The 93,868-nt window shown below is 46.7% G+C and carries 84 protein-coding genes and 1 pseudogene; 48 read left to right on the top strand and 37 right to left on the bottom strand.

Translation table 11 applies throughout. From position 1 onward, the window contains the following. A partial coding sequence (locus tag FC47_RS05365) for an LPXTG cell wall anchor domain-containing protein (RefSeq protein ID WP_155519147.1) occupies positions 1-2,828 on the top strand: 2,828 nt, incomplete at its 5' end. A gap of 266 nt (positions 2,829-3,094) precedes the next feature. On the opposite strand, the gene thrC is transcribed toward FC47_RS05365, so the two are convergent. Further along, positions 3,095-4,588: a threonine synthase gene (gene thrC, locus FC47_RS05360; RefSeq protein WP_056968301.1), complete on the bottom strand. Its 1,494-nt coding sequence runs from the start codon at positions 4,586-4,588 to the stop codon at positions 3,095-3,097. Positions 4,589-4,718: 130 nt separating this feature from the next. Here thrC and FC47_RS05355 point away from each other — a divergent pair, with 130 nt between their 5' ends. The 9 genes from FC47_RS05355 to FC47_RS05315 all read left to right on the top strand — a co-directional run bounded on the left by FC47_RS05355 (position 4,719) and on the right by FC47_RS05315 (position 13,593). Next, entirely contained in the window at positions 4,719-6,002 is a 1,284-nt protein-coding gene (locus FC47_RS05355; protein ID WP_048344936.1) for a homoserine dehydrogenase, read from the top strand. 11 nt (positions 6,003-6,013) lie between these two features. Continuing rightward, positions 6,014-6,877: a homoserine kinase gene (gene thrB, locus FC47_RS05350; RefSeq protein WP_056968298.1), complete on the top strand. Its 864-nt coding sequence runs from the start codon at positions 6,014-6,016 to the stop codon at positions 6,875-6,877. Between the two features lie 456 nt (positions 6,878-7,333). Beyond that, positions 7,334-8,527 (top strand): MFS transporter, encoded by a 1,194-nt coding sequence (locus FC47_RS05345; RefSeq protein ID WP_056968296.1) that lies wholly within the window; start codon positions 7,334-7,336, stop codon positions 8,525-8,527. A gap of 3 nt (positions 8,528-8,530) precedes the next feature. Further along, positions 8,531-8,791, top strand: coding sequence for a chorismate mutase (locus FC47_RS05340; protein WP_033935532.1), 261 nt, complete (start codon positions 8,531-8,533; stop codon positions 8,789-8,791). A 52-nt stretch (positions 8,792-8,843) separates the two neighbouring features. Next, a complete protein-coding gene (gene aroC / locus FC47_RS05335) occupies positions 8,844-10,010 on the top strand; it encodes a chorismate synthase (protein WP_056968295.1) in 1,167 nt (388 codons plus the stop codon). A gap of 12 nt (positions 10,011-10,022) precedes the next feature. Next, positions 10,023-11,327 (top strand): 3-phosphoshikimate 1-carboxyvinyltransferase, encoded by a 1,305-nt coding sequence (aroA, locus tag FC47_RS05330; RefSeq protein WP_045025334.1) that lies wholly within the window; start codon positions 10,023-10,025, stop codon positions 11,325-11,327. Beyond that, the gene (locus tag FC47_RS05325) at positions 11,324-12,172 is read left to right on the top strand and encodes a prephenate dehydrogenase (protein WP_056968293.1); all 849 of its coding nucleotides are present in this window, start codon (positions 11,324-11,326) and stop codon (positions 12,170-12,172) included. The genes aroA and FC47_RS05325 overlap by 4 nt, the downstream gene beginning before the upstream one ends. Before the next feature lie 11 nt (positions 12,173-12,183). Beyond that, on the top strand, positions 12,184-12,702 hold the full coding sequence (locus FC47_RS05320; protein WP_045025515.1) for a shikimate kinase: 519 nt from the start codon (positions 12,184-12,186) through the stop codon (positions 12,700-12,702). 438 nt (positions 12,703-13,140) lie between these two features. Next, positions 13,141-13,593 carry a helix-turn-helix domain-containing protein gene (locus FC47_RS05315; protein ID WP_045025335.1) on the top strand — a complete coding sequence of 151 codons (453 nt, stop codon included), beginning with the start codon at positions 13,141-13,143 and terminating at the stop codon, positions 13,591-13,593. 113 nt (positions 13,594-13,706) lie between these two features. Here the strand turns inward: FC47_RS05315 and FC47_RS05310 are convergent, their stop codons facing one another. Further along, positions 13,707-15,026 (bottom strand): MFS transporter, encoded by a 1,320-nt coding sequence (locus tag FC47_RS05310; RefSeq protein WP_056968291.1) that lies wholly within the window; start codon positions 15,024-15,026, stop codon positions 13,707-13,709. A 259-nt stretch (positions 15,027-15,285) separates the two neighbouring features. Further along, a complete protein-coding gene (locus FC47_RS05305) occupies positions 15,286-15,696 on the bottom strand; it encodes an arsenate reductase ArsC (protein ID WP_045025336.1) in 411 nt (136 codons plus the stop codon). 221 nt (positions 15,697-15,917) lie between these two features. On the opposite strand from FC47_RS05305, the gene FC47_RS05300 reads away from it, so the two are divergent. Then, positions 15,918-18,563, top strand: a complete 2,646-nt coding sequence (locus tag FC47_RS05300; protein ID WP_056968289.1) for a cation-translocating P-type ATPase — start codon at positions 15,918-15,920, stop codon at positions 18,561-18,563. A gap of 68 nt (positions 18,564-18,631) precedes the next feature. On the opposite strand, the gene FC47_RS05295 is transcribed toward FC47_RS05300, so the two are convergent. Next, complete coding sequence (locus FC47_RS05295; RefSeq protein WP_045025338.1) at positions 18,632-19,873, bottom strand: glycosyltransferase family 2 protein; 1,242 nt, start codon at positions 19,871-19,873, stop codon at positions 18,632-18,634. Positions 19,874-19,895: 22 nt separating this feature from the next. Further along, positions 19,896-20,060 (bottom strand): LPXTG cell wall anchor domain-containing protein, encoded by a 165-nt coding sequence (locus FC47_RS10420; protein ID WP_080890476.1) that lies wholly within the window; start codon positions 20,058-20,060, stop codon positions 19,896-19,898. A 345-nt stretch (positions 20,061-20,405) separates the two neighbouring features. On the opposite strand from FC47_RS10420, the gene FC47_RS05290 reads away from it, so the two are divergent. The 3 genes from FC47_RS05290 to FC47_RS05280 all read left to right on the top strand — a co-directional run bounded on the left by FC47_RS05290 (position 20,406) and on the right by FC47_RS05280 (position 22,980). After that, positions 20,406-20,891, top strand: coding sequence for a flavodoxin (locus tag FC47_RS05290; RefSeq protein ID WP_056968287.1), 486 nt, complete (start codon positions 20,406-20,408; stop codon positions 20,889-20,891). Positions 20,892-21,050: 159 nt separating this feature from the next. Continuing rightward, on the top strand, positions 21,051-22,394 hold the full coding sequence (locus FC47_RS05285; protein ID WP_056968285.1) for an FAD-dependent oxidoreductase: 1,344 nt from the start codon (positions 21,051-21,053) through the stop codon (positions 22,392-22,394). A 79-nt stretch (positions 22,395-22,473) separates the two neighbouring features. Further along, positions 22,474-22,980, top strand: a complete 507-nt coding sequence (locus tag FC47_RS05280) for a cupin domain-containing protein (RefSeq protein ID WP_045025340.1) — start codon at positions 22,474-22,476, stop codon at positions 22,978-22,980. Between the two features lie 208 nt (positions 22,981-23,188). Here FC47_RS05280 and FC47_RS10415 read toward each other — a convergent pair whose 3' ends face one another. Further along, positions 23,189-24,049, bottom strand: coding sequence for an SDR family oxidoreductase (locus tag FC47_RS10415; RefSeq protein WP_081036744.1), 861 nt, complete (start codon positions 24,047-24,049; stop codon positions 23,189-23,191). Then, positions 24,046-24,489 (bottom strand): Rrf2 family transcriptional regulator, encoded by a 444-nt coding sequence (locus FC47_RS05270; RefSeq protein WP_045025342.1) that lies wholly within the window; start codon positions 24,487-24,489, stop codon positions 24,046-24,048. The genes FC47_RS10415 and FC47_RS05270 overlap by 4 nt, the downstream gene beginning before the upstream one ends. A 202-nt stretch (positions 24,490-24,691) precedes the next feature. Between FC47_RS05270 and FC47_RS05265 the strand changes: the two genes are divergently transcribed. The 6 genes from FC47_RS05265 to FC47_RS05240 all read left to right on the top strand — a co-directional run bounded on the left by FC47_RS05265 (position 24,692) and on the right by FC47_RS05240 (position 31,482). Continuing rightward, positions 24,692-25,624 carry an ATP-binding cassette domain-containing protein gene (locus FC47_RS05265; protein ID WP_045025343.1) on the top strand — a complete coding sequence of 311 codons (933 nt, stop codon included), beginning with the start codon at positions 24,692-24,694 and terminating at the stop codon, positions 25,622-25,624. Position 25,625: 1 nt separating this feature from the next. Continuing rightward, positions 25,626-27,155, top strand: a complete 1,530-nt coding sequence (locus FC47_RS05260; RefSeq protein WP_045025344.1) for an ABC transporter permease/substrate-binding protein — start codon at positions 25,626-25,628, stop codon at positions 27,153-27,155. Between the two features lie 845 nt (positions 27,156-28,000). Beyond that, positions 28,001-29,377 carry a glutamate--cysteine ligase gene (locus tag FC47_RS05255; RefSeq protein ID WP_033935516.1) on the top strand — a complete coding sequence of 459 codons (1,377 nt, stop codon included), beginning with the start codon at positions 28,001-28,003 and terminating at the stop codon, positions 29,375-29,377. Between the two features lie 231 nt (positions 29,378-29,608). Then, positions 29,609-29,941, top strand: a complete 333-nt coding sequence (locus tag FC47_RS05250) for a metal-sulfur cluster assembly factor (RefSeq protein WP_039946253.1) — start codon at positions 29,609-29,611, stop codon at positions 29,939-29,941. Beyond that, positions 29,922-30,158 carry a DUF1858 domain-containing protein gene (locus tag FC47_RS05245; RefSeq protein WP_006500951.1) on the top strand — a complete coding sequence of 79 codons (237 nt, stop codon included), beginning with the start codon at positions 29,922-29,924 and terminating at the stop codon, positions 30,156-30,158. Before FC47_RS05250 ends, FC47_RS05245 begins: the two co-directional genes overlap by 20 nt. Then, positions 30,151-31,482: a DUF438 domain-containing protein gene (locus FC47_RS05240; RefSeq protein WP_006500952.1), complete on the top strand. Its 1,332-nt coding sequence runs from the start codon at positions 30,151-30,153 to the stop codon at positions 31,480-31,482. The genes FC47_RS05245 and FC47_RS05240 overlap by 8 nt, the downstream gene beginning before the upstream one ends. 101 nt (positions 31,483-31,583) lie before the next feature. Here FC47_RS05240 and FC47_RS05235 read toward each other — a convergent pair whose 3' ends face one another. Beyond that, positions 31,584-32,567: an asparaginase gene (locus tag FC47_RS05235; RefSeq protein WP_039946256.1), complete on the bottom strand. Its 984-nt coding sequence runs from the start codon at positions 32,565-32,567 to the stop codon at positions 31,584-31,586. Between the two features lie 673 nt (positions 32,568-33,240). Further along, positions 33,241-34,323: a tyrosine recombinase XerS gene (gene xerS, locus FC47_RS05230; RefSeq protein WP_056968283.1), complete on the bottom strand. Its 1,083-nt coding sequence runs from the start codon at positions 34,321-34,323 to the stop codon at positions 33,241-33,243. A gap of 164 nt (positions 34,324-34,487) precedes the next feature. Here xerS and FC47_RS05225 point away from each other — a divergent pair, with 164 nt between their 5' ends. Together FC47_RS05225 and FC47_RS05220 are read left to right on the top strand one after the other, a co-directional pair. Continuing rightward, positions 34,488-36,167 carry an LPXTG cell wall anchor domain-containing protein gene (locus tag FC47_RS05225; RefSeq protein WP_056968281.1) on the top strand — a complete coding sequence of 560 codons (1,680 nt, stop codon included), beginning with the start codon at positions 34,488-34,490 and terminating at the stop codon, positions 36,165-36,167. A gap of 46 nt (positions 36,168-36,213) precedes the next feature. Then, entirely contained in the window at positions 36,214-37,020 is an 807-nt protein-coding gene (locus FC47_RS05220) for an HAD-IIB family hydrolase (RefSeq protein ID WP_056968279.1), read from the top strand. Positions 37,021-37,073: 53 nt separating this feature from the next. On the opposite strand, the gene FC47_RS05215 is transcribed toward FC47_RS05220, so the two are convergent. The 3 genes from FC47_RS05215 to FC47_RS05205 form a co-directional block, all read right to left on the bottom strand. Beyond that, positions 37,074-38,453 carry an aspartate ammonia-lyase gene (locus FC47_RS05215; protein ID WP_033935510.1) on the bottom strand — a complete coding sequence of 460 codons (1,380 nt, stop codon included), beginning with the start codon at positions 38,451-38,453 and terminating at the stop codon, positions 37,074-37,076. 270 nt (positions 38,454-38,723) lie between these two features. After that, positions 38,724-39,572 carry an alpha/beta hydrolase gene (locus FC47_RS05210; protein WP_006500959.1) on the bottom strand — a complete coding sequence of 283 codons (849 nt, stop codon included), beginning with the start codon at positions 39,570-39,572 and terminating at the stop codon, positions 38,724-38,726. A gap of 112 nt (positions 39,573-39,684) precedes the next feature. Beyond that, positions 39,685-40,530: a DegV family protein gene (locus FC47_RS05205; protein ID WP_006500960.1), complete on the bottom strand. Its 846-nt coding sequence runs from the start codon at positions 40,528-40,530 to the stop codon at positions 39,685-39,687. A gap of 173 nt (positions 40,531-40,703) precedes the next feature. Here FC47_RS05205 and FC47_RS05200 point away from each other — a divergent pair, with 173 nt between their 5' ends. Next, positions 40,704-41,252 carry a DUF1836 domain-containing protein gene (locus tag FC47_RS05200; RefSeq protein WP_081036743.1) on the top strand — a complete coding sequence of 183 codons (549 nt, stop codon included), beginning with the start codon at positions 40,704-40,706 and terminating at the stop codon, positions 41,250-41,252. Positions 41,253-41,472: 220 nt separating this feature from the next. On the opposite strand, the gene FC47_RS05195 is transcribed toward FC47_RS05200, so the two are convergent. After that, a complete protein-coding gene (locus FC47_RS05195) occupies positions 41,473-42,267 on the bottom strand; it encodes an alpha/beta hydrolase (RefSeq protein ID WP_056968278.1) in 795 nt (264 codons plus the stop codon). Between the two features lie 156 nt (positions 42,268-42,423). Here FC47_RS05195 and FC47_RS05190 point away from each other — a divergent pair, with 156 nt between their 5' ends. The 3 genes from FC47_RS05190 to FC47_RS05180 all read left to right on the top strand — a co-directional run bounded on the left by FC47_RS05190 (position 42,424) and on the right by FC47_RS05180 (position 46,314). Beyond that, entirely contained in the window at positions 42,424-43,302 is an 879-nt protein-coding gene (locus FC47_RS05190) for a YitT family protein (RefSeq protein WP_056968276.1), read from the top strand. A gap of 90 nt (positions 43,303-43,392) precedes the next feature. Further along, positions 43,393-44,346: an aldo/keto reductase gene (locus tag FC47_RS05185; protein WP_056968274.1), complete on the top strand. Its 954-nt coding sequence runs from the start codon at positions 43,393-43,395 to the stop codon at positions 44,344-44,346. A 12-nt stretch (positions 44,347-44,358) separates the two neighbouring features. Beyond that, on the top strand, positions 44,359-46,314 hold the full coding sequence (locus FC47_RS05180; protein ID WP_081036742.1) for an elongation factor G: 1,956 nt from the start codon (positions 44,359-44,361) through the stop codon (positions 46,312-46,314). A gap of 69 nt (positions 46,315-46,383) precedes the next feature. On the opposite strand, the gene FC47_RS05175 is transcribed toward FC47_RS05180, so the two are convergent. From FC47_RS05175 to FC47_RS05150, 6 genes are all read right to left on the bottom strand, one after another. Then, positions 46,384-46,653: a Txe/YoeB family addiction module toxin gene (locus FC47_RS05175; protein WP_006500967.1), complete on the bottom strand. Its 270-nt coding sequence runs from the start codon at positions 46,651-46,653 to the stop codon at positions 46,384-46,386. After that, positions 46,646-46,927, bottom strand: a complete 282-nt coding sequence (locus FC47_RS05170; RefSeq protein WP_006500968.1) for a type II toxin-antitoxin system Phd/YefM family antitoxin — start codon at positions 46,925-46,927, stop codon at positions 46,646-46,648. The genes FC47_RS05175 and FC47_RS05170 overlap by 8 nt, the downstream gene beginning before the upstream one ends. Positions 46,928-47,181: 254 nt before the next feature. Continuing rightward, a complete protein-coding gene (gene pepI, locus FC47_RS05165; RefSeq protein ID WP_006500969.1) occupies positions 47,182-48,060 on the bottom strand; it encodes a proline iminopeptidase in 879 nt (292 codons plus the stop codon). A gap of 95 nt (positions 48,061-48,155) precedes the next feature. Beyond that, positions 48,156-48,674, bottom strand: a complete 519-nt coding sequence (locus tag FC47_RS05160; RefSeq protein WP_056968272.1) for a GNAT family N-acetyltransferase — start codon at positions 48,672-48,674, stop codon at positions 48,156-48,158. A 188-nt stretch (positions 48,675-48,862) separates the two neighbouring features. Then, positions 48,863-49,402 (bottom strand): PepSY domain-containing protein, encoded by a 540-nt coding sequence (locus tag FC47_RS05155; protein WP_235803993.1) that lies wholly within the window; start codon positions 49,400-49,402, stop codon positions 48,863-48,865. Between the two features lie 112 nt (positions 49,403-49,514). Then, a complete protein-coding gene (locus FC47_RS05150; RefSeq protein WP_056968268.1) occupies positions 49,515-50,027 on the bottom strand; it encodes a hypothetical protein in 513 nt (170 codons plus the stop codon). A 105-nt stretch (positions 50,028-50,132) separates the two neighbouring features. Between FC47_RS05150 and FC47_RS05145 the strand changes: the two genes are divergently transcribed. Beyond that, on the top strand, positions 50,133-51,053 hold the full coding sequence (locus FC47_RS05145) for a linear amide C-N hydrolase (protein WP_006500973.1): 921 nt from the start codon (positions 50,133-50,135) through the stop codon (positions 51,051-51,053). A 55-nt stretch (positions 51,054-51,108) separates the two neighbouring features. On the opposite strand, the gene FC47_RS05140 is transcribed toward FC47_RS05145, so the two are convergent. Continuing rightward, positions 51,109-51,612: a hypothetical protein gene (locus FC47_RS05140; RefSeq protein WP_048344967.1), complete on the bottom strand. Its 504-nt coding sequence runs from the start codon at positions 51,610-51,612 to the stop codon at positions 51,109-51,111. A gap of 700 nt (positions 51,613-52,312) precedes the next feature. Here FC47_RS05140 and FC47_RS05135 point away from each other — a divergent pair. The 7 genes from FC47_RS05135 to FC47_RS05105 all read left to right on the top strand — a co-directional run bounded on the left by FC47_RS05135 (position 52,313) and on the right by FC47_RS05105 (position 59,555). Next, the gene (locus FC47_RS05135) at positions 52,313-54,322 is read left to right on the top strand and encodes a cation:proton antiporter (protein WP_056968266.1); all 2,010 of its coding nucleotides are present in this window, start codon (positions 52,313-52,315) and stop codon (positions 54,320-54,322) included. A gap of 435 nt (positions 54,323-54,757) precedes the next feature. Next, positions 54,758-56,155 (top strand): APC family permease, encoded by a 1,398-nt coding sequence (locus FC47_RS05130; RefSeq protein ID WP_056968263.1) that lies wholly within the window; start codon positions 54,758-54,760, stop codon positions 56,153-56,155. A gap of 359 nt (positions 56,156-56,514) precedes the next feature. Continuing rightward, entirely contained in the window at positions 56,515-57,054 is a 540-nt protein-coding gene (locus FC47_RS05125; RefSeq protein ID WP_056968261.1) for a hypothetical protein, read from the top strand. A gap of 16 nt (positions 57,055-57,070) precedes the next feature. Next, positions 57,071-57,274 (top strand): hypothetical protein, encoded by a 204-nt coding sequence (locus tag FC47_RS05120; protein ID WP_034539966.1) that lies wholly within the window; start codon positions 57,071-57,073, stop codon positions 57,272-57,274. A gap of 207 nt (positions 57,275-57,481) precedes the next feature. Beyond that, a complete protein-coding gene (locus FC47_RS05115) occupies positions 57,482-57,946 on the top strand; it encodes a MerR family transcriptional regulator (protein ID WP_155519143.1) in 465 nt (154 codons plus the stop codon). After that, complete coding sequence (locus tag FC47_RS05110; RefSeq protein ID WP_179944434.1) at positions 57,943-58,812, top strand: aldo/keto reductase; 870 nt, start codon at positions 57,943-57,945, stop codon at positions 58,810-58,812. The genes FC47_RS05115 and FC47_RS05110 overlap by 4 nt, the downstream gene beginning before the upstream one ends. Beyond that, positions 58,812-59,555 (top strand): carboxymuconolactone decarboxylase family protein, encoded by a 744-nt coding sequence (locus FC47_RS05105; RefSeq protein ID WP_056968258.1) that lies wholly within the window; start codon positions 58,812-58,814, stop codon positions 59,553-59,555. Before FC47_RS05110 ends, FC47_RS05105 begins: the two co-directional genes overlap by 1 nt. A gap of 820 nt (positions 59,556-60,375) precedes the next feature. On the opposite strand, the gene FC47_RS05100 is transcribed toward FC47_RS05105, so the two are convergent. After that, positions 60,376-60,723 carry a carboxymuconolactone decarboxylase family protein gene (locus FC47_RS05100; protein ID WP_056968256.1) on the bottom strand — a complete coding sequence of 116 codons (348 nt, stop codon included), beginning with the start codon at positions 60,721-60,723 and terminating at the stop codon, positions 60,376-60,378. 147 nt (positions 60,724-60,870) lie between these two features. Continuing rightward, positions 60,871-61,449 carry a DNA-3-methyladenine glycosylase I gene (locus FC47_RS05095; protein WP_240164299.1) on the bottom strand — a complete coding sequence of 193 codons (579 nt, stop codon included), beginning with the start codon at positions 61,447-61,449 and terminating at the stop codon, positions 60,871-60,873. Positions 61,450-61,870: 421 nt separating this feature from the next. On the opposite strand from FC47_RS05095, the gene FC47_RS05090 reads away from it, so the two are divergent. Both FC47_RS05090 and nadC read left to right on the top strand, forming a co-directional pair. Continuing rightward, positions 61,871-63,064, top strand: a complete 1,194-nt coding sequence (locus FC47_RS05090; RefSeq protein WP_056968254.1) for an MFS transporter — start codon at positions 61,871-61,873, stop codon at positions 63,062-63,064. Beyond that, positions 63,054-63,896: a carboxylating nicotinate-nucleotide diphosphorylase gene (gene nadC / locus FC47_RS05085; protein ID WP_191978675.1), complete on the top strand. Its 843-nt coding sequence runs from the start codon at positions 63,054-63,056 to the stop codon at positions 63,894-63,896. The genes FC47_RS05090 and nadC overlap by 11 nt, the downstream gene beginning before the upstream one ends. Positions 63,897-64,135: 239 nt before the next feature. Here nadC and FC47_RS05080 read toward each other — a convergent pair whose 3' ends face one another. Next, positions 64,136-65,233: an NAD(P)-dependent alcohol dehydrogenase gene (locus FC47_RS05080; RefSeq protein ID WP_056968253.1), complete on the bottom strand. Its 1,098-nt coding sequence runs from the start codon at positions 65,231-65,233 to the stop codon at positions 64,136-64,138. Between the two features lie 248 nt (positions 65,234-65,481). Between FC47_RS05080 and FC47_RS05075 the strand changes: the two genes are divergently transcribed. Continuing rightward, a complete protein-coding gene (locus FC47_RS05075; protein ID WP_056968251.1) occupies positions 65,482-66,405 on the top strand; it encodes a LysR family transcriptional regulator in 924 nt (307 codons plus the stop codon). 2 nt (positions 66,406-66,407) lie between these two features. On the opposite strand, the gene FC47_RS05070 is transcribed toward FC47_RS05075, so the two are convergent. Both FC47_RS05070 and FC47_RS05065 read right to left on the bottom strand, forming a co-directional pair. Next, positions 66,408-67,121, bottom strand: a complete 714-nt coding sequence (locus tag FC47_RS05070; protein WP_033935490.1) for a DUF554 domain-containing protein — start codon at positions 67,119-67,121, stop codon at positions 66,408-66,410. A 94-nt stretch (positions 67,122-67,215) separates the two neighbouring features. Then, positions 67,216-68,121, bottom strand: a complete 906-nt coding sequence (locus FC47_RS05065) for a LysR family transcriptional regulator (RefSeq protein WP_056968249.1) — start codon at positions 68,119-68,121, stop codon at positions 67,216-67,218. A 163-nt stretch (positions 68,122-68,284) separates the two neighbouring features. On the opposite strand from FC47_RS05065, the gene FC47_RS05060 reads away from it, so the two are divergent. Continuing rightward, positions 68,285-69,331, top strand: a complete 1,047-nt coding sequence (locus FC47_RS05060; RefSeq protein WP_056968247.1) for a threonine aldolase family protein — start codon at positions 68,285-68,287, stop codon at positions 69,329-69,331. Positions 69,332-69,348: 17 nt separating this feature from the next. Further along, complete coding sequence (locus FC47_RS05055) at positions 69,349-69,870, top strand: YbaK/EbsC family protein (protein WP_033935487.1); 522 nt, start codon at positions 69,349-69,351, stop codon at positions 69,868-69,870. A gap of 54 nt (positions 69,871-69,924) precedes the next feature. Here FC47_RS05055 and FC47_RS05050 read toward each other — a convergent pair whose 3' ends face one another. Both FC47_RS05050 and FC47_RS05045 read right to left on the bottom strand, forming a co-directional pair. Further along, positions 69,925-70,611, bottom strand: coding sequence for a YjjG family noncanonical pyrimidine nucleotidase (locus tag FC47_RS05050; protein WP_056968246.1), 687 nt, complete (start codon positions 70,609-70,611; stop codon positions 69,925-69,927). 151 nt (positions 70,612-70,762) lie between these two features. Next, positions 70,763-71,272, bottom strand: a complete 510-nt coding sequence (locus tag FC47_RS05045) for a TetR/AcrR family transcriptional regulator (protein ID WP_056968244.1) — start codon at positions 71,270-71,272, stop codon at positions 70,763-70,765. Between the two features lie 160 nt (positions 71,273-71,432). Between FC47_RS05045 and FC47_RS05040 the strand changes: the two genes are divergently transcribed. Further along, positions 71,433-72,935, top strand: coding sequence for a DHA2 family efflux MFS transporter permease subunit (locus FC47_RS05040; protein WP_056968242.1), 1,503 nt, complete (start codon positions 71,433-71,435; stop codon positions 72,933-72,935). A gap of 15 nt (positions 72,936-72,950) precedes the next feature. Continuing rightward, positions 72,951-73,574, top strand: a complete 624-nt coding sequence (locus FC47_RS05035) for a DUF4811 domain-containing protein (RefSeq protein ID WP_056968240.1) — start codon at positions 72,951-72,953, stop codon at positions 73,572-73,574. Between the two features lie 95 nt (positions 73,575-73,669). Here FC47_RS05035 and FC47_RS05030 read toward each other — a convergent pair whose 3' ends face one another. Continuing rightward, positions 73,670-74,416, bottom strand: a complete 747-nt coding sequence (locus tag FC47_RS05030) for an SDR family NAD(P)-dependent oxidoreductase (RefSeq protein WP_081036741.1) — start codon at positions 74,414-74,416, stop codon at positions 73,670-73,672. Between the two features lie 171 nt (positions 74,417-74,587). Between FC47_RS05030 and FC47_RS05025 the strand changes: the two genes are divergently transcribed. Continuing rightward, the gene (locus FC47_RS05025; protein WP_056968236.1) at positions 74,588-75,061 is read left to right on the top strand and encodes a nucleoside 2-deoxyribosyltransferase; all 474 of its coding nucleotides are present in this window, start codon (positions 74,588-74,590) and stop codon (positions 75,059-75,061) included. Positions 75,062-75,145: 84 nt separating this feature from the next. Here the strand turns inward: FC47_RS05025 and FC47_RS05020 are convergent, their stop codons facing one another. Then, positions 75,146-76,801 carry a malolactic enzyme gene (locus FC47_RS05020; RefSeq protein WP_191978674.1) on the bottom strand — a complete coding sequence of 552 codons (1,656 nt, stop codon included), beginning with the start codon at positions 76,799-76,801 and terminating at the stop codon, positions 75,146-75,148. Positions 76,802-76,950: 149 nt separating this feature from the next. Here FC47_RS05020 and FC47_RS05015 point away from each other — a divergent pair, with 149 nt between their 5' ends. Together FC47_RS05015 and FC47_RS05010 are read left to right on the top strand one after the other, a co-directional pair. After that, positions 76,951-77,850 carry a LysR family transcriptional regulator gene (locus FC47_RS05015; protein ID WP_056968232.1) on the top strand — a complete coding sequence of 300 codons (900 nt, stop codon included), beginning with the start codon at positions 76,951-76,953 and terminating at the stop codon, positions 77,848-77,850. A 22-nt stretch (positions 77,851-77,872) separates the two neighbouring features. After that, positions 77,873-79,351, top strand: coding sequence for an amidase (locus FC47_RS05010; RefSeq protein WP_056968230.1), 1,479 nt, complete (start codon positions 77,873-77,875; stop codon positions 79,349-79,351). A 709-nt stretch (positions 79,352-80,060) separates the two neighbouring features. On the opposite strand, the gene FC47_RS05005 is transcribed toward FC47_RS05010, so the two are convergent. Further along, on the bottom strand, positions 80,061-80,279 hold the full coding sequence (locus FC47_RS05005; protein WP_006501002.1) for a hypothetical protein: 219 nt from the start codon (positions 80,277-80,279) through the stop codon (positions 80,061-80,063). A gap of 339 nt (positions 80,280-80,618) precedes the next feature. Between FC47_RS05005 and FC47_RS05000 the strand changes: the two genes are divergently transcribed. Further along, positions 80,619-81,374, top strand: a complete 756-nt coding sequence (locus FC47_RS05000; RefSeq protein WP_056968228.1) for an SDR family NAD(P)-dependent oxidoreductase — start codon at positions 80,619-80,621, stop codon at positions 81,372-81,374. Between the two features lie 70 nt (positions 81,375-81,444). Here FC47_RS05000 and FC47_RS04995 read toward each other — a convergent pair whose 3' ends face one another. The 5 genes from FC47_RS04995 to FC47_RS04975 all read right to left on the bottom strand — a co-directional run bounded on the left by FC47_RS04995 (position 81,445) and on the right by FC47_RS04975 (position 86,805). After that, a complete protein-coding gene (locus tag FC47_RS04995) occupies positions 81,445-82,767 on the bottom strand; it encodes a replication-associated recombination protein A (RefSeq protein WP_056968226.1) in 1,323 nt (440 codons plus the stop codon). A gap of 65 nt (positions 82,768-82,832) precedes the next feature. Next, entirely contained in the window at positions 82,833-83,636 is an 804-nt protein-coding gene (locus FC47_RS04990; protein ID WP_056968225.1) for a Cof-type HAD-IIB family hydrolase, read from the bottom strand. Positions 83,637-83,684: 48 nt separating this feature from the next. Next, a complete protein-coding gene (locus FC47_RS04985; RefSeq protein ID WP_056968223.1) occupies positions 83,685-84,422 on the bottom strand; it encodes a winged helix-turn-helix transcriptional regulator in 738 nt (245 codons plus the stop codon). A 308-nt stretch (positions 84,423-84,730) separates the two neighbouring features. Further along, the gene (locus tag FC47_RS04980) at positions 84,731-86,557 is read right to left on the bottom strand and encodes a toprim domain-containing protein (protein ID WP_056968221.1); all 1,827 of its coding nucleotides are present in this window, start codon (positions 86,555-86,557) and stop codon (positions 84,731-84,733) included. Between the two features lie 5 nt (positions 86,558-86,562). Continuing rightward, positions 86,563-86,805 (bottom strand): glutaredoxin domain-containing protein, encoded by a 243-nt coding sequence (locus FC47_RS04975; protein ID WP_056968219.1) that lies wholly within the window; start codon positions 86,803-86,805, stop codon positions 86,563-86,565. Between the two features lie 163 nt (positions 86,806-86,968). Between FC47_RS04975 and FC47_RS04970 the strand changes: the two genes are divergently transcribed. The 3 genes and pseudogenes from FC47_RS04970 (at position 86,969) to FC47_RS04960 (ending at position 88,715) form a co-directional block, all read left to right on the top strand. Continuing rightward, the gene (locus tag FC47_RS04970; RefSeq protein ID WP_056968218.1) at positions 86,969-87,766 is read left to right on the top strand and encodes a metallophosphoesterase; all 798 of its coding nucleotides are present in this window, start codon (positions 86,969-86,971) and stop codon (positions 87,764-87,766) included. A gap of 71 nt (positions 87,767-87,837) precedes the next feature. After that, positions 87,838-87,957 (top strand): annotated as a pseudogene (locus FC47_RS04965) (type II toxin-antitoxin system Phd/YefM family antitoxin); the annotation flags it as partial. After that, positions 87,954-88,715, top strand: a complete 762-nt coding sequence (locus FC47_RS04960; protein WP_056968216.1) for a Fic family protein — start codon at positions 87,954-87,956, stop codon at positions 88,713-88,715. The pseudogene FC47_RS04965 and the gene FC47_RS04960, both read left to right, overlap by 4 nt. 88 nt (positions 88,716-88,803) lie before the next feature. Here the strand turns inward: FC47_RS04960 and FC47_RS04955 are convergent, their stop codons facing one another. Together FC47_RS04955 and FC47_RS04950 are read right to left on the bottom strand one after the other, a co-directional pair. Continuing rightward, a complete protein-coding gene (locus FC47_RS04955; protein ID WP_056968214.1) occupies positions 88,804-89,028 on the bottom strand; it encodes a hypothetical protein in 225 nt (74 codons plus the stop codon). Positions 89,029-89,127: 99 nt separating this feature from the next. Beyond that, a partial coding sequence (locus FC47_RS04950) for an LPXTG cell wall anchor domain-containing protein (RefSeq protein WP_056968212.1) occupies positions 89,128-93,868 on the bottom strand: 4,741 nt, incomplete at its 5' end.

Below are 93,868 nucleotides of genomic sequence, written 5' to 3'. Positions count from 1 at the left end.
CCGATGCTTACAAGAACGCTGATTCCGAAAATCAAAAGACTTTAGATGACTCTATCAAGCAAGGTCAAGACGTTCTGGATGATCCAACGGCTGATCAAAAGAAAGTGGATGATGCTGATCAAGCCATCAAAGATGCTTTGAAGAATCTGAACGGTCAAGCCACTGACAAGAGTCAGCTGCAAAATGATGTCAACCAAGGCAACCAGACTAAACAAGATGACAAGTACCGGAATGCTGATCCAGACAAGCAAAAGTCACTGGATGACGCTATCAATCATGGTCAGGATGTTTTGAACGACCAGAATGCTGATCAAAAGACAGTTGACCAGGCTGATCAAGCCATTAAGGACGCTTTGAAGAATCTGAATGGTCAGGCAACGGATAAGAGTCAATTGCAAAAGGATATCGATCAAGGCAACCAGACCAAGCAGGATGACAAGTATCGGAACGCTGATCCAGATAAGCAGAAAGCCTTGGATGATGCCGTCAACCATGGTCAAGACGTTCTGAATGATCCAACTGCTGATCAAAAGAAAGTAGATGATGCCGATCAAGCTATCAAAGACGCTTTGAAGAATCTGAACGGCCAGGCAACTGATAAGACGCAGCTGCAAAAAGATGTTGATCAAGGCAATCAGACCAAGGATGATGATTCATACAAGAACGCTGATGCTGATAAGCAAAAGGCTTTGGATGATGCCATCAAGCACGGTCAAGATGTTTTGGATGACAAGAATACCGATCAGAAGACGGTTGATGATGCTGACCGGGCCATCAAGGACGCTTTAAAGGATCTGAATGGTCAAGTAACGGATAAGAGTCAACTGCAAAAAGACGTTGTTCTCGGCAATCAGACCAAGAATAAGGATACTTACAAGAATGCCAGTCAAGACGCTCAAAAAGCGCTGGATGATGCCGTCAACCATGGTCAAGACGTTTTGAACGACCAGAATGCAGATCAAAAGACGGTTGACCAAGCTGACCAAGCAATCAAGGATGCTTTGAAGAATCTCAATGGTCAGGCCACTGACAAGACCCAACTGCAACAAGACATCAACCAAGGCAACCAGATCAAGCAGGATGACAAGTATCAAAAAGCTGATCCAGATAAACAAAAAGCCTTGGACGACGCGGTCAAGTATGGTCAAGACATTTTGAATGACCCAACTGTTGATCAGAAGACGGTAGATGATGCCGATCAGACTATCAAGGATGCTTTGAATGATCTGAACGGTCAAGCAACCGACAAGACTCAGTTGCAAAAGGATGTCAATCAAGGCAACCAGGCCAAAAATGATGACTCTTACAAGAACGCTGATGCTGATAAGCAAAAAGCTTTGGATGATGCCATTAAGCACGGTCAAGATGTTTTGAACGACAAGAACGCCGATCAAAAGGCGGTTGATGATGCCGATCAAGCCATCAAGAACGCTTTAAAGGATCTGAATGGTCAAGTCACTGACAAGACCCAGTTGCAAAAAGACATCAACCAAGGTAACCAGATTAAGCAGGATGACAAATATCAAAAAGCGGACCCAGATAAGCAAAAGGCTTTGGATGACGCCATCAACTATGGTGAAGACGTCTTGAATAACAAGAACGCCGATCAAAAGACGGTTGATGATGCTGATCGTTCTATCAAGGATGCTTTAAAGGATCTGAATGGTAAGGCTACGGACAAGAGTCAACTGCAAAATGACGTTGATCAAGCCAGCCAAACCAAGCAGGACGACAAGTATCGGAATGCTGACCCAGACAAGCAAAAGGAACTGGACGATGCAATTAAGCACGGTCAAGACGTTCTGAATGATCCAACGGCTGACCAAAAGACGGTTGACGCAGCTGATCAAGCCATCAAGGACGCCCAAAAGGATCTGAACGGTCAGGCCACTGACAAGAGTCAACTGCAAAAAGACGTTGACAAGGATAAGCAAACCAAGCAGACGGACGCCTACAAGAACGCCAGTCAAGCCGTTCAAAAAGCTCTTGATGATGCAGTCAACTATGGTGAAGATGTCTTGAATGACCAGAATGCCGATCAAAAGACGGTCAACGACGCCGACCATGCAATTACAGACGCTTTGAAGAATCTGAATGGCGAGACAACGGATAAGAGTCAATTGCAAAAGGACGTCAACCAAGCCAGCCAGGCTAAGAATACTGATACGTACAAGAACACTGATTCAGACAAGCAAAAGGCCCTGGATGACGCGATCAAGCACGGTCAAGAGGTTCTGAATGATCCAACGGCCGATCAAAAGACGGTTGACGCAGCCGATCAAGCCATCAAAGACGCCCAAAAGGATCTGAACGGTCAGGCAACGGACAAGGGTCAGCTGCAAAATGACGTCAACCAAGCCAACCAGATTAAGAACGGCGATGCCTACAAGAACGCCAGTCAAGCTGCTCAAAAGGCGCTGGACAATGCCATCAAGCATGGCCAAGACGTGCTGAATGATCCAAATGCAGATCAGGAGGCAGTTGATGAGGCCGCTGCCGAACTTGAGCAGGCAATGAAAGCAATTCAAGGTAATGATTCTGAAATTCCTAATGATAATGGAACTAACCAGAACGGAAATTCTCAAAGTGCCGCAACAGCAACCGATAGCAAGAGCCAGAATAATGACTCGACTGCAATCCAAGCACCAAATAGCCAATCAAGTGCTGAGAACCAAAAGCAGAATGGTCAGTCAAATATGCAGACGCTGCCACAAACGGGTAATCAAGAAGGTGCCTGGACCGTACTGACGGGATTAATGGCAACCATGCTGGGTAGTTTGGGATTGATGCTCGGTAAAAAGAAAGGACATGATGAAGAGAAAAATTAATTAAGCATTAAATAAGAATTTTAAAGCCATTACTCAGCCTTAAAAGGTCAGGTAATGGCTTTTTTATTATCGAATCAGCTTAACATAACAGTACAAATTTACCTTAATCAAAATCTAAAACAAAAACAGCCAAATATCGCTTCGGCGCCCGAAAGTCAAGCCAAAACTCCATACAAAAATAGCGCCATATCAAGTTTGATCGGCTTGATACAGCGCTATTAGATATTTTTCGAAAATGGTCAAATATTATTTCTACGCCAATTCGACTACTTCAGCTTCAGAACCGCAGCAATCAGTTTTTCCATTTCATCAGGTGCAACCAGCGACTCCTTACGTGGCTGATATTCAAACAGCTCCTTAACACCGGCCGTCAATTCACCACCAACCAAATCATGCAGCTGCTTAATAGCTGGCATACCTTGCTGATCAGTGTCGCGACCAGTCAGCGCATGGTAGACGGTTTCTGGGAATTTATATGGGCTGGCCGTTGAAACAATGATCATTGGCGTCTGATCACCAGTTTCTTTTTGGTAGCTGCGCGCTACAAATGAGCCAACTGCGGTATGCGGATCAATCAAATAGCCGCTGGTTTCATAGACATATTTAATCTCACCCGCGACCTGGCTCTGCGTAGCGTAACCAGCCGCAAATTCAGAATCCAGCTTGGCTTTGGCAGCAGCAGTGATCTGATACCAGCCATCATTTTGCAGCCGGTCCATTAATTCCTTAACGCTGGCAGCATCTTCATCATAAACGTCAAACAAAAGTCGTTCCAGGTTGCTAGAAACCAGAATGTCCATGGCTGGTGCAGAGGTCAGGTGGAACTCCCGGCGCCGGTCGTATTTACCTGTCTTAAAGAAGTCGGTCAAGACATTGTTTTCATTTGAAGCACAGATCAGCTTATTGACAGGCAAGCCAAGCTTTTTGGCGTACCAGCCGGCTAGAATGTCACCAAAGTTTCCAGTTGGTACGGTGAAGTTGATCGCATCGCCAAGTTTGATCTGGCCTTGTTCCACCAGCTGACCATAAGCGGCGAAATAGTAGACAACCTGTGGAATCAGCCGGCCGATATTCATTGAGTTGGCAGAGGAGAACTGGTAGCCATTGTCAATCAAGCGCTGGTTAAAGGCATGGTCGTTAAAGATATGCTTGACTTCAGTCTGGGCATCGTCAAAATTACCTTTAACAGCCACAGCGGTAAGGTTTTGCCCCGGCTGGCCAAGCATCTGCTTTAACTGAACTGGACTAACACCACCATCAGGATAAAAAACAATGACCTGAGTGCCATCAACATTGGAAAAGCCGCGCATTGAAGCCGTGCCCGTATCACCAGACGTTGCGGTTAGGATTACGATATCACGATCAACCCCATTGAGCTTAACGGCTTTGGTCATCAATTGTGGCAGCATCTGCAGGGCAATATCTTTGAAGGCCAGGGTTGGACCATGATAAAGCTCAAGATAGTTAAAACTTGCTTTTTGTTTACTCAATGGCGCGATTGAATCGTCATCCCATTGACTGGCATAGGCTTTGACTGTACCATCAGCCAACTGGTCTTCAGGATAGTCATCAAAAAACCATTGCAAGATCGTCTTTGCCAGTTGCTGATAGGGCAGCTGGATTAATTTCTCCAGATCGTACGCTGGTTTGGGAAAGTCAACCGGAACGTACAATCCGCCATCTGGGGCCAGTCCTTGAACAACAGCGTCACTTGATTTTAATGTATCTTTAACATTACCACGCGTACTGCGATAGTTCATTGTGATCCTCCATTCTTAATACGGTAGTGATTTGGTAGAATTCTTTTAAATATTGTAGCCTATGGATAGTCCATGTTACAATCATAAATATGAAAATTTAATTAAAAACTACAGAGAATGGAGTAGCGCTATGGAAACTGTCAAACTGGGAATGCTGGGGCTGGGTACGGTCGGCTCTGGTGTTTTAGAAATGATTGAAAACAACGAGAGTAAGATTCGCAATATTGTTGGTCGTGAACTGTCAGTTAAAACAGTTGTGGTTCGTCATCCAGAAAAGCACCAAAATGCAGCTGCTGACATCAAACTAACAACTGAATTTGAAGAAGTGCTTAATGATAATGAGATTCAAATCGTCGTTGAGCTGATTGGGGGAATTCATCCTGCCAAAGAATATATCGAGCGTCTGTTAAAGGCACATAAAAGCGTTGTAACTGCAAACAAAGACTTGATTGCTTCATACGGTCCGGAACTAGCCGCTCTAGCTTACGAGAATCACTGTGACTTGATGTATGAAGCCAGTGTAGCTGGGGGGATTCCAATCCTGCGTACGATCGTCAACAGCTTTGCAGCCGACAACATTCTAGAGGTTAAAGGGATCGTTAATGGTACGACCAACTATATTTTGACCCAGATGAACCAAAAGCACTGGACATATGATGAGGCACTAAAGAAGGCGCAAGAGCTTGGTTTTGCTGAAGCAGATCCGACCAATGACGTCACTGGTAAAGACGCGGCCTACAAGATGATCATCTTGAGCTACTTTGCTTTTGGGACGCAGCTTAAGATTGATGACTTTAAGACTGAAGGAATCGACACTTTAAATGCTTTTGATGTCAGTCAAGCTGAATCGCTCGGCTATGTTATCAAGCTGGTCGGTTCAGCCAAGGTTATCAATGGTGGTGTTTTTGTTGATGTTGCGCCAACCTTGGTGCCGGAAGATCATCCATTGGCAACGATCAACAATGAGTTCAATGCCGTTATGGTTACCGGTAAGGCCGTTGGGGACACGCTGTTTTATGGGCCAGGTGCTGGTGGACTGCCAACTGCCAACAGTGTTTTGAGTGATATTACTTCAGAAGTCAAGAATCTGATCATGGGCACCAGCGGTCATGCGTTCAATACTTATCAAAATGAGTATGTACCGGCAGATCCGGACGATGTTTCCTACCCATACTATCTTTCGCTCACGATGCCGGATGTTTCTGGTCAGATGCTTAAATTTACTAAGATCATGGCTGATATCAAAGCCAGCTTCAGTCAAATCGTGCAGTCGCCAATCAAGGATGAGGGGATTGCTCATGTTGCCGTAATTACGCATGAGCTGTCGCAAAGTCAATTGACTGAGCTTAAACATCAGCTGCATAATGCCGACTCGATTAAGCTGAATGCGGCTTACAAGGTTTTGGAAAACTAGGGGGAATGATTATGCAGATTAAAGTGCCAGCTTCCAGTGCCAATCTGGGTCCAGGATTTGATTCAATCGGCATGGCAGTGTCACTTTATTTAACGCTGGACGTGTTGGAACCAAGCGATAAGTGGGTGATTGATCATGATTTTAAAGATCTGCCGCATGATGAATCCAATATGATCATCGATACGGCATTAAAAATCAAAGCCGACCTGCCGCCGCATCATTTAAAAATGCAGTCGGCCATTCCGGTAGCTCATGGTCTGGGCAGCAGTTCCAGTGCCATTGTTGCTGGGATTGAACTGGCCAATGTCTTAGGCAAGCTGCAGTTGAGCAATGATGAGAAAGTAGCAATTGCCTGTGAGATTGAAGGGCATCCAGATAACGTAGCGCCAGCAATTTTGGGGGGATTGGTGATTGGTACCAATGTCAATGGCCATTTTGACGCCATTAAAGCGCCATTGCTGCCTTACGCGCTGGCAGTCTACATTCCTTCGTATAATCTAAAAACCGCCGATGCTCGAGCCGTACTGCCAGACAGCATGACGCTCAAACAGGCAACGCATGGCAGCGCGATTGCTAATGTCTTGGTAGCCGGACTGTTTGCCAATCGCTATGATCTGGTTGGTGAATTGATGGAGGCTGACGAGTTTCATGAGCAGCCGCGCGCCAAACTGGTACCGGAGCTAGCCAAGATTCGCGAAATTGGACATGAAGCTGGGGCGTTGGCAACCTATTTAAGCGGTGCTGGGCCAACTGTTATGACGATTATTGACAAACAAGGAATTCCACGATTTAAGCAGCTGCTTTTACAGGCAGGCCTTAGTGATCCATTATTGGAAATCGAACCTGATACGGAAGGTGTTCAGGTAGTTGATTAGTTAAAAATGAGAATTAGCTGCTGTTTATTTGTTTGAAAAGGCTAAAATACCAAGGAATCAAAAATAATCAATCTTTTTTATAATTAGAGGTTGACGAGATAAAATTAGAGTGTTTTAATGTTAACAACAAATTATTGAAAGGAGAAGTAATTATGAAACTTCAATGCCAAAATCGACCAGCGTTTTATTTCGGCTTTGCTTATTATGCTTTCGGATAGCGTTCGTGCTGCTCAGGCGCGAACGCGAGACGTTTAGCGCTTGAGCAGAGTCGCATTTTGGCGCGTCTTTGCCGGGCAACTCAAAATCCAGCAAAGATGAAACTTACTTCTTCTTTAAATAACCAACCTTAAGTACATCCCTTCATAAAAAGTATTGTGCAGAAGGTCAGCTGGATTGATGAGGCAGACGTCTCAAAACTGGCTGACTTTTTTAGTACCTGACTAAGGGGGATTATTTATGGAGATTGCAAAAAATCAGATCGATACAACTGCTAAAAGACGTCTTTCCGTCAGTCTGTACCTCAACTACTTGGTACACGGAATGGGTTTGATTGTTTTGGCCCAGAACATGAACAGTCTGGGCACGGCTTGGAATCAGCCCATCAAAATCGTTTCCTTCGTAATTTCGGGGATCGGGATTGGCCGCTTGATCTCATACCTGATTACCGGCTTTTTATCGGACAAGATCAGCCGCAAGTTTTTTGTTGAATTAGGGATGTTCTGCTACGCGGTATTTGCGCTTGGCATGCCAATGGCGAAAAACATCTGGATTGCCTACTTCTTTGCCATCCTGGCGGGGGTCGCCAATTCATCGCTTGATGCCGGTACTTACACGACTTTTGTGGAGATGAATGGCGGAAATGGAGCCTACACGATTCTGATTAAGGCCTTCGTTTCCGTTGGTGAGTTCATCCTGCCAATTCTGGTTACGATTCTGGCTGGTCAGGGAATGTGGTTTGGCTGGAGCTTCATGGCAATGGTCATTTTGCTGGCCATCAACTTCTGTCTGATTCTGCCACTTAAGTTCCCAGTTGCCAATCAAGCTGATGGCAGTGCCGTTAATGAGCGGGAATCTGAGATCAAAGGAGTTGCCAAAAAAGTCATGACTGGCGCGCTGGTTGTCTACGGCTACTCTTCAATGGCTCTGATGATCTGGTTTACGCAATGGATCACGATGTTTGCTCAGCAGACGATGCACATGTCAGATGGCGCGGCCCATTTCTTGCTTTCGCTTTACAGTATCGGCTCAATCACTGGGGTTTTGGTACTGTTTGCCTTATTGGGACGCAACGTTAAGGAATCGCGCCTGTTGCTGATCGTAAACGCAATTGCCTTAGCAGCCCTGTTGGTGATCATGCAAAGCGGACAGCTGCTTTTGACGCAGATTGCCTCGTTCGCATTCGGTTTCAGCGCGGCCAGCGGAATCATGCAGACCGGCCTGACGATCTTCATGAAGCTTTACCCAACGCACCGCGGCATGATTACTGGCGTCTTCTACTTCTTCGGCAGCATTGCCTCGTTTACGGTACCAATCATTACCGGGATGCTTTCCGACATCAGTATGGCCGCAGTTATGGCTGGTGATCTGGTGATGGCAGGAATTGGGATTCTGGTATCTGTCATCGTACTGCTTGCTGAAAAGAAAGGATAACAGATGGAGACTCCGAAATTAAACGCTCTGCGCGATCAGATCAATGACATCGATGAAAAAATGCTGCAATTGCTTGAGCAGCGTTTCGCCATTGTCAAAGAGGTGGGCATGGTCAAGCAGGCTGCCAATCTGCCGGTAAAAGATGAGGCACGCGAACAGGCGGTTTTAACTCGCCTTAGAGGACAGGTCACGGATCCGTCTTTAAAGCCAGCTATTCAGGCGATTTTCCAAACTATCATGGATGAGGCCAAAAAGCTGGAGTAATGAGTTTGAGATATTGAATACGGAACAGGAAAATTAGAAAAGAGGAACATTTATGAACTACTTGACTGCCGGTGAATCGCATGGACCACAGCTGACGGGGATCTTAGAGGGAATCCCTGCTGGCCTGCACTTGGATGTCGATCAGATCAACCAAGCGCTGGCCGCTCGCCAAGGAGGCTATGGACGTGGCAACCGCCAAAAAATCGAACATGATACGGTTGAGATCGTCGGTGGCGTCCGTCATGGCGTAACGCTGGGCTCGCCAATCGCATTGACAGTCAAAAATTGCGATCATGCGCATTGGTCAGAGATCATGAATCCGACATCGCCGGCCACACCAGAAAATACCGTGCGCAAGGTTAACCATCCGCGTCCTGGGCATGCCGATCTGGTTGGCGGAATGAAGTACAGACATCGTGATCTGCGCAACGTTTTGGAGCGATCATCAGCACGCGAGACGGCCATGCGGGTTGCAGTCGGCAATATCTGTGAACAGCTGCTGGCCGCATTGGATATTTCAATCGTTGGTTACGTACAGCAGGTGGGCTTTATTGATGCGCGCGGCAACCAACCAGCCAATGTCAAGGCGATCCAGATGCTGATTGCACAAAACGATCTGCGGATTATCGACAATTCCAAAGTCGAGGCGATTCATCAATTGATTGATCAAACCAAGCGCAATGGCGATACGCTGGGCGGAGTGATCCGCGTCGTTGCCGAAAACGTGCCAGCTGGTCTGGGGAGTCATGTCAGCTGGGATACCAAATTAGATGGCAAACTGGCCGCAGCCGTAATGGGCGTCAATGCCATGAAGGGAGTCTCAATCGGTGACGGATTTGAAAACGCGGTGCGGCTGGGCAGTCAAGTAATGGATGAGATCAGCTGGGATCAAGAAACCGGCTACTCACGCCTCAGCAATCATCTTGGTGGTTTTGAAGGCGGGATGACCAATGGAATGCCAATTATCATCAACGCGGCGATGAAGCCAATTCCGACCTTATACAAGCCGTTGCAGACCGTTGACGTCACCAGCCATGAACCGGTTAAGGCCAATGTCGAGCGCTCTGATACGACCGCGATCGTGCCGGCATCTTTGGTGGTTGAAAATGTCGTTGCCATCGAACTGGCCAAGGCAATTACGGATGCATTTGAAGCTTCCAGTCTGGAACGCCTGCAAGAAGAAGTCGCAGCCTGGCGTCAGGAAATGCGCGAATACTAAGGAGGAAACGTCATGAAAAAATTAGTCACGGCACCCTATGGACTGCACGGATCATTGACGGTTCCTGGCGATAAGAGCATCTCACATCGGGCGGTCATGCTTGGTTCAATCAGTAAGGGCAAAACGGTGATCCATCATTTTTTGGCAGGTGACGACTGTCTGTCAACTTTGGCGGCTTTTAATGCCATGGGGGTCAAAAGTGAGCGGGATGGCGAAACCGTCATTATCTATGGCAACGGAATCGACGCGCTTAAAGAACCTGCTCAACCACTTGATATGGGCAACTCGGGGACGACTACCCGGTTGCTGATGGGGATCTTGGCGGGCCGTGACTTTGAGACGCGACTCTTTGGGGATGCCTCACTGCAGAAGCGCCCGATGAAGCGGGTCAGTGAACCCTTGAGTCATTTTTTAGGGGCGCGAATTGAGCTAACCGATAATGGGACGCTGCCGGCAACAATCTACGGACAAAAGCTGCATGGGACTCATTATCAAATGCAGGTAGCCAGCGCCCAGGTCAAAAGCGCGCTGATCTTTGCTGCATTGCAGGCTGATACGCCGTCAACCATCATCGAGAAGCTGCCAACCAGAAATCACACTGAGATCATGCTGAATCAGTTTGGTGCCAATATCGAAACTGCGGCGGATCAAAAAACGATTCGTGTCATGCCAAAACCGGAATTGACGGGACAAACGGTTGAAGTGCCGGGTGACATCTCATCGGCAGCCTTTTTCTTGACAGCAGGAGCAATTGTTGCGAACTCTAGAATCAGACTGGAACGTGTCAACCTTAATCCCACGCGAACCGGTATCATCACTGTATTGCAGAAAATGGGCGCGGATCTGCAGATTGAAGCACTGCCAACCGATGGCGAGCCGTTGGGCAATATTACGATTGCGACCAGTCAGCTCAAACCGATTGAGATTGAAGCCGAAGACATTCCGGCCGTGATCGATGAGTTGCCGCTAGTGGCGCTGCTGGCAGCCTGTGCCGCGGGAACCAGCTCGATTCGTGGGGCTGAGGAGCTGCGGGTAAAAGAAACGGATCGAATTCAAACCGTAGTCGCCGAACTGCGTAAACTAGGCGTTGAAGTGGAAGAACTGACGGATGGCATGATCATCAAGGGAAGAAGTCAGTGGGCAATCAATGATGATCAGCTGGACAGCTATGGTGATCATCGCATTGGTATGATGGATGCGATTGCGGCTCTTAAGGCAGATCGGCCGCTGCAGCTCGCTAATGCTGATGCAGTCAGCGTTTCTTACCCTGGATTCTTCCAGGATCTAGAACGGCTTTTGGGAGGCGACCTGGCATGACGACGGTGTTTGTCAAAGGATTGGGGCTGATTGGCAGTACGCTGATTCGCGCGATTCGGCAAAAGCATCCCCAATATCGCATTGTGGGTAGCGATATTTCAACGGCTACGCTGGATTTTGCTATTGAACAGGGGCTGATTGACGACGCGGGAACCAATCTATACCAAGCGGATCAAGCTGATTTTATCATCCTTGCCGGGCCAGTCTCTGCAATCGTAAAAGACCTGCATGATCTGGCACGGTTAGAACTAAAGCCAGGGGTGATCATTACCGATGTCGGCAGTACCAAGCAGACGATTATTGATGCTGCCCAGCCGCTGATTGAGCGTGGCGATGTCTTTATCGGCGGGCATCCAATGGCCGGTTCGCATGAATCAGGCATTCAAGCTGGTCGAGTCAATCTTTTCAAAGACGCCTACTACTTTTTGATTCCAACCAGCGGCTCAAAGGGCGTTAGCGAACTTAAAGATCTTTTAAAAGGTCTGAACGTCAATTGGTACTTAATTCATGCTCGTCAGCACGATAAGATCGTTGCGCAGCTCAGTCATGTTCCCCACGTGATTGCGACTGCTCTGATGACTCAATCGGCGGCTACTTTTAAGGATCATCGCGAGCTTTTGAAGCTGGCGGCGGGGGGCTTTAAGTCAACGACCAGAATTGCCAAGTCAGATCCGACCATGTGGAGCGCGATCATGCACAATAACCGTGAGCTGATCGTTCAACAGCTTGACGAATATCTAAACGAGCTGCAGTCACTGCGGCAGGCAATCGCCGCCGATGATCAAGAAAAGCTTTTTGCCGTATTTTCAAAAGCCAAGGCCGATCGAGAAGAACTCGATCATTAGGAGGAAGCAAAATGGAACTGATTTTGATAGGATTTATGGGAAGCGGCAAAACTACCGTCAGTCTGCTGCTGGGTGAGATGCTGAACACACCAGTCACTGATTTGGACGTTGAAATCGTTCGGCGCGCGGACATGCCAATCGCGGACATTTTTGCCCAAAACGGCGAGCCATACTTCCGTCAGCTGGAACATGATACCTTAGCCGAGATTCTGAAATCTGACCAAGGAATTTTGGCAACTGGTGGTGGAACGCCGATGCGCCCTGACAACCTGGCCATGCTTAAAGACACGCCGACGCCGGTAGTACTTTTGAAAGCCAGCGCGACTGAAACGCTGCGGCGAATTGGCGGTGACAATGGTCGGCCGCTGGCACAGTCACTGGACGAAAAGGGCATTGCCGACATGCAGGCCCAGCGCCAGGTCAACTACAATGCCTGTGCTGATCTGACCATTAAAACGGATGGCTTGAGCCCAGCTGCCATTGCTAAAGAGATTATCAGCTTTTTGAATCTGCCAGTATCAGCGAGCTAAGTCAGCTGATACTTTGGAGCGTTTGTCAAATCGTATTGGCAAGACCAATTCTCTGCTTCCAAAATGAAGTGGGGAATTTTTAATTTTACGAACATCCGTTTGACAAAATTAGGCTGATGCGTTAAGATGAATTTTGAAGATTTTGTGAATTTGTGGATTTCGCCAAGCATACATGCGACGACGATAATTTAGAAATTTACAAATTTGCGGAGTGCCGGTCTAAACGCTGTTATTTGCAATGCTCCAAGCTGTGAGGTTCGATTCCTCACCTCCGCGATTGCCAAGCACAATTGTTTGGCAGGGGCAGCTAGCCCTCAGTGGTTAAGGAATCTCATGTCAGTGGGCATGGGATTTTTAAAAACAATTTGCATAAACCGCTTACAAAGGATCGATAAAGTGATATCCTATAGCTTAATTAATTCAGAGAGGAAAATGGACATGAAGAAAAAAGACATCCGTAAACGACTGGAAGCCCGTTTTGAAGAACTGAAAGACAATTCTTATGATTCTTATCAGGCAATGCATAAACTCACTAATGACCTGGGTGAAAAAATCGGTCAGGATAACCTTGACTTCTTTGCCCGTCATGTTAAGGGTGGGCTGACCAAAAAGAAGATGACGAATCTGATCTATGCTGCCACGCACCAAAAGCCGCTGGAAGAAGCTGTTAAATTAGATCCGGCTGCCAAGCTGGCCTATCGCATCATCAAACTGCGCCAAGATAAAGGCTGGACACGAGAAACCCTTAGTCATGCGGCTGGCGTTCCGTTAGCTGAGCTTAATGCATTGGAAGAAGCTAAGGCGCAAACCGTCAGCCTGGTTGATCTGCAAAAGCTTAGCAATACTCTTGATGGCAAGATCAAGCTGTCGTTTAAACCGGAAAAAGAATAGCTGAACTGGGCAAAATAAAAAAGAGATCAATTACTTCGTTGATCTCTTTTAATTATGGTCAGCCAGAAACTTGGCAATCTTAGTCTTGGGATATGCTTATCAAAAGCAATCGTTTAGTCAGTAGTCGTGGATTCAGTCATTTCCTCATCAATCAAGGATCCTGGCTTAAGTACGAACGCGTAGACCAGCAGCGAAATAAATACTGCACCGGATACATACCAGAAAAAGGCGGATTCGAGGTGAATCGAACGCAGCCATAAAGCAATGTAGTTTACGGTACCGCCAAACAGGGCAACGGTTAGTCCATAGGGCATCCCTACGCCCAATGCCCGAATTTCAGATGGGAAAAGCTCGGCCTTGACGATGGCATTAATTGAAGTGTAGCCAGAAACGATAACAATGCCTACAATCATTAATAGTAGTGCTTCCAAAGCAGTTGATGCGCCAGCCATCAGCGTGAATAGTGGAACCGTGCACAGCGTACCGCCAATCCCAAAGAAAATCAGCAGTGGCTTACGGCCGATTCGATCCGACAGGTGCCCAAATAGCGGCTGCAACACAACCATCACCAGCAACGCCACAAAGTTGATCATGGCTGCCGTTTTTTTAGAAAGACCGGTCGTGTTGATCATGAACTGCTGCAGATACGTAGTGTAGGTATAGAAGCTGATCGTACCGCCAAGCGTCATCCCGACAACCGTCAGTACCTGTTTTGGATAATGGGCTAAAAGACGCAAGGTCCCAGCTTGGCGATTGTTGCGGTTGCTGTTCTTAAACTGATCGGATTCTTCCATTGAAAGCCGCAGCCATAATACAACCATCGCACCAGCCGCGCCAATGGCAAATGGAATCCGCCAGCCAAAGGCATACAGCTGTTGGCTGGTATAGATGGCCTGCAGAATAATCTGTACGAGCAGGGCACTTAATTGACCGCCAATCAGCGTGACATATTGGAAGGATGAGTAAAAACCGCGCCGATTTGGAGATGCCATTTCTGACATGTAGGTTGCCGAGGTTCCATACTCACCACCTAATGAAAGACCTTGTACCAATCGAGTTGCAATCAAGATGATCGGTGACCAGATACCGATTTGCGCATAGGTTGGGACCAACGCAATAACCAATGAACCGGTTGCCATGATCGAAACCGAAAGCGTCAATGCGGCGCGACGACCTTTCCGATCTGCAAAGCGTCCCATGACGAATGATCCCAGGGGCCGCATGAAAAAGCCAATTGCAAAAACACCAGCAGTTGCTAAAAGTTCAGCTGTTTGGTTATTGGCTGGGAAAAAGGCCCCCGAGAAATAAATGGCGAACGAGGCATAGACATACCAGTCAAACCATTCAATCATGTTGCCCAAAGAACCCTTTAAAATGTTGCTGGCAATTTTGCGTTCGCTTCGTTTCACCGTTGTTTGAATCGTTGCTTGCATGTAAAAAACCTCGCTTTCAAATTAATTTTTAAGATTGGACAAAGCTTAACGCATTAAACGGCATAAGTTAATAGTCTTAAGTCAATAACGCTGATAATTAAGCGTTATGTGTCGCTGACCAGCTAAAAGTTGTTAGTGACAGCGTTTGCGACTATTGATTTTGAATCAGTAAAAATGCTGGGCAGCAGTCAAAAAGTCCCATCTAAGCATAAATAAATGCCTGGATGGGACGATTAAATGATTTGTTTAGCGGAAAAAATTAACGCGGTGATTGCTTGAGCTGATTCTTGAGCGCCAGAATATTTTTTTCAATCTGCTTGATAACTTTAATAAACTCATCATCGGTTTGGCCAGTTGGATCGTTTAGCCCCCAATCAACCCGCCATTTAGCCGGTAGATAGGGACATTTCACGCCGCAGCCCATGGTAACGACACCGTCAACGGCTGGTAGTGCGTCAAGCGTCTTGTTAGATTGTCCTGATGCTTGCATATCAATGCCATAGATTTTTTTCATCAGGCGAACGGCATCAGGATTGATCTGATTTTTGATCGCGGTCCCCGCCGAATAGCTTTCAAAAACATCATCAGCGAGCTTTTTGCCCAACGCCTCGGCAATCTGACTGCGGCAAGAGTTATGCGTACAGATAAATGCAATCTTAGATTTGGTCACGGCAAGCGCCTCGTTTCTTTTGATTGATCGTAATTTGACTTTCTGAATCATTGTAATTGGCCGATCAGACTTTGACAACTAATCTTATAACTTGTCGTTGAATGATCTTAGCAGAATCCTGCCTGTAACCCCTATCATCTCTGCAGCATCAATGTTATGCTTATGTTGTAATAGTTGTTGTAAAAAAAGAAGTATCAAATACAGAGAGGGGTTTAACGTCCATGAAAGACCAATTTTATCGTCAAACCACCTTGCAGGTTTTAGAACGACTTCACGCAACGCCACAAGGGCTACTGACAACTGAGGCCATGGAGCGGCTGCAGAAAAATGGTCCCAATGAGCTGCCTCAAGGAAAAAAGATCACGCTTTGGCAAAGAATCATTGCTCAGTTTAAAGACCTGATGATTTTGATTTTAATTGTAGCGGCAATTGTAGCGGCTTTTGCTGGTGAACTTTCGGATACGATTATTATTTTGTTAGTCGTGGTTTTAAATGCTGCATTTGGTGTCTTTCAAGAAACTAAGGCCGAGAATGCTATTGATGCGCTGCAAAAAATGAGCACGCCAACCACGCGCGTCAGACGAGATGGCCAAATTGCCCAGCTTTCCAGCAAGGAACTGGTCGTTGGCGACGTAATTCTTTTGGAAGCCGGGGACATTATTCCAGCTGACGTTCGTTTCTTAAAGACGCAAAACGTTAAAGTCGAAGAAGCAGCGCTGACTGGCGAATCTGTTGCCGTAACTAAGGATGAAGCGGTAATTGATGCTGAATCGGCTGCCTTAGGCGATCAGCATAATATGGGCTTTATGAATACCAGTATGACGGCGGGTACGGCCGAGGCAGTCGTAGTTGCTACTGGTAAGGATACCGAGGTTGGCAAGATTGCCCAGATGCTGAACAGCGCCGAACCGACCGTCACGCCACTGCAGCGCAATATTACTCATCTCAGTAAGATTCTCAGTGTTCTGGTGTTGGCAATCGCCGTCATTATTTTCGCGTTGGGAATGCTGACCAAGCGCGAAACACCACTGGATATGCTGCTTACTGCCATCTCACTGGCGGTTGCCGCAATTCCGGAAGGGCTGCCAGCAATTGTTACGATTACGCTGGCTTTAGGAACCCAAGCCATGGCTAAACGGCACGCGCTGATTCGTAAGCTGCAGGCTGTTGAAACGCTGGGAGCCACTGAAATCATTGCGTCTGATAAAACGGGAACGCTGACTAAAAATCAGATGACGATCGAACAGCTGATGCTGAATGGTCAAGTTACAGCTGCACCTGATTTTAAGATTGATGCCGACTCACCATTGACCAAGGCAATGATCCTGGCTAATGATGCTGAGCGAGGCAGTCAAAAAGAATTATTGGGCGATCCGACTGAAACGGCGCTGTGGCAATTTTATATTGATAAAGGGCTTGATATCGATGAGTTTAGACAGCGCTATCCACGCCTTAATTCATGGCCATTTGATTCAGAACGTAAGCTGATGTCGGTTGCCGTCAATGATAAGCTGCCAACCTTGTATCTGAAAGGGGCGGTCGATGAACTGCTGACACGGGCAGATCGTATTTTGGATGGTGAACAGGTGCGGGAACTGACCGATGATGATCGTGAGCAGATTCTTAAAACCAACCATCATTTAGCTAAACAGGCATTACGGGTACTTGGTTATGCATACCGGCCATTAACTGAAAAAGAATGTCAAAGTACTGATCCAGCGTTGGTTGAGCAGTCACTGATCTTTATTGGGCTGTCGGGGATGATCGATCCACCGCGTCCTGAAGTCAAGGCCGCAATTCAAGAGGCTAAGGAAGCTGGTATTCGGCCATTGATGATTACCGGTGATCATAAGACAACGGCGCGGGCAATTGCTGAACGTTTGGGAATCATTGAGCCTGGTGATGAAGCTGGCGCGATTACCGGTCAAGAGCTGAATGAACTTAGTGATCAGGAGCTGAAGGATCAAGTTGCCCAATACTCGGTTTACGCACGGGTTGCCCCTGAACATAAAGTCCGGATTGTCAGGGCTTGGCAGGCACATGATAAAGTCGTTGCCATGACTGGTGATGGCGTAAATGACGCCCCAGCTCTGAAGACAGCCGATATCGGTGTCGGCATGGGAATTACTGGGACAGAGGTTTCTAAAAACGCGGCTGATGTTGTATTAGCTGATGACAATTTTGCTACGATCATTGCTGCGGTCAAGGAAGGGCGCAAGGTTTTTGCCAATATTCAAAAAGCCATCCAATATCTGCTTTCCGCCAATCTTGGCGAAGTCTTGACGCTTTTGATCATGACGATGATGAACTGGTCAATTTTGGCACCGGTCCAGATTTTGTGGATCAACCTGGTTACTGACACTTTTCCGGCGATTGCACTGGGAGTTGAGCCAGCTGAAGGCGATGTTATGCAACATCAGCCACGGGGCAATCAAGGCAGTTTCTTGGCTCATGGCGTCGGTTTCAACATCATCTACCAAGGCATCTTGGAAGGACTCTTGACGCTGGGCGTTTACGCTTTGGGTATTCTCTACCCAGTTCATCAAGGATTCGAGTTGATTCATGCTGATGCATTGACCATGGCCTACATTACCCTAGGCCTGATTCAGCTGCTGCATGCCTGCAACTGCAAGTCATTACAGGGAACGATCTTTAAGACGGGGGAATTTAAGAATCGCTACTTTAACTGGGCAATCCTAAGTTCAACGCTGCTTTTAGCCGGTACGATCTTCATTCCAACTTTAAATCCGATTTTCCATACTACGGAATTGGATCTTGCTCAATGGGGTATCGTAATTGGAGCTGGCCTTTTGATGGTTTTGATTGTTGAAATCGTTAAGGCAATTCAGCGTCATCAAAAAAATTAAATGTGAAAAAAGCCTCAAGCTCTGATTAAATCCAGAACTTGAGGCTTTTATTGGTTTGTCAGTCGTTTTTAACGATCAACGTGCTGCCATTTAGCTGTTTTATCTTCATTGTTGGCAATGCGCTTCATGTTGAATAGGCAGCGCATCAGTGAGATCCAGTCAACGATATTGATCACGTATAGAATCAGGTAGGCTAGTGGCGCGACCATCATCAGTCGGATCCGTTCCCAGAATTTAAGCTCTTCTGGTATGAATGTTGCCATTGCAAAGAGATAGTAGAGGCCCAAAATCGCGAAGATCGTTGAGAAATCGGCAAAGTGATGGATAATACCGATAATCCAAAGCAGCAGCAGTGGTTCAATCAGCATTAAGAATTCTTCAAAGAAAACTTTTGGCAGTTTCCAAAAGGCGAGTGAGAAAGTGTACTTGGCATCACGATTAAAAATTACGCGACGATGCTTGAACAAAGCCTTAAAACGACCTTGTTTCCATCGGTAGCGCTGTTTAAGCAGCTGAGAAAAACGGCTGACCGGCGGCGTATAGGCGATAACGTCATCGGCATAGCCAAATTGCCGATTGCTGTTGCCAAAATGAGCGATCATCTTCATCGTAAAATCGATGTCTTCAGTGATCGAATCAGTGTCATAGCCACCGACTTCCAGCATGGCTGACTTGCGAAAAGTTGAGCCAACACCGCCAATGATATACTCGATTCCCAAAAGCTCCTCAGATCCCTTTAGCCGATAACCAAGCAGGTATTCGACTTTTTGGACGTATTCCAATAGATTATGGGGGCGCGTAATGCGAACGTTCGCACTGACTCCCAATAGTCTGGGATCATCAAAACGCAAGGCCATATTTGTCAGCGCGGTTGGTGTTAAATAGGAGTCGGCATCAAGTACCATGATCAGATCACCAGTCGCAAATTTTTTTAAGGCATGGTTGATTGCAACCGACTTGCCTTGATTATGTTGATGGATGACACGCAGCTGAGGATGTTGTCTGGCTAATCGATCCAAAATCATCCCTGTCTTATCACTGGAGCCATCATCAACCGCGATCACCTCAAAATTAGGGTAAGTCTGCTTTAAGACTGACTCAACGCCCCGACGAATAAACTTTTCTTCGTTAAACGCGGGAATTATCACAGAGAAACGGTGATCAGCTGGCTTTTGGCTGATCTGCTGTCGATCAAGGCTGTTGATCTGATGCAGATTTGATACAATCAAGCCAATTAAGATGCGGCCGACTGCCAAAATACTGAGCGCAAATACCGTAATGGCAATGATCAATGCCGGGCTGAATTTCATGATGATCCTCCTTTTTTAAAGATTAAGAGGATCGCTTCTTGATCTCAACCACAATCAACGTTATGGCCAGGATCGTCATCAAAATACCAATGGCAGCGGCAAAAATCGTGCTCACGGTATTACCCGTCTGTGGTAAAACGGCAGCTAATGGAGTAGCCATCAAACCTTTAGATAAGTTAGAGTACATAGATTAAACCTCCTTGTCATTGCTGTTTCGACTATGACTAAAGTATAGCGAGAATATTTGAATTATTTTTGAACAAATATTAAAAAATGCCTTAATAGTGAATTCAATCACATTTCCGATAAGAAGGATTAATCAAGTTGGTTAGATGATTAATGGTTAAAAAATCAGGATTCGGCTGGCAGTTAAGCGATTTGTGCACAAGCCAACGCTTTATTTTGAGACCGCTGCACATGGATGGTTACTGATGCCATACAAAAAACGTATACCAGCATACCAAATAAACATTTTAAAGTCTGGACACTTAGGGATATACTAAAAGTAAGCAAAATAAAAGGAATGATTATTTTGGCTAAAGCGATAGTATTTTACTTTTCCGCTACCAATACAACCAAGCAGCGCGCGGAAAAAGTTGCACAAAAGCTTGGGGCGGATTTATTTGAGATTCACGCTGCAAAGCCATATTCAGTAGCCGATCTGGACTGGCATGATCCCCAATCACGCACGTCAATTGAACAGCATCAGCATGCCAGCCGTGTTGCGATTAAAGATGACCTGCCTGACATTAGCAGTTATGATACGGTCTTGATTGGCTTTCCAATCTGGTGGGGGATTCCACCGCGTCTGATTGCTGACCTGATTGATCATCTACCGCTTGATGGCAAGCAACTGGCTGGTTTCGCAACTTCCGGCAGTTCTGGTTTTGATCGCGCGCAAAGCTATCTGGAACGAACCGTTAAGGAAAATAATGCTGCCGTTCAAGTTTTGCCAGGAGCCGTTTTAAACAATGACGCGCAGATGGATGCCTGGTTAAAGCAGCTTAATCTCAATTGATTGGTTCTCTTAAAATGGTGCTGAGCCACTCTTTAATAAGAGTCTGGTCCGGCATCTTTTTTTGGTCATTTTTGAGCAGATTGATTGCTTTTTGATATTCACTTATTTATAGTAAGTATAAACATCAATTATTTTGAATTGGCGAAAGGATGATCGACAATGGAAAAATTTAAAAACGTGGTAATTGGCTTTGGCAAGGCTGGTAAAACGCTGGCTAAGTTCTTGGCGCAGCATGATGAAGAAGTGCTGCTGATTGAGCGCTCGAATCAGATGTATGGTGGGACCTGCATCAACGTTGGCTGCTTGCCGTCTAAAAATATGATTATCAATGGCCAGCGTCATCTTGAGTTTGCTGACGCGGTTGCCAAACGAGGAACGATGACCAAGCAGCTGCGGAACAAAAACTATCACATGGTTGCGGATGAGCCGTTGGCAACGGTATGGAATGGCCAGGCCAGTTTTGTCGGCAACCATGAGCTAAAAGTCGCTATGGCTGATGGTACTACGCGACAAGTTGCTGCCGAGCGCGTCTTTATCAATACTGGTGCCACGCCGGTCTGGCCAAAAGTTCCGGGGCTGACTCCCAGCGAGCGCATCGTCAGTTCCAAAGAAGCCATGGAACTTGCCAAAAAGCCGGCACGCTTGGCAATTATTGGCGGTGGCTATATCGGTCTGGAATTTGCCGAAATGTTTAATTCATATGGCAGCGAGGTAACCATTCTTGATCATCATGCTCAGCTCTTGGGCCGGGAAGATGCAGATGTCGCGGCAGAGGTAACGAACAACCTTGCCAATCTCGGCATCAAGATTGAGCTGAATGCTGAGTTAACCAGCGCGACAGATAACGGGCAGCAGGTCTTATTAACCTATCAACAAGCTGGTCAAAAACGGCAGACCGAGTTTGATGCCGTGCTGGTAGCTGCTGGGCGACGTCCCAACATCGATGGACTGGGACTAGAAAATACCGACATTGCCTTGACCAAGCGCGATGCCATTCAAGTTGATCAATATCTGCGAACCACGGTCCCCAACGTCTGGGCTTTAGGTGACGTCAATGGTGGGCCAATGTTTACCTACATTTCGCTTGATGACTTTCGAATCGTTAAAGACCAGCTGTTTGGTGAAGGTAAGCGGACGACTGCCGATCGTAATGTCGTGCCGACCGCATCGTTTTTGACGCCGCCATTGGCAAACGTAGGAATCAACGAGCGACAAGCCCAAGCTGACAATAAGGACTATCTGGTCTTCAAACTGCCGGTCAAGGCCATCCCTAAGGCGCGCGTGCTGGAGGATCAGCGGGGAGTCTACAAGGCAATCGTTGACCGCGATTCGCATCGGATTCTGGGCGCGACGCTTTATGCTGCTGAATCCCATGAAACGATCAATCTGATTGCTCTAGCGATGAAAGCGGGGCTACCATATGAAACGCTGCGCGACATGATCTTTACGCATCCTACCATGTCTGAGGCGCTGAACGATCTTTTCAAGGCCCCAGTAAAATAAGCAGGATAATTTTTTGACGATCAGCCCGCGCAAATGACCGAACTTTGCTACAATAAAAGAAAGAAGCGAGGTTGATGTCATGCCAACTAAAGACGAATATATTGAAAAGCTCAACCTGACGCCACATCCAGAAGGTGGTTGGTATCGTCAAGTTTATCATAGTGCCAAGACGCGTTATGATGAAACATCCCTGGCCAGCCGTTACGAGTACACTTCAATTTACTTTATTTTGGACGGGGGCTCGCCATCGCATCTGCACCGGCTGCTTCATGATGAATTATGGTATTTCCATGATGGCTCATCAATTGTCGTACACTGCTTTTATCCAGATGGCACTTACGAAGACGTACGCCTAGGCCGCGATATTGAACATGGTGAACAGCTGCAGTTTCGGGTGCCAGCGGGAACGATTTTTGGTTCTGAGGTCTTGGACGATTCGTCGTTTGGGCTGGTCAGTTGTGCCGTAGCACCGGGCTTTGACTATCATGACTTTGAATTGTTTACCCAAGAGCAGCTGTTGGCTAAGTATCCGAAGCAAGCTGAGGTAATCAAACGGGTGGCGTACCAAAAACTACCAACTGAATAGTACCAAACAGCGCCGTAGCAAGTTTGCTGCGGCACTGTTTGGTTTCAAGGCCAGCCACTGACAACTGGAATCTTATGAAAAGGCACTATAATTAGATTAAAAACACTCAGCAGTTTTTTGACTGACTGAGTGTTTTTTATATATCGAATAGGTTGGTGCTGTTTGCAGCATGCGCGCAGTAGAATGATTGGAAAAATCAAGCTGTCAATCAGCGTTGGTAGTTTTGCTGCAAGAACTGGTCCATTGGCATTGGCTCATGACCGGTGATGTGTTGGAAATCATCAGTGACGGCATTCATCAACCCCATTGCAGCAGCATGATACATTGATGCCAATTCATCACCATCGCCTTCAGCCCGATAGATGTCGGCAAACTCCGACAAAGAAACCGGGGCATAGCCAATCTCCTGGCCCGTTGCCTCAGTCATGATCCGGCTGAGTTCAACCATATTGTAATTCTGTTTTTGCGTCAGCAGGTAGATTTGCCGCTGATCACGCAGGTAAGGCTTGACGGCAACATTGGCAATTGCTTCGGCACTGTCATCGCGGGTGATAAAACTCATGGCCTGATCGCCGACTGGGTAGATGATATTTTGCCGTTCAATTAGTTCTGGCAGGTAGGGCACCAGCGGATCAGCATATAACGAATTTTTGACGACCGCGTAGTTCAGTTTGGTACCGGCGAGGCGAGCGAGCAGGTAGGCATAATATCCTGCCATCTGGAAAGGATTATTGGGCTGGTCGGCAATAAAACTGACATCAACCAGATTTTTTACGCCAGCCTTTTGCATTGCCTTTAGCGAGTTTTCAAATTCCAGCACGCGGTTGGCAACGTCATAGGTGATGCTTGGAATGTAGATCAAGACATCGGTATCGGCAAACGCTTTGGTCATTGATTCAACATCATAATAATCGCTTTTAACGACTTCATAGCCCTGATCCAAAAAAGTTTGGGCCTTGCTAGGCGTATGGACAGCCAGGCGAATATCTTGGATGTCAACCAAACGGCTCAATTGTTCAACGACTTTGCGGCCTAGGTGTCCAGTTGCTCCGGTAATGGTATATTTCATGATTGCTTCTCCTTTTCTGCCTGCTTAACCAAAATCGTATCAATAACGTCTTGCAGCGTGATCTGCTGCAGTTTGGCTTTGGCGGCTGTTTCGGCATGATGATAATAGTCTTCCAACGTTGATTGAATATTGCCGCCCACGATGCACTGCGGATTGGTATTGTGATCAATGGTAAAAAGCGGCGTCTGTCCCTCAGTTGCCAGGTAGACGTCCAAAAGCGTGATTTTTTGAGGATCCACCAGCAGCTCGGGGTCGGGGGTGCCATGCTTGGTCTTAATGAACCCAGCTTCCTTGAGGGATGTCATTAAACGACGGACGACCACTGGTGACGTTTCCAGTGAACTGGCGATATTGCTACTGGAAAGCGTGATTTTTCCTTGATAGATGCAGATGAAAGCCAAGATATGAATGCTGTCGCTGAATCGAGTGGAAACCTTCAAATAATCATCTCCTGTTGTAACTTTATTAGTTATATCTAATATAAATGATTCAAATTTAAAAAGCAACGACTATCAGTAGAATGTTCGAAATGAATTGTTTATTTAACGAAAGTCAAAGCATATCGATTTACAAAGCAGTAAAGATCGAGTAGAATGCAAAAAGAAACTTTAATGGTTACATCAAATAAAGATGGTGATTAGATTGATTAAATACGAAGCGATCGGCATGCAATACGGCCAAAATGTTATCTTGAAAAACATTAACTTAACGATCAACGATGGTGAGCTGTTCGTCTTAGTTGGTCCTAGCGGCAGCGGCAAAACCACGCTGCTTAGAATGATCAACCGGCTGATAGCGCCGACTACTGGCAATGTCTATTTGAATGAAAAACGCGTCAAAGACTATGACTTGCGCGAGCTGCGTCTGCATATGGGGTACGTATTACAAGACAGCAGCCTGTTCCCTAATCTAACGGTTGGCGAAAACATTGCCATTCAGCTTGAGCAGCAGGGCGTCAATAAAAACGATCGGCGCAAGCGTTCAATGGAGCTGCTTGATCAGGTTGGTCTGCCCGCCAGCGATTTTATCGATCGGCATCCCGATGAGCTTTCGGGTGGTCAGCAGCAGCGTGTGGCGATCGCTCGTTCAATGGCCACGCAGCCCCAGCTTATTTTAATGGATGAATCATTCAGCGCGCTGGATCCGGTTTTACGTACTCAACAGCAAGACTTGTTGTTAAAGCTGCATCGCCAGTCAAAGACAACTGTTGTTTTTGTTACCCATGACATGCAAGAGGCACTGCGGTTGGGCGATCGGATTGCCGTGATCAACGATGGCCAGCTGCAGCAGGTTGGCACGCCAAATGAGATTTTGGAACGGCCAGCTAATCAATTTGTGGCCGACTTTTTTGCAACGGCGCGGCCAAGATTGGGCACCATGACCGCGCTCTTATCGTCCAAACTAGTGCAAAAAACACCAGTTGCTGATCAATCTGCCGTCGTCACTACGGTAGCTGAACTGGCAAGTCTTACGCCTGACACGACTGGCTGGCTTTGCTTTCAATACCAGGGGCAGGGTTTTAGAATTCAGACAACTGATCTGCTGCATTATTTAGGACAAAGAGAGGAGCGATAAGATGACTGAATTGCTTAATACGATCGCAACGCAAAAAAGTCAGATTGAGCAGGCACTGTGGGAACATCTTTCGTTATCGTTTTGGGCGTTGGTGATTGCCATGCTGATTGCGATTCCATTGGCAGTGTTGCTGAAAAACAGTCGACATGCCGGCGAGATCGTTTTGCAGCTGGCCGGAGTGATGCAGACGATTCCCAGTTTGGCACTGCTAGGACTGTTGATTCCGCTGGTTGGGATCGGCAGCGTCCCAGCTTTGATTGCCCTGGTCGTTTACGGCATTATGCCGATCTATCAAAATACCTATTCTGGCTTGCGCAGCGTTGATCCAAATCTTGAAGAAGCCGCGACGGCATTTGGCCTTTCGCGCTGGAAAAAGCTGACGCGGCTGGAATTGCCCATGGCGCTGCCCGTGATCTTATCTGGAATTCGCATCTCGTTGGTCATGATTATCGGAACGGCTACTCTTGCTGCTTTGATTGGTGCCGGTGGGCTGGGAACCTACATTATGCTGGGGATCAATCAAAACAACAACGCCTATCTGATCATTGGGGCGGGACTGTCAGCATTGTTGGCGCTTTTGATGTCGGCACTGCTAAAATATGTCGGTGCTTCTAAGAAACATTTGAAACAGGGAATCGTCGTCGCCACGCTTGCTCTGGTCGGATTTGGTGGCTGGCGAGGCTGGAGCAGCTTTCAAAGTAAATCGGAGCCAATCGTGATTGCCGGTAAGCTAGGAAGCGAACCTGATATTTTAATTCATATGTACAAAGATTTGATTGTAAACGATGATCCGCATGCCAAGGTCGAATTAAAAGCTAACTTTGGCGGGACCAGCTTTTTATTCCGTGCGCTGCGCAACGATCAGATCGATATCTATCCTGAGTTTACCGGAACCGTTTTACAGTCGCTGGTTCATGACCAACGATCGACGCCGCATGATCCGGTTAAGACCTACCAGCGGGCACGGCGTCTGTTGAAGCAGGAGTATGATCTGACGTATCTGAAGCCGATGAAGTATCAAAATGGCTACGACCTGGCCGTCACTGCTGATTTTGCCAAGGAACATCAGCTTACCAGGCTCAGCGATCTGGCTAAAATCAATGATCAGATCACGGCCGGCTTTGATCCGGACTTTGCCAATCAAAAAGACGGCTATCTGGGCCTCAAATCAGCATACAGCTTAAACTTCAATCAGGTAAAGACGATGGAGCCCGCGCTGCGCTATCAGGCAATTGCTGCTGGCCGCGTTAATCTGGTCGATGGCTATACAACGGATCCGCAAGTGCGCCAGTATCATCTCAAGGTACTTAAAGATGATCAGCATTTCTTTCCGCCTTACCAAGGAGCACCATTAATGAAGGCCTCGTTTGCCAAAAAGCATCCCCAGGTTGTTAAAAGTCTGAACAAGCTGGCTAGTAAGATTACTGAAAAAGACATGCAGGAGATGAACTATCAAGTAACGGTTCAGCATCGAAAAGCCAGTCAAGTTGCCCATGAATATCTGGTTGAGCATCATTTGATTAAAAAATAACATCATAAAAAGTCAGGAGCTTCAACTTAGAAACTACCTGGCTTTTATTTTAATTTCTATATTTTACATAATATTAAACGAGTAAAAATAATCAATATCAATGGAAGATGCCCATTAAAGGTCGCGAATGGCATCTTTCATTGACCGTACATAATCGGCAACCGGCTGAACACAGTCTTGACCGTATTTTTCGCACAGGCGGACAATCGCTGAACCTGCGATGGCCCCTTAACAAGCAGCTTCGATCTGGCTTTCAGTTTTCCAGACTCCCTGTGCGCGCTTGACTTGCTTTGATCTCCATCTCATTGGTTTAGGATGAAAACCCAGCAGATACTTGAAAATAAAAAACCGCATTGGCCTGATTGGCTATGCGGTCGCTCTTTTGTTGAAGATTGTACCAGCATAGGTCTTCTTTGTTTACAGTGTAAAACGAAGCAAACCTACACCTTTGAAATGTAAGTCTACTTTAACCGATGCCAACTTTGCCATGATTGACTCATAAATTTCATGTTTACAATCTTCCTTTGTTTGATTTTTATCATGATATTTTAATCTCAAACAGATGTCAATTAATTTTTTATAATTTTGTTTTTAATAGTCTGAGATCGTTTTCGCTGGTGCTCTCGACACAAAACGGACTTTAATTCTTATATGCGTGGCTTTAAATTATAAAGTCTCTGGTTATTCAGCGACAATTATTGAATTGACATCCGAGCAGGCGCTTGATTTCAATTCCAAGCTACTATTATTAAAAGAATTAAAGAAAATCGTTAAGACGATTGAAAAAGATAAGATTTTCGTTATAATAGACCAAATTTAGTTAATAAACACTGGGAGGCGAGCCAATGTTTAGCAAGATTGGACAGATTATATTTGACAATGAGGCCGTTTTAGAGGCATCCGACTTTAAGATGGGGCTGGAGATCGAGATGCAGCGGGTGGATGAAACCGGTCATCTGAGTCAAGAGCCATATCCCGACACGATTGGCGATGAAAAGGTCAATCCATGGATCACCAATGATTTTTTGGAAACCATGTCAGAGATCGTAACGCCACCGGCTGACAATGCTACTGATGCAATGCATTATCTGTACAGCATCAATACCGTTTTAAGAACCGCGCTGGCACCAGGCGAGCTGCTCTGGCCATTATCGATGCCGCCGATTTTGCCTAAGGATCGATCCAAGATTCAAATCGCACATGCTGGTCCCGAAAAAGAAGCCTACTTTAAAGAATGGCTCAAGTACCACAGCATTTCAGAAGGGGCTCCATCTGGCGCGCATATCAACATGAGTATCAATGATGATTTGGTGGAGCTGGTCTATCAACAGCTGCCGCAGCGTTTTGAAAACAAGGTCGCTGCTCAGAACTATCTTTACCAGATCATCGTTCAAGGATTTATGCGCTATCGCTGGTTTTTGACTTATTTATTTGGCGCTAGTCCGATTGCTGAGGCCAACTTTTTTGAAAATGGCGAGCAGCCGTTAAAACGCCCTGTCCGCAGCATTCGTCAAAGCCAAAAGTATGGTTTTGAGAATAAATTCCCCGGCGACTACTCTTCGGTTGAAAACTATGCTAAGAAGGTCATGAACGCGGTTAAGGCTGGCAAGCTGCAGTCATCGGCCGAATTTCATGGACAGGTTCGCTTTAAGGGCAACAGCGATTTAAACAAGATGGTCAAAGAAGGCGTTGACTACATCGAACTGCGCATGCTGGATCTGGATCCGACCAGTTCCGTGGGGATTCGAACGGGAACTTTGCGCTTTATTCGCCTGCTGGCCGGCTACTTCATCATGAGCCCATCATTAAAGGAGAGCGAGGCTGGTCGCGTGATTGCCCGTGCCGATGAGATGAATGAGCACGTGGCCTTGGAGGATCCGACCGCGCCGTGCGAGTATGCACCAACTGCCAAGGCTTTGATTCGTCACCTGCAGCTGTTCGTCAATCAGATTCAGGCCGGACCCGAGTATCAAGAAATCCTGGATGATCTGGAATACCGGGTCAACCATCCCGAAACGACGCCAAGCGGGCAGCTGGTCGAAAAAATCAAAAACAATTCCTTGGTTGACTATGCGCTGCACCAAGCACGCAAATATCAGGACGGTGCAATTCAAGCACTGCGGCCATTCCGCGGATTTGAGGAAAACAACGGCAATCTCAGTGCCAATGAGTTGGCTTCCGATCTTTTTGGCGGTACCTGGCGCTTAAATAAACCTGAATAATCACTGATCCAAAAGTTAAGGCTGGTTGGAAAATCACTTGATCTTCCAACCAGCTTTTTAGTTTTAAATGAGGCAGCTGCTAGGGATGGTCAACAGGCGACGATAGCAAAAAAATAAGCTGATTTTCGTTGAGCACTCGATCAATATTGACTTTAAATAACAAAAAATTAATAAAGAAACCAGATGATCATGCTAAAATAAAGCGCAGAGAAATGGATTAGGAGGGATGAGATGACCCCAATTGAACAACAAGTATGGGACGCACTCACTACTGTAATCGATCCTGAGCTTAACGTCAGCATTGTTGATCTAGGTCTGATATATGAAGTTGAAGTCGATGAGCAGAGCTGTTGTTGCATTAAGATGAGTTTAACGACGCCCGGCTGTCCGCTAAGCAGCTTTTTGCAAAATGACATCGAAAAAGCCGCTCAAAACGTGCCTGGTATTCGTGATGCCCACGTCCAGCTGGTCTGGTATCCAGTCTGGAGTATTGCCAGAATGTCGCCCAAAGCACGCCGTCAGTTAGGAATTGGAGGTAGCCTGCATGACCATCAAAACCGTTGACTTTAGCCGGCCAGTACACGATCTGGCCCAACAGGATCCTGATTTTGTCGCTATCATGGTCGAAGCCGGCTTTGATAAGATCAAGATTCCTGGGATGCTTGACACGGTTGGCCGTTTCGTCAATATCAATCGGGGCTGTCTAGCGATGAATATTGATAAGCACCTTGTAATCGACACTTTTAAACGAAATGGGTATGAGGTGATTAACCATGACTGAACCGCATAATCTCCATCAGCGTCAGCAGCAGCTGGTCAAGATTCTGACTTTTTTAAGCAATGGTGGCAATTTTGATCAGGCCAAGCAGTTATTTGATCAAGAATTTGCCAACGTTGACGTAGCTGAGATTACGGCAGCCGAAAGAGAGCTGATTGCCAATGGTCTGGACCCACGTGAAATTCAAAAATTATGCAACGTGCATGTAGCACTGTTTAAGGATGCCATCGCGCCGGGCAAGCCAACCGCTGCTTTTGATACTCCTGGGCATCCCGTCTACACACTGAAACTGGAGAACAAGATCATTGACTCTTTAATCAATGATGAACTGCTGCCCTGTCTTAAAAAGTGGCAGCAAGATGGCGGGGAGAACGAATATCTCAAGCGAATGCAGCAGGCCCTAAAAGATCTGATGACCATCGATCGGCATTATGCCAGAAAAGAAAATACCTTGTTTCCACTAATGGATAAATATGGTATTACGGCACCGCCCAAGGTCATGTGGGGCGTTGACGACGACATTCGCGGCTATATCAAAAAAGCCTGTCAGCTGGTCGATCAGCAGCCGTTGCCCGATAAATACGTCATTGAGGCAGCCGTAGAAAAAGCCACTCAGGAAGTCTTGGCAATGATCGTTAAAGAAGAAGACATCATGCTGCCAATGCTTGCTGAGGTTGCCACGCCTGCTGACTGGGCCCGCGTACGAGCAGATGAGGATTCAATCGGCTACACGCTGATCTCACCGCCAATCAATTGGCAGCCTACCGAACAGGAGCTTACTGATGCGGCAAACAAGCCCACCAACTCCGCACTGGGCCAGCAGTTTAATGAAATCGCCAAACAACTGGCCGCCACTGACGCGCAGGTTAACCAAATCACTCAGCCAAATCATCAAGAACCAGCAGCTAACTTGCCAGTTGATCCACAAGCCAGAATTGATCTAGCAACCGGTCAGCTGAGTCCGGAAGAATTGATCGCGATCTTTAAACTGCTTCCAGTTGATCTGACCTTTGTCGACGCGGCTGATCAGGTCCGCTGGTATTCAGATATTCCTGATCGCATCTTTCCGCGGACCAAGAGCGTGATTGGGCGATCCGTCTACAACTGCCATCCTCCCAAGGCCCAGCCTAAGGTTAAGAAAATTCTTACCAGTTTTCATGAGGGGACCAGTGATCGCGAAGAGTTTTGGTTTAGTCTGCATGGTGAGCGTTTTATCCATCTGGAATACATTGCCGTTCGTCGTGAAGATGGCACTTATCTGGGCTGTCTGGAGGTTGGGCAAGACGCGACTTATCTGCGCAGCCTCAAAGATGAGAAGCACCGTTAAGAAAGCAGCGCTGTATTGGTTAGCAATAATTTAACATAATATATAAACTGTAAAAATAAGAAGCGACCCCTAAATGTAGATAGGGGTCGCTTCTTAGCAGTTCAGTATTTAAAAAAGGTCTGCCGAATCGCAGCAATGTCGTTAGTCTGGGTCAGACAAAGCATCAGCAGAATTCTGGCTTTATAAGAGGTGAGGGTGTTGACCCCAATAAAGTGATCGTGCGGGTCAAAAATCGGTTCGTCAAAAACGATTGAATTTGATACCCGTGAGCTGCGCACGACGACCACGCCCCGTTCAGCCAACGCGTCCAGTTTCTGGCGCCAGGCTTGAGAATAGTTGCCGCTCCCGGTTCCAATTACTACCAATCCATCGCAGTCTTGTCCCAGTCGTTCCAGAACTTCAGCCGGGGCCCCAGCGTAATAGACTGCCACGCCAACCTTAGGCAATGCTGAATATTCAAGCTGTGAGAACTTGGAGTGAATCGTGTGTTTTGATACCGGCCGACTGGTAATAAAGACCTCAGCGTCACGCATGTATCCCAGTGCGGCATGATCGTTCAGACTGCTGAAGGCATCGATTTTATAGTTGTTGATCTTGGCAATATCGCGCGCCGAGTAGATCGTACTGGAAAACAGGCAGACCACGCCGCAGTCATAGGTCTGATCATCTGCTGCCAGCGCAACGGCTTGGTAGATGTTGAAGGGACCATCAGCACTGGTAGCAGTTGCCGGCCGCATTGCTCCCGTCAAAACGACTGGCTTGGCAGTATTGACCGTCAAGTTTAGAAAATAGGCGGTTTCTTCAATCGTATCGGTACCATGCGTGACCACGATGCCATCCACATCATCACGAGCGGCCTGCTGATTGATAACCTCGCGCAGCTGCAGCCATTTCTGCTCGTCCATTTCATTGGAATCAACGCTCATTAAAGAAATCATTTCAATATTGGCCAATTTTCCTAGTTGGGGCACGCTCTTTAAGATATCAGCTACCGCTACTGTTCCTGCCCGATATTCAGTAGTCCGGCCAGCTTCGCCACTGCCGGCAATCGTACCACCAGTTGCAATAATCACGATATTCTTCAAAATCTCACATCCTTGTTTGATTAATGGTTTTAATGATACAAGAAAGCCATGAAAATTAAAAGCAGACATTTATTTACATAATATCGTAGACGTTAATTATACTGAGTTGACCGGCTGTCTGCTTTTAAATCCGTCTGATTAACAGCTAAAAATCAACAAGCCGATTTTTCAAAATAATCATATAACAGTCTTACACATTTTTCTGCTGATTAAAAACCTTGATTTAACGGCATTTATGGCGGTTTAGTGTAAGATTCTTTTATCAAAAGTGTCTTACAATTATCGTTTTAACACTAAAAATCGGCCCAAAACCGGGTAAATGCAGAATTTGGCTCTCAGACGCACTGAAATTAATCTGCGTGGGTAGTTGGTCGTTTGAATGTGGCTGAGCGGCAATTATCGAATGAGCGTTTCGTAAGCATTTTAACCAGTTGCCTTAAACGCGTCCAAGCAAAATTAATTTGTGAATCGGCAACTTTCTTGGCCAGCTAAAATCATAAAAGACGGCAGCAATCTGATTGCAGAATTTATAAAGAGCAGTGGGACAACCATCATCAGTTCCAAAACAAGAACCAACTGAAAGCATCTCGATTGAACATTACGTTTTGAATATTATGTAAAGTCAACGCTAATAAACAAGCTTCTGTCCAGCCATCGCCAGACAGAAGCTTGATTATTCATTTTGCGGCGTTTGGTTTGCCTGCTCGCTGATTTCTCTTAACGCTGCCTTTTGCTCTTTTTGATCAACGTGCGTGTAGAGATCGGTGGCCGAAGTGCCTTTTTGTCCCAATTGCTGAGAGACCAAAACCTGATCCTTGGTTACGTCATACAGCTCCGAGGCCAAAGTGTGACGCAGCTTGTGCGGGGTCAAGGGATGGCCGAATGCCGTCGAATACTTTTTAACCATCCGTTCAATGGCATTGGCAGTAATCCGCCGCGTTTTTCCTTGATAGACCGTCAAAAAGAAGGCCTGGTCCTTTTTGGTCGCCCCGTAACGTTGGGCACGCAGATCACGGTAGTCCTGTACGTATTTGACTGCCCACGGAGCAATCGGCACGCTGTCTTTTTGGCCACCTTTACGGGTAACGTCCAACATCTGCTGCTGCCAGTTGATATCATTAACGTTGACGTTGGCGGTCTCAGAAACTCGGATTCCAGTCCCCAAGATCAAGGCAACAATCGCGATGTCGCGTTCCTTATTACGCCGGTACGCGGGCAATGAGCGCTTGTCGCAGACCTGGGGATAACGATTTTCAATAAAATCAATAAAATCAAACTTCATCTGACCGCGATACATATGCGCGGCCAAAGCATGGGCGCGATAGTTCAAGGTCTTGGTATCATTTAACGAATTGATTTTGAGCATGACGTTGCGCTCAAAATAGGGTTCGCCATCGTTGTTGTCAGCAGTGATCGTCAAAAACTTGAACAAACTGCGCAGGGCATTGATTGAACGATTGATTGAGGTCGGTGAATTGACGCGTCCCTGAGCATTGGTAGTATGGCGCAGATGATCAATATAGAGCATGATGTCATCGCGACGCAGGTGTTCCAAAACTGAAGTCGGAATTTCTCGGTTTGACTTGGCATCAACCAGGCCGCTGGTGCGCAGCCAATCCATAAACCGACGAATCTCAGTCAGATACTGATAGGTCGTCGTAATGGCATGATTGGTTCCAAGGCGATATTCATTAACATAATCTGGGAGCCGCGACAGTTCCTCATCGATCAGTTTCAAATACTTATCGGCTTCCATGTGTTTCCTCTTTTCTATTTGTTTCTACTATTATATAGTATCAGATTTGCTAGAAAGATTCTTGCTAAGTTTTGAGCATGGTTTGACATAAAATGTGGAAATCGGTAAAGTAAATATTGAGATTGGTTTGACCACCAACTTGTTTGATAAGGGAGTAATCTAAGATGAAGAATCAACATTTAAAACAATCGGTCTTAACGGCAGGAGTCATTGCCGGTGCAGCGTTTTTTGGCGGCGGCTGGCAGGAAGCTCATGCCGATACCGTCAAAAATTCCACTGCACAAATTACAACGACTAATCCAAATGCCGCAACTTCGACTACCGATGCGCAATGTGCCGTTGCCAGCGCGCAGGCCGCCGTTTCCCAGGCTCAGCAAAAAGTCGATTCAGCTTCTGCCGCCGTGGCCTCAGCTTCGGCAGCAGTAAATTCAGCGACAGCGGCCCAAAGCAGCGCGGCCAGTGCAGCCAGTGTCGCACAGAGTAATTATGCCATTGCCAGTGCGGTGGCTCAATCACAAATGCCATCCAGTGCTGAACAGGCCGCCGCTTTAAACGGCAGTACAATTGACATCAAAAATGCCAATTTAAATATGTTTGACAATTCATCATCTGATGCGTCAGCCAACGTTAAGAATCAGATTGGTGAAGTCAACGTTACCGAAAACTGGCATTTCAATCAAGCAACACAGAAATACGAAATGGATTCTAGTCTCAAGGATGCTTTAACCGTCGTGCCGACACTGGATGATGAAAGCATGACGCTTGATCCTACTAAGCTGACGCAGGCTCAGCAAAGCGAGATCAGCGATTATGTGGCTGCTTTGATCAATCAGATTCGGGCTAAGTTTGGGCTGACGGCTTGGATCTATAACGATATGACTCTAGCCCAGGCATTGGCAATCGTTAATTATGCCTATAATAGCCAAAACTGGAATACCAGTGTCAAGTTACAGGAAAAAATTGCTCAAAACAAAGCAATTGAAGCTAAAAACAAAACTGCCAAACCAGATGAGCAGGAGCCGCTGATTGATCTTGACAAAGCTCATGATCTTGATAAGCTTTTTGATAACGTTGAATATCAGTATAATGGCACCAGCGACAAGGTTAAGGCCAGCTGGGAAAATATTGGTATTATTTCAGAGAAGAATCCAAACATTGCTTCCACGCTGATTAAAACCATGGGCGATTTAAAACGTGTTGCCACGGTCTCGATTTGGGATATGATGTTTAACGATGCTCACTCGCAAAACAGTCATGCCAGAATGCTGCTGAGTACCAATACTGAATACGTCGGCGTCGCGATGGACAACTATGGAGTCTTACATATCTATGGACTGATTCCATCGGCACTGCAAAAGGTCAATGAAACACAGACGGCTTTAGCCAATGCCAATAAAGACGTTGAAACGCAAAAAAACAGGCTGAGCAAGGCAGAGAAAGAATTAAACGATGCTGTCGATGCCTTGAACAAAGCACAGGATGCCTTAGAGAAAGCCAATCTGCTGATGGCGATTGAAGCCGTTGCCAAGGATACGACCCAGACATCATCTTCGCAAAGCACCGGTTCCAGCACCAAGACGTCCAACAGCAAATCAAACAAGCAGAGCAGCCTTAAAGACGTTACGGTCAAGGCAACCAGTGAGCCAACAAAAGTCAGTCAGGCTAAGCATGGCGACAGTCAGCTCTTAAGCACGTCCAACGCCATTACGACTGCTGAGCCATCAATTTTTGAACAGCTCTTGCCACAGACCGGCAATCGCAATGGCTTGGGCATGACGATTCTGGGCATGTTGATGGGGATGCTGAGCTTTGGCTTTTTAGGTCTGCGCAAGCGTCGCTATTAATCAGAATCATCATTATCGTCCTCAATCGATTGAAGGGAGGATCGCCATGTATCGCTATATCGCAACCGACGTCGATGGCACCATGCTTGACAGTCGGCACCAGCTAAATTCCGCTGCTTTGAATACGGCATTAGGTCAGCTGCAGCAGCAAAACGTTTCTTGGATCGTGGCCAGTGGTGACAGCTATCGATTTTTAAAGAAGTGTTTTGCGCCTTGTCCATTGATTGACACGTTTATCTCAATCAATGGCGCGCTGATCGTCCAAAAAGGGCAGGTCGTTTTTGAAAGAACGCACGCCAAGTCACAAGTCAATGAGCTGATCAAAGCAGTCAACGCGTTGCCGGTCACGCCTGACGTAATTTTGCTGACGGGTTGGAATCATACCTGGGGCACCAGGATTTCTGACCTAAAAGCCTGGCCGTTTGGGATCAATATCGATTTCATTGACGATCTGACTCAGGTTGACGATAAGATCTATAACGTTAATCCAATCTGGCTCAATCATCAAGTCACGCCAGACCAGATCCGCGGTTTTGCCCAACAGATGATTGAGCGCTATCCGGTTTATGCAACCTATAGCGGCTTTGGCTGTATGGACGTCTTACCTTTGGGCGTCAACAAAGCAGCCGGACTAAAAGAGCTGATTATCAATAACGATCATGATCAGCTAAAGAGTGTCGTAGCCTTTGGCGATTCGTCAAATGACCGGCAAATGCTGCAGGAAGCCGGTCTGGGGGTGGCCATGAAAAATGCCAGTCCCGATATTTTAAAGCTTGCCAACCGCATCACCAGTTATGATAACGATCATGACGGTGTGCTGCGCGAGGTTCAGTCGATTTTCAACCTATCATGATCGACAAAAACAGGCCCAGCATTGCTGCTGAGCCTGTTTTTCATTAAGCAACGTTATTTAACGAAGAATGCGGTCGGCGCCAGGGCTTGATTTAATTCTGCCGTTGTTAGACGATCACCAACCAGTTCACGAATCGGACGCTGTTCTTTTAAGGCCTTTTTAACCAGATGGCTGACGGTTTCGTAGCCTAAAAGCGGGGAAAGGGCAGTCGCAGCTTCCGCGGAAGATTCAACCATCTGTCGACAGCGCTCCACGTTTACGGTAATTCCCATCAAGCAGTTCTCGTTAAGCGTCTGCAGAGCACCATTTAACAGGCGGGCATCGTCAAACAGATCAAAGAACATCACCGGCTCAAAGGCGTTGAGTTCCAGCTGTCCGGCTTCGGCAGCCATGGTGATGGTTGCGTCATGACCGATCACCTGGTAGGCAGTCTGGGTTACGAATTCAGGGATGACTGGGTTGACCTTCCCCGGCATAATTGAAGAGCCGGCTTGACGCTGTGGCAGGTTTAGTTCGCCCAAGCCGTTTTGCGGACCGGACCCCAACAGGCGCAGGTCGTTGCACATTTTAGAAAGATCAACGGCTAATGACTTGTAGGCACCTGAAAGCTGAACGTATTCATCAGTGTTTTGCACGCCGTCAATCAGATCTTCACAGCCTTTTACCGGCAGCAGCGTGGCATTTTGCAGCTCTGCGATTACGTTTTTGAGATACTCATGCGTAGCAGTCAAGCTGGTGCCAATCGCCGTTCCGCCCAAAGGCACCGTCAACAGCTGATCACGGGCGGCTTTCAGACGTTTGAGGTCGCGTTCCAACAGTGAGGCATAAGCATGAAACGAGCGGCCAAACGTGGTTGGGATCGCATCTTCCAATTGAGTACGCCCCATTTTAAGCGTGGTTTGGTATTTTTCAGCCAACTGCTTGAGCGTTGCAATTACTTTTTTCAGCGTTAGCGACAGACGATCCGTAAGCTGAATCATGGTCAGATGGCCCGCGGTTGGGTAGGTATCATTGGTTGACTGTGATTTGTTGACGTCATCGTTGGGGTTGACCAGCTGATAGTCTCCTTTTTGGCCACCCAGCAGCTCAATCGCCCGGTTGGCAACGACTTCGTTAACGTTCATGTTGGTACTCGTGCCAGCACCGCCTTGGATCGCAGGGATGGCAAATTCATCTTCATATTCCTCAAAATGTGCCAACAGATCCTGGCAGGCTTTGACAATCGCCAATGGAACACGCTCATCATCCCAACGACCCGCTTTTTGGTTGGCGCGGGCACAGGCCAGCTTAACGCGCAGGAAGTTCTTGACCAGCTCCCGATCATTGACGCTGCTGACGGCTGGAAAGTTGCCACGAGCCCGGACAGTATGAATGCCATAGTAGGCGCTTTGTGGGACGCTTTGAATACCAAGTGAATCGTGTTCTTTTCTCATTATTAACACACCTTTCAAAAACCAATTTGCTTTCTCTTTATGGTTTAAGACTTTATCACCAGCTGCCCAACATGTAAACCAATTTTGGGGACAAACGAATAATCACAAGTTTTGATCGATTTTAGTTGCTTAAAAAAGAAAAAACGGGCCTTTTTTATCTTTATTTTAATCATTCGTTGGATTTCTAATCAGATTCATCGTTTTAAACTAAACTAGACCAATTAAAAACAGTGCCGTCTTGAAAACAAGCTGACACTGTTTTGAGCTGTATTATTTTTTCCACAAAAAGTTGATCAGTAGGGAATCAACCTGTGAGTTGCTGTGTAATTTACTGTGCTGAGCCCGTGCACCTTTAATTTCATGCTCAGTATACGATTTGGCAACTGGCGACACCAGATAGCGCAGCGATTTGGATGAGTTGTTAGGAACCGTGCCATCAGAATTAGAGCCATCCTGCAGATTACCATAGATATTTAAGATCTTGACGCCGGTTGGATAGGTCGTTCGCAGCTTAGTCAGCTCACGATAGAAACGATTGGTTACGGCCGGCTTGCCATCCGCGGCCAGCTTTGATGATGCCTGGTTCTCGCCATTCAAGCCATTGAAATGTCCGGCAATGTCAACTTGTTTTTGCAATTTCGGCAGCTGTTGGCTGTTGGGATGATCCAAAAGGCAATACATAATGTCCATATTGCCCATTGAGTGACCAACCAGATTCATCTTTTTGAAACCCCACTTTTGCTTAGCTGCGCTCAAAACATTGAAGGCCCACTGTCCATCAGTATGATAGTTGGTTTCCCGCGGGTTTTCATAGTTGACTTCAATAATCGGATTAATGGCGTTGGCCTTGATCTGACCATGGAAGGTAACCTTGCCAGTACGGTCGACATTTGCCCAGATAATCGTATTGGTCGCTCCAGCTCGTTTGGCCGCGTTAGCCATGTGTTCTTCAGCATGGCGGCTGCTGCCATAGCCATGGAAAAAGAAGGTCGGCGTCTTTGATTGAACGAATTGCTGAGCTGCCTGGGCTCGCTGCCACCAGCAAAGTCCACCGCTAATTACTGCCAATACCAAAATCGTCAGCAGCCACCGCCACTTTTTCAAAAGAAATTCGTGCATCTTCAAGTCCCCCAATTTGAATTTCTTTTAGCATAGCGGTTTTTAATTATTAAGTAAAATAACTTTTACTGATAGTAGGATACGAATTTTTAATCGTAGTAAAACGGGATGACTATTGCTGCTCATTGCCCTTGACAAAGCCAATCATCAGCCCGCCCTGTTCAGCATAAAAACTGCATAGTCCGCGGCATTCGCCAATTACTACGCTGGCATGGGGATACTCAGCCAACAGCAGCTTTTGAAACTGTTCGGCAGCTGCTCGATTCTGCACGTGATCGATTCTGACCGCGCCGCCTTGATAGCCTTTTTGTTCCATCTGGCTGATCAGGGTTTGGCAGCATTTCTTCGGACCACGTGCCTTGGTCAGCATTTTAAAGCTGCCTTGATCCGCCGTACCGATCACGCGCAGGTTCATCAAGTGTGCCACTTTAGCCAATACGGGACTGATCCGACCGTTTGCCGCGAGATTATCCAGTGAACCCAGTGCAAAGATCAGCTCAACTTGCGACATAAATTCATTTAAAGCCATCACGACCCGGTCAAACGACAGGCCGCTATTGATCAGCTCAGCCAGTTTTTCAGCCATTAAATGCATTGCCGGTCCAGCCGAAAGCGAGTCAAAGACTTGAATCTTAGCAGCGGGATGCGACTCAAGATAAATTGCTGCGGCTTGCTGAGCGGTACTATAGCTGCCCGACATTTTGCCAGTAATCGTCAAGACGTAGATTTCATCAGCATCCCCATAAGCGGCCAGCCACTGGGCCAGATTAGGACATGAAGAGGCGGCTGGCTGGCTCGTCTGCTGCAGGGCGGCTGTGAAAGCGGGCAGGTTGAGGGCTTCATCGTCAGACCAGACTTGATCTTCAATTGTCAGGGTGAGCGGAACATTAACGCATGCAACGTTTTTGATGGATTTTTCCAGCAGGTTGGCGCCGGAGTCAACGACGATCTTTTTCATTAATAGTTACCTCGATTACATTAGCGGTTTTTCGAAAACTCTTTACTTGAAGTTTAGTTGATCCAAATTCCAACGTCAAGTTTTTTAAAAACCGGAAAGAGAATATAAGATACTATTAGTTTAATTATCAAGCCTGAGCTATAATATTTTTAATTGATTTGTGAAAGGAAACCATGATGACTAAGAGAGAAGAAAGAATGGCCCAAGACCTGATTGATTTTAAACTGCCGCGCTATCAAGAGTTGCCTAACGTTGGCCTTTATCTGGAACAGACGACCAATTATCTGAATCAGTGCCTCAGTCCATTAGGCGACGTTAAGCTGACCAGCTCCATGATCAGCAACTATGTCAAGCATGGTTTGATCTCGCGGCCGCAAAAGAAGCTTTATCAAACAGAGCAGCTGGCCGAGCTGATGTTTATTGCCGTGGCTAAAAATGTCCTGCAGCTGGATAATCTAAAACTGGCAATTCGGATTCAGCGACAAAGCTATGACACGCAGACGGCCTATGACTATTTTTGCGAAGAGCTGGAAAACGTTTTGAGATATGTATTTGGCTTGCAAAACGAACTGGCCGTAGTTGGACATGACGATACCGAGCAAAAACACATGCTGCGTAACCTGATTATGACGGTCAGCCACAAAGTCTATCTCGACAAGTATTTTCAGACATTATCAGCTGGCGAATCAGTAATCTCATCACCCAAACAGTCACAACAATAGCGTCATGATAGTGAAACAGGCGGTCATTTGGGGTTAATAGCAGCTAAAAACTTCTCAAGCTGGATTATTATGCAAAAAATGCAGTTCAAGCAATCGCCAAAAGTTACAAAGCATCGATCCGGTACCGTTTTGGAATTCACGCGGGCTATTGATCAAGCGCGGCCATAATCATCAAAAAAAGCGCTGAATCATCCTTGAGATGGGTAATTCAGCGTTTTAATTATTTCCATAAAAACTTGATTACGGCAGTCTGTACTTGCGGGTTGCGCGTCAGCTGATCATGACCTGCACGCGTGCCCTTGACTGCTTGTTCTTGATAACTCTTGGCTCGTGGCGTTACCAAATATTTCAGCGCGCGTGATGAGCTATTGGTAATTGTTCCATCTGAATGATTAGCTTGATTGCCGTAGATGTTTAAGACGGCGCTTGACTTGGGGTAGGTCTTTTTTAAGCCAAGCAGCTCATGATAAAGCATGTTCATATGATAGGGGCGGCCGTTTTTCATCAGCTTTGAATCGGCGTTTGGCTGAATATGCGTGCCGTTAAATGGACCAGCAATGGCAACCTGTTTGGCAAGGGTTGGCAGCTGACCAGTATCAGCATATTTTGTCAAACAGTTTAACAGGCCCATATTACCAGTACCAATTCCCACCAGATTCATGGTCTTAAAATGCCACTTTGCCCGTGCTTGTTTGATAACTTGATATGACCATTGCGCAGTTTTAGAATAGCTGCCTTCATGCTTGGCAAACTCGACTTCGATTACGGGCGCCGTTTCTTTTGTCAATTGTCCGCTTAGCCTGACCTTTCCTTGAGCACTGACCTTGGCATGCAAAACGCTTAGCTTCACGCCGTCTTTTTGCGCGGCGGTAACTAATGGCGTCTCGTCACGCTGACTGCCGGTTCGATCATGAAAAATAAACGTTGCTGAATTCGTAGCCGCACGTGCTGGAATCGTCAGCATCATCATTCCCAGTATGATTCCTAAAAGCAGGCTCCATTTCTTTTTCTGCATCCCACTGCCTCCCAATTTAATTAACTTCTATTATATCGTTAAACGGCGTGATTTGACTAAACAACCGGTTTGCATCTAGAATTTAGTTATTTAATCAGCTACCTGGCATGGGAAGCTGAATTGATCGAACATGATTTAAGAAAGGCGGGTGATGCAATGCTCAAGCAGGCATCGACCAACAAAGTAAGACTGCTGGATCTGTTGATGATCACGATCGGCTGCGGCATTTATGCACTGGGATTCGTTAAGATCAATATTGCCAATCGATTAGCGGAAGGCGGGGTTACCGGGATCTCTTTGATCATCTATCATCTATTTCATGTTGATCCTTCCATTTCGACTTTTTGCATCAATATTCCACTGATCGTCATCGGCTATCGGCTATTGGGACGGCGCGCTTTGATCTATACCGTCTATGGCACCATTTGGCTATCAGTATGGATCTGGATTTGGCAGCGCGTCCCATTCACCCTGGATATTCAGCATGACCTGTTTATTTCTGGGGTCTTAGCTGGTCTGATCGGCGGCTTTGGCTCAGGAATCGTCTACCGTTTTGATGGTACAACGGGTGGGTCAGATGTCGTCGCACGGATGTTTGAAAGGCATCGCGGCGTTCCCATGGGGCGTTCGCTTTTAATCTGTGACGCGATCGTTTTAACGGCATCGCTTTCCTATATCGATATCCGTAAAATGATGTACACGCTGTTAGCATCCTATGTCTTTTCCAAGGTGGTCAATTTTACGCAGGCTGGTTCCTATCCTGCACAAGGTTTCATCATTATCTCGACCCAAACCGAGGAGATCAGCAATCAGATCATGTGGCAGCTGGAACGGGGCGTCACGCTGCTGAAAAGCGAAGGTGCCTATTCGCATCAGCCAGGCCAAGCCGTCTATTGCGTAGTGGCCTCTGAAGAAGTCGTGACCTTGAAGCGCTTAATCAATGATATCGATCCGCATGCCTTTATTACTACGTTTGACATCGCCAGCGTGGAAGGCGAGGGCTTTACCTATGATCTGCCTAATCGGTCGCATTAACCATATTCTCCTAGAACCGGCATGAGTTTTAGGAGATTTTTTTGTTTTGGTTTATACTGATCATATCAACAATAAAGAAGGCGTTAAATTATGCAGACGATTAAAATTGGCGCAACAAATTGGGAAGTCTCAAACGTTGCCTTAGGGATCATGCGGATGGGGACACTGCCCGTTGCTGAGGCTGTTAAGACGCTTCAGGCCGCTCATGAAGCTGGCATCAACTTTATCGATTCCGCTGACATCTATGGCCGTGATCCCAAACTTGGTCGCGGCTCATCCGAAATTCATTTTGGCCAGGCACTCAAGCAAAGTGGGCTACGACGAGATGATTTCTACATTCAATCCAAGGCTGGGCTGTTTGCTGATGAAACGGGCCGCATTACGCGCTATGACTCTTCTAAAAAGCATCTGCTGACTGCCGTAGATGGCATCTTAGAGCGGATGGGCATTGACTATCTGGACTCGTTCTTGATTCATCGGCCTGATCCATTGATGGAACCTGAAGAAGTAGCCGCGGCTTTTGATGAGCTGCAAAAAGCCGGCAAGGTGCGGCACTTTGGCGTTTCCAACTTCAACCCGCAACAGATTGAATTGCTGCAGCAGGCCTGCTCCCAGCGGCTGCTGATCGATCAGCTGCAGTTTTCAATCATGCATACGGGGATGATTGATTTTGGCCTGCATACCAACATGACCGATCAAGCCTCGCTCAATCATGATGGGGGACTGTTGGAGTACACGCGGCGCAAGCAAATGACGATTCAAACCTGGTCGCCGTTTCAATATGGTACGTTTGCGGGAACCTTTATCGACAATGATGAGTTCCCTGAATTAAACGTGGTGTTAAAGCAGCTTGCCGATAAGTATCATGTTTCTAAAAATGCGATCGCGGTTGCTTGGATTCTCAAACATCCCGCAAAAATGCAAGTGCTTTTGGGGACGATGAATCCGCAGCATATTATCGATAGTGCTCAAGGCAGCGAGATAACCTTGACCAACCAGGAATGGTACGATATCTATCTGGCAGCCGGCAACTCACTACCATAAAGGAGAATTGAATTGAGCAAACAGATTACGATTGGCATGATCGCGCATGTTGATGCCGGTAAAACAACGCTGTCTGAGGCCCTGCTTTATCAGACGGGAATCATTCGCCGTCTGGGACGTGTTGACAATGGGGATGCTTTCCTGGATTCCGATCAGCTTGAAAAAAAGCGTGGCATTACGATTTTTTCCCACCAGGCCAAGCTTGAGTATGACGACCTGTCCATCACGCTGCTGGATACCCCTGGCCACGTTGACTTTGCCGCTCAGACTGAACAGGCGCTGCGGGTTTTAGACTATGCGGTTTTGGTAATTTCAGCAACCGATGGCGTTAAAGGCTATACCAGAACGCTTTGGCAGCTGCTGACTGAAAACCGCGTTCCGACTTTTATCTTTATCAATAAAATGGATGCTGATACGGCTGATGGTCAGGCTGTCCTTAGTCAGCTGCAGACTGAGTTGGCGCCAGGCTGTTTTGCATTGACGGATTTTAATGGCAATCTTAAACCATTTGATCATGAAGAACTGGCCATGCAAGATGATGATGCACTGTTAGAATACCTGGATCAAGGTCGGCTTTCAGATGAGCGGATTCGGCAGATGATTCAACACCGGCAGCTTTTTCCCTGCTGCTTTGGTTCAGCATTAAAGCTGCAGGGGATCGATGCCTTGCTGGCTTCACTTGCTCAATGGACTCAGCCCCGTGAATTTCCCAGCGAGTTTGCGGCGCGGGTGTTTAAGATCTCACATGATGAACGGGGTGAACGCTTAACCTGGGTGCGGGTGATGGGCGGCAGTCTCAAGGCAAAGACTGCGATTTTACCGGATCAAAAAGCCAATCAGCTGCGGGTATACAATGGCAGTAAGTTTACCATTGTCAATCAGGTTGCATCAGGCGCTACCTGTGCCATTGCCGGACCAACGACAACCTATCCGGGGCAAGGGCTGGGAAAGCTTAAAGACGACACGCAGACGCTTATGCAGCCCGTTTTGAGTTATGCGGTTGATCCGAAAGAAAATGACGTTCATCAATGCTTAAAGGCCATGCAGACGCTGGCTGATGAGGATCCGCTGCTGCATGTGGTTTGGGATGAACAGCTGCAGGAGATTCGCGTTCAGATCATGGGAACCGTGCAGCTAGAAATTTTGCAGCAGCTGCTCTTAGAACGATTTGGCATGGATGTTGACTTCATTAAAGGCGGTATTTTGTATCGTGAGACCATAACCGCGCCAATTGAGGGAGTCGGTCACTTTGAGCCATTGCGGCACTATGCTGAAGCGCATCTCTTATTAGAGCCGGCCAAGCGGGGAACCGGGATCCGCTATACCAGTCAATGCAGTGTCGATGTGCTGAATAAAAATTGGCAGCATCAGATCATTACCAGTCTGGAGCAGACCAGTCCCAAGGGCGTTTTGATTGGCGCCCCGCTGACCGATGTCAAGGTAACGCTGGTTGGTGGTCGCGCGCACGTCAAACATACTGAGGGTGGGGACTTCCGTCAAGCTGCCAGTCGCGCGCTACGGCAAGGATTGATGACTTTAAAAGCCCAGCATCAATGTCAGCTTTTGGAGCCGTGGTATCGTTTCCGGCTGATGGTCCCAAGTACGCAGGTTGGTCGTGCGCTTAACGACTTGCAGCGCATGCATAGCGAGGTTGACCCGCTTGATGATCAGACGACTGACAGCGTTTTACTGACTGGTCTGGCGCCAGTTGCCCAAATGAGCGACTATGCCACGGTGCTGCGCGGTTATACGCATGGACAAGGACAGCTGGAGTGCCTGCCGGCTGGCTATCGACCATGTCATAATGCTGACGAGATCATTCAGCAGGCGGACTATCTGCCGACTGCCGATCTGGCTAATACGCCGGATTCGGTTTTCTGCGCGCATGGTGCCGGCTATCCAGTCAAATGGGATCAGGTTCCGCAAACCATGCATTGTGACTACTACTGCGACTTTATGCATGTATGAACGTAATCACACCATTAACTGATCTATTATCTTAAAAAGGCCTCAGCAAACACGCTGGGGCCTTTCTGCTTATTTATGATAATGATACTTTAGTTGGATGATTTGAATAGCCGTCTCAGTTACCGCGTATACCATGCGATGCTCGTCATTAATTTTTTTAGACCAAAAGCCTTGCAGATCATGTTGTAAAGGCTCTGGCTTTCCCAATCCGGAAAAGGGATGCCTAATTGTATCACTGATCAGCTTGTCAATACGTTTAACCATTGATCGGTTGGCCTTTTTCCATTCCAAATATTCTTCCCAAGCATCTGCTGTAAAAACAATATTCAGCTTATTCATGACTATTTAAGCTCTCAAATTCTTCTGGCGTTAAAAAATGTTCCTGCTTGCCGAGCTGTTCAATCGAATGCTTTAAAGCAGCCCTGTTCGCCTCGCTTTTTAGCAGATAGTTAGTTTCTTGCCAAGAGTTGTACTCTTTTTCAGAAATCATTACAACATTCTTATTTTCTGGTCTTGCAACCAAAACCGTATCACCATATTCAACTATATCATCAGCATACTTCTTGAAATTTTTCCGCAATTCTCGTGTCGTTACAGCTTCAATCACGATCATTCACCACCTTGGTTTGTTGGTTTAATTATAACATTTGTGTACACAAAATAGTACACTTTTAATAATCATCATAGTTTTCAGCGACCACTGCAGCTAAGCTATCAATGCTTTTGCACAGGGTTGTTATGGTGTGCTTACGGATGAATGACAACTACTGATAAATAAAAAGCTCTCTGCCGGGGCTATTTGCCTGAGCAGGGAGCTTTGTCATCTTTGCAACGTACCATCGCGGCGGTCTGACTGCTTGAGCTGGTCTAATCGTGCTGATCCAGCCAATCCTGTAGTACTGCTTGATATTCCAAAGGCTTTTCGACAAACGACATATGCCGCGTGCCGTTAAACAGATGCCATTGCGAATTGGGCAGGGCGTCGGCCATCGTCTTGGCAACCAAGGGCGTACAAAGGTCGTTGGTCCCACTGGTGATCAGCGTTGGCACGTATAGACTGTGCAGCTTGGCGGTATAGTCATAGTCCTTGAGATTGCCGGTCGGCGTAAACTCATTGGGTCCCCAGGCCGTTTGATAGGCCAGTTCGCCAACGTTTTTCTCGCGCCACAGGTATTCAGGAGCATTTTCATCAGGTGCTGCCGCTGCGTGCAGTTCCATAAACCGGGTATTGACCCGCTGATAGGCATCACCAGTGAAATCATTGGCTGCTTCAGCTTGAGCAATGACTTCTTGATCTTCCTTGCTCATAAAACTGATCAAACGGTGCTGTTCTTGACCCCATAATTGGGCATCAGAAAGGGTACTTGAAAGAATCAGGCTCTTAATTCCAGCCGGCATTTCATCACAAAGATACATGATTGCCAGCATTCCGCCCCAAGACTGGCCCAACAGATGGATCCGATCCAGATGCAGCCGTTCCCGCAGATTCTTTAGTTCCCGCAGCCAGGTCGCAGCCTGATAGACCTGGGGATGATCGGGCATTGAGGAAAGGCCGCAGCCAATCTGGTCGTACATGATCAATTGCCGCTGATCACGCTCCGCCAGCTCATCTAAAGCCTCAAAGTAGTTGTGTGTCGATCCCGGTCCGCCATGCAGCAGCAGTAAAGGTGCCTTATCGCTGGGCTTGCCAACGATCCGATAATAAGTTCGGTAAGGGCCAAAAGGGATAAAGCCGTCTTTAATCATTAAGATCACTCCTCAAAAACGAATTGACTGCTTTTATTCTAAGATTCATTTTGTCCAGTGACAAGCCGCAGTTAAAGATTGAAATCGCTGAAATGCTAACCAAGGGAATGTGGTTGGCTGGGCAAAAGCTTGGTCATGTTGTACCAGACTTCGCCGGCATGCGCTGACGCTGCGATGCCTTGATTAACATAGCCGTTTTTCTCATAAAATGGCACGCGATCCAGTAAACAGGTCAGCGCGATGTGATGCCGCTGGTTTTGAATTGCCTGTTTTTCTATGGCCTGCAACAGACTGGAGCCAATCCCTTGACCACGATAATCAGGATCAACGGCAATCGTTTGAATCATCTGGTTGCCGCCAGGCTGAGCACGATTTTGCACGTTAGCTTCATACATCCAGTCTTCAATATATTTAAAACGCGCATCAACGACTGGACCGACGATAAAGCCAACGAGCTGATCGGCGTCGCGTGCTGCCAGAAACGTATCGGCAAGCTGATTGATCCGTGCCTGATACTGAGCAGCAGTTCCAGCTTCGGCCTCGTTAAAGCCAAGTCGTTCGATGTGCAGGATGGCTGGCAGGTCTTGGGGATCAACGGCAGTAATTTTAATCATGGCAAACTCCTTAGTTAGATAGATCATATTGAATATAGATAAATATAGGCATCCAAAACGGTTTTAAAATATAAACGCATTAAAACTAAAATTTTAATGCTACTTTCAAAAATAAGGGAAAACAACTCTGCTTAGTTTTAATGTTAAAATGCCCGCCAAGTTTTAAGCAGCTTGACGAGCATTTTTAGCTAATCATCGGTTTCGACACTGATCACCTTTTGATTGACAGCATTGATTTTGACTTCGGTTTTTTGATGACCGTCAACCACGTCAACTTGCCAGATGGTTTGACCATGATCGGTTTCCAGCGTCCATTCGCGGCCTTGACCGGATTTAGCAGCTTTTTCGGCTAACTGATTGGCTTTTTGACGACTGATGACCTGATTAAGCTTGATTGCCGTCTCATGGTCGTCAGCATCAAGTTTTTCAGTTTTGGCAGCGGATAATTTGCCAGTCTGTGCATCGATCTTAGCTGAATATTCCTTTTGTGAATCAAAGCCGGAAATCTCGTACTGATAACGATTATGGTGCTTTTCCAGACTGATTTCGCTGATCTTGGCCTTGGCATATTTTTGCTTGAATTTACCCACAGCTTGTTTTTCGTTCAGCTTAATGGTCTGAGCAGCCTGGGCAATTGGCGACGATTTGGTGGTAGCGGCAATTGTACCTCCTGATACCGCGGTCGCCAGCAAAACGGCGGCTGCCAAACGGATTATCATGCGCGTCATCATTCTTCCTCCTTTGGCTGTTTTAAACTAATTGCTGAAGACAACATCTTTAACTTAATTATACAAAACCGGCGCTGGCTTTTAAATAATCGTGCCTCAGTCATCTGACGGGTTATGGCAGCCATTTATCGATGATTTCGTCATTATTGAACTCTTTATTCTGACCATTAAAGACCAGCCAGTCGTTTTTCAGTTTCATGCGCACCAGCTGCCTTAAAATCCGTGTTTCAGAATATGGCAGCGTTTCACGGTTGCTTTCATTGAGCAGACGCAGCAACCGGTCAATTTCAAAAAAGATGCGCAGATCCAGCGACTTTTCGCCTTTGTCCAGTTCTGCAAAGTGATCCAGTTCGTGGCGCAGCTTTTCAAACGATGGCTGCTGTGAATCATCGGTACCAAAACAGCGATGCTCATAAAACGCCAGAATCTTTAAGTTCATACGGTTGCGGATTTTTTCCAGGTCAGCTGCCGTCCAGCGCGGATTGTCGATTGCCTCAAATAATGCCTTGCGCCAGGCTGATTCACCGTGAAAGGCAATGCGATGCGTGTTGCGGACGATCTGCCAGCTAACCGTAATTGCGACCAGAGCAATCAAAATACTCAAGATCTGCAGTAGAATTCCCATTTTCTTTCAACCCCTTTTAATTTATTATAGCCGGTTATGAAACTAGTGATTCGCTTAAATTAATGCTAGAATTGCCGTGAAGTTTAAGAAAAAGGCGTTGATAGCATGTGTACGGCAATCAGTTTTACAACCAGACAGCGGCATCGCTTTGTCGGGCGCACGATGGACTTTCCAACCCGCTCCACGCCATGGCAGCTGGGATATCTGCCAATCGATTATCAATGGCAGAGTCTGCCGGAATGCGACTCATTTGCCAACGATTACGCGATCTTAGGCGGGATGCGCAAAATCAATCACCACTATCTGATTGGCGATGGCTTGAATTCGGCGGGCTTATGGGCAGCTGAGCTATATTTTCCCGGTCCGCAGGTTTATTATGACCATCCCCAAAGCCATCATCTGAATCTGTCGCCACAGGACTTGATCGGCTGGCTGCTGGGCACGCACGCATCAGTTGCCGAAATCGCTGCAGAATTGGACTCGGTAGCACTAAATGGCGTAATCTGGCACGATCATGACATCGTCCATCCATTTCATTGGCTTTTAAGCGATGCCACTGGTACCTATCTGATCGAGCCTACCCAGCTTGATTTAAAGATTCAGCCCATCCAGCTGGGTGTCTTAACCAACAGTCCCTGCTATGCAAAACAGCATCAAAAACTGACTGACTATCTAGGAATCGATCAAGCGGCCAGCGATGCCGAAATAATCATGGCGATTCGCGACTCCAAAACTCCCCCACCCTTAAAGAGAACGCCCACTTCGCGTTTTATCAATGCCTCGCTCAATCTTTGGCAGACATCCCCTATTGAGGATCAGAAAGCTATCAAGCAGGGAAACGAGCTTTTAAAACAAGTCGTGCTTGATCAATTGGCAGGTCATGAGGTTTATACTCATTATCTAGAGATGGTAGACGTTCAAACCCAGACCAGTTATTTTTATGATCTGACCGCGCAGCAACGATTGAAACAGCGGCTGCCAGATTTAATGGTGCGTTTTGATCAGCCGTATCTGTTTGAAAGCTAAATCAAAAAAGCGTCTGGCAGGCTGCCAGACGCTTTGGTTTTGATTGAATGTTTTCTTAAATGCTGTACTGCCCCATAATCGCCATTTCATCCAGAACCTCGCCAATCGTGGCCTCATGCAGCTTGGCATATCTGGGTGCTCCCATCAGCCCATCATCCAGATAATAATCAATAATGTTGCGATAGCCTTCCCCTGGCTGGACTAAAGGATTGCGCTCAATCTGAATGCGCGATTCACGGGTCAGTGGCGGATACTGCCCACGATAGTTTTCATCAAAGATTGCCCGATTCAAGTCGTTGATCATCACGTGATAGTTGCAGATCAACCGGTGCTGATTCATTTTAGCCAGGTCCTTTTTATAAACGTGCTTTTCTAAATACTGCAAAGTCTGAGATGCCACTTTTGGGTCCCATTCTCTTACAAAAGACTGGCCTTTGCGTACCTGCTCAATGGCTTTCTTGGTTGCATCGGTATGCTTACACACTTTTTTGAGTTTCTTTTTCGGCAAGACAACGATGATTGATTCTAAAAGCTGCCAATCTGCTCCAGTAAGTGTCACGTAGATCCCTTCTTTACTTAATTTCAATCATAGTCTTATAAAACTTAAAGTATTATAACATGCTCAAAGTCAAATAGGCTTCAAAATAATTTAATCAATCTTTGATTACGGTCATCAATGCTTAGTAAGCCGGCTGTTTTCAATAAAAAAGCGCCCGATTAGTATCCAAACCGATGAGTGCTGGCAGCCATTACCTAAACAGCTGCTTGATTAGTTGTTTAACGTGCTTGCTTGGCACGATAATTAGGAATATATACCACTGAGACATTGGAAGGAGCCTCCTTCCCGCACTAGTCGAGGGTGTCAATCTCGCTTTAGTTGTGCGAAAATAATGTAACACAGCACAAAAGTATGTTACAATTCCATCGTAATTAGGAATATATCGTTGTGCAAGCTGGACCGTCAATCCGGCAAGCCGGCTGGGCGCTCCTTATATAAGGGCGCTCTTTTTTTATGACTTAATGAGAACTTCACTATAAGACATGATGGTGATTTTAGGTGCAGGCTGGTTAAGTCGGGTTGCCGTAAAAGAAGCCAAATCATTTAATGCCAAATCATTTAATTCAGTCTGGTTCTGCCACATGATTTTACATAAGATATAATATCGTCAATAAATTATCGGGATAATAAAGTGCGTGTCGGTATCCGCAGTCTGGTCTAATCAGTTATAATTAAATAAATTAATATTGGGAGGAACCTTATGACCACTGTCTACATTGTTGGCCTGCTATTGATAACCGTTGTGGCGGCCAACATCATTCATCTGCTCTGGCCGGTTTTGCCATTGGCGATTTATCAGATCCTAGCCGGCATCATGCTGAGTATCTTGCCGATTGATACACATGCCATCGTTTTGGAGCCTGAGATTTTCATGCTGCTGATTATCGCGCCATTAATGTTTAACGATGGCCAAAACGTATCTTTTCGCCAGCTTTCGCAAAATATTCGGCAGATCCTGTCAATGGCAGTCGGCCTGGCCGTTGTCACCGTAATTCTGGTTGGCAGCGGCCTCAAGCTGGCTTTGCCGCAGCATTTCACCTATGCGCTGGCCTTCATGCTGGCGGCTATCATTACGCCTACGGATGCCGTCGCGGTTAAGTCTTTGACGACCAATGTTGAGATGCCGAAAAACGTTAATGAGACGCTGGAATACGAATCGCTGTTCAACGATGCTTCCGGACTGGTCTTGTTCAGTCTGGCTACCGGGACCTTAACTTCTGGGGAATTTTCGCTGGGCCACGGCGTCTTAACCTTTTTATACGTGTTCTTTGGCGGGATTATTTTTGGCTCGCTAATGGGCTGGATGCTGATCGCGCTGCGAACGACGCTGATGCGAACCCATGTCGATATCGGCTCCATCGTTATTCCAATCAACGTTATGACTCCATTTGCCGTCTACTGGCTGGCTGAGGAAATGCATCTTTCGGGAATTCTGGCAGTCGTGGCAACCGGAATCGTGCACAGTATCTTGTACGACCAGCTGCGGCTCACTTCTTCGCGCGTACAGAACGCTACGACGACGCTTTGGAATATCATTGCCAGTCTGTTAAACGGTTTTGTGTTCGTACTGCTGGGGGTTATGCTGCCAGAAGTCGTCAGCCAGACTTTGACCGCCACGATCTTGAAACTGGCGCTCTTAGCACTGGGTCTTTACCTGGCAATGAGCTTGATTCGCTATCTATGGGCACGTTTCAAATTAGTCGACATGCATTCCACGAATCCGAAACGTGACGGTCTGCTGCTTGCTTTAGGCGGAATTCATGGTACGATTACGCTGGCAATGGCCTTTTCCATCCCCGTACTAACCGAAAGCGCGCAGCTGGCAACCCGCAATCAGCTGATTCTTTTGGCCGCCATCGTCATTTTGATCAGTCTGACGGTCGGCACATTGGCCTTTCCGCGTCTGCTGCCAACCAAGACTAAGAACTATACCAACGATGAGTTTCAAGATCAGCTGATTCATACCGTGCAATATGCAATCGATGAACTGAGCGCGGCGCCAGAAAACAAAAAAGAACAGGCGCTTTTGATTGACCAGCTGAGCAGTCAGATGACGCTGACCTTTAAGATCAATCGCAACGTCTATGATCGACTTGCCAGTCAGGCGCGCGGCGTTGAAATGCAGACCTTGGCTGAGCTGCGCGAAAATGGCGTCGTCACTGCCAAAGAAGAGCAGGTCTATAACCGCATGATTGGCCGCGATGCCTTAATGCACAGTCAGCATGGCCTGTTTGCCTTTTTAAGAATCTGGCATTACCGGTTTAAGTGGAAACGTTTGAGTCATAAGCTGCATAAGCATCATCCCCAGACGTTTGCACAACTCCAGAAAATCCATGACGATAAAACCATACAGGACAAATCCAAGGCCGTTCGTCAGCAGTACTTTGATCGGCTGGAGTCAATCTTTAACATGACCATGACCGATGTCAACGAGTTTCTCGACGAGGTGCAGACGCCCGACAACGTCCATGAAGTCGCGATGGTTCGCCGCATGTATCTGAATCGGCAGCAGACTTTGGATCGTTTCCATTCCCGGGGCGAAATGGACATCAACGTTTTGCGGACATTAGCCATTAAGGCGTTTCAAGATGAGCACAGCTATGTTCAGCAACAGGCTGCCGCTGGGGTAATCTCTAGTGATCTGGCCAACGCATTGAATGAGCACATCTCAAACGATCAATTGGTCTGCATCCAATCGTTTGAAGACTAGTTATATGCGCGACGTCTCAAATCCGTGTTACATCAAAGTTTTTTAATGGGATGTCAGATAATATAACTAAGATGATGATTAGGCCGCGTGCAGTTGGTGCTTTTTAGCCAACAAGCCGGCTGGGCGCTCCTTATCATAGGGGCGCTCTTTTTATTAGCTCACAGTGTTAGGCTGCGGGCTTTTTATTTATGCTCTGTTTAACAATTAATGATTGACGGTTGACTCTTCTAAAAATTATTTACCCACTTAAAAACATTTAGTTGCAATCGGTATCATTTTAATTTTATTTAACGTTAAGTATTAAAAACTTTGAATATACTCTAATTGATTTTTAATTTTTCGGTACTAGTATTGGTAGCAAGATTATTAATGAATTTGAAAATAAATTAAATAGTGATCGGTTTTTATCACTTGTCAGATCTGGGGGTTGATAATATGGATCTGTTTCGTAAAGAAAGTCTAGCCAGCTACATGAAGACTGACGGCCAAATGCCCAAGACCATGAATGCCGGAGATTTAATGGCAATGGGGATCGGCGCTGTCATCGGCAGTGGGATCTTCATCCTGCCGGGGACGGTCGCGGCCAATGATGCCGGTCCAGGCGTGATACTTTCCTTTTTGGCCGCCGCGGTAGTATGTGGCTTGGCTGGGATGTGTTATGCCGAGTTCCCATCAGCCATTCCGGTAGCCGGCAGTGCCTATTCATACGGCAACATCATCTATGGCGAGTTCATCGGCTGGATCATGGGCTGGGCACTGGTTTTGGAATACCTGTTGGCCGTTGCCTGTGTCTCGACTGGCTGGGCTGCCTACTTCAACTCGCTGCTGGCCAGCTGCGGCGTCAACATTCCCAAGGCGCTGTCTGGTCCGTTTAATCCCGCTGGCGGCACCTATATTAACCTGACGGCGATTCTAAGCGTAATTTTGATCACTTGGCTGCTTTCATACGGGATGCATGAATCGGTTCGCGTCAACAACATCGCCATTGCGGTTAAACTTTTAATCATCGTTGCGTTTATTGTGATTGGCATCTTCTTTGTCAAAAAGGCCAACTACCATCCGTTCTTGCCATATGGGGCGCACGGTGCGTTTAAGGGCGCAACGACCGTTTTCTTTGCCTTCTTAGGTTTTGACTGTATCTCAAGTTCCGCGGCTGAAGTCAAGCATCCCCAAAAGAACATGCCGATTGGAATCATTGGTACGCTACTGATCGCCACGGTACTGTACATGGGGGTATCGCTGGTTTTGACTGGTATGGTCAACTACAAGCATTTAGACGTTGCCAACCCAGTTGCGTTTGCTCTGCAGTCCGTCCACCAAGGCTGGCTGGCCTCCCTGCTTTCGATCGGGGCGCTGATTGGTATGGCTACTTGCATGTTTACCGCAATCTACGCCTCATCTCGGCTGATCTACTCGCTTAGTCGTGACGGCCTTTTGCCAACCTCGCTGCACCAGCTGGACAAAAAGTCGCACACGCCAAAAGTTGCTTTATGGGCCGTTGCCATTGTAATTGCCATTATGGGTGGTTTCGTATCCTTAGACAGTCTTACCAACCTGGTTAACATCGGTACGCTGCTGGCCTTTACGATGGTTTCGTTTGGGATCATCCCATTGCGCAAGCGTGATGACATTCTTAACGAAGGCGGCTTCAAGGTTCCTTTGTATCCGGTTCTGCCATTGCTGTCCGGGTTTGCCTGCCTGTTTATGATGTCATTTCTGTCAAAAGAAACCTGGATCGGGGCCGGCATCTGGTTTGCAATCGGCATGGTACTCTACTTCGGCTATGGGTATCGTCACAGCAACATCAACGATTCAGTCATCCCGCAAGCCTAATCCTTGCGGCACAGAAACGCCGGCAGAATTTAAAATGCTGCCAATCATATTTAACTTAAAAACGAACGATATTAAAAATACAGGATGCGACCATATTGGCCAGCATCTTTTTTTATAATTTTTATAATTAAGATTAAATGAAGAATATACGATTTAAATTAGAATTATTGAGGTTAAGTTGACATCACAAACAATCTGACTAATATTTTAAAGTATTGGTATTATATTAAAGATTTTATAAAGCTTATATGGAATAAATACATTGGATGCTTTGGGGATTTAAACTGTCCAATGGCTGCTGATTAAATAATCTTTAATCTTTGCGGTTATTTTGGGGAATTGAGAGGAGTATTTTAAAAATGAATCGTGAAATCAAGCAGATGCTAAAATTCAGTATCAGCATTGTTTTGATTGAACTAGTCTTCGTTAATCTAGGTGGGATCGTTAATCAACCGCCTGCTGAACTGAAAACCAGTTATGCCAGCTGGCGCGTTCATACCAATCGATTGCGGGCCATCCAAATTGACCAATCCTCGGAAAAAGGCGCCTATCCCAAACTTAGCGGTCGGCATCTTACTATGGCTGCCTTTCCTAAACAAAACAAGATCTACATTTTAAACAGTAAAAAGGTTGTCTATATTCTCAACGCCAGAGTCAACCTTGCTGCCGGACAACATCAGCTTTTGGTTGGCGATTTTAGAGGTCCATCGATCTTTCATTACAATACTGATGGCAAAGACATTAAGTCCATCAATTGGTTAAGCGTTGGCCAGAATGCCGACATTGAGGCGGAACCCAAGCTGGGTAATCATGTTGACGATACGATTCAAGTTTCCAAAAAAGACGCGACCTGGCTCTACAATAATCTGCCCAAAGACGTCCAGCTGAGAATTTATTGATTGGGGAGTGATTGATTTGAAAGAACTGAAACAACTGGTTAAGCGGCATAACTGGCTCAAGCATTTCAGTGTCTGCAACCTTCTAATGTTTTTATTTTTAGTGCTTTATAATTTCACGACTTATTTAGTTCCTTTGATTCACTTAAGTTTGCCAGCAATTTTAGTTACGATGATTCTGGCTGACGTTTTATGCATTACTGGCCAAGTTATCGCTGAATAGCTGCAATGTTTCTCGGATCGATCTGACTTTTCACAGCCTGCAATCAACACAAACACCAATTCAACAGTCTCAGCCTGGTAATTTCCGGCTGGGGCTGTTTTATTTTTAAAAAAAGGTCGTAAAAAATCTCATTTAACCATTGACTTAAAGTTAGCTTTAAGGTTTAGCATAAAGACATCAGCTAATGAAATGAAAGGAGGCTGGGAAATGTCATACACCATCTCTCAAGTTGCTCAGATGATGGGCGTTACCCCTTCCACGCTTCGCTACTACGATAAGGAAGGCTTGCTGCCCAACGTTAAGCGCGTCAATGGCATCCGTGTTTTCGAAGATACCGATTTCCCCTGGCTGCGTATTCTAAACTGCCTAAAGGGTACCGGAATGCCGATTCGCCAGATCAAAAAATACGTTGATCTGTGCGCGGAAGGCGATGCAACGCTGGAACAACGCTATACCATTATTAAAGAGCAGCGTCAGCACGTCCTTGATCAGATTGAGCAGCTCAACTTCTATCTCAAGGAACTCGACTATAAAGACTGGTACTACCAAGAAGCAATCAAGGCCGGTACCGAAAAAGCCGTCTATCATCCCGACAGCATCTCTAATTTACCCCTGGACCAGATTCCAGGAATGAACTATCAAGCAAAAACACCAAGGAGTGATCTTAAGTGACGATTCTTAATGAAGACTACCAGCTAAACAATGGCGTCAAGATTCCCAAACTTGCTTTAGGCACCTGGCTTTTAGATGACGATGCGGCTGAAAAAGCGGTGACCGCAGCTCTGCAGCTGGGCTATCGCCATATTGACACTGCTGAAGCCTACGAAAACGAAAAAGGCGTTGGCCGCGGCATTCAACAATCCGGCAAGGCTCGCGATGAGATCTTTGTAACTACTAAGCTGGCCGCTGAGCTCAAAGACTACGAGTCAGCTGCCCAGGCAATCGATGAGTCGCTGCAGAAACTGGGACTGGATTACATTGACCTGATGATCATTCACAGTCCGCAACCTTGGAAAGAAGTCAATCAATCCACTGACCGTCATGAAGCCGGCAACCTGGCCGCTTACCAGGCATTAGAGGACGCCTACCATGCCGGCAAGCTGCGCGCGATTGGCGTTTCCAACTTCAACCAGCACGATCTGCAGAACATTCTGGATCACGCAACGGTTCGCCCAGCCGTCAATCAGGTTCTGGCTCACGTCACGAACACGCCATTTGAACTGATCGACTTTTGTCAGCAGAACGATATCTTGGTCGAGGCCTACTCACCAGTTGCGCACGGCGCCGTTTTAGCCAATCCGGTCTTAAATGAGCTGGCTGACAAATATGGCGTTTCAGTAGCTCAGCTGTGCATCCGCTATGATCTGCAACTTGGTCTTCTGCCGCTGCCTAAGACGGCCAACCCCGACCATATGAAGCAGAATGCTGATGTTGACTTTGTTATTGGGGCTGATGATCTGGAAACGATGAAGCATCTGGAACACATCAAAGATTATGGGAAAGATGGCTTTTTCCCGGTTTATGGAGGTAAAATCTAATGAAACAAACTGCAGGACACGATGCACTGGGCGAGTTTGCCCCAGAATTTGCTCATTTAAACGATGATGTGCTGTTTGGCGAGGTCTGGTCACGTGAAGACAAACTGTCGCTAAAGCTGCGCAGTATTGCCACGATCAGCGCACTGATTGGCAAAGGCATTACTGACAATTCGCTGCATTATCATCTGGCCACGGCTCGTAAAAATGGCGTCACCAAACAAGAAATGGCTGAACTGCTGACTCACCTGGCTTTCTATGCTGGCTGGCCAAATGCCTGGGCCGCCTTCAATCAGGCCAAAGAAGTCTATGCCGAGGACTTAAAGGACCCTGCCAATGCTCACGGCGGGATGTTCGGGATTGGTCAGCCAAATGACGCCTACGCTCAATACTTTATCGGCCAGTCATATCTTAACGTCTTGTCAAAACCAGGCGATCCTTTGGCAATCAGCAACGTTACTTTTGAACCAGGCTGCCGCAACAACTGGCACATTCATCGCGCAGCCAGTGGCGGTGGCCAGGTCCTTATCTGCGTTGATGGCGAAGGCTGGTATCAAGAAGCAGGCAAACCAGCTCAAAGTCTGAAGCCTGGCGATATCGTTGAGATTCCAGCCAACGTCAAGCACTGGCACGGCGCCAAGCAAAACAGCTGGTTCAGTCATCTGGCATTTGGCATTCCAGGTACGGAAACATCCAACGAATGGCTGGAACCAGTTGATGACGAAGCATACGGAAAACTTGATTGATGATTGGCAAGACATCTACGCTTAGCCTTAATTATGTTTAGCCGACCCAACTCGTGACTTTACTCATGGGATGGATCGGCTTTATTCATCTCTGCAAAGCATTATCAAGGGCCGCAACGTGATTCTTTGCATTCCCGCAACTATACAAATCAGGGTAATCAGTTTTAGGCTGGTCGTTTGATAATGGCAAAAAGACGTCATCAGCGTTGATTATGCAAAAAATTCTGTATAATAGCATGCGAGAAAAACTCATTACCTACTTTTCGGAAAAAAGCGATGCATAGCAGGTAATTCACAAAGTCGGTCCAACCCAATCAGTCTCAAAATATGCAATTTTACCTACAATTCGGCAAAAAGCTTCCCAAAGTAGGTAAATCTCGGAAAATCGAATATGCAGCTACCTACTATTGGCTAAAAATCAAGCAATAGTAGGTAATCGCTGGGTCAATTGCCGTTCAGAACCAGCTTTCCTTCACAAAGTCGGTTAAACGTGATTAGGTTAACGCCTTAATCCCATGGCAAACGATGGTCAGATTCGACTCAGCCAGCGATCCCATCGTCATCATTGCCAAACGTGCTAATATGATGATTGAAATGTCCACTGTGGCACCAAAGTCATATTTTGGAATATAGCTAAAAACCGGATCTGCGCGGCTTGATCGAGCTGATTTCTGTCATATAAAGCAAAGCCAAACATCAAACAGGCTTCGACTTTAGATCTAAATCCTGCCCTCAGATAATACGAATTAAAAAATGGCCCGGATTGCTCCGCGCCATTTTTATTTATCTAATTATCACTTATGTCGTTTTTGACGATAGCTTATTTTGAGGCCTGGACAAACTGATCATAGCAGTCCAATGCCTTGCCGCCATAAACCGTTGCTGGACCGCCACCCATCATGACGGCAATGCCAATCGTTTCAACCAGTTCATCTCTGGTAACGCCAGCTTTCAGGCACGCCTTGGCATGTTGAACGATACATCCCTCGCAGCGCATGGCAATCGCGATCGCAATCGCCTCTAGCTCCTTAGTCTTTAAATCTAGCGCGCCATCCTTGACGGCAACATCATGCATAGCGTTAAAGCCTTTGCCGGTCTCGCCCAATGCACCAAACAGATTGCGATTGTTGGCCCGTGCTTCATTCAGCTTTTCTTGATAATCCGTCATTAAAATCACCTCATTACAGTTCGTTGTTTTCAGCATAGCACGCTGAGGCGGGGATGCAAATAAACTGCCTGCTAAATTGCAAACGCTATCAAACGCACTAACTATCATGGCCGATGTAAATTTATGCTGTCAAGGTAGTCAGCCAGTCTAAGCATGACCAACGTGACTTCCCAGCCAGCAGGAGCGCTCATGACCGTTGACTACGCCGACTGCCTGCAGATAGGCATAAATCGTAGTCGTACCCACAAACTTCATCCCGCGTTTTTTAAGATCTTTGGCAATTTCATCGGACAGCTGTGAGCTGGTTTGACCGATTTCGCGAACCGTCTCCTCTTGCGTCCAATGCCACAGATAATTTGAAAAAGTACCCCATTCTTGTTGGATAGCCATAAAGATCTGGGCATTCCCAACCGCCGCGCGAATCTTTAAACGATGCCGGATGATCCCTGGATTTTGCAATAGCCGCTGACAGTCCTCATCATTAAATTTAGCGACCCTGCCAACATCAAATCCCGCAAATGCCTGTTTGAAAGCAGCGCGTTTGTTTAGCACCGTTTCCCATGACAAGCCGGCTTGAAACGACTCAAGAAGCAGCATTTCAAACAGCCGGTGATCGTCATGAACCGGTTTGCCCCACTCACAGTCATGATATTTCACGTAGAGCGGGTTTTGCAGGTTAACCCATGAACAGCGCGGAAGATCCATTTTTAAATTATTGTTTGGCATCGACTTCTCCTTAACTTTAACTTTTAAATCTTAAACGTAAAAACAGCGTATCAAAAATCATTTGGCAGGTCAAAACAGGCTGCCACCTTAAAAGTCAGTCGAACGGCTCATTTTCATAAATCCTGCCGCCTTTTAATCGTTTGACGAGATTAAGTGGTCGCTGTTTATTTTTGGAATGCTGATTTTGTAGTCAATTTGCATCCCCTGGATAAGCGGTTTCGAAAATATCTAGTTCTAAATTATTTTAGGTAGATTTTACTTTTCCAAAACGTGATCAATCCAGTAATGGTAGCGATCGCATAATTGTTAACTGGTTTGGTAAATCGCCAAATAAAACTTGCATTCGGCCACCAAAGGATTACACTTGAGCACAATAAAAGTAACTAATACTTTTTTAATAACTGGTTAAGGGAGAAGTAAAATGGATCAAGGTATTAACGTTAAAAAGACTGCATTTGCCACGTTTTTAATTATTGGTACGGCATGGATGTTTGACGCGCTGGACGTAGGTCTGCTGTCATTTATCATGCCGATCGTTCGTAAGGCTTGGGGGCTGGCTAATTCACAGACCGGTTTGATCAGTTCGGTCAGCACGATTGGCATGATCTGCGGCGGCTTTTATTTTGGACACCTGGCTGATCGAATCGGCCGCAAGAACACGCTGATCATTACCCTGCTCATGTTTTCGTTAGGGAACGTCGTCTTGGCGGCCGCGGTTGGTTTTAAGAGCTTTTTAGTGATTCGCTTTTTTGTTGGCATGGGACTTGGCGGCGAGCTGCCGGTAGCGGCTACTTATATTGCCGACCTGTATCAAGGCAGTCAGCGCTCACAGATGCTGATTTTAGCCGATAGTTTCTGGGCGATTGGCTGGCTGATTGCCTCATTTCTGTCGTTTTTGCTCAGCACCACGATTGGCTGGCGGGGTCTTTTGCTGGTTACTGCACTGACTGGCTTTTTTGCCATCATGATGCGCCGCAACATTCAAGAAGTCAGTCACGTCCAAACGCAGCATGTTGCTTTGGGCCAAGCCTTAAAAAAGTCGTTTCATGGCAAGACCGTTCTGCTATGGATCGCTTGGCTGATGGTAATGTTCAGCTACTACGGGATGTTTATGTGGCTGCCAAGCATTATGCTGGCACGGGGCAACAGCGTGATTGAAAGTTTCGGCTATACAACGATCATTGTGGTGGCCCAGTTACCAGGATACTATCTGGCAGCTTGGCTGGCTGGTAAAATCAAAACTAAGTACGTCTTCGCAATCTACATGTTGGGGACGGCACTAGGCGCGATCATGTTTGGCAACGTTTCGAGCAGCGCTTTGACGGTTATTGCTGGCTGCATCCTATCGTTCTTCAACCTCGGCGCTTACGGTGCCATCATCGCTTTGACGCCAACGCTGTATGAGACTGACGTTCGCGGGACGATGACGGGGATGGCGCAAGGAATGGGCCGGATTGGTGCCGTCGTTGGTCCACTGCTGGTTGGGATTTGGATCGATCAGCATGTCAGCATCAATATGATCTTCTTGATTTTCATGATTTCTTTGATTATTGGTTCGGTGGCTGTCTTGGCATTGCCAGAACCAGGAAAGAACGAGGACGCTCATGCTGAATGATTTTCTTCTAAAACAAAAACTGACCGCTTTTTTAAAAGAAGATCTGGAATTTGGGGATGCCAGTCTTGCTCCCCTACCAGATCATGTCATTGAAGGAATGTTCATTGCCAAAGCTGATGGTATTGTCTGCGGCCTACAGGTTATCAGTGCCGTCTATGACCTTTTAGGTGGTGCTGAAGTTGAGTTGTTGGTCAGCGATGGTGAAAAAGTCGCTAAAAAGACCGAGTTAGCACGAGTTAAAGGATCAGCTGCCGTTTTACTAAGCGGTGAACGGGTTATTTTGAATCTGCTGCAGCACATGAGCGGGATTGCCACTAAAACTGCTCAAGCCGTCGAGCTGCTGGCTGATCCAACCATCAAAATCGTGGATACGCGCAAGACGATGCCTGGGCTAAGAATGTTTGAAAAAGCAGCTGTTCGTGCTGGTGGCGGTTTTAATCATCGCATGGGACTGACGCACGGGATTATGTTAAAAGACAATCATCTGGCATTGGCGGGCAGCGTTGGCAAGGCAATCGATCTAGCCAAGCAGAACGTGGGACCTATGACGCGCGTGGAGGTTGAAGTTGAAACACTGAGTGAATTACAGGAAGCTATCAAACACCATGCCGATGTGATTATGTTTGATAATCAAAAGCCAGCAACCATCAAGCAATGGCAAAAACTGGTGCCGGCTGGAATTCTTACTGAAGCTTCAGGCGGCATTGATCTAGCAAATATTGCCCAGTACCAGGGCTGCGGCGTTGACTTTATCTCGCTGGGGACGTTGACCAATGCCGTTGAACCACTGGATATCAGTTTTTTGGTCAATGGCGCTATCAAAGCCAAATAAGAATAATCCTCGTCTCAAGTAGGCGGGGATTTTTTACCTATTATAGTAAAAAACTTGTAATTGATTATAAAAGCATGATTCCACTGAGTTTAATAGCAACTATCACTATTCAGCAGATTTCCTTACTTTTTATAAGCTTTTTGAACGTCATTTGTAAAATTAAGTTAGAAAAATAAAAAAGCCATTTCAGGATATAAAAACTGCTGATCAGCATTTGCCAATCAGCAGTTTTTTGACCGTTATTCCATCGTAACAACAGCCTTGATAACCTTACCCGCATTGGAGTCTTCGCGAGCTTGCTCCAGTTGTTCAAATGGATACTTCGTAATGATCTTATCGACTGGGAAACGCCCTTCCTTGTAGAGCTGAACCAGCTGTGGGATGAAGATCTTAGGATTGGAATCCCCCTCACAGCAGCCGATAATAGTGCGGTATGCCATCAAGACATCCTTACCAAAGTTAAAGTTTGCAACTTCTCCTGATGGTGCCAGCAGTACGATCTTGCCATTTAGGCTGGTACTCAAGATAGCATTTTCAATCATGTTGCCATTGCCTGACGTATCAATGGCATAGTCAACACCGCCATTTGAGATCTCAGCCACGGCTTGCGCAATGGTTTGACCTTCTGGCAGTTTCTTGCGGTTGACTACGTCCGTTGCACCTAATTCCTTGGCAAGCTCAAGACTATGCTCATTGCCGCCGACCGCGATAATCTGACGACAGCCGGCAACCTTGGCAGCCATGATGGCACTAAAGCCAACCGCGCCACAGCCGAAGATGGCCAGGGTTTCGTCAACGTTAGGACGCAGCGTGTTCAAGACCGCGCCGGCGCCAGTCTGCACCCCACAGCCAAATGGTGCAACCATCGCCAGATCAACGTCCTCATCAATTTTAACAATGCTTTCTTCGCTGATCGTTGCATATTGCGCAAATGATGATTGACCAAAAAACATTGCTACTGGCTGACCATTTTGTGACAGTTTGCTTTGACCATCGGCACCGATCCCACCAAAATTGAGCGCATTAAACTTTTCACAGTACTGTGGCTGGCCTTGGACACAGTTTTTACAATGGCCACAAAAAGCGTATGAAAATGCCACATGATCGCCTGGTTGAAAGTCTTTGACGTTTTCACCGACTTTTTCAACGATACCGGCTCCTTCATGTCCCAAAACGATCGGCATCATCCCCAGCGTCCGACCAAATTCATCGGTATGACACAGACCACTGGCGGTAATGCGTACCAGGACCTCGTCATTCTTTGGCTCAGCTAATTCAACTTCTTCAAATTGATATGGATCATCAGCACTATGAATCACGGCTGCCTTCATCTTCATCATCAAGACCCCTTTTAAAATTATTTTCAAATCAACATATCAACCTTCGCCTGGTGATTATGTCCATAATAATCTGATCAACCAGTTCTTTTAAGCACATCATCATAATAACATACTAGTGCTATATTTATGAACCAATTGTTAAGCTTTTAACAAGAATAGTGTATCATTGAACTTATCTATTGGGGAGCGTTAATTTAGCTCGCCACCTGAATCAAAAAGTTCGTATAAAGTAATTGGAGAATCTCATGAACCTGGATCAGCTAAAAGTATTTTTAACCGTTAGTGAACTGGGCAGCTTTCAAAAGGCAGCCCAGGCCAACTACGTCTCACAACGCGCGATTTCGCAACAGATGAAGCGACTTGAAGATGAGCTGGGCGTTAAACTGTTCATCCGCGGCAAAAACCGTGTTCAGTTGACGAGCGCCGGTAATTTTTTTAAAGAGCGCAGCCAAGCTATTTTAAGAATGGTTAGCGATACCAGTCAAAACATCATGCGCTTTGACCAACTTGAGCGTCACAACCTCAAAGTCGGCTATTTTTCTCCGTTTGACGCCCTTCTTTTAAAACGCTTGATTTTTGATCTAGCCAATGAGATAGACTTTATCGTCGTTGAAGAAGGCATTGAACACGTTATTACCGATGTCTTGATGAACGATCTGGACTGCGCCATCGTCATGGATGATTATGGTTTTAATCAGAACTTCAGCGCGATGGGACTTGGTACCCAAGCACTGCATACCGATCGCATGGTTATCGGAGTCAGCGAGCGATTGCCTTTTTCAGATACCATTACTATCGACCAGCTAAAGAATCAGCCAATCATCTATTACAGCAATGAAGAGTCAACCTATCTGAAAAAGGCCTTTACCGCCAGTCTGGGGACCAAGCTGCCATCATTGAGTATCCAGCGCGTGGATTCGTTTGAACAGATGCAGATGAAGGTAGCACTTGGTCAGGCGCTGTCATTTTACCCTCGGCAGCTGATCAGCGTCTACGATCAGCCTGACAGCCATATTCGGTATCTGCCACTAAAAGACGCAATGCATCAAGAATTTTCATTCAACCTGCTGTATCGAAACGATAATCTCAATCCGGCATTAAAACAATTAATCAGACATGCTCAACAGTCAAAAAAACCGACTGATGAGCAGCTCATCAAGCCGGTTTAAAGTTAAAATACCACCCAAACGGCACCAACGATCAGCGCTGGCAAGAGATTGGCCACTCGGATCTTATTGCCCCAAAACAGGTTGACCCCGACGCAGAAAATCAGAATCGAGCCAACATATGAGATGTTATTCATAACTGCAGTCGTCATCACGGGCTTGAGCAATTCGCTAAACAACGTGACGGTCCCTTGCAAAATCCCGACTGGAATCGCTGCAAATCCGCAACCCTTGCCCAGCGAGGCGGCCATGATCAAGACGATGACAAAATCAAGAATTGCCTTAGCGAACAGGATTGAGTGGTCGCCAAAAATGCCGTCTTCAATCGCGCCTACGATTGCCATCGCGCCAATGCAGACGGTTAAAGAAGCTGTTACGAAGGCTTCGATGAATTCTTGATCGTTGGCGTTGCCGGTCTTTTGCTTGAGCCAGTTGCCAAATTCGGTAAACCGATCCTCAATACGCAGCCACTCACCGATCAGACCACCGATTGCCAGGCTGCCGATCATCATCATGGTCCCTTGCGTTGAAAAAGAGCCATTCTTAAACTGCAGCATCTGTGCCATAGTGCCGCCCAGCCCTAAAAACAAAACGGCAATCGCCGCTGATTTCATCAGCATATCCTGAAAGCGCGGCGAGATTCTTTCTCCTGCTACACAGCCAATGATTCCCGCAAGTGCAATGGCAATTACGTTGACGATGGTTCCTAATCCTGGCATTTTATTCCTCCACATACAAAACCGCCATTCAGCATCCAATGGCGGTTTTTAATTTTAATTTAATAAACTATTGATATTCTAACAAAACCGCTATTCAGTTTCCAGCCGTTTTTGAATCAGCCACTGTCAGTTCTGGCATCATCTCCTGCACACAATCAATAAAGCGTTGGGCAGACGGTGAGCATTCCTTAAAGCTTGGCGCAGCCAGACCAAGTGACACATAATGAGCCGGTCGCAATGGTACTTCTGCAACTGCACCTTGCCACTTTTGCGAAATCAGCCGTTGATTGACGCTCACGCCTAGTCCCGCTTCAACCATATTATAAGTGGTAAAGCCATCACGCGTCGTGTAGCGCTCATTGAGTTGGAGCTTTTCAGCCACAATCAAGCGATCCTGATCGGTATCCTCATTGGGCAATGTATGAATGAATTTTTCCTGACTAAGCATTGCAACCGGATAGCTTGTCTGATTTGCCATTGGATGATCCTTGGGCAGCCAGACTACCATCTCATCTTGATAAAGTGGCAGCCAGTCACAGGAAGTCTTCGGATCTGGGGCCGCACAAAAGCAAAGATCGACCGCCTTTTCGTTTAGCCAGCGGGCAATTTCTTGATTACCGCCCTCCAGCATCTTGACTTTGATTTTTGGAAAACGTTCTTCAAACTGTTTTAAGATGGCTGGCATCCAGATTGCCGAAACACTGAAGTAGCTGCCAATCGTCAATGTCCCCTGCACAACGCCACGGATCGAGGCACTCAATTCATTGGCCTGTTTTTGTGCCTGCACGATACTACGCAGTTTTGGCAGCATGATCTTGCCATTTTCAGTGAGTTTAACGCCTCTTTTTTGACGTATGAACAGTGCAAACCCCAATTCATTTTCCAAACTGTTGATCATGCGCGTAATCCCCGATTGAGTGTATCCGAGCGCGCTGGCCGCCGCGGTCAAACTGCCTCTTTCGGCGGCCATGATTGCTGCTTCACACTTAATTGCTTCCATGATGAATATAGACCTCTCTTTTGATCAATCATTGATAGTAGTCGTTTTTCACTTCATTTAATATGACGATTTGCAATATTTAACATGCTAAATAGTCGTTTGTGTCATAGCTAATTTTAGCGTAAGATATCCATAAATCAAATTCCAAGCGAGGTAATCTTCAATGACTGAAAAAATTTCATTTGCTTCTGATTATATGGAAGGTGCTCACCCTAACATTTTAAAACGACTGGCTGATACCAATTGGCAAAAGATGCCCGGCTATGGTTTCGATGAAATCTCCTTATCAGCTAAAGAACGGATTCGCAAAGCTTGTGAGACACCCAATGCTGAAGTCGAGTTCTTGATCGGCGGCACGCAGACAAATGCCGTGATGATCGATGCATTGCTGGATTCTTATCAAGGCGTGATTGCCGCCGATACGGGACATATCAGCGTGCATGAGGCTGGTGCCATTGAATTTGGTGGCCACAAGGTATTGACGGTTCCTGCCAAAGAAGGCAAGATTGCTGCTGATCAGATTGTGGCCTATGCAGCTGACTATCATAACGATGCCAACCACGATCACATGGTTATGCCAGGGATGGTTTACCTGTCGCAGCCAACCGAATTCGGGACGCTGTATTCCAAAGCTGAACTGCAAGCCATTCATGATGTCTGTCGTCAATATGACATGAAGCTTTATGTCGATGGCGCGCGCCTTTCCTACGCCCTGGCTTGTCCAGAAAACGATGTGACCATGGCTGATCTGGCTAAGCTATGCGATGCCTTCTACATTGGCGGTACCAAATGCGGAGCTTTAATTGGCGAAGCCGTTGTGATACCGGATGCCAAGCTGATTCCGCATCTGTTTACCATTATCAAGCAGCATGGTGCATTACTGGCCAAGGGACGACTCTTGGGAATTCAATTCGATGAGCTGTTTAAAGACGATCTGTACGTCAAGATTGCCAAAGAGGCTATCGACTATGCCAATCAGATTCGTCAATGCCTGAAAGAAAATGGTTATCAGCTTTACTACTCATCACCAACCAATCAGACGTTTTTTGTCATTGAAAATCAAAAGATGCAGGAGCTGGCCCAGCATGCCGAGTTCAGCTTCTTGGAAAAATATGATGAAAATCATACCATCGTCCGTTTTGCTACCAGCTGGGCCTCAAAAAAAGCCGATGTCGATCAGTTGTGTGAATTGATTGCCAAGTTAGCTTAAAGAAAGAGAGAATTTTTATGCTTGAATTTGTTTCTGTTGCAAGTCATCCCGAATATGTGGCACCAAAAATGCTTTCATTTTTAAAGTCCCATGAGCTGACCGATAAAATCCAGGTTGCCCAAATCGATCCCCAGTATGCTGATGGTGAAAAACTCAGTGAGACTTACGGCGTCGACATTAATCAGGAGTTAAACTGTCTGGCCTTTGCTGGCAAGCGTGATGGTCAGATTAGATATGCAGCCGTCGTGGTTCTTTATGGCAAGCGAGTTAATTCTGGAGCAGTTCTCAAGCACGCCATGGATGCCACCAAGCCATCATTTGCCAATTTGGACGATGTTATTGCCATGACCTGTATGGAATTTGGCAGCATTACTCCCGTTGGATTGCCCGATGATTGGCAGGTCTTGATTGACAGCAGCGTTAAGGAACTGGATGAGGTCATCATTGGTGGCGGCCGCGTTGATGCCAAGTTCAAGACCACGCCTCAGATTTTGGCACAACTGCCGCATGCCAAGTTTGTCGATCAGTTGACAAAATAACTCTTCAACCTAAAAAAAGGCGCGTCTGAAACGGCGAGCCTTTTTTGATTGAGATTATTTAAGAATCAGCTGAACAGCTTGCTTTAAGTCGTGTGCGATCTTGATTTGATAATCGAATTTAGCTGAAGGGACTTGATCGTTTGGGGTTATCCAGATACAATCCAGGCCAGCATTTTGCGCTCCTCTAACGTCAGATTGCCAGCTATCGCCAACCATGACGGTATTTTTGCAAGTCAACGCTGGGCAAGTAGCCATAATCTGCTCAAAAAATCGTGGATCTGGTTTGGCGACCCCCAGCTCTTCTGAGATGAACACTGCATCAAAATAATTCAAGAGACCAGCACCGCTTAAACGTTGTTGTTGCATACCAGTCTCACCGTTGCTGGCAGCATAGATATGAACACCGTTATTAGATAGCTGCTGCAAGATAGCATGAGCGTCTGGCATCGTATGATAGTTGGCAGCCTCCATTTTGGCATACCATTGCTGCAGCGCCAGGCCGTCAACCTGCTTGTCAAACTGAGCAAATAAATCATTAAATCGTTGATCAAACAATGGCTGACGATCAGCGCCCTGTTCAATCTGCTGCCAAACATGCTGATTGATCTGCTTGAAAGCTGCCAGTCCTCGTTCGATGTCTTGTACGCCTTGTGACTGCAGAATCTTGGTAATACCGGCCTGCTGACCAGATTGAAAATCAAGCAGAGTGTCGTCCAGATCAAAAAGCACATTTTGATACATTTATTCATCCCCCAATCAGATTAACGATTAAAACTGCTGATTATGCTGAGCAAGCCTACGGATATAGGTTAGGGCACCCTTGGTTAGGATTTTTTCAGCAACTTCGATCGTTTGATTGCCATCTATTTTATCAGAATTAAACAGCCAGTATTTAAGGGATGCAAAACCAGCCGCTCCAATTACCGACTATTTTATCAGAATTAAACAGCCAGTATTTAAGGGATGCAAAACCAGCCGCTCCAATTACCGATTTAGCCAGTTCGTTTTCTGGCGAATCATTAGGAATCAGGGCATCAAAACGCTTGCTGAAGCCTTCCAGCATCTTGGCTTCGAAATTACGGTCGCCATTTGGCCCCAACAGTGCGTGAAATGCCTTGAAATGAACCTTTAAAATCTCAAGTCCATCGGCTAATGGGAGCCTATCAGCAAGTGGGTTGAAGCTGTCGCGTAAGTCATTCATTTCAGCCAGCAACTGGTCTTCAATCGTTTCTAGCAGATCATACTTATCATCGTAGTAGCGGTAAACCGTGCTACGGTTGACATGAACATGACTTGCAATATCGTTGATCGTGATTTTTTCAAAAGGTTTTTCTTCCAATAGCTCAATCATGGCATTTTGTAATTGCCGTCTTGTATAGTTGGTTTTATTTTCGTAGGGCATGATTTTCCTCCTTTTGCATTGATTTTATAATATTTTATTATTTAAAAAACGCCAATTTAAAACAACATATCTTATTTGCCACAAAATGATTTAAATTAGGCTGTGAGTCGCATTTGAAATTCGTTATATTAATTGCTGTTCAATACGAGGAGAAATCAATATGACAAAAACACAAGCCGTCGATATTCACGGACGGTCATATCACCGCACGATTATGTTTGTGCTGATGCTGATTGCCACTTTGGCTGGATCTTTGATGCAGTCAACATTAGGTACGGCATTGCCTACCTTGATGGATAAGTTCTCCATCGACCTTAATACCGCTCAGCAAGCCACGACCTGGTTTCTGTTGGCGCTGGGTGTGATGGTGCCGGTATCTTCCTACTTGGTTAAAAAGGTACCAACCAAGCCATTGACGATCATCACCTATGCATTTTTGCTGATTGGGGTTTTAGTAACCTGCCTGACGCCTGAAAAACATGACATGTGGTGGATGTTCGTTGTTGGTCGAGTAATCGCCGCGGCAGCGGTTGGGATCAGTATGCCACTTTTACAGATTGCCATTGTCAACATCTACTCCAAAGAAGAACGCAGCTTTGCCATGGGTCTGATGGGACTGGTCGTCGGGATGTCACCAGCAATCGGACCAACGTTAACGGGATGGATTTTGAACCGCTCACATCACTTCTTGGGATTTACGCTGCCCGATAATTGGCAGGCAATTTTTTATCTGCCAATTACAATTTTGGTTGTGGTCTTGGTTCTGTTGCCATTTTTTATGCGCGATATTATTCCTAACGAAGACGTCAAACTCGACTTCTGGTCACTGCTGCTGTCCAGTTTTGGTTTCGGTCTGTTCCTGCTTGGCTTTACCAATGTTTCTAATGATGGCTGGTCAGCTCTATTAGCGGTTGATGCGCCAATTGTAATTGGACTGCTCTTAATTATTGTCTTTATCTGGCGCCAGCTTAAGATGGAAAAACCTTTCTTGGATGTACGCGTCTTTAAATCATGGGACTTCTCGGTGGCAACCATTGCTGTTTCAGCAGTCATGATGGCCATGATGGGGGTCGAAATGATGCTGCCAACCTACTTGCAAAACATTCATGGCATGTCGGCCCTTGACTCTGGTCTGACACTGCTGCCGGGGGCCTTATTCATTGGGTTCCTATCGCCAGTTGCTGGTATTTTATACAGCAAGGCAGGCATCAAGCGCGTCGGTGTGGCTGGTCTGTTGGTACTTTCCGTTGGTACGATTCCATTTGCCTTTATTACGGCCTCAACGCCTTCTTTAGCCATCACCTTAATGTACACGATTCGGATGATCGGGGTGGCGATGGTCTTAATGCCATTGACATCACTTTCTATGGATGTCTTGCCTAAAGCTAAGGCTGCCGATGGAACGGCGGTTAATAATACTGCACGTCAAATTGCCTCATCCGTTGGGGTAGCGCTTTTAACCTCAGTAACGCAAAACACCATCAATAATCATAAGCCTGGAATGGCACTCAAACTGGCTGACCCATTAAAATATGCTGCCAAGACGCTGGATGCTTCAATGGATGGGTTCCGATTGGCTTTCCAGGTTGGCCTGGCCTTTGCCGTAATTGGCATGATTGTTGTTATGTTTTTAAAAGAAGCCAATCGGCAAACCAATAAATAGAAAGGACCGCAGCATATGATCATCTATCTGATTTTTCTGTTAGTCATTGTCGTGATTTTGTCATGGACGCTGATCAATAATCGCACCTGGCGCTGGCTGATCGGTTTGACCAGCTCAATTGCCCTGGTTGCTGCCGTAAGCATCATGTCCTTGAACTTCTCTGACCATTATGGGATGAAAAAAGAAACCATCGTTGAAACGCACCAAATCTATTCAGCAGCTGGTGGCCAGTCACCAATGCAGATCATGGTCGCCAAACAATTGGGCACCAAATCCAAGCACTGGGTAATGGTTTATCGCGACTCTCAAGCTGTTAAAGCCTCAACTCATTTTGTTCCGCAAAAAAAGCACATTGTCGAAACGGTTAAAAAGCAGTCGACCTTGAAAAAAGCCAATGTCGACCATGCAACCGTCAAAACAACTACCGTACGTTGGGAATGGAAAAACGATACGGCTAAGTTCTGGCTCAATATTGGCGATCAAGCCGGTGAGCTGGTTAGTCAAAAGAGCGTTGTAACCGTTCCTGAAAACTGGCAGGTGCTGTCACCATCTCAGTTAAAGCAGCTCAAAAAGAAGATGGCTGCTCAACAGTCCGCGCAAAAGCAGGCTCTGATGGCACAAGCTTCGTCAAATCAATAAAATTAAAAGATCATGGGCCGAATTGGTTCATGATCTTTTTACGTCTAAATACCTCAGGTGAATAATGATAATCAACCGCCTAGGCTCAGTCTTGATCAAGCCTGCCTTGGCTGGCCGGTACCAATCTCAAAACCAGCCGTCACGGGGATGTTCTCACCGGTAATCGCACTGGATGCTTCCGTCGACATAAAGTAGATTGCAGCAGCTACTTCACTTGGTTCGACAATCCGCTGCAACGGACTGTTTTGGCTAAAGCGCTCCTTCATTGTTTGAGGAAACATAGCCGTGTTGGTTGGACCAGGTGAAACGCTGTTAACGCGAATTCCAAGTGGTCCATAATCCATCGCCATGGCCCGCGTCATGTTGATAATCGCCCCTTTGGTAGCATTATAGGCCGTCATAGCGTAATCACCGGCCATCCCTGAAACTGAGGCAATGTTAACGATCGTCCCAGCATGGCTGGCAATCATATCAGGCAAGAACGCCTTACTGATCAAAAAGGTACCACGCACGTTGACCGCGAAGACCCGTTCCCAATCATCCAGACTTGTTTCATGCAACCGACCCTTAACCACGATTCCGGCATCGTTAACCAATGCATCGATCGTGCCAAAGCGTTCAACAGTGAAGTCATGCAGTGCGGCAACGCTTTTTTCATCGCTGACATCGACTTGGCAAAAATCAATTGCGGCTCCAAATTCAGCTGCCAGCTCCGTTTTTACCGCTGTCCCCTTATCGGCATTGCGCGCGGCCATCATAACCTGCCAGCCATTCTGCAAAAAAAGCTTGGTGGCAGCCAGACCAATGCCAGCTGTACCGCCAGTTATTAATACAGTTTTCATCATTCAGCCTCCTGTTCGTGCATATTTTTGGTTCATCGATTTCCTATAAAGATTATAACGCGTTTTGTGGAACAAGTTGAAAACTGATGCCGATCCTTATTCTGCAAATTTATGGTAAAATAGATTTCTTGACTCAAGCAAAACGAGTCGATTCTGATCAAGGGAGAGATAATGATGAGCAAAACCATTTATTTTTGCGCCGGCTGGTTTACTGATAAGCAAAACAAAGCCTATCAAGCAGCCATAACAGCAATCAAGCAAAACCCAACCATTGACGTCGAAAACAGCTATGTTCCTCTGCAGCATCAGTACAAGAACATTCGCGTCGATGAGCACCCAGAATACCTGCATGATAAGGAATGGGCTACGGCTACCTTTAAGGGCGACTGCTTAGGCGTCACTACCACCGACGCTACGTTGGCTGTTTACATTCCAGATGAAGAAGACGTTGGTATGGGAACCGAGATTGCTTGGGCAAAGGCGCACGGCAAGTACGTGCTGCTGGTAATTCCCGATGAAGAATGGGGTAAGCCGATCAACCTGATGTCATGGGGCTTTGCTGACAATGCCATCAAGATGAGTGAGCTGGCCAGCTTTAATTTTAACCAGCCTTCGTTCAACTTCTATGAAGGGGCCGTCTACTAAAATCATTCATATAAACGGCAACAGCGCCAAATTCGGCTTACAAAGCACGAATCTGACGCTGTTTTTTTACTCTAAGTCAATGTTTTATTTGCTGTAGTTTGCCAGCAGTTCATCAAACGGCTGATACTCTGGCTGCCAGTGCATTGCCGCAACGGCCTGTTCTGCACTGAGATCAGTCTGTGCCAGGCCTTGATCAATCGCTGACTGGGCCACGGCGATCGCGACTTGCTTGGAAAAATCAGTCAATTGGCTGACCGGCGGCAGAACCGGTGCCCCAGGAGCCTTGACGTCAACTAAGCCGCCAAGTGCATGCGCGGCAGCAGCCAGCATCTCATCATTGATAATCCGTGCGTTAACGGCCAATGCACCAAACCCGACTCCCGGATAGATCAAGGCATTGTTAGCCTGGCCAATCTGGTAATCGATGCCCTGATATGCAACCGTGGCACTCGGAATTCCCGTTGCGACCAACGCCTTGCCATTGGTCCATTTAATCAGGTCAGCTGGCGTGGCTTCAATCTTTTCAGTTGGGTTGGAAATTGGGAAAATGATTGGGCGATCAGCATGTTTGGCCATCTCTTTAATGGCAGCTTCGGTAAAGGCGTTGTGAACCGTTGACGTACCAATCATTACCGTCGGCTGAACGGCCTTGATGATTGCCGGCAGATCCGTAAGCTCGCCCGCGTCAGCAAACTCATCTCGCGAACGGACAAATGCCTGCTGTTTAGGCGTCAGCCCCGGCGTATTCTCAAAGAGCAGTCCTTGACGATCCACCAGATAGAAATGCTGCTTGGCTTCTTTGGGACTCATTCCCTGCTTGATGAGCTCGTTGTACAGCATCTTGACGATTCCCATCCCGGCAGTACCGGCACCAAATGTCAAGAAACGCTGCTCAGCAATCGACTGTCCAGAAATGTTAAGCGCGCCCAGAACACCAGCCAGCGCGATGACGCCAGTTCCTTGAATGTCATCGTTAAACGTCAAAATCCGATCCTGATACTTGTCCAGAATCTGGGCAGCCGTACCGCGACCAAAGTCCTCAAAATGCAGCAGGCTCTTGGGAAACAGTTTTTCAACCGCGGCAACGAATCGATCAATATACGCAAAGTAAGCCTCACCGCTCAGACGCTGGTGCCGCATCCCCAGATATTCATCATCGGCCAACAGCTGCTGATTATCTGTCCCTGCGTCAATTACAACCGGCAATACCTGCTGCGGATCAATGCCGGCTGCTGCCGTATAGACCATCAGCTTGCCAACCGCGATGTCCACGCCGTTAACGCCCCAGTCGCCGATCCCCAAAATACCTTCTGCGTCAGTAACCACAATTAGACGAATATCCCGCTGATCAGCCGCATTCTGCAGACGCTGTTCAATCGTATCTGGGTCGTCAACCGTCAGATAAGCGGCATCTTGCGGCTGCATGAACCGTTCATTATAGCGTTCGATCGCCTCGGCAATTACTGGATCATAGACGATCGGCATGAATTCATCAATGTGCCGAACCATCAGATTAAAAAACAGCGTCCGATTATGGTTGAAGATTTCCATTAAGAAATGACGCTTTTCAATCAGTGATCCCTTGCTTTGGTACAGTGCATACATCTCGGTAGCCTGCTCATCAATCGTTTTGACTCGGGGCGGCAAAAGGCCAATCAAGCCATATTGACGTCGCTCAGCCTCAGTAAAAGCCGTACCGCGATTTAAAAACGGATCATTAAGTATTTGAAATCCACGCATTACACTCCATCTTCTTTCAACAAAATTCATCTTTATCTCATATCTCGCAACCGATTATAAAAACTGGCCAGCTGCATAGTCAAATATACCCAAATCCATAAATTTTTTTGATATGATAAATGTGAATCCTATCAGGACGGTGTTTATCGATGAATATTAAAGAATTATATTATTATCATGATTTGGTTAGGACCAAAAATTTTTCCCAGGTCGCAGCAGATTTCAACATCAGTCAGCCAACCGTCACCATGGCTATCAAACGACTTGAAGAAAGCTTTGGAACGACTTTTTTCATGCGTGATCGCTCGCATCATCAATTAACGGTTACCAGTACTGGTCTTCAATTTGACCAGCACGTTCAGCGTATAATCGAAGAACTTGAGATTGCCCAAAAGGAACTGGCCCGTGCCAAGCAGGAACGCATCAGCTTTGGCCTGCCGCCAATCATCGGCAGCTGGTACTTTCCCCGCTTCACCCCGGCGCTGCTGCAGGCAGGACTGCTCAATCAGCTGGAAGTCGTTGATCATGGTTCGGCCTCACTGCTGCAGCTGCTGGCAAAAGGCGAGCTTGATCTGGCGCTGTTAGGCTCACTGCAGCCATTTCAACAGCCAAGTCTGCGGGCCCGGGTGATTGATAAGGCACCGATTAGAATTATTGTGGCTAAGGATCACCCTTTGGCAGCCTTTAAAGATGGCGTATCATTTGCTCAAGCCGCACAGTATCCGTTTATTATGCTTGATGACGAATACGTTCACGCTCAAGCTTTCCGCCAGGCTGCTCGTCTGGCTCGTGTGCGTCCCAAAATCGTTTTTAAAACCAGCGATGTGCAGATTTTAAAAGCGTTGGTCGCTAATAATTCCGGAATCTCTTTTTTGACGGATCTGGCGCTGGATGACAATGATGGGCTGGCAGCCTTACCATTGACGGATGGCAGTCAGCCTGAGTTTATTATTTCACTGGCGGCCCGTGCTAATCGGCTGCTGACGCCTAACGCCCAAAGACTATGGTCGATTCTGGAGACGCCGCTTAGTAAAGGGCCAATATATTAACAAACTGAAAGGAGTGGTTTTAATGAATCTACTGACGTTGCCGGCCTACCGCTTAGCAGAAATGATTCGCCAACACCAGCTTACCAGTCGTGAACTGGTTGAAATGGCACTAGCTAAGATTCAGGCAGAAAATCCCACTCTTAATGCCGTTATTCACTTAAGAACAGAGGCAGCCTTAAAAGAAGCCGACCAGCTGGCAGATCATGGCCAGCCTTTTTTAGGCGTACCGCTGCTTTTAAAGGGATTGGGTCAAAGATTGGCTGGCGAGCCTGATACTAATGGCAGCCGGCTGTTCAAAAAAGTTTGCGCCAATACGACCGATAATTTCGTTAAAGCTTTACAAAATGCTGGCTTTATTATCATCGGCCAGACCAATTTTCCCGAATTTGGCTATAAAAACGTTACTGATGCTGAGTTGTTTGGCCCAGCTCGAAACCCATGGAACGCTGCTTTTACTCCTGGCGGCTCATCAGGCGGTGCCGGCGCGGCCGTGGCAGCTGGCTGGGTACCAGTCGCCGCGGGCAATGATGGTGGCGGCTCAATCAGAATTCCGGCTAGCTGGTGTGGCGTCATTGGGTTAAAACCAACGCGCGGCCGCATGCCGGTCGGTCCTGGAAATTGGCGGTCATGGCAAGGAGCATCAATCAATTTTGCGTTGACGCGTTCGGTTAAAGATACCGCGCTTTTGCTGGATACTTTGCAGACTGTACAAAGCAGTGCCGTCTTTCAAACACCCTTAAGCAAGCTGTTTAAACCTGGCACGATGGAATTGTTGCCAACCCCACGGCTGAGAATCGGCTGGACCACAGTCTCCCCTGTTGATACGACAGTCGACGAAGATGCAACTCGGGCGGTTTTGGATGCCGTTGACTTCTTGCAGCAAATGGGCTTTGATTGTCAGCCATATGAAGATCCAATTGATGGCCGCAGTTTGATCGACAGCTATTATCTAATGAATGAAGGCGAAACGGCCGCCATGTTTGCTCAGATCGAACACTCATTAAAACGTCCGATTGGTCCGGATGAGATTGAACTGGTTACCTGGGCACTGTGGCAAACCGGCAAAAACATCTCAGCCGCTGAATATATCGCAGCCTTAAATGTTTGGGATAAAGCTGCGGCGTTGCATGATCAGCTTCATCAAAAATTTGACGTGCTATTGACACCCACAACCGCTACCCGTCCATATCGTATCAATGAGCCGCAGCATACTGCTGACTTTGACGAGCAGCTTAGACATATCGATCAGCTGGCACCAAAAGAACAGCAGCAGCTGATTTATGATCAATGGCTTGATTCGCTGAGTAAAACGCCATTTACCCAAGCAGCCAATCTGACTGGCGAACCAGCGATTTCTTTGCCAACCCACATTAGAAAAGATGGCTTGCCCCAAGGTATTCAATTGATTGCCAATAAAGGACGTGAACTGGATTTATTGCAGCTGGCTACATTGTTTGAAGAACATAATCAATTTAAAATGCTGCATCTGACAATTGAATAAAATAAAGAGCCCATGAAACGCGTCAAGCATCCCATGGGCTCTTTTTGACTATGCCAGTAGTGGGACTCGAACCCATATTGACACCACTCAAACTAATTGATTCATTCAATTGATGAGTCGTCCTGGCATAACAGCCTGCGCATTGGTTTGCGTAGCTTAGCTTTGATAGTTGATTAGGCAACGTGCTCGACAAGGCTTAGCCATGACCCGTCGATCATAACCTCTTGTCGCTTTAACATGGCACGGGCTGGGATCAGTACCCACCATCTTTTGGTCAGCATAAGCATTTTTCTATTGATTGTGTAATAGTAAAAATCTCCTTGACCTACTCGAACCGGCCTCAATGCTTATAGCCACATCACTGCGGCATCACGGCGAACGTTTTTGGTGACGTTCCACTTTGGTTCTCAGGTTGTCGAGCCTGATTGACTGTGGATGGGATATTGCAAACGCGCATCGGGTCGTGCCTTAACTTATCAAAACCGCACTTGACTGACTAGGAACACGGCTTTTTCTCACCGCGATCAAGACTCACCACAAGCCTTAATGCTGGAAATCAGACAGCTATCGTTGCCTAACGTCCTAGTTCATGGATAAGTCAGTCAGCTGGGCGACTCTATCAAAGTCTTATTCACCTTTTAGTTAATATCAAAATAAAAAATCACCTGTCACAATGACAGATGATCCTTTAAATTGCATTATCAGAAAACTAAAAGTCAAACTGCAGCTTTTCCAACTTGCTCCAAGCGACATTTTTAGTTTCTTCAGTTGGTACGGCTTGACCGTCAACTGAAACGTTTGCTCGCCGCAGCAGTACTTTGCCATCATTCAAAACCTTTTGAATCAGATAGGCTTGTGCACAGCGCCAATCGTTGATGCGAACCAGTACCGCATCGTTCATGGCCATTACGACTTCTTTTTTTGTCATGATATTCAATTCCTCTCTCTCTGATGATCAACGATATCCGGCAGCGATCATCAAGCTGCTGCTCCTAAGTCAAAACAAATCTTTGATTTAATTGCATTTATGGATATCGAGAACAAATTATTCCACTTTTAAGATTGAAAGTCAAACTAATACGGAAGATACATATAAATCTTAATTATGGTTGCGTTTTGATAAAGCCGATGGATGATTTGTCTGTTATTTTTGGGGGCTTTGGTTAAGGTAAATTATCACTTGTTGATTAAAAATCAAGTCATCATTGTCTTAATTTGGGACTATAATTGACTCAATACTAGACTTTGACTTTAAGGGGGAATCGTGATGCGCTACGACTATGATGGTAAAAACGTAATCGTCACCGGGGCAACTGGTGGTATTGGTAAAGAAGTCGCCAAGGGTGTCATTGCTGGCGGCGGCTCGGTAGCAGTAATTGGTCTGGAGTTTGACGATGCGGTGAAAGTTGCAGCTGAGCTGGGTGAACATGCCCGTCCCTACGCCATGGACCAGAGCAATCGTGATGAGGTCGCAACTGTCTTCAAACGTATCCTTAATGACTTTGGCCGCATCGATACTTTAATCAACGTGGCTGGGATCATCAGTGCCAAGTCGTTTGATGAGCTGACGCCGGCTGAATGGGATCGCACCTTGGCTGTTAATCTGACTGGTCCATTCAATACCGTGCATGCCATTTGGGAACACTTTAAGCAAAATGGCGGTGGCCGAATCGTCAACGTTTCTTCCGTAGCCGGCAAAATCGGTGGCGGTTTGTTGGGAACAACGGCCTATGCATCATCGAAGGCTGGTTTGAACGGCTTTACCAAGGCAATTGCTAAAGAAGGAGCTAAGTATGGCATCTATGCCAACGCGGTCTGCCCTTCCTTTACCCATACTGGCATGACGGCCGCATTGGAAGCCGATCCCGAAAAAAGACAGCGAGTTTTAAACATGATTCCACTTGGCCGTGGTGCGGCACCTGCTGAGATTGCGCAGATGATTCTGTTTTTCGGCTGTGACGCGGCCAGCTTTATTACTGGCGAGATTGGCGACTGTGACGGTGGCATCGTCATGGATGGCTAGTTGGCTATAAATTTAAATTAAAACGCATTAAAAATAGGCACCCTACTGCTTGAGCGGGGTGCCTATTTTATTAATAATCATGGCTGCGGTGCTGATTTTTCCATTGCTTAATCTTATGCAAGCGGCGCTTAAAGCGAATCTCATTGCCCTGCTCAGTTGGATAGTAGTATTGATGACCGATTAGATTTTCTGGCATCGTCTCCATCGCAGTCATTTTGGCCGCCGTATCATGTGCGTACTGATAATTTTTGCCATAGCCAAGTTCCTTCATGAGCTTGGTGGTACCATTGCGTATCTGGAGCGGTACCGGCTCATTGGCTGTATTTTTGACGTCATCGGCAACTTTTTGCGTAGCTTCATAAACGGCATTGGACTTGGGGGTAGTCGCCAGATAGATTACGCATTCCGTCAAGTGGACGTTGCATTCTGGCATCCCCAGAAACTGACAGGCCTGGTAGACATTAACCGCGACATTTAACGCATTGGTGTCAGCCAAACCAACATCTTCGCTGGCAAAGCGTACCAAACGCCGTGCAATGTATAATGGGTCCTCGCCGCCATCCAGCATTCGCGTCAGCCAATAGATAGCCGCGTCAACATCGGAATTGCGCATGGATTTATGCAGCGCCGAAATCAGGTTATAGTGTTCTTCGCCCTTTTTGTCGTATTTAAGCGTTTTATGCCCAAGCAGCTGCTCCAACAGATTGTCTGCTGCCGTAAACCGACCATTTTCATCAAGCGTGCCATTGTCAACCAGCATTTCCAGTGTGTTGAGGGCCGTGCGCGCATCGCCATCCGCAAAAATCGCCACCTGTTTCAATAAGCGGTCATCAATTTGAATGGGACGCGAAAAGCCAGTCTGAGCCGCGCGCTGCAGCATCTTTTGCAGATCATCAGTCGACAGCGGCTGCAGCACAAAGACCCGACAGCGCGAAAGCAGAGCTGAATTGATCTCGAATGATGGATTCTCAGTCGTCGCGCCAATCAATACGATGCTGCCATTCTCAACGTAAGGCAAAAACGCATCCTGCTGTGCTTTGTTGAAACGATGAATCTCATCGACAAATACGAGCGTCCGCTGTCCATAATCAGCATTTTGCTGTGCTTGGGCCATAATCTCTTTAATTTCTTTGATGCCGCTGGTAACGGCGCTGAATGAGATGAATTCTGACTTGGTATGCCGAGCAATGACCCGCGCTAAGGTCGTCTTGCCTACGCCAGGCGGTCCCCAAAGAATCATGGAAGGCACGCGATCAGCATCAATCAAGCGACGCAGCATATGATTGGCTCCCAAAAGATGCTGTTGGCCAACGATCTGATCCAGAGTCTGGGGCCGCATACGACTAGCCAATGGTTCTTGTTTTGGTTGTTCAAAAAGCGATTCTTGATGCATTAGATCACCTCTAAAAAAGCCTTCCGCATGACAAACATACAAAAGGCCGCTTATATTTGAATTGATTACAGATAAGATTGCAGAACATGCAAAACGGCATCATGATTATTGTCTTCATCAGCCGTAAAATCAGCCGCCAGTTTGACGGTTTTGCTGGCATTCTGCATTGCCCAGCCGACTCTGGCCATTTTAAGCATGGTGACGTCATTGCCGCCATCACCAAACGCCACCAGATCATCAGCCGTCAGCTGCCATTGAGCAAGCATCTTTTGCAGCGCCTGGGCCTTATCAACGCCAGGAATCGTTAAATCAACTGAGCCATTGCCACTTGGCGTAATCTTTAACCGCTTGCCAAACCGGCTGCGCAAGGCCTGCAGCTGTTCTTTCAGTTTGTCTGGCTCAACGACAAACGATATTTGATAGAAACGATCGGCGGGCAGCTGCTTGAAATCATCTATCAAAACATGATTGGGAAAATAGAACTGTAGTCGCTTTAACTGCGATGCTGAAACGTTTGGCGAGATATAGCCGTGCTGATGACCAGAAAGTGACGGTACCAGGTCCATTTTGTCGACCATAAACGGAATCAGTTCGCTAACCACCGTGGAATCCATGGTCTGCACCACCAGCTCCTCGTCATGGTCAATAATGTGCGCGCCGTTCTCACTGATAAAGGTCAGCTGCTCATGACGAGTTGGAAAGTATTTCAATAGACACTCATACTGATCACCGCTGGCCACGACGACATGCACATCTTGCGCCAACAATCGATCCAACAGCTGGCTGAACAATTCGCGATCAAACGTCTTATCATCGCGCAGAAACGTGCCATCCATGTCAAAAGCGACCACTTTAAAAGGAAATGCCATTTTCTTCTCCTTTAAATTATCGTTTATGACAATTATGACACAGAAAGGCTACTTATCCAAATGAGCCGTATCAAAAAGATAGCCAAAGCCGCGCGCAGTCTTGATCCATTCTGGATTGTGCGGATCTTTTTCTATTTTATCGCGCAGATGGCTAATATGGATGTCAACCATGCGGGAAGTACCTAAAATATCATAGTTCCAAACGCCATTCAACAATTGTTCACGGCTGATAACCTGATTGCGATTGTCATATAGGTATTTTAGCAGCTTAAACTCTTTGGGCGTTAAAATCACCTTTTGATCATTCACATAGGCACAGCGATGATTAAAATCAAGCCTTAAATTGCCAATCGTTGCGTCATCACGTTGCGGTCGCCGCGGCTTATCGGCTGTCGACTGTTCCACGTTTAACTGATCATAAACCCATAAGCGCTGCCTGATCAGCGGCACCAACAGCTCAGCATCATTAAGCGATCTTGGCAGGCAGTCATCGGCATGAAAACGAAACAGCTTGCGACGAACCTTAGGCTTAAATGCTTCACCCATAATAATAATCGGACCATTCATCATCTGACGCATGACGTCCAGCGTTGCTAAAATCGTGTCCAAAGGCGTAGCGGCAAAATCCCATAGAATACCACCGTATGGGTGTTTTTTTATTTTAGCAACCCCTTCCACCGCAGTCGTTGTTTGGTGCAGCAGCCAACCCTCATCCGCAAACGCGGCGGCAATTGCTCCGTATAAAGCCATATCTTTGCTAATGAGCAGAAAGTGTCGCTGCTCCATGATTCTCCATCCCCTTTTCTCTTCCAAGTCTAATTAAAACGCAATGTTTACAAAATTTCGATAAAATCTGATAATTTTACCTCATATTTACACATAATTTACAATTCTCTTTAAATTATGCTCATTTACCCTATGTTATAGGCTTTTCATTCTGCTAGGATCTTCAAATACCATCACACAATATCAAATATTTTCCCATTTTGTCCCTTTTTTGTCCCTTGAGAAACGGCCGAATTTGGCACTAAAATCAAAATGAATCAAACTGCCGGGCACGGCCGTTACCTTCTGGGTAGCGGTTTTTATTTTGCTTATTTTTCGCGGGCTTTTACGTTTCGTGACATTGGGACCATCGTCTTGGGATCCGGGCTGACCTGCGCCCAACGAGACTGGTTGATCACATTCATCGCCAGTCCCAGCCGTTGCTTGGTAGTCATTGGCTGTTTCATCAAGACCTGTTTTTGATGCGCGGCCTGCGCATTATGCTGATTGTCCAAAACCGTGACGGCCATATGCATTACGTCCGAGGCAGACGCAGACCGAAGATGGTTGTCGCGCAGATAGCGAACCTGAAAATCTGGAATTACATGCTGATCAAGCGACATCGCGCTAAACTTCTGAACCTGATTGTCATCAAACTTAACCAGGCTTTCCGGTCCCGTCTTAACGATCGTACCGCCACGGCCGTTTGGCATCTGGACTCGCCGTCCGAGCAATGGATCACGGGCATGATCATAAGCCGAGCTGATCTCTTTTAAGACAGCTGAGCGGTCCTTGGCATCAAAGACCCACAACGAACAGCCCTTATCGTCACTGGTCACGCTGGCCAGCGCACCCATTTTTTTATTATCGAGCTTAGTCAGCATTTCTTGATACTCCGTTGAGCCATTGGCATCAATATCAAAGCGATAGCCAAAGTCTTCAGCATATTCAGGATCCTTGGTCAGATCTACGCCCTTGATCTTCATGCGACTGGCTTGCAGTTTCTTAGCAACTTCATTAAATTCTGAATCCATTTTGATTACTCCTTTACGCGGCTCCGGTGTCCGCTTGCTTGCTTTTGGGACGACATTACCAAACTGACCGCTGACAAACTCATGCACAAGCTGTTTGTATTGATCAGGACCAAATGACCGTTGCCGGTGTTTGATAAAGTTACCAATTGTTTCGCTGGTCATTTCACGCGACCGAGCCTTTAAGGCATCGTTCCAGTCCTTAAACTGATCGGCTGGCTGATCAAACAAAATCTTCATCTTGCGCAATTCTGGGTGAGGATCAGCATTTTCCGGTTGCAGCTCTTTTTTGGCCCGAAGCATACCCTTAAAGCCTGCCCCATCGTTATCCATCGCCAAGTGTAATTCATCAGGCACGCCAAATTGCTTGATATAAGCCTCAATCGTCTTGATCTTGGTACCAGCCCCATTGAGACTAATAAAGCTCATATCACCGCCTAATTGATGATGCAGATTGTAAAACGACAAGGCATCGATTGGGCTTTCAAAGACATACATTTTTTTGACACCACTGCCATCATTAGCATCAAAGTGAAAGCCAAAGTTTTTGACGGATCCCTTAGCGATCATCTTACGGGTACCGCGTTTGCCAAACTTCTCATGATCAATTCTCGTTCCCTGGACGTCACCGCCAACTTCTTGAAATTTTTGATCACGCCAGGAGAAAAAGAGATCGCCGTTTCTCAACTCACGCACCAAGCCATGCTTGAACAGTGCGTCAACCAGTTTAGGATTTAAGCCGCGCTGGTTGACCAGGTACTGTTTTGATTGCTGATGCTGATCATGACCACGCCATTTATTTGCATCATACGGCTCAGTCTTGACCTCATGAACCTCGGCTTTGGCCAGTTCTGGTGCCATCTTTTTGAGTTCGTCAAAGGCTTCTTTGGACTCCATGTTCTCATAGTTGCGCAGAAAATTGTACAGGTTGCCGCCTACGGCTTGACTGTTCCAATAAAAGGTTTCATACGGCTTTTCTTTGGTAATCCGCGTATCAACGACCAGGGAGTCATGATCACGCAGACGCAGGTAGTAGCCCTGCCGTTCATAAGGAATCCCTTTAACGTCCAGATATTTTTGAATTGACTGGCGACACAGGCGATCCGTTTCCGTTAATGCTGCCATCGTGATCACCTCAAGACTTCTTGGTGACGGCTAACGACCGCCTTCAGCCGATCTGGCCGAAACCCAGACCATTCTTCAAACTCGGTTACAACGATCGGCACTGAGCGATAGCCCTTGTCACGCAGACTCTGCGCATATTGCGGATTTTCACTGACGTTGATATTCAAGAACTTGACGTGGTGGCGGATCAAAAACATCGTGGTCATTTTGCATTGCGGACAGCCGTCCTTGGTGAATACTTTAATCATGATAGTTCCCCCTTATTTGGTTTTACAGTAATGCTAAGGGAGAAACCGATAATCCGTATCTTTGGCCAACCTCGTCCCAAACGTGAGACGAAGTTAAGCATCAAGATTGTAAAAATCCTATGTTGAAGTAAGATAGGGCCAGACAAATATTGAGGTGATGGTTATGTACATCTTTGCATCTGATCCACATGGGACTGGCCAGCCCTGGATTGATCTGGTAGAACGGGCGAAACAAGTCTATCCCAAGTCCCGATTAGTTTTTGGCGGCGATTATATCGATGGCCGCCCCTTCAGTAAGGAAACCCTTGATTATGTAATGACATCGGTCAAAGCCGGTGCCATTGCGCTGTTAGGCAACCATGAACAGATGATGCTGGACTTTATCGATCAACAGGACGACTTCTTTGCAGCGGTCTGGTATGGTAATGGCGCTAAGACGACAATTAAGTCTTTGCTGGACCTTAATCATTGCTGTAGCAAGCGCATGGCCAAAAGACTTTTGCAGGAAACTGACTATTATCAATTCATCAAAGGCTTGCCTTTGGACTACCAGACGGATAACATTACTTTCGTTCATGCCGGTATCAAGCCTGATGGTTCGCCAACCGATCGCGACTATAAGCTTTGGGCACGCGAGGAATACTGGTACGGCTGGGAAAATCAAAGTGCTGACAAGCTGTTTACCGTCTTTGCTCATAATCAGACTGGCAAGACGATTGTCACCGGACATACCCCAACCTGCTTAATCAACGGTTTCTTTAACGATCCACACGTTGGCTATCCTGATGATGAGATCTTGAGTGATACCAAGGACTATCAATGCCCGGTAGTCTCCGTTCAATTCATTGACGAGCCAGCCCGGATATTTACTGATAATGGGTGTCATGGTGATCTAAAAGGCCATAATGGCAACGTCGTCGTATTGAATGATGATGGGACGATTGCCAAGACTTTTAGTTAGGCAACTTCGTCCCAAATTTGGCACGAAGTTCAAGAAAGAAGGAATTTCAAATGACTGAATCAGATAACAGCCAAGCGTTAGCAGAAACACGCTATCTGGAGCAGACTGGGACCGGTGCTGTCGTGCGTCAACGTGAAAAAGACGATAGCGGCTGGACGAATATTGACGATATCGATTGGGAGAAATTATGAGTCAAGACATTGCCGGAATCTTAATCAACGAGCGTGCTAATCATCGTTCCAGAAGCTTATATGACTGGACGCAGATTAACTTTGCCTACCATAACAACCGGATTGAAGGCTCAATGTTAAGCCTGGGTCAAACCGCCCAGTTATATAGGGCAACAGCTTTCAATCACGATAGCAACGACATTATCGAAATGCAGAACCACTTTCGCTTATTTGATTATGTTCTTGATTCGATTGATGAGCCATTAACTTTGGACTATATCAAAAAGCTTCATGGGATTTTAAAACAAGGTACAATCAGCCGTCGGGGAACTCAGGAAGTCATTGGTGACTTTAAGCATAAAAATAACGTCATTGGACAGTTGCAAACCGTTAATACCGTCCCTGCTGATCAGGTCCCCGATCAGTTAGCACATCTGTTAAAGCTTTGGAATAAGCAACGGCAGACTGAATTGAGCGACTATGCAGCTTTTCACTACGGTTTTGAAAGAATCCACCCATTCAGTGATGGCAATGGCCGAATTGGCCGAATGCTGTTATTTAAGGAGCGGTGTCGCAATCGAGTCATACCATTTATCCTCGCAGATGAAGATCGTCCCTTTTATATCCGTGGTTTACGCGAATTTAAGCGGACACCAGGCTATTTGATTGATACGTTTGGCAATGCCATGGATCAATATGCGTATGCTTTTGAACAGGTTTACGGCAACTATCTACAGAAACAAAGAAACCAGAACAAACCAAAACAGCCACGTCGCTAACTTCAACTTCGTCCCAAGCATGGCACGAAGTTGACTCAAAATAGCGCCATATAAAAAGGCCAGTCGTAATGACTGACCCTTTTTTAGTTTACTGATGATTTTGTCGTCGTTGTGCAACCTGTTCTCGACTCTTAGAAACAATCAACCGGCGCAGGATCGGTTGTGGTTCCGGTTCTTTGGCCAAGGCTAGTACACAGTTGATCTGATCCTCGACTGATAGTTGCTGTTCCAGCTGTTTCCAGGTGGCCACGTTAGCCGTAACGCCAGCCTGCGCAAACCGCAACTGGACCAGATTCAGATTTTTCAGTTTCATTTTCTCACCCCCTCTCACTAAAAAAGACAGGCCGAAGCCTGCCTTTCCGTATTGAACAAAGAATTTTAGGAGAGAATATCAATTAATCTGAGGAATTAACTAGGCACGACGACGACGCTTCTTGAGACCCAACGTTCCCAAACCGAACAGCAGGCTGGCCAGTCCAGTCAGTGCCAGAGCTTCGTCCTTGTCGTTACCAGTTTGTGGCAGTGCCTGTTGTGGTGTTGCCTGACGTTCCGCAGCTACCGTTGCTGGTTGAACCGACGCAAAGACTGGCTGTTGACTAGTCTTGATTGGCGTTTCTGGTGTCGTTGACTGAGGCGTCGTAGGCGTTTCAGTCTTTGGCGTGGAAGGAGTTTCTGGCGTATTTGGCTTAGGCTCATCGGTGTGTGAGGTTACCGTGTTGGAAGTGAATTCAGTGCCGTTGATGGTGTTCGTGTACTTGTTTTCCACGTCCCCGGCCTTGATCCGCGTCATGGCCAGGTAAGCCGTAGCCCCAAATTCTGACTTGGTACGATCAACCTTGGCCAAGAAGTCGCTATCGAACTCGATATCAACCTTACCGTTTTCCTGATCGATCGTCTGCGTCGTGTACTTCGTTACATCGGTACCCTTCTTCAGGACCGTACCGTCAGTCAGCGTAACGTCGTTGTTCAGCAAGACAACGTAACCGCCGTTGTACTGATCATGAGTCTGATCGTAGTCATCGTGGAAGCCGTATTCTGACAGTGCATTGCTGTTCATCGGCAACGTTGCCCCTTCAAGCTTGTAGTCAAACGTGCTGTTCAGGTCAATGTTAGCACCATTCAGACTCTTGGTGTTGTCAACCGAGACCACGATATCCTTCTTTGGATTTGGCTTGAACGTCGTGATCGTTGCATCGTTGGTGGAAACCGTGTGCTTGTTGATCATTGACGAACCCTTGTTGATCAGCTTGGTGCCGGACTCGACGTCAGCATGAAGCTTAAACGTCAGAACCAGTTGAGCCTTACCAGCAGGAGCCTTTGAGGCGTCCTTTCGAGTTGCTACGACCTTACCGTCCTGCTTGGTGATCGTGTATTGATCCGTGACGTCCTTGTCATTTTCAAGCACGTGAACGTCTTGCAGGTCCACCTTGTCAGCAAACTGGCTGTAATCATCAGTAATCGTGATATCAGTCAATGGCTTAGCCAGCGTGGATTGATCTGGCAGAGTCGTCGTTACGGTTGCGTGCGTGATGGCGCCATCGACGAAGACCTCGCCATCAACAACTTGGCTGCCCTCAGTCCAGTGCTTGTCAGCATCTTGGGTGTAGACCGTGATCTTGGCTTCGTTGGTTGAGACCGTCTTGTTGTTGATCCGGCCAGAACCCTTGTTGGTCAGGACCGTACCGCTCTTAACGTCATCGTTGATCTTGAAGTTGACCAGCAGTTGCGCGTGCCCAGCTGGCGTAGTGCTTGGGTCCTTACGCATTGCTGTTACCTTACCGTTGACGTTGGTAATGATATATTCAGCAGTCATATCCTTACCGTTTTCAAAGACCTGGGCACTTTCATAAGTAACCTTGTCCATGAAGTCCGTGTAGTCATCAACCAGCGTGACATCAGACAGCTTCTTGGCCAGCATTGATGGATCCGGCAGGCTCATCGTCACGCGACCGTGAGCTTCATCGCCGTCAACGTAGGTCTTGTTGTCAACCGTTTGGTCACCTTCAACCCAGTGCTTGTCAGCATCTTGGGTGTAGACCGTTACCTTACGGCTAGGCGTCTTAACGGTTTCGCTGTTGATCGTCCCGGAACCATTGTTGGTCAGTTCCGTACCGTTGGCAACGTCGCTATGGATCGTCCAGGTAACGTGCAGATCGACCGTACCCTTAGGCGCCTTGGAAGCGTCCTTGCGAGTAGCTGTTACCTTGCCGTCCTTGTTGACGATCTCGTACTCGCTGGTTACATCGACCCCGTTTTCGTAGACCTTAGCGTCCTTGTAGTCAACCTTGTCGGCAAAACTGGAGTAGTCGTCAACGACTTCAACCTTAGTCAAGGCCTTGGCCAGCGCACTTGGATCCGGCAAGCTCATGGAAACATCGGCTTGGGCTTCGTCACCGCTGACGTAAACCTTGCCGTCAACGTCTTGCGAGCCTTCAGTCCAGTGCTTATCACTGGTCTGCTTGTATGTCACAACCGTTGGCTTAGGAGTTTCAACCGTAGAGTCGTTGATCATAACGGCCCCAGAGTTTTGGAAGACCGTACCAGAAGCTACATCGTCCTTAACCTTGAAGGTCACGTCCAGCTTGACCGTGCCGCCAGGAGCCTTAGAAGCGTCCTTGCGCGTAGCAACGATCTTGCCGTCCTTGATCGTAATATCGTACTCCGTCGAAACGTCCTTATCGTTTTCCTTGACCTTGACACTTTCAACTTCAACATGGCTCATGAAGTTGGTGTAGTCATCAGTAATCTTGATGCCCGTCAGCTTCTTAGCCAAGGTTGATGGATCTGGTAAGTTGGAAGAAATTTCGGCGTTGACCGTATCGCCGTCAACATAGGTCTTGCCATCAACCGTTTGCGTCCCCTCAACCCAGTGCTTGTCAGTGGATTGGACGTAGGTAACGACCTTGGCATTGTTGGTGTTGACCGTGTGGTTGTTGATCCGACCAGAGCCACGGTTGGTAAACGTCGTCCCAGAAGCAACGCCATCGTTGATCTTAAAGTTGACCAGCAGCTGAACGTTTCCGGCTGGTGCATCGCCTGGCGTCTTACGCATCGCCGTAATCTTACCGCCGACATTGGTAATCGTGTATTGACTCGTGGCGTCCTTACCGTTTTCAATGACTTGAGCGCTTTGGTAGGTCACGTTCTTCTGGAACTCGCTGTAGTCGTCAACCAAGGTTACGTCCGTCAATGGCTTAGCCAGATCAGACTTGTTTGGCAGGCTCATCTCAACGCGTGCGTGAATTGTGTCACCGTTGATGTAGGTCTTGTCATCAACCGTTTGTGAGCCTTCGACCCAGTGTTTGTTGGCCGTCTGTTCGTAGGTCTTGACAATTGGCGTGTTGGTATCAACGGTATGGTTGTTGATCCGGCCAGAGCCAGCGTTGGTAAACGTCGTGCCAGAAGCTACGTCAGAGTTGATTAGCCAGGTAGCAATCAGAGATGCCGTCCCAGCTGGCGCTGTTGAGGCGTCCTTACGAACCGCCGTCAGATGACCGTCCTTGTTGGTAACGGTGTATTGATCGGTAACGTCATTACCGTTTTCTTCAACCCGGTAGGACTGGAGCTTAGCTTTGTTGGCAAAGTCCGTGTAGTTATCGTCAATCGTTACGTTGGTCAAGCTATGAGCCAGCGTTGATGGATCCGGCAGACTCATATCAACCTTGGTGGTAATCACGTCATCGTTGATGTACGTCTTACCGTCAACAACCTGGCTGCCCTCGATCCAGTGCTTGTCAGCGGTCTGGTCATAGGTATTAACCGGTACTTCAGGCGTCGTTGCCGTTTCGTTGTTGATCGTTGCCGAACCGCCGTTGATCAGCTTCGTGCCGGATGGCGTGTTCTCGTTGATCTTAAAGTCAACCACCAGCTTGATTGAACCGCCTGGCGCTTTAGAAGCGTCCTTACGCGTTGCCGTTACCGTACCATTCTTGGCATCGTTGACGATGTTGTACTGATCGGTAGCCAGCTGATCGTTTTCGTAGACTTGCGCACCTTGGTAAGTGACATACTTAGCCATTTGTGAGTAGTTGTCGGTTACGGCCAGCTTGCTCATGGACTCTTTGGAGTCGCTTGGCTTAGCGTAGTTCATGCTGATCGTTGCCGTGGCCACGTCCCCAGCAATCTCCGTCTTACCCGTTACGACCTGATCGCCCTGTGTCCAGTTCTTGTCTGGCGTTGTTGCCACGTTCAGGTTGTGGTATTGGTAAGAAAGCTTTTCAGAAGTAGGAGTTTGACGTACTTTTGCTACGTTGTAGTGATAGTGAATTTCAGTCGTTGGCGTAACCGGAATAATGGTCGAAGTGTTGTACCATAATCCATTACGCCAATATGTTCCTTCTGGAATACCGGTATTATCAGCGTAGAGATCGAAGTCTAATACCGTACCAGTCAGCTTAACCAGACCGGCGCCATAGTAACGACTAGCGCTATCAGTAGTGTCCCAGCCCTTAGGAATGTTGCTATCGGTAACTGAGTTAGGATTTAGCTCAAACGACTCTTTGTTTGCACTATCATCAGTAGCCGCGTAATGACCATCGGTAGTCCAAGTGTTAGCTTTGTCTGAGTACAAAGTGTTGCCATTATGAACCGTTACACTTGAGCCACGTAAAGCCAGTGCCTGGCCGCCACTGTTAACACGTACCGTTTCAATCGAGTAGGCTTTGAGGTTGTTCGTGTAGTTGTTTAGCGAGTTTACGGATAAGTAGGCGTTCCCAGCTGAGAAGTCAACCAGCTCGCCATTATCGTAATACATCTTCATTTTTAGGTTTGCAATATCTCTGTTCAAGTACAGCCCATAAGCAAAATCATTCAGAACGCCAAAATCGTAACCCTCATCACTATCGCTATGAGGCGTCAAGGTTACGTCATAGGTAACTTTTGTGATCTTACGGCCATTATAAGTAATTTTAGAAAGATTACTGTATGTTACTGTGAATGTTGCTGGTTTGGTGCGATCAATAGAACCGATCCAATAGCCATCACCCATATGGTCAGCACCATTGAGCATGGCGTCTTTCAACTCGTTAACAGTGCCATTGACAACGTTTGTGACCGATACAGTACTACCACTATCATGGTCAACAACCAGTTTCTGAATGACGGTTGAGGAATCGACAACTTGGCCGTTTGCCGAATTGTTTTGCTTCTGAGCA

Origin of the sequence: Limosilactobacillus mucosae DSM 13345 (genome assembly GCF_001436025.1) — a bacterium.
Classification (GTDB): Bacteria; Bacillota; Bacilli; order Lactobacillales; family Lactobacillaceae; genus Limosilactobacillus; species Limosilactobacillus mucosae.
This window is presented reverse-complemented; position numbering and strand designations above follow the sequence as displayed.

What these genes read in the sequence shown, in the direction of transcription:
- thrC (WP_056968301.1), bottom strand. Translation starts at nt 4,588, where the DNA reads ATGAACTATCGCAGTACGCGTGGTAATGTTAAAGATACATTAAAATCA.
- FC47_RS05355 (WP_048344936.1), top strand. Translation starts at nt 4,719, where the DNA reads ATGGAAACTGTCAAACTGGGAATGCTGGGGCTGGGTACGGTCGGCTCT.
- thrB (WP_056968298.1), top strand. Translation starts at nt 6,014, where the DNA reads ATGCAGATTAAAGTGCCAGCTTCCAGTGCCAATCTGGGTCCAGGATTT.
- FC47_RS05345 (WP_056968296.1), top strand. Translation starts at nt 7,334, where the DNA reads ATGGAGATTGCAAAAAATCAGATCGATACAACTGCTAAAAGACGTCTT.
- FC47_RS05340 (WP_033935532.1), top strand. Translation starts at nt 8,531, where the DNA reads ATGGAGACTCCGAAATTAAACGCTCTGCGCGATCAGATCAATGACATC.
- aroC (WP_056968295.1), top strand. Translation starts at nt 8,844, where the DNA reads ATGAACTACTTGACTGCCGGTGAATCGCATGGACCACAGCTGACGGGG.
- aroA (WP_045025334.1), top strand. Translation starts at nt 10,023, where the DNA reads ATGAAAAAATTAGTCACGGCACCCTATGGACTGCACGGATCATTGACG.
- FC47_RS05325 (WP_056968293.1), top strand. Translation starts at nt 11,324, where the DNA reads ATGACGACGGTGTTTGTCAAAGGATTGGGGCTGATTGGCAGTACGCTG.
- FC47_RS05320 (WP_045025515.1), top strand. Translation starts at nt 12,184, where the DNA reads ATGGAACTGATTTTGATAGGATTTATGGGAAGCGGCAAAACTACCGTC.
- FC47_RS05315 (WP_045025335.1), top strand. Translation starts at nt 13,141, where the DNA reads ATGAAGAAAAAAGACATCCGTAAACGACTGGAAGCCCGTTTTGAAGAA.
- FC47_RS05310 (WP_056968291.1), bottom strand. Translation starts at nt 15,026, where the DNA reads ATGCAAGCAACGATTCAAACAACGGTGAAACGAAGCGAACGCAAAATT.
- FC47_RS05300 (WP_056968289.1), top strand. Translation starts at nt 15,918, where the DNA reads ATGAAAGACCAATTTTATCGTCAAACCACCTTGCAGGTTTTAGAACGA.
- FC47_RS05295 (WP_045025338.1), bottom strand. Translation starts at nt 19,873, where the DNA reads ATGAAATTCAGCCCGGCATTGATCATTGCCATTACGGTATTTGCGCTC.
- FC47_RS10420 (WP_080890476.1), bottom strand. Translation starts at nt 20,060, where the DNA reads ATGTACTCTAACTTATCTAAAGGTTTGATGGCTACTCCATTAGCTGCC.
- FC47_RS05285 (WP_056968285.1), top strand. Translation starts at nt 21,051, where the DNA reads ATGGAAAAATTTAAAAACGTGGTAATTGGCTTTGGCAAGGCTGGTAAA.
- FC47_RS05280 (WP_045025340.1), top strand. Translation starts at nt 22,474, where the DNA reads ATGCCAACTAAAGACGAATATATTGAAAAGCTCAACCTGACGCCACAT.
- FC47_RS10415 (WP_081036744.1), bottom strand. Translation starts at nt 24,049, where the DNA reads ATGAAATATACCATTACCGGAGCAACTGGACACCTAGGCCGCAAAGTC.
- FC47_RS05260 (WP_045025344.1), top strand. Translation starts at nt 25,626, where the DNA reads ATGACTGAATTGCTTAATACGATCGCAACGCAAAAAAGTCAGATTGAG.
- FC47_RS05255 (WP_033935516.1), top strand. Translation starts at nt 28,001, where the DNA reads ATGTTTAGCAAGATTGGACAGATTATATTTGACAATGAGGCCGTTTTA.
- FC47_RS05250 (WP_039946253.1), top strand. Translation starts at nt 29,609, where the DNA reads ATGACCCCAATTGAACAACAAGTATGGGACGCACTCACTACTGTAATC.
- FC47_RS05245 (WP_006500951.1), top strand. Translation starts at nt 29,922, where the DNA reads ATGACCATCAAAACCGTTGACTTTAGCCGGCCAGTACACGATCTGGCC.
- FC47_RS05240 (WP_006500952.1), top strand. Translation starts at nt 30,151, where the DNA reads ATGACTGAACCGCATAATCTCCATCAGCGTCAGCAGCAGCTGGTCAAG.
- xerS (WP_056968283.1), bottom strand. Translation starts at nt 34,323, where the DNA reads ATGGAAGCCGATAAGTATTTGAAACTGATCGATGAGGAACTGTCGCGG.
- FC47_RS05225 (WP_056968281.1), top strand. Translation starts at nt 34,488, where the DNA reads ATGAAGAATCAACATTTAAAACAATCGGTCTTAACGGCAGGAGTCATT.
- FC47_RS05220 (WP_056968279.1), top strand. Translation starts at nt 36,214, where the DNA reads ATGTATCGCTATATCGCAACCGACGTCGATGGCACCATGCTTGACAGT.
- FC47_RS05215 (WP_033935510.1), bottom strand. Translation starts at nt 38,453, where the DNA reads ATGAGAAAAGAACACGATTCACTTGGTATTCAAAGCGTCCCACAAAGC.
- FC47_RS05210 (WP_006500959.1), bottom strand. Translation starts at nt 39,572, where the DNA reads ATGCACGAATTTCTTTTGAAAAAGTGGCGGTGGCTGCTGACGATTTTG.
- FC47_RS05205 (WP_006500960.1), bottom strand. Translation starts at nt 40,530, where the DNA reads ATGAAAAAGATCGTCGTTGACTCCGGCGCCAACCTGCTGGAAAAATCC.
- FC47_RS05200 (WP_081036743.1), top strand. Translation starts at nt 40,704, where the DNA reads ATGATGACTAAGAGAGAAGAAAGAATGGCCCAAGACCTGATTGATTTT.
- FC47_RS05195 (WP_056968278.1), bottom strand. Translation starts at nt 42,267, where the DNA reads ATGCAGAAAAAGAAATGGAGCCTGCTTTTAGGAATCATACTGGGAATG.
- FC47_RS05190 (WP_056968276.1), top strand. Translation starts at nt 42,424, where the DNA reads ATGCTCAAGCAGGCATCGACCAACAAAGTAAGACTGCTGGATCTGTTG.
- FC47_RS05185 (WP_056968274.1), top strand. Translation starts at nt 43,393, where the DNA reads ATGCAGACGATTAAAATTGGCGCAACAAATTGGGAAGTCTCAAACGTT.
- FC47_RS05175 (WP_006500967.1), bottom strand. Translation starts at nt 46,653, where the DNA reads ATGAATAAGCTGAATATTGTTTTTACAGCAGATGCTTGGGAAGAATAT.
- FC47_RS05170 (WP_006500968.1), bottom strand. Translation starts at nt 46,927, where the DNA reads ATGATCGTGATTGAAGCTGTAACGACACGAGAATTGCGGAAAAATTTC.
- pepI (WP_006500969.1), bottom strand. Translation starts at nt 48,060, where the DNA reads ATGATTAAAGACGGCTTTATCCCTTTTGGCCCTTACCGAACTTATTAT.
- FC47_RS05160 (WP_056968272.1), bottom strand. Translation starts at nt 48,674, where the DNA reads ATGATTAAAATTACTGCCGTTGATCCCCAAGACCTGCCAGCCATCCTG.
- FC47_RS05155 (WP_235803993.1), bottom strand. Translation starts at nt 49,402, where the DNA reads ATGACGCGCATGATAATCCGTTTGGCAGCCGCCGTTTTGCTGGCGACC.
- FC47_RS05150 (WP_056968268.1), bottom strand. Translation starts at nt 50,027, where the DNA reads ATGGGAATTCTACTGCAGATCTTGAGTATTTTGATTGCTCTGGTCGCA.
- FC47_RS05145 (WP_006500973.1), top strand. Translation starts at nt 50,133, where the DNA reads ATGTGTACGGCAATCAGTTTTACAACCAGACAGCGGCATCGCTTTGTC.
- FC47_RS05135 (WP_056968266.1), top strand. Translation starts at nt 52,313, where the DNA reads ATGACCACTGTCTACATTGTTGGCCTGCTATTGATAACCGTTGTGGCG.
- FC47_RS05130 (WP_056968263.1), top strand. Translation starts at nt 54,758, where the DNA reads ATGGATCTGTTTCGTAAAGAAAGTCTAGCCAGCTACATGAAGACTGAC.
- FC47_RS05125 (WP_056968261.1), top strand. Translation starts at nt 56,515, where the DNA reads ATGAATCGTGAAATCAAGCAGATGCTAAAATTCAGTATCAGCATTGTT.
- FC47_RS05115 (WP_155519143.1), top strand. Translation starts at nt 57,482, where the DNA reads ATGTCATACACCATCTCTCAAGTTGCTCAGATGATGGGCGTTACCCCT.
- FC47_RS05105 (WP_056968258.1), top strand. Translation starts at nt 58,812, where the DNA reads ATGAAACAAACTGCAGGACACGATGCACTGGGCGAGTTTGCCCCAGAA.
- FC47_RS05100 (WP_056968256.1), bottom strand. Translation starts at nt 60,723, where the DNA reads ATGACGGATTATCAAGAAAAGCTGAATGAAGCACGGGCCAACAATCGC.
- FC47_RS05095 (WP_240164299.1), bottom strand. Translation starts at nt 61,449, where the DNA reads ATGCCAAACAATAATTTAAAAATGGATCTTCCGCGCTGTTCATGGGTT.
- FC47_RS05090 (WP_056968254.1), top strand. Translation starts at nt 61,871, where the DNA reads ATGGATCAAGGTATTAACGTTAAAAAGACTGCATTTGCCACGTTTTTA.
- nadC (WP_191978675.1), top strand. Translation starts at nt 63,054, where the DNA reads ATGCTGAATGATTTTCTTCTAAAACAAAAACTGACCGCTTTTTTAAAA.
- FC47_RS05080 (WP_056968253.1), bottom strand. Translation starts at nt 65,233, where the DNA reads ATGAAGATGAAGGCAGCCGTGATTCATAGTGCTGATGATCCATATCAA.
- FC47_RS05075 (WP_056968251.1), top strand. Translation starts at nt 65,482, where the DNA reads ATGAACCTGGATCAGCTAAAAGTATTTTTAACCGTTAGTGAACTGGGC.
- FC47_RS05070 (WP_033935490.1), bottom strand. Translation starts at nt 67,121, where the DNA reads ATGCCAGGATTAGGAACCATCGTCAACGTAATTGCCATTGCACTTGCG.
- FC47_RS05065 (WP_056968249.1), bottom strand. Translation starts at nt 68,121, where the DNA reads ATGGAAGCAATTAAGTGTGAAGCAGCAATCATGGCCGCCGAAAGAGGC.
- FC47_RS05060 (WP_056968247.1), top strand. Translation starts at nt 68,285, where the DNA reads ATGACTGAAAAAATTTCATTTGCTTCTGATTATATGGAAGGTGCTCAC.
- FC47_RS05055 (WP_033935487.1), top strand. Translation starts at nt 69,349, where the DNA reads ATGCTTGAATTTGTTTCTGTTGCAAGTCATCCCGAATATGTGGCACCA.
- FC47_RS05050 (WP_056968246.1), bottom strand. Translation starts at nt 70,611, where the DNA reads ATGTATCAAAATGTGCTTTTTGATCTGGACGACACTCTGCTTGATTTT.
- FC47_RS05045 (WP_056968244.1), bottom strand. Translation starts at nt 71,272, where the DNA reads ATGCCCTACGAAAATAAAACCAACTATACAAGACGGCAATTACAAAAT.
- FC47_RS05040 (WP_056968242.1), top strand. Translation starts at nt 71,433, where the DNA reads ATGACAAAAACACAAGCCGTCGATATTCACGGACGGTCATATCACCGC.
- FC47_RS05035 (WP_056968240.1), top strand. Translation starts at nt 72,951, where the DNA reads ATGATCATCTATCTGATTTTTCTGTTAGTCATTGTCGTGATTTTGTCA.
- FC47_RS05030 (WP_081036741.1), bottom strand. Translation starts at nt 74,416, where the DNA reads ATGAAAACTGTATTAATAACTGGCGGTACAGCTGGCATTGGTCTGGCT.
- FC47_RS05025 (WP_056968236.1), top strand. Translation starts at nt 74,588, where the DNA reads ATGATGAGCAAAACCATTTATTTTTGCGCCGGCTGGTTTACTGATAAG.
- FC47_RS05020 (WP_191978674.1), bottom strand. Translation starts at nt 76,801, where the DNA reads ATGCGTGGATTTCAAATACTTAATGATCCGTTTTTAAATCGCGGTACG.
- FC47_RS05015 (WP_056968232.1), top strand. Translation starts at nt 76,951, where the DNA reads ATGAATATTAAAGAATTATATTATTATCATGATTTGGTTAGGACCAAA.
- FC47_RS05010 (WP_056968230.1), top strand. Translation starts at nt 77,873, where the DNA reads ATGAATCTACTGACGTTGCCGGCCTACCGCTTAGCAGAAATGATTCGC.
- FC47_RS05005 (WP_006501002.1), bottom strand. Translation starts at nt 80,279, where the DNA reads ATGACAAAAAAAGAAGTCGTAATGGCCATGAACGATGCGGTACTGGTT.
- FC47_RS05000 (WP_056968228.1), top strand. Translation starts at nt 80,619, where the DNA reads ATGCGCTACGACTATGATGGTAAAAACGTAATCGTCACCGGGGCAACT.
- FC47_RS04995 (WP_056968226.1), bottom strand. Translation starts at nt 82,767, where the DNA reads ATGCATCAAGAATCGCTTTTTGAACAACCAAAACAAGAACCATTGGCT.
- FC47_RS04990 (WP_056968225.1), bottom strand. Translation starts at nt 83,636, where the DNA reads ATGGCATTTCCTTTTAAAGTGGTCGCTTTTGACATGGATGGCACGTTT.
- FC47_RS04985 (WP_056968223.1), bottom strand. Translation starts at nt 84,422, where the DNA reads ATGGAGCAGCGACACTTTCTGCTCATTAGCAAAGATATGGCTTTATAC.
- FC47_RS04980 (WP_056968221.1), bottom strand. Translation starts at nt 86,557, where the DNA reads ATGGCAGCATTAACGGAAACGGATCGCCTGTGTCGCCAGTCAATTCAA.
- FC47_RS04975 (WP_056968219.1), bottom strand. Translation starts at nt 86,805, where the DNA reads ATGATTAAAGTATTCACCAAGGACGGCTGTCCGCAATGCAAAATGACC.
- FC47_RS04970 (WP_056968218.1), top strand. Translation starts at nt 86,969, where the DNA reads ATGTACATCTTTGCATCTGATCCACATGGGACTGGCCAGCCCTGGATT.
- FC47_RS04960 (WP_056968216.1), top strand. Translation starts at nt 87,954, where the DNA reads ATGAGTCAAGACATTGCCGGAATCTTAATCAACGAGCGTGCTAATCAT.
- FC47_RS04955 (WP_056968214.1), bottom strand. Translation starts at nt 89,028, where the DNA reads ATGAAACTGAAAAATCTGAATCTGGTCCAGTTGCGGTTTGCGCAGGCT.